The following is a 113,045-nucleotide window of genomic DNA, read 5'->3' on the forward strand; positions in this document are numbered from 1 at the left end:
GTTGCTGTATCCGGCCCATGCGCTGAACGTGGTCTCGTCCAACGCCTTGCTCAAGGTGCTGGAAGAACCGCCGCCACACACGGTCTTCTTGTTGGTCGCGGACGCGCCGGACCGCCTGCTGCCCACCCTGGTGTCGCGTTGCCGCCGCCTGCCGCTGCCGGCGCCGGATTCCGACACCGCGCTGCAATGGCTGCGCGAACAGAGCGTGGAGCCGGCTCGCGAATGGCTGGCCGCCGCGGGCGGCGCGCCGCTGGCGGCGCTGCGGCTGGCGCAGTCGGGCGAAGCCGCTTGTCCGCCCTGGCTGACCCAACTGGTCGGACCGCTGTCCCAGGGGCAGTCGCCCGACGTGGGCACCTTGGCCGAGGCTCTGGAAAAGGTGGCGGCCACTGAGTGGATCGACGCCTTGCAGCGCCTGTACACCGACCTGATGCTGGCCAGCGCGGGCGCGCCCGCGCGCTATTTCCCGGCCCTGGGCGGCGCGGTCGCGAAGGTCGCCGCGCGCATGAACCCGGCCAAGGTGGCCGAAGCCGCGCGCTGGCTGACGCGCCAGCGCGCGCTGGCCACCCATCCCCTGAACGCCAAGCTCTTCGCCCACGCGACCTTGCAGCGCGTGGTGCTATCCTGCCTGGCGTAAGCCCTTGATCCGGCGGCGCTTCATCCGGCAACGGGTGCAGCGCCGCGGCACTTGTATCCAGACTCATCATGTACGTCGATTCCCACTGCCATTTGAACTTTCCGGAACTGGCCGCCGATCTGCCGGCCATTCTTGACCGGATGGCCGCCAACCAGGTCACCCACGCGCTGGTCGTCAGCGTCAACATGCCGGAATGGCCCGGCCTGATGTCCCTGGTCGAGCCGCAGGCCAATCTGTGGGCCTCGGTCGGCGTGCACCCCGATTACGAAGACACGCCCGACCCCACGCCCGAAGAGCTGGCGCGCCTGTCCGAGCATCCCAAGGTCGTGGCGATCGGCGAGACCGGGCTGGACTATTACCGCCTGTCCGAACCGCTGGACTGGCAGCGCGAGCGCTTTCGCCGCCACATCCGCGCCGCGCGCGACACGGGCCTGCCCCTGATCGTGCACACGCGCTCGTCCGCCGAGGACACCGTGCGCATGCTGCGCGAAGAGCGGGCGGCCGAGGTCGGCGGCGTGATGCATTGCTTTACCGAAAGCTGGGAAGTGGCACAGGCCGCGCTGGACCAGAACTTCTATATTTCGCTGTCCGGCATCGTGACCTTCAAGAATGCCCAGGTCGTGCATGAAGTGGCCGCCAAGGTACCGCTGGATCGTCTGTTGATCGAGACCGACTCGCCGTATCTGGCGCCGGTGCCGTATCGTGGCAAGCTGAACGACCCGTCCAAGGTGATCCACGTCGCGGAAAAGATTGCGGATCTCAGGGGCATACCGGTGGCCGATGTGGCCAAGGCATCTACGGATAATTTCTTCCGTCTTTTCAATAAGATAAAGAAATAATCTGATCTAATTTATTTAAAGTAATTTATAGGAAAACAATGGCCGCCCGCAACGCTTCCTTCCAGAACACCCTATTGTCGTGTTGCCGTGGAGCGCTGCTGGCGCTGGCCATCGGTGTGGCGGTTCCGGCCGCGGCGCAGGCGGCCAACCCCGGCGATTGGTGGGTCTATGTCGCCAACGACTATCCGGATGACATCAAGGAACTGCTGGCGCGCGGCGAAGATCCGAACGTGCGCTACAAGAACGGCCAACCGGCGCTGATGCGCGCGGTGGTCGACGGCGCCTGGAAGGTGTTCGACGTGATTGCCGCCGACAAGCGCACCGACGTCAACGCCGAGAACCCGGCAGGCGAGACGCCGTTGATGTACCTGGCCATTGCCGGCCAGACCGAGCGCGCCAAGAAGCTGATCGCCCGCGGCGCCCAGGTCAACCGCCTGGGCTGGACGCCGCTGCACTACGCGGCGTCGAAGGGGCAGCTGGAAATGGCGCGCCTGCTGCTGGCGCACCAGGCCATGGTCAACGCGCCCGCGCCCAATGGCGAAACGCCGCTGATGATGGCCGCGCTTTCCGGCCGCAAACCCATGGTGGACCTGCTGCTGAAGGCCGGGGCTGACGTCGGCTCGCGCGATACCAAGGGCCAGACCCCGGCCGATTGGGCCAGGACGGGCAAGTCCACGGCGGTGGCGGCCGAATTGGACAAGCTGATTGCGCAGCAGGAGGAGTCCCGCCGCAAGCTGCGCGCGTCGCGTCCAGCCGAGGAAGGCGTTGAGGCGGGAGCAGGGGCGGGCGCCGCAGCAACGGTGCCGGTGGCTCCGGACCAGGGCGCGCCAGCGGCACAGGCTCCGGTCGCCGAAAAGAAAGCCCCGGCCGCGTCGTCCGCGGTCCAGGGCGTTTCGGGCGTGAAGCTCAACAACTACGACGAGCCCGCCGCGCCCTGAGGCGCGGGCTTGCCCGAGGCCGGCCCGCAAGGGGCCGGCCCGATTCAGATCACGTAGTTCTTGTAGCGCTCGATGTAGTCGCGGGCGCTGCCGTTCAATTCGCGCACGCAGCGCTCGGCCTCGTCGGCGTCGCCGCGGACCATTGCGTCCAGCAGGGCGCGGTACTGCTTGATCCCCATCTCTGAACGGCCCGGCAACAGGGCCACGCGGCGCATCGACACGCGGGTGCGGTCGTAGATGCGCTCGATCATGTCGCTGAGTACCGGATTGCGCGCCAGTTCCTTGATATGGTTGCGGAACTGCTCGATCGTGGCCACGTGGGCCTCGATGTCGCCGCTCTTCAGGCTGTGCTCGAAGGGCTCTCCCAGCAGGGCCTGCATCGCTGCCCAATCGTCGGGCGTGGCATTGGCGATGGCCAGGCGCACGGCCAGGCCGTCCAGCGCCTCGCGCACCTGGTACAGCCGATAGGTCGTTTCCATGTCCACCAGGGCCACGACGGCGCCCTTGTTGGGCACCCGTTCCACCAGCGCGCGGTCTTCCAGCGTCGCCAGCACTTCGCGCGCCTTGGCGCGGGGGATGTCGTAGGCCTGCGCCAGGTCTTCCTCCGGCACGCGGGTGCCGGGCAGCAAGGCCTGCGACGCAATGCGTTCCCGCATATCCAGTATGACTTCGTGGGTGGAAGCCGCCTTGCGTGTTTCCTTGGCGGCGGCGTCAGCTGAGGCAGTCGCGCGTTTATTGGGCATGTAGGCACCTGGGTTGAATGGCGGGAAGCATAGCATTTTTTTGAACTCAAGATTGTGCACAATTTAGAGTGCGTAGTTGTAAATCAGCATTGACACAATAAAACGCACAAGAATATAGTGGCTGCACTTCGTCGCCGTACCTACGCATCCAAGGAGCCCAGGGCAATGAAAGACGCCGCGCAGTCCCCTCAACTTCCCGGTCCGCAGTGCCAGGCATACCTGGCCCGGCGCAACGCCGCCGTCGCCTTGGGCGTGGCCAATGGCCCCCCGGTATTCGCGGCCGCTGCCCGCGGCGCCACGCTGACCGACCTGGACGGACATGCCTACATTGACTTCGCCGGCGGCATCGGCACCCTGAACGTCGGCCATGCGCATCCCGAGGTGGTGGCCGCCGTCCAGGCGCAGGCCGCGCGTTATCTGCACACCTGCTTCAACATCGTCATGTATCCGGAATACATCGAGCTGGCCGAAGCGCTGGTCGATCTGGTGCCCGGATCCTGGCCCAAGAAGGCCATGCTGCAGACCACCGGCGCCGAGGCCGTGGAAAACGCCATCAAGGTGGCGCGCCGCGCCACCGGTAGGCAGGCGGTGGTGGCGTTCGAGAACGCCTTCCACGGCCGCACCTACATGGCGCTGTCGCTGACCGCCAAGGCGCCCGCGTACAAGACTGGCTTTGGCCCCTTCGCCTCCGAGGTCTACCGCGCGCCGTTTCCGGTGCGCTACCGCTCCGGGCTTACCGAAGCCGAATGTGCCGAGGCGGCCTTCAGTGAATTCCGCCGCCTGGTCGAAACCGAGATCAACGCGGAGCAGGTCGCCGCGGTGATCATCGAGCCGGTGCAGGGCGAGGGCGGCTTCCATGCCGCGCCGCCCGCCTTTCTGCAGGCGCTGCGCGCCTACTGCACCGAACACGGCATCGTGCTGATCGCCGACGAGATCCAGTCGGGCTTCTGCCGCACCGGGGAATGGTTCGCCACCCAGCATGCCGGCATCGAGGCCGACCTCTACACCCTGGCCAAGTCCATGGGCGGCGGCCTGCCGATAGCGGCGCTGGTGGGGCGCGCCGACCTGATGGACGCGCCCGCCGTGGGCGGCCTGGGCGGCACCTATGGCGGCAACCCGCTGGCCTGCGCCGCGGCGCTTGCCACCATCGCGGTGATGCGGCGCGAAGACTACGCGGCGCGCGCCCGCGGCCTTGGCGCCAGCGTGCGCGAACGCTTTACTGCCTGGGCCGGACAGTACGGCATCGTCGGCGACGTGCGCGGCCTCGGCGCGATGGTGGCCTTTGAAGTCGTGCGCGGCAACGGCGACGACAGTCCCGCCGGCGATCTGGCGGCCCACATCGTGCAGGCCGCCTACCAGGGCGGACTGGTGCTGGTGAAGGCGGGCTTTTACGGCAACGTGATCCGCTTCCTGGCGCCGCTCTCCATTACCGACGAGGAACTGGCCCGCGGCCTGGACATCCTTGGACGCGCGGTGGCGGACGCCCAGCGCATCGCCGACGCCCGCACGTCGCAAACGGCTTGAGGAGCGCACCATGCATACGCTGTTGAAACTGAAGAACGCGCGCAAGGTCGTCAGCCAGCTGGGGGCGGCGAAACCGGGCATGGAAGTGCTGGTGCTGTATGACCTGCACACCCACCACAACATCGAGCCCCTGGCGATCGCGGTGGACGAGGCGGGCGCCGGCCTGCACCTGCTGCAGATCGCGGGTTCCGCGCGCCACGGCCGGCAGTTGTCGCCGGTGGTGGCCCAGGCCATGCAGGGGGCCGACCTGGTCATCGCCCTGACGCGGGCCAACGCCGCGCATACCGATGCGCGCCAGCAGGCCACGCGCGCCGGGGTCGGCGTGATCGTACTGCCCGAATCCCATCTGCCCGATTTCTTCCTGGCCGAAGGCTGGGACTGCGACTTCGACGCGCTGCGTCCGCAGATCCAGGGCCTGGCCGACGCGCTGACCCGCGCCGACACGGCCCGCGTCACCAGCGAACTCGGCACCGACGTGACCATGAGCATCGCCGGCCGCCAGGGCCGCGCGCTGCACGGCTTTGCCAACACCACCGATATTTCGGCGGGTTATTGCCTGGAGTCCAGCCTGGCGCCGGTCGAAGGCACGGCCGAAGGCGTGATCGTGGTCAACGCCAGCATCCCTGGCGTCTCGCTGATCCGCGACGAGCCGGTGCGCATCCATATGGAGAAGGGCATGGCGGTGGCGATCGAGGGCGGGGCGGTGGCGCGGCAGTTCCGCGACCTGCTGGCCAGCTTCAACGACCCCCTGGTCTACAACCTGGGCGAACTGGGCGTGGGCATGAACCCGCGCTGCCAATTGGACGGCACCATGCTGTCCGATGAATCGGTCTACGGCTCGATCCAGCTGGCGCTGGGCACCAGCGCCTACATTGGCGGCACGGTCAAGGCTGCGGCGCACTACGACACCATCGTTACCGACGCGACGCTGGAACTGGACGGCAGGGTGGTGCTGCAAGGCACCGAACTGCGCCTGGAGGAAGCGGCATGAGCATAGACCTGAGCCGCGACGCCGACGGCGTGGCCACCGTGCTGATGAACCGCCCGGAAAAGCGCAACGCGTTCACGCTGGACATGTACCGGGAGTTCGGCCGGGTCATGCGCGAACTCGACGCCGACGACGCGGTGCGCTGCGTGGTGCTGCGCGGCGCCGGCGGCGCCTTCTGCGCCGGCAGCGACATCGGCGGCTTCGAGGAGGACCGCGATGGCGCGGCGCAGGCGGCCGAGTACGCGCTTTTCACCTTGTCCATGACCGACACGCTCAAGCATCTGCGCCATCCCACGGTGGCCTGCATCGAAGGCGTGTGCGTGGGCGGCGGGCTGGAACTGGCCGCCTTGTGCGACATCCGCATCGGCGGGCGCAACAGCCGCTACGGCATCCCGGTGAACCGCATCGGGCTGACCGTGGACCACCAGGAACTGGCCGACCTGATCCGCGTGGTCGGCGCCGCGCGGGTGCTGGAAATCCTGCTGGAAGGGAACATATTCGGCGCCGACGAAGCCATGTCCAAGGGCCTCTTGAGCCGCGTAGTGGACGACGAGCGCGTGGCCGAGCAGGCCTACGCCACCGCCCGCCGCATCGCCGCGGCCGCGCCCTTGGTCAACCGCTGGCACAAACGCTTCGTAGGCCAGCTGCGGGAAGGGCGCGCGTTAAGCGCGCAAGAGCGCAGCGAAGCCTATGAATGCTTCGGCACCGAGGACTACCGGCGCGGCCGCGCAGCCTTCGCCGCCAAGCGCATCCCCGAATTCATCGGCCGCTGAAGCGGCCACCGACCCGAGACGGACTGCATATGACGCAAGCTGCATCCCCCCTGGCAGGCATCAAGATCCTGGACCTTTCGCAGATCATGGCCGGGCCGTACTGCACCATGGTGCTGGCCGACCTGGGCGCCGAGGTCATCAAGGTCGAGAAGACAGGCACCGGCGACGACTCCCGCGAAATGGGCCCCTATGTGAACGGCGAGTCCACCTGTTTCGCCCAGATCAACCGCAACAAGCAGGGCGTGGCGCTGAACCTGAAGGATCCCGAGGCCCGCGAGGTGCTGTACGAGCTGGCGCGCTGGGCCGACGTGGTGGTGGAGAACTACCGCGTCGGCGTGACCAAGTCGCTGGGCGTGGACTACGAAACGCTGTCGCGCATCAATCCGCGCCTGGTGTATTGCTCGATCTCCGGCTATGGCCATACCGGCCCCTACGCGGGCAAGGGCGGCTTCGACCTGGTGGCTCAGGGCATGAGCGGCATCATGAGCATGACCGGCGAGCCCGGCGGGCGGCCCTTGAAGTCGGGCATCGCCATCTATGACGTGGGGGCGGGCCTGACGGCGGTCTATGCCATCCTGGCCGCCTGCATCCACCAGATGAAGACGGGCGAGGGCCAGCACATCGACATCGCGCTGGCCGAATGCGGATTGCCCTGGTTCGTCTGGGAAGCCGCCGCCTACTTCGCCGACGGCACGGTGCCGGAAGGCACCGGCAGCCGCCACCGCGTGTCGGCTCCGTACCAGGCCTTCGGCACGCGCCAGGGCTTCATCATGATAGGCGCCGCCAACCAGCGCACCTGGGAGCGCCTGTGCGCCGACGTGCTGGAGCGCCCCGAACTCATCACCGATCCGCGCTTCATCACCAACTCTGACCGGCTGGCCAATATCGCCGAACTGGAACCCTTGCTGGAAGCGGAATTCGCGCGCGCCGACGCGGCCGAATGGATAGCGCGCTGCGAGAAGGCCTCCGTGCCCTGCGGCCCGATCAACGACTTCGGCCAGGCCATGCAGGACCCGCATTACCTGGCGCGCGGCATGGTGCAGGAACTGGACCATCCCGCGCTGGGCAAGATGAAGACCATAGGCATCCCGACCAAGTTTTCCAGGACGCCTGGCGCCTTGCGCACGGCCGCGCCGCTGATGGGCCAGCACACGGACGAGGTGCTGCGCCGTTTCGGGGTGGCGGAGGACAGCATTGCAGGCATGCGCGCCCGAGGAGTCATCGCGTAACAGACCAACCGCAGCAGGCAGTATCGAAGTCGCATCCAAGCTACAAGGGGACGCCGGCGTCACGCACGCCGGCGGCTATTCGAAGTTGAACAAAGATGTTCACGCCGCAAGGAACCTTCATGACACAGCCCATCCATCTTTCCCGCCGCGGCTTCATCGCGGCCAGCGCCGCGCTGGCCGCTTGCGGCGCCGTTCCCTCCCTGGTCCGGGCGCAATCGGCCCAGCCGTTCCGGCTGGGGGCGCTCAATTCCATCACCGGCGTCGGCGGCCCCTATGGCCCGGCCATGCTGGAAGCCATCAAGATCGCCATCGACGAGGTCAACGCCGCCGGCGGCGCTGCCGGCCGCAAGATCCAGCTCTATGCCGAAGACGACCAGACCAAGCCCGACGCCGCCGTGCTGGCGGTGAAGAAGCTGATCGAGATCAACAAGGTCGAGGCGGTGGTCGGCATCTGGCCGTCGTCGGTGGGCCTGGCCGCCATGCCCATCACCAATGCCGCGGGCCTCATCACCATGAACACCTGCGGCGCGCCGGAAATGCTGACCGAGAACAAGCAGGGGCTGGCCTGGATGTTCCAGGCCTCCAACGCGGTGTTCGGCCGCGCTTTCGCCGAAGTGGCGCGGCAGCGCGGCTTCAAGCGGCCGGCGGTCATGGCCTTCAACAACTCCACCTTCGTAGGGCAGGCTAACTACTTCCGTGATGCCTGGCAGGAGAAGGGCGGCAAGGTCAGCGCCTTCACCATCTATGAACCCAACCAGACCACCTACCGCACCGAACTGACCAAGGTGCTGGCCTCCAAGCCCGACGTGATCTCGCTGAGCGCCTACCGGCCCGACGCCACCATCATCCTCAAGGAATGGTTCCAGACCGGCCAGGACTGCAAGTTCATCATGCCGGGCTGGACCGCCAACGAAGACCTGGTGAAGGCGCTGGGCAAGGAAGCCACCGAGGGGATCATCTCGATCTCCAACGTGGCCGCCCACGAGCACCAGGCCTACAAGACCTTCGCCGCCGAATTCCGCAAGCGCACCAAGCGCGAACCGGACATCTTTGCTTCGCAGTCCTATGACATGGTGATCACGCTGGCGCTCGCCATCGAGGCGGCCGGGCCGACCGCGGACGTGGCCGCCATCAACGGCAAGATCCGCGCCGTGACCGCGCAGGGCGGCGGCGAAAAGGTCAACGGTTTCGCGCAAGGCCAGGCGCTGCTGCGCGCCGGCAAGCCGGTGGACTACGACGGCGCGTCCTCGCGCCTGGACTTCGGCAAGCAGGGCGAGACCGTGCCGGACTTTGGCGTCTTCGACATCCGCGACGGCAAGCTGGTGCTGAATGAAGTCATCGCCGGCCAGGTCTGACGATAAAAACACTAGGGGAACACAAGTATGGATGGAATCACCGTCATCAACGCCGCGATCAACGGCGTTGTGATCGGGATGCTGCTGGCCTTGCCGGCACTGGCGATCACGCTGGTGTTTGGCATCGCCCGCTTTCCCAACGCCGCCAGCGGCGACTACATGACGTTGGGCGCCTACGCCGCCGTCTTCACCCAGGCGCTGGCCGGCGGCTCGATGCTGGCGGGCGGCCTGGCGGCCGTCGCCGGCACCACCCTGGTCAGCCTGTTTTTCTATGCCTGGGTATTCCGGCCGCTGGAGTCGCGCTCCAACGTGTCGCGCCTGATCGCGTCCATCGGCGTGGCCTTCGCGCTGCGCAGCACGATCACCTTCTTCGCCGGGCAGGATCAGTACACCTTCGACATGCCCTTGACGCGCGCCTGGAATTTCGGCGGCGTGCGCATCCTGCCCACCGACCTGTACATCGTCGGCACGGCGGTGGCGGCGTTGGCGCTGGTGTTCGCGCTGATGCACATGACGCCCACCGGGCGGCGCATGCGGGCGGTGGCGGACAACCCCGAGCTGGCCGCGGCCAGCGGCATACGCGGACGGCGCGTGATGATCACACTGTGGAGCATCGCCGGCGCGTATTGCGGGCTGGGGGGCGTGCTGCTGGGCATCAAGGCGGTGGTGATCCCCGAACTGGGCTGGGAACTGCTGATGCCCATGTTCGCGGCCGTGATCCTGGGCGGCATCGGCAATCCGGTGGGCGCCATCGTCGGGATCATGGTGTTCAGCATTGCGCAGGAAGTCGCCAGCCTGGTGGTCGGGCCGGCCTACAAGATCGTATTCGCCTTCGCGGTGCTGCTGTGCGTGCTGCTGCTGCGTCCCCAGGGAATCTTCGGCCGTCCGATGGCGGCGAGGTGAGTCATGGAAGCCTATCTGATTGCTATCGCCATCGGGATCCTGATCTACATGCTGCTGGCCTTCGGCCTGTCGCTGCACTACGGGTTCACCGGACTGATCAACTTCGGCCACGTCGGCTTCTTCGCCATCGGCGCCTACACCTCGGCGCTGCTGTCGCTCAAGGGGGTGCCGATACCGATATCCATGGTGGCAGCCGCCGCAGTCGCTGCCTTGGCGGCCTGGCCGCTGGGCATGATCGCCTTGCGATTGGGCAGTGACTACCTGGCCATCGTGACCTTGGGCTTCTCGGAGTCGGTGCGCATGATGCTGCAGACCGAGGAATGGCTGACGCGTGGGATGCACGGCCTGCCGGGCATCCCGCGGTTGTTCGCGGGCTGGGCCTCGCCGCAGACCGTGGACCTGTGGATCATGCTGCTGCTGGTGGCGGTCAACGCCGGGGCGCTGCTGCTGATCCATCTGGTGATACGCAGCCCGTTCGGGCGCGTGATCGAAGCGGTGCGGGACAACGAGGTGGCGGTGCGGGCGCTGGGCAAGGATCCGGCCCGCTTCAAGACCCGTTCGCTGATGCTGGGCGCGGGCCTGGCCGGCCTGGCGGGCGCCTTCCAGGCGCACTACCTGACCTTCATCAGCCCCGAGCAGTTCGTGCCGTTGATCACCTTCTACATCTGGATCGCCATCATCCTGGGCGGAGTGGGGCGGTTGAGCGGCGTGGTGGCGGGCACGGTGCTGCTGGTCGGCTTTCTGGAAGGATCGCGTTTCGTGCGCGACTTCGTCGGCGGCATCTCGGAGGTACAGATGGCCAGCGTGCGCATCGGCGTCATCGGCCTGGCGCTCATTTGCGTGGTGCTGTACCGGCCTCAGGGCATTTTCGGCAACACCTCGGCCACGCGCAGGAGATAAGGGATGACGCTGCTTTCCATCAAAGGGCTGAGCGCCAGCTTCGGCGGTTTCAAGGCGCTTGACGACGTGTCGCTGGAAGTGCGCAAGGGCGAAATGGTCGGGGTGATCGGCACCAACGGCGCGGGCAAGAGCACGCTGTTTTCGGTGGTCACGGGCTACATCCCGCCCAGTTCCGGGTCCGTGCGTTTTGCGGACGAGGACATCACGGGCGTGGCCGTGCACCAGCGCGTGCGCCGGGGCCTGGCCCGCACGTTCCAGGTGCCGCGCGAGTTCAGCCAGCTGACGGTCTTCGACAACATGATGGCCGCCGCGCCGGACCAGCGCGGCGAAAAGCTGGCGGCGCTGGTGTTCGCCCGCCGCGAGGTGGCGCGCGAGGAAGCGCGCAACGCCGAACGCGTGCACGAATTGCTGGCGTTCCTGAACCTGACCCGCGTGGCCGATGAGCCGGCCGGGAAACTGTCGGGTGGCCAGAAGAAGCTGCTGGAACTGGGGCGGCTGCTGATGCTGGAGCCGCGCTGCATCCTGCTGGACGAACCGTTCGCGGGCGTCAATCCGGTGCTGATCGAAGAACTGTCGGCGCGCATCGTGGAGCTGAACCAGCGCGGCCTGACCGTCGCCATCATCGAGCACAACCTGGAAGAGCTGTCGCGCATCGTGCCGCGCATGTACGTCATGGACCGCGGCCGCGTCATCGCCGAAGGGACGCCCGACAGCGTCCTGGCCAATGAACAGGTGCGCGAAGCGTACATGGGGGGAGTGATATGAGCCAACTCGTCATGCAAGGCCTGTCCGGCGGCTACGGCGAGGTCGATATCGTCAGCGGCATCGACATGCACGTCGCACCGCGCGAGATCGTCACCATCGCCGGCACCAATGGCGCGGGCAAGTCGACGCTGGTCAAGGCGGTGATGGGGCTGTTGCCGCGCATCGCCGGCACCATGACCTTCGACGGCCGCGACCTGCTCGCGCTGCCGGTCGAGGAGCGGGTGCGCATCGGCATTTCCTACGTGCCGCAGGTACGCAATGTGTTCGGCGCGCTGACCGTGCTGGAGAACCTGCAAGTGGTCGAACACGTGCAGGCGCGCGAAAAGCGCATCCGCGACATGTTCGAGCTGTTTCCCGCGCTGGCCGGGCGGCGCAAGACGCATGCGGAGAACCTGTCCGGCGGCGAGCGCCAGCAGCTGGCCTTCGCCCGCGCGCTGATGTCCTCGCCGCGCCTGATGGTGCTGGACGAGCCCTCGGCCGCCTTGTCGCCGGCGCTGACCGAGCAGGTGTTCGCCGAAGTGCGGCGCCTGCCGCAGATCGGCGTGGGCGTGCTGATGGTGGAGCAGCGCGCGCGCCAGGCGCTGGCGTTCAGCGACCGCGGCTACATCCTGGATTCCGGCCGTATCGTGCTGACCGATACGGGGCAGGCGCTGCTGGCCAACCAGCATATGAGCGATCTGTATATCGGGCGGGGAGGGCATGCGGGGGGCGGCCACGCTGGGGGCGCTCGTTCGTCCGCTGGCAATGCTCCCGCCTGAAACCGATTGGACCGTCCCGCCGGCGGCTGCTGGCGCGGATGGCAAGTCTACTTTTCCATGATTCTTTGCAGGAGCCGTACTTTGCCTACTTCCTTGCCTACTTCCGAAACCATGGTTTCCCCGGCATCCGCTGCGCGCCGCCCCGCGCCCGGCGCCATCGCCGCCCTTACCGCCACCGAGGGCCTGGCCGCGCTGGAGCAGGGCAAACTGACCTGCGAGGCCTGGGCGCGCGCCTGCCTGGACCGCATCGAGGAACGCAACGGCGGCGTCAAGGCCTGGGTCCGGGTGGACGCCGAAGGCGCGCTGGCCCGCGCCCGCGAATGGGACCGCCATGGCCGGCGGCGGGCGCTGGACGGCGTGCCGCTGGGCATCAAGGACACCATCGACACGGCGGCCATGCCGACCGAACTGGGCGACCCCGAAATCTTTCCGGGCCGCCAGCCCGAGGCCGACGCGCCCGTGGTGACGCAGGCGCAGGAGTTGGGCTTCAACCTGCTGGGCAAGAACACCGTGTCGCGCCACGCCATCATGTTGCCCGGTCCGGCGCGCAATCCTCACGACCTGAGCCGCACGCCGGCCGCGTCCTCGGCGGGGTCGGCGGCCGCCGTGGCCGACTTCATGGCGCCGCTGTCCATCGGCACGCAGACGGCGGGCTCCATCCTGCGGCCGTCGGCCTTTTGCGGGGCGGTGGGCTTCAAGCCCACGCTGGACGCCATCCCCTACGTGTCGATCCGGCGCTATTCGCGGGTATTGGACGTGATCGGACCGATCTCGCGCTCGGTCGCCGACGCGGCGCTATTCATGCGCGCCTTCACGGGTGATCCCCGTTTTGATCCTGCGTCTTCGCTGCGCAGCGATTTCCGCCTGGGCGTGTGGCGTCCCAAGGACTGGGCGGACACGGAGCCCTGCATGCGCGATAGCTTCGAAGCCAATCTGCGCGCACTGTCGGCCGCCGGCGTGAAGGTGACTGAACTGGCCATGCCGCCGGCCTTCGACACCATGGGCGAGGCGCAGGACGTGATCATGGCCTACGACCTGGCGCGCGAGTACGCCGCCATCAAGCGCGACCACGCGGCGCTGTGCGATCCGGGCCTGATCGAGTACCTGACCATGGGCGAAGGGCTGTCCGCGGCCGATTACGCGGGGGCGCTGGACGCCGCCGACGCCTGCCGCCGCGCCTTCTACGACGTCGCGCGCGAAGTCGACGCGGTGGCCATGCCTTCCACGCTGGGCGAAGCGCCGCCGGCCAGCTCCACCGGCAGTTCGGCTTTCATCCGCATCTGGTCGTTGCTGCACAACCCGTCCATCACCTTGCCCGTGGCGCGCGGCCCCAACGGCCTGCCGCTGGGCTTCCAGATGGTCGGTTTCGTCAAGGAGGACGCGCGCCTGCTGTACTGGGCGCGTTGCGCGGAGCGCATCCTCGGGTCCACCGCGCACCAGGCCTGACCGGGCTCTCGCCGGGTTTGATCCGCTGCGCGCCGCCGGGGCGCGGCGGATTCTTCGGCGCCTTCGGGCGCCTTTTTTGCGTCTGCGCTCTGGGGTTTTCCCGAGTAATTCTCAATATTCGGGAATAAAAAGCAGTGAAAGAACCATAAATTGATAATCTGCGCTCCGTTAGCTTGGAGCCAAATGTTGAAAGCGGACCACTCAGTCGGGGCAGGTGCGGATCGCGTGCTGTATGTGCTGGCCACCCTGGCCAGGCATGACGGCCCCCTCAGCATCGCCGCTTTGGCCGAGCAGACCGGCCTGGCGCAAAGCACTCTGTACCGCCAGGTGGCGCTGCTCAAGCGCTGGGGCTTCGTCGCCGAGCATGACGGCGAATACGGCCCCGGCCCGCTGTGCGTGCAACTGGCCTGGGGCTTTGACCAGTCCTCGTTCCTGATCCACGAAGCGCAGCCCGACATGGCCGCGCTGGCCGCCGCCTCCGGCGAAACCATAGGCTTGCTGGTGGCGGTCAAGGACCAGGCGGTGTGCCTGGACATGATCGAAAGCCAGCATCCGCTGCGCTGCTCCTTCACCAAGGGGCGCGGCCTGCCGCTGGCGCGCGGAGCCTCCGCCAAGTCGCTGCTGGCCTTCATGCCGTTGGCCCGCCTGCAGGCCGCGCTGGCCTATCTGGCGGCCGAGGCCGGCGTGGACGCCGATCGACTCGGACACGAGCTGGAAACCATCCGCGCCCAGGGCTACGCCATGACCGACAGCGAGGTCGACGCTGGCGTCTGGGGCGTGAGCGTGCCGATCTTTCAACGCGCCAATCAGGCCGTGGCCTCGATCACGCTGATGGCGCCTTCGACCCGGGCCGCGCAGCGGCCCGAGGCATTGACCGAAATGGCCGTGGCCGCGGCCCGGCGCATCTCGGCGAAGTTGCAGGCTCATTGAGAGCACTTTTTTTCTTCCACGCTCCACCGTACCCACCGACCGCCGTACCCACATTCCTTAGAGGACCCACCATGACCACTCGCCGCACACTGCTGACCGCCGCCCTGACGCTGGGCCTCGCCTGGAGCGCCGGTCCGGCGTTCGCCCAGGAAACCATCCGCGCCGTGACCGACGCGACTTTCCCGCCGATGGAGTTCGTCAAGGACGGCAAGCGCACCGGCTTCGACATCGAACTGGTGGAAGCCTTGGCCGGCGCCATGGGCAAGAAGGTCGAATGGATCGACATCGACTTCAAGGGCCTGATTCCCGCCCTGCAGGCCGGCCGCGCCGACATCGCCGTGTCCGCCATCTACATCACGCCTGAGCGCGCCAAGGTCGTGGACTTCACCGATCCGTACTACGCGGGCGGCCTGGTCGTGATGACCAAGAAGGACGGCCCGGTCAAGACGCTGAAGGACCTGGACGGCCGCAAGGTGTCGGTGCAGGTGGGCACCAAGTCGGTCAACTACCTGAAGGAACACTACCCGGCGGTGCAGCGCGTGGAAGTCGAGAAGAACCAGGAGATGTTCAACCTGGTGCAGATCGGCCGCGCCGAAGCCGCGGTGACGGGCAAGCCCGCCGCCAAGCTGTTCGCCCAGAGCACGCCGGACCTGACGGTGCTGAACGACCAGATCACCACCGAGGACTACGGCATCGCCGTGCCGAAGAACAAGCCCGAGCTGACCCGTGAGCTGAACGCGGCGCTGCAGAAGCTCAAGGCCGACGGCAGCTACCAGGCCATCGTCAACAAGTGGTTCGAGGCTCCTGCGAAATGAACCTGGATTTTTCTCCCGTCTTTGCCGACTTCGGCGCGCTGATCAATGGCGCCGTGGTCACCGTCGAGGTGACCGCGGGCGCCTTGCTGCTGGCCTGCGTCATCGGCCTGCTGGTGGGCGTGGGGCGCCTCAACCCGAAGCGCTACGTCATCTACAACCTGTGCAGCGTCTATCTGCTGCTGTTCCGCGGCACGCCCTTGCTGGTGCAGCTGTTCATCTGGTTCTTTGGCCTGCCGCACTTCGGCATCACCCTGCCGGCGTTCGCCTGCGGCGTGCTGGGCCTGGGCATGTACTCCGGCGCCTACGTGTCGGAAATCGTGCGCGGCGCGATCCAGTCGGTGGACCGCGGCCAGACCGAGGCGGCGCGCTCGCTCGGCATGTCGTCCGGCCAGGCCATGCGCATCATCGTGCTGCCGCAGGCAGTGGTGCGCATGATCCCGCCGCTGGGCAACGAATTCATCGCGCTGATCAAGAACTCGGCCCTGGTGTCGCTCTTGACGATCCACGACCTGATGCATGAAGGCCAGAAGATCATCAGCGTGTCCTATCGCTCGCTGGAAACCTATCTGGTGGTGGCGCTGATTTATCTGATCCTGACCACGGCCACCATGCTGGTGCTGCGCAAGGTTGAACACCGCCTGCGCGCGGGGGGGATGGTGCAATGAACTCCGCAATGAACTCCGCTGCGGCCCGGGCCGCGGACCCGCAAGAAATGATCCGCATCCGCGGCCTGCGCAAATCCTACGGCGACCACGAGGTCCTGAGCGGCATCGACTTCGACGTGCTGCCGTCCCAGGTGGTGGTGGTGATCGGGCCCAGCGGCTCGGGCAAGAGCACCTTGCTGCGCTGCTGCAACGGCCTGGAAGTGGCGCAAGCCGGCACCATCGACATCTGCGGCCAGACCTTGCTGGACCACGGCAAGCTGCTGCCCGAAGCCGAACTCAACCAACTGCGCATGCAGGTGGGCATGGTGTTCCAGGGCTTCAACCTGTTCCCGCACCTGTCCGTGCTGGACAACGTCACGGTCGGTCCGCGCAAGCTGCGCGGCATGGGCCGCGAAGAAGCCCATGCCCTGGCCGCGGACCTGCTGGACAAGGTTGGCCTGGGCCAGAAGATGTCGGCCATGCCGGCCAGCCTGTCGGGCGGGCAGAAGCAGCGTGTGGCCATCGCCCGCGCCCTGGCCATGCAGCCCAAGGTCATGCTGTTCGACGAGCCGACCTCGGCGCTGGACCCGGAGCTGGTGGGCGAAGTGCTGCAGGTCATGAAGCTGCTGGCCAAGGAAGGCATGACCATGATGGTGGTCACGCACGAAATGGGCTTTGCCCGCGACGTGGCCGACATGGTGGCGGTGATGGACGGCGGTGTGATCCTGGAGTCCGGTTCGCCCGACGTGATCTTTACCCAGCCGCGCGAGGCGCGTACCCGCGAGTTCCTGCAAGCGGTGCTGAGCGCGGGGCAGGGGGCTGCATGAACGCCGCGCAATTCGACAAAAGCCTGTGGAAGGCCCGCGACGACAGCGCCGAGCAAGGCGACACGCGCCGCCTGGCGCATATCGTCGAAGCGGCTGCCGGCCAGGTCCGCAAGGGCGAGGCGGTGCTGCTGGGCTTTGCCTGCGACGCCGGCGTGGCCCGCAACCAGGGCCGCATCGGCGCAGCCGAAGGCCCGGCGGCCATCCGCAAGTTCCTGGCGGGCCTGCCGGCGCACGGCCTCACGCGCCTGCTGGACGCCGGCGACGTGGCCTGCGAGGGCGACCGGCTCGAGGACGCCCAGGAGCAACTGGGCCTGCGCGTGGCGGAACTGATGGAACAGGGCGCCCGGCCGCTGGTGCTGGGTGGCGGCCATGAGATCGCCTGGGGCAGTTTCCAGGGCCTGGCGCGCTGGCTGGATGCCCGCGGCGACACGGAACCGGTGCTGGTGCTGAACCTGGACGCGCACTTCGACCTGCGCACCGGGCGGCCCGGCAGTTCCGGCACGCCGTTCGACCAGATCTCGCGTTACTGCGAGGAACGCGGCCGGGCCCTGCAATACGCCTGCCTTGGCGTATCGCGGCTGGCCAACACGCCGGCGCTGTACGCGCGCGCCGCCGAAGTCGGCGCCATCTGGGTCGAGGACCGCGACATGCAGGAGCGCCACCTGGCGGCGCGCCTGGCCAACGTCGACGCCTTGCTGGCGCGGGCGCGGCACGTCTACCTGACCATAGACCTGGACGTGCTGCCGGCGGCGGTCATGCCCGGCGTGTCGGCGCCGGCGCCCTATGGCGTGCCGCTGACGGTGATCGAGGAAATCGTGCTGCGGGTCAAGGCCAGCGGCAAGCTGCGCCTGGCCGACATGGCCGAGTTCAATCCGCGCTACGACCAGGACGGTCATGGCGCACGGGCGGCGGCGCGCCTGGCGTGGCAGTTGTTGAGCGATTGAGCGGACCCGCCTTCATCCTTCGGGTGGGGGGCAGGATCAGGCGGGGCGGTTTCCTGGCAGGAAACCGCCCCGTTTTTCATCCCCCGTATGGCGGGTGGCAGGGCTTGCGGCTTACGGCTGGCAGGCTGGACGCTGCCGGCTTGGCGGCTTAGGATAAGGGCAGCATCAGGCTTCGGTTTGCGGCCCGTTCAATAGCCGCAACATTTATGCGTCCCTAATTAAAATATTTTTGTTTTAAATGGGGACGTTATAAATTTCGTGGATAAAATGGCGCAACTTTGTCAGGAGAGCCAGCTCATGTCTCAAACTCCCACCCACGCATTGCCGTCTTATCTGAACGCCGAGGACCTCGGCCCCTGGGGCAACTACCTGCAGCAAGTCGACCGGGTCACCCCGTATCTTGGTTCGCTGGCGCGTTGGGTCGAGACCCTGAAGCGCCCGAAGCGCTCGCTGATCGTCGACGTGCCGATCGAACTCGACAACGGCAGCATCGCCCACTTCGAGGGCTACCGCGTCCAGCACAACACCTCGCGCGGTCCCGGCAAGGGCGGCGTGCGCTTCCACCAGGACGTCACGTTGTCCGAAGTGATGGCGCTGGCGGCCTGGATGTCGATCAAGAACGCCGCGGTGAACCTGCCCTACGGCGGCGCCAAGGGCGGCGTGCGGGTCGACCCGCGCAAGCTGTCCGCTTCCGAACTCGAGCGCATGACGCGCCGCTACACTTCGGAAATCGGCGTCATCATCGGACCCTCCAAGGACATCCCGGCTCCTGACGTGAACACCAACGCCCAGACCATGGCCTGGATGATGGACACGTACTCCATGAACGAAGGCGCCACCGCCACCGGCGTGGTCACCGGCAAGCCGATCGCGCTGGGCGGCAGCCTGGGCCGCGTCGAGGCCACCGGCCGCGGCGTGTTCGTGGTGGGCTGCGAAGCCGCGCGCGACCTGAACATCGACGTCTCCAAGGCGCGCGTGGTGGTGCAGGGCTTCGGCAACGTGGGCGGCACCGCCGCCCGCCTGTTCCATGAAGCCGGCGCCAAGGTCATCGCCGCGCAGGACCACACCGGCACCGTCCACAACGCCGAAGGGCTGGACGTGCACAAGCTGCTGTCCTACGTGTCGCAGCATGGCGGCGTGGGCGGCTTCTCCGGCGGCCAGGCCATGGACAAGGCTGAGTTCTGGACCCTGGAAACCGAGTTCCTGATCCCGGCCGCCCTGGAAAGCCAGATCACCGCCGCCAACGCCGCCAAGGTGCGCGCGAAGATCGTGGTGGAAGGCGCCAACGGCCCGACCACCCCCGAAGCGGACGACATCCTGGCCGAACACGGCGTGTACGTGGTGCCGGACGTGCTGGCCAACGCCGGCGGCGTGACCGTCAGCTACTTCGAATGGGTGCAGGACTTCTCCAGCTTCTTCTGGAGCGAGGACGAGATCAACCAGCGCCTGGAGCGCCTCATGCGCGAAGCCTACGCGGCGGTGTCGCAAGTGGCCAAGGAGCACAAGGTCACGCTGCGCACGGCGGCGTTCATCGTCGCTTGCACGCGCATTCTGCAAGCGCGCCAGGTGCGCGGCCTGTACCCCTGATACCCGATACGGCGAGGCGTCCCTGGACGCCGCGCCGAGGAGGGCAGGGAGACAAGAACCGCCCCGGCCGCGCCTGTCCGGCATGGCCGGTGGCAAAAACGGAGATCGCCCCGCAAGGGGCGATTTCCATTTGCGCGTCCGTGCGCGCACCGCGCATGAATAGCACATCGACGTTGCAGGCCTGCGCGGGCCGCGCCCGCGCTTGCGGGTTGTCGGCAAGGCGCGACATTCCGCGCCTTTTTCATGGCCTAGGGAATTTCCCAGCTTGCGTAACCAGAACTGACACATTGCGTCCCTAGAATTCGTTCCTGCCATGCGCCGGGCGCGCCGCACGCGATGCGTGCCAGCCCGGATGCGCATGTCTGTTCAATCAATGGGAATTTGCAATGAAAAAGACTTTGTTCGTCACCGCCATGCTGGCCGCGTTCGGCGCAACGGCGCAGGCGGAAACCTCGGTGACGCTGTACGGCTTGATCGACACCGGTATCGGCTACCAGCGCATCAAGGGTGATGGCTACCATGAGTCCAAGGTTGGCATGGTCAACGGCGTGTCCAGCGGTTCGCGCTGGGGCCTGCGCGGCGCCGAGGACCTGGGCGACGGCCTGAGCGCCGTGTTCACGCTGGAAAGCGGCTTCAACTCGGCCAACGGCACGTCGGGCCAGAGCAGCCGCCTGTTCGGCCGCCAAGCCACCATCGGCCTGAAGAGCACCTCGTGGGGCCTGTTGGAACTGGGCCGTCAGACCAACATCGCTTCGAAGTACTTCGCCGCGATCGATCCGTTCGGCGGCAGCTACGGCCAGGCCAACATTGGCGTAGCCTTCAGTGCCGCCAACACGGTCCGCTACGACAACATGGTGCAGTACTCGACGCCGTCGTTCAGCGGCGTGCAGTTCGGCATCGGCTACTCGTTCAACGCCGCCGACACGACCACCGCGCAAACCGGCTTCAAGACCGCCGACAACACCCGCGCCATTACGGCCGGCCTGCGCTATGTCAGCGGCCCGGTGAACGTGGCGCTGACCTATGACCAGCTGAACCCCGCGAACCAGTTGAACAACGACGCCACGCCCAAGTCGTGGATGATCGGCGGCTCGTACGACTTCGAAGTGCTGAAGCTGGCGCTGGCCTACGGCCAGACGCGCGACGGCTGGTTCACCGGCCAGGGCGCCAACGCCTTCGGCAGCGGCAGCCCCGAAGCCAAGGGCTTCGGCACCAACGTGGCGGTGTCGGGCTTCAAGGCCAATTCCTACCTGGTGGGCCTGAGCGTGCCGATCGGCGGCGCCAGCAACATCCTGGCTTCGTGGCAGCGCGCCGATACGGACAGCACCAAGCTGACCGGCGACGACGCCACCATGAACATCTACAGCCTGGGCTACACCTACAACCTGTCCAAGCGCACCAATCTGTACGCCTTGGGTTCGTATGCCACCAACTTCGCGTTCACCGACGGCGTGAAGAGCACCGTGGCCATGGTGGGCGTGCGTCACCGCTTCTAAGACGAAAGGCGCGCAAGGGCGGCGCGTCAGCGTCGCCCTGCCGCCGCGGTTGCACTGAGCGGACTGGGCGTCTTACCCGGCCACAGACGCGAAAAAAGCGGCCACCTCCCTAGCTCCATCCTCAGTCCGCTCAACCGAACCCCGGTTTGATGCCGTATCGAACGCCCGCGTAGACCGCGGGCGTTCCCGCATGCGGCTTATGCGGCAGGCAGCAGTTCAGGCTTCAGGATCCCGCGCAGTTCCGAATAGGGAATGCTCAGCTCGGGTTCGCCATGGGAGTATGGCGCGATGGAATAGGCGTCGTACTTGACCACGATGCCGTCGCGCGTCAGCGCGTAGTTGTCGCTTTCCTGGAACGGCCACATCTTGTTGTAGGCCGCCGGATCGCGGCGCGCATCGGGATTGCTGGCCAGCCATTTGGCATGCGCCTGCCGCAACGCGGCCACATACTGCGGATGGCGTCCGGGTATCAGCGCTTCCTCCAGGCTCATCACGCGGCCATGGCTGCGCTCCCAGTTCAGGTACTGGGTGGCGGGGATGCCATGCGCGGCGCCGGTCAGGAACTGTTCGGTATGCAGTTCGACCGCCACGATGTCGCCGACCGTGTCCTTCACGCTGGCCTTGAAATAGGTGGCGTCGCGCGCGCGCGCCACCGACCAGAAGTACTGCGTGTACTCGGACAGCGTGTCGTAGGGGCCGCGGCGGTTGGCATCGGTGCCGGTCATGTAGGCCAGCACGTGGTCCACCAGCGCGGTGAGCTTGGGGATGCCCGGGAAGGCGACGCTGTCGATTTCGATGCGCGGGCAGTCGCCCTCGCAGCCCGGTTTGCTAGACGCCCACTTGATGCGCTCGGTGGACAGGTCGCCGACTTTTTCCGGCGTGGATGCCGAGGCCGGGCCCTGCGTGGCCAGCGTGATGTCGGCCGGCGGCGTGCTGCTGCAGCCCGCCAGCGCCAGCAGGGCCGCGCCCAGGATGAGACCGCTTATCGCGCCTTGCGGCGTGAATGTGCGACGCATTGAAACTACCTCCAGAAAATCGGTGCCGGGCGGTTCAAGGCACCACGCCGGTCCATTCGGGCGTGGCGAACTTCTCGGCCGCCTGCGCCTGCGCGCGGGCCAGGGTGTCGCTGCCTATCTGCCCGGGGGTGAGACGGTGCAGGCCGGCAAAAGTTTCCACCATGCGGTCGATGATGACTTCGCGCGATAGCCCGGTCTGGGTGCGCAAAGGGTCGACGCGCTTCTTGGCGCTGGTGGTGCCTTTGTCCGACAGCTTCTCGCGGCCGATGCGCAGGACTTCGACCATTTTATCCGCGTCGATGTCGTAGGACATGGTGACGTGATGCAGCACCGCGCCGCCGCGGCGGGCTTGCGCAGCGCCGCCGATCTTGCCGATGTCGGAGGCAATGTCGTTGAGCGGCTGGTACCAGGCCTTGATGCCCAGTCCCTGCAAGGCGGTCAGCACCCAGGCGTCCAGGAAGGCGTAGGACTCCTGGAAGCTCATGCCGTGGACCAGCGCCTGAGGCGCGCTGAGCGAATAGGTGATGGAGTTGCCGGGTTCCATGAACATGGCGCCGCCGCCGCTGACGCGGCGCACGACCTGGATGCCGTGGCGGCGCGCGCCTTCGGGGTCGACTTCGTTCTTGAGCGATTGGAAGCGGCCGATCACGACCGCGGGCGCGGCCCATTCCCAGATGCGCAGGGTAGGCGGGCGCAGGCCGGCGCCGACCTCGTCGGTGATGACGGCGTCCAGCGCCATGTGCAGCACCGGGTCTTGCGGCCCTTCATGGATCAGTTGCCAGTCGTAGTCGTTCCAGTCGGTGCGCGTCATGCCAGCGCCCTCCGCAGCACCACGGCGACGGCTTCGGCCGAGAATCCGAACATTTCGGCATCGGCGGGCAGGGCCGACTGCACGGCCAGCGCCAGTTCCAGTTCGCCGGCGTCGGCCGGCAGGCCGTTCAGGCCGCTATTGATGGCGTCCAGGGCCTCGGGCGGCTCAAGAAAAAAATCGCCGCTGATGCGCACGTCGGCCAGGCGGCCATCGCGCACTTCCAGATCCGCGACGACCAGTTTGCCGCCGGGGACTTTGTATTCGCCATGCATGGGCGCTCCTTGCTGTATCAGTGCCAAAAACTACAGGCTGAGCTTCATGCCGTCGTGGCTGGCCTTGAAGCCCAGGCTTTCATAGAACCTGCGCGCATCGGGCCGGGCGCGGTCGGTGGTCAGTTGCACCAGGCTGCAGCCCTGGATGCGGCATTGCTCGATCGCCCATTCGAACATCTTGCGTCCGAGGCCGGCGCCGCGCGACGACGAGGCGATGCGCACGCTCTCGATCTGCCCGCGCCACTGGCCCAGCCGCGACAGGCCGGGTATGAACGATAACTGCAAACAGCCGACCAGGTTGGAACCCTGTTCGACCACGGCCAGGAATTGATTGGAATCCTGGCCGATTGCGGCAAAGGCGGCAGCATAGCGCGGGTCCAGCGGCAGCGCGGGATTCTCGCGCGTGGCGCCGAGTTCGTCGTCGGCCAGCAGGGCGACGATGCCAGGCAGATCCCCCAGTCGCGCGCGGCGGAAAACCAGTTGCGGTTCGGGCATGGCGGCTCCTTCAGCGCGCGACGTTCTGGGCGGTCTGGCCGAACAGGATGCGGCGCGATTCATCGTCGCTGATGGACGGGGCGGTATTGATGGTGTCGGCCAGCGCATAGGCGCGCTGCGTGGCGGGGCGCGCCGCGATGGCGTCGAACCAGCGCTTCAGATGCGGGAAGTCGTTCAGGTCCTGGCCCTGCTTGGCGTGCGGCACGATCCAGGGATAGGCCGCCATGTCGGCGATGGAATAGTCGCCGGCGACGAACTCGCGGTCCGCCAGGCGCTTGTTCAGCACGCCGTAGAGGCGGTTGGTTTCCTTGACGTAGCGGTCGATGGCGTAGGCGATACGCTCCTGCGCATAGCCCGAGAAATGGTGGTTCTGGCCGGCCATGGGGCCCAGGCCGCCCATCTGCCAGAAGAGCCACTGCGACACTTCGGCGCGGCCGCGCAGGTCGGCGGGCAGGAAGCGGCCGGTCTTCTCGGCGAGATACAGCAGGATGGCGCCCGACTCGAACAAGGAAATCGGCGCGCCGCCGCCGGCCGGGGCCTGGTCGACGATGGCCGGAATGCGGTTGTTGGGGGCGATGGCCAGGAACTCGGGCTTGAACTGATCGCCGCGGCCGATGTTCACCGGATGGATCTTGTAGGGCAGGCCGGTTTCTTCGAGGAACAGCGTGATCTTGTGGCCGTTGGGGGTGGTCCAGTAATAGAGATCGATCATGGGATGTCCTGTGCGTTGCGCCGGCGGCGGCCGGCGCAGGGAAAAGCCATGATAGCGGGGCCGGGTTCGCGCCGGCCCCAATAACCGGGGGGCGGGTACGGATTTGTCCCTTGGGCGTCCCCCGGCCTGTCAGCCGATTTTCAGGCCGCGCCGGCGCGCGGCCGGCCAGGCATGCGCCAGGTCCAGTTCAGGCTGACGCCCGCCGCCGCCACGAAGATCATGGCCACGCCGGCGATCTGCGTGGCGTCCATGCGGTGCCCGTAGGCCACGAAGTCCAGCAGGATGGCCACGGCAGGATAGATGAAGCTCAATGCGGCGGTGGACGTGGTCGGCAGCTTCTGGATGGCCGAGTACATGAGGATGTACATCAGGCAGGTATGGATCAGCCCCAGCGCAACCAGATAGCCCCATTGCAGCGGCGCGGCGGGCAGGGCGTTGAAGTCCGCCATGGGCAGCAGCATCACGGCGCCCAGCGTGACCTGCACCAGCGCCAACACCTGCGGCGGAATGTGCTTGAGCCGCTTGACGATGATGGCGGTGACGCCATACAGCGCCGCCGCGCCCAGCCCCAGCATCAGTCCCGACAAATAGGCGCGGCTGTCCGCGCCGCCGGCTTCGGACAGGCGCAACACCAGCATCAGGCCGGCAAAGGCCAGCACCGACCAGGCCAGCTTGCCGCGCGTGGGCCGTTCGCCCAGGAACAGCACGCCCAGGCCGATCAGGAAGAAGGGCTGCACGTTGTAGACCGCGGTGGCCAGCGAAATGGACGCCAGCCGGTAGGCGGAAAACAGCAGCACCCAGTTCAGCACCAGCGCGGCGCCGGCCGCCAGGGCCAGTGCCAGCGTGCGGACGGTGAACAGGCCGGGCTTGAGCAGGCCGCGCGCCCAGCAATACAGGAACAGCGACAGGGCGCCGAACACGCAGCGGAAGAAAACCACGTTCCAGGCGCTCTGGCCCGACTCCAGCACGAACACCCCAAGGGTGCCGGACAAGGTCATCGCGGCGGCCATCTGGGCCAGGCCCACGCGTTCTGATGAGGGGTTCATGAGGGTTCTCCAGGGGCCTCGCGGCCACGATATTCGATGGAGAAATTATCCCAGGCGGATCAAGCTGGTTATATGATCATGATGTGGTGAATCGATTCCGAAACCTTTGTTTAGGTGGAATTTATGCAAAACGACCTAAAAAGTGAAAACCCGGTCCTGGATGGTATCGATCGTCGTCTGGTGGAGACGCTGACGGCCAACGCGCGCACCACCACGGCCGACCTGGCGCGCCAGGTCGGGATGTCCGCGCCCAGTGTGGCGGACCGCCTGCGCAGGCTTGAAGAATCGGGGGTGATCCGTGCCTACACCTTGGACGTGGACCCGGTGGCGCTGGGCTACACGCTGGAGGCCATCGTCCGCATCCGTCCCTTGCCCGGGCAGTTGCGCCACGTGGAAGGCCTGATCCAGCAGATTCCGGAATTCGTCGAGTGCGACAAAGTCACGGGCGACGACTGCTTCATCGCCCGGGTGGTGCTGCGCTCGATCTCGCACCTGGACGGCATCCTGGAGCGCGTGACCGAGTTCGCGGAAACCAACACCGCCATCGTCAAGGCGCACACGGTGCGCCGCCGGCTGCCGCCGTTGCGATGAAACCCGCTCAGACTGGCGCGGACAGCGCCTTTTCGATGTCGTCCCGGATGCCGGCCGGCGTGTCGGTGGGCGCGTAGCGCTTGATGACTTGGCCGTCGCGGCCCACCAGGAATTTGGTGAAGTTCCACTTGATGCCCTCGGTGCCGAAGACGCCGGGCTTTTCGCCCTTGAGCCAGCGGTACAGCGGATGGGCGCCGTCGCCGTTGACGTCGATCTTGGCGTAGAGCGGGAAGGTGATGTCGTACTGCGTGCTGCAGAAATTGCGGATCTCGGCTTCGTCGCCGGGTTCCTGGTGGCCGAACTGGTCGCAGGGAAAGCCCAGCACGGCGAAGCCGTCGTCGTGGAACGAGCGGTAGAGCTCTTCTAGGCCGGTGTATTGCGGCGTGAAGCCGCACTTGGAGGCCACGTTCACCACCAGCAGCACGCGGCCGCGGTAGGTGTCCAAGGACTGTTCCGTGCCGTCGATGGCGCGGGCGGAGAAATCGTAGAGGGTGCTCATGCGTGCTCCTTGGATCAGGCGTCCGAACGCGAGGGCGTCAGCGCGTCGGCTTGTTGTCCAGCGAGTGTAGCCCCGGCGCCGCGGCCGTAGTAGCGCGTGCCCCACAAGGTCAGCAGCAGGACGGCGGCGGTGATGCCGGCCGACATCCAGGGCAGGTCCGTCAGCGGCAGGCCATGGCCCAGCGCCACGCTGCCCAGCCAGGCGCCGCCCGCATTGCCGAGGTTGAACGCGCCCTGGTTCAGGGTCGAGGCCAGATTGGGCGCGTCGGCTGCCTGGTCCACGATCAGCATCTGCAACAACGGCACCACGGCAAAGCCCAGCACGCCCCAGATGAAGGTCACGGCCAGCATGGGCGCCAAGGCGTGGATGGCCTGGCTCAGCGCCAGGAACACCAGCAGCAGGCCGAGGAAGATGCGGCGCAGCGACACTTCCAGGTTGCGGTCGCCCAGCTTGCCGCCCAAGGTGCTGCCCACTGTCAGCGCCACGCCGAAGAGCAGCAATACGCCGGTCACGCCGCGCTCGGACACGCCGGTCACTTCGCGCAAGAGCGGCGCGATGTAGGTCAGCACACAGAACAGCGCGGCGGACGCCAGCACGCTGGCGGCCAGCGGCCAGACCACGCGCACGTCGCGCAGCACCTTGAATTCGCGCAGGATGTTGCCGGGCTGCATGGGGATGCGCGCCGGCAGCCAGGCGGCCAGCGCCGCCACGGCCGCCAGGCCGATGCCGCTGACCACCCAGAAGGTCGAGCGCCATCCGGCCACCTGGCCCAGCGCCGTGCCCAGAGGCACGCCCAGCACATTGGCCAGCGTCAGTCCGGTGAACATCAGCGCGATGGCGCTGGCGCGCTGGTTGCGCGGCACCAGGTCCGCGGCCACCACGGCGCCCAGGCCGAAGAAAGCGCCATGGCAGAACGCGGTGAACACGCGCGCGGCCATCAGCAGCCCATAGTTTGGCGCCAGCGCGCACAGCAGATTGCCGACCACGAAGGTGCTGGCCAGCCCGATCAGCGTGGCCTTGCGCGGCAGCCTGGCGGTGACGATGGCCATGATGGGCGCGCCGATCACCACGCCCATCGCGTAACCGGTGATCAGCAGGCCGGCGACGTCGATGCTGACCTGCAAGTCCGCGGCGACGTTGGGCAGCAGGCCCATGATGACGAACTCGCTGGTGCCGATGCCGAAAGCGGCAGCGGCCAGCGCGATGAGGTGCAGGGGCATGGGAGCGGGGGCCGGCGCTTGAGGGAAGGTCCGGCGGCAAAGAAAAGGCAAGGGCGGAATTCTAGGACAGCGTCGCGTGGACGCTTGCGGAAGGCCCTATTGCAAATAAGGGTATACCCGGATTTTTGAGGCGAAGTCAGCGCACGTCGAACGTTGTCCGCCACACCGGCAAGGGCTTGCGCCGCGCGGGGCCATTGCCGGAATTCGCGCGCGCTCGTCCTATCATGACGGCATCGGATAGAAATGCGCGCGCGTGCAGGAGGAATTGGCAATGGAAGGAATGATCGAACGCCTGGAAGCGATGCTGGCCAAGGGCACGGACAACATGCTGCTGCGCTTTTCCTTGGGCAAGGCCTATGCGGAACAGGATTGTTTCGCCGACGCCGAGCCCCATCTGCGCGCGGCGCTGGCGTTCGATCCCGCCTATTCGGTGGCCTGGAAATGGCTGGGCAAGGCCTGCCTGGGGCAGGGCGACAAGAGCGGCGCGCGCGCCGCCTGGGAGTCGGGCCTGCAGGCCGCGCAGGCGCGCGGCGATCAACAGGTGGTGAAGGAATTGCAGGTGTTCATCAAGCGTCTGGACAAGGAAGCCGCGGCCGGCGGCTGAAGCGCGCGGCGCGGCAAGCCCTGCGCGGGGCCATTCCCGCAACAGACCTAGCTGGCCTGACGCGCGGGCAGTGGTTGGGCGCGCGCGAGCCGAAATACCTCGATGGCATGGCGCAAGTCTTCGGTCCCGGCTGGCTGCGCGCCGCGCTCCGGCGCCGCGCCAGGCGCGTCCGCAATGCCGCTGTGCACATCGCGGGCCAGGCCGACCAGGTTCCTGCGCGTGGCCTCCAGCGAAAACCGCAGCGCGCCGGTTTCATCATCGGGATTGCCGGGCGCCAGCGGCGTGCCCAGATTGCCGGCGGCGATCTGCCGCGTGAAGTCGGTGGCGGTGGCCAACAAGCCGGAAAGCGTGCGGGCGTAGGCCCAGCCCGATGCGAAGATCAGGCTGGCGCCGCCGGCCAGCACGGCGGCCGCCAGGGCCAGTTGCTCGGCGTCCAGGTTGGCCGCCAAGCCATGCAGCGCGAAGCCGCCTGCGGCCAGGAACAACGCGGACGACAGCCCGGCCCAAGCCAGCATGCGAGTGCGTATGCCGGCCACCGGCCAGTGGCGCAGGCGCGCCAGCAGGCCTCCCGGAAGAATCCGTCCGGCGTTCAGCCGCAAGCCGCCGGTAATGCCGGTGCGCAGGCGCCGGTAGGCGTTGTCGGCGGTCTCGATCTGGGCGCGCGTCGGCTTGACGCGCACGCAGGCATAGCAGACGGTCACACCCCGTTCCACCACGGGAGTGATGCTGGCCAGCGACCAATAGTGGCCGCCATGCTTGCGCCGGTTCTTGATCACGCCGGTCCAGGACTTGCCGCGTTGTATGGTGCGCCACAGGTCGTCGTAGGCGGCCAGCGGCATGTCGGGATGGCGCATGGTGTCATGGCCTTTGCCCATCAGGTCCGCTTGCGTGTAGCCGCTGACCTCCAGGAACGCGGGGTTGGCATAGATGATGCGGCCGCGCGCGTCGGTGCGCGTGATGAGGCACTGCTCGTCGTGCAGCGTGTATTCCTGGTCGTGGACCTGCGGATGGTCGCGCATGCTGTGTCGTCCTGCGATCGGCGTTGGCGGGGAGTCGCAGACCGATCATCCGGGACGCGGCAGGAATCGGCGTTGACCTAGGTCAAGCGGCGCCCAAGCCGTTCCCGCGTGCCGCCGCGGCCGGTCGCCCCTCAGGCGGGTGGCAGGCCGCCAAACGCCTCCAGCGCGCGCAGCCGGCTCTGGGCCAGATCGACGATGGCCAGCGGATAGCCGGCCTGCGCGCGCTCCATCGGGCTGGGATCGTGGATGGCGCGGCTGTCCAGATGCGCCAATTCCGGCAGCCATTCGCGCAGGAACACGCCGTCGGGGTCGAATTTGCGCGACTGCGACAGCGGATTGAAGATGCGGAAGTAGGGTACTGCGTCCGCGCCCGTGGACGCGCTCCATTGCCAGCCGCCGTTGTTGGCGGCGAGGTCGCCGTCCACCAGCTGCGCCATGAACCAGGCTTCGCCCAGCCGCCAATCGATCAGCAGGTTCTTGGACAGGAACATGGCCGTCACCATGCGCAGACGGTTGTGCATCCAGCCCAGCGCCAGCAGTTGGCGCATCGCCGCGTCGACGATGGGAATGCCGGTCTGGCCTTGCTGCCAGGCGCGCAGGTCATCCGGCGCGTCGCGCCAGGGCACGGCGGCGGTCTCCGGCTTCATGGGCTGGTGCATCGACAGGCTGGGGTGGGCGGCCAGCAGATGCTGGTAGAACTCGCGCCACAGCAGCTCGTTGATCCAGGTGGCCGCGCCGCGCTTGCCGCCGTCCACCTCGCCGTGATTGGCCGCCAGCGCCGCGCGCAGGGCCTGCCCCGGCGACAGCACGCCCGCCGCCAGATAGGGCGACAGGCAGCTGGTGGCGGGCAGCGAGGGAAAGTCGCGTTGCTCCTGGTAGGCATCGATGACGCCATCGGCAAAGGCTTCGAGCCGTTCGCTGGCGGCGTCCTCGCCAGCGGGCCATAGTGCGCGCACGGGGTCGGCGGGCGCCTCGAAACCCTCGAAAGCCGCGGGCAGCGGGTCCGCCGGCCACGGCGGCGGCGTCTGGGCGCGCGGCGCGGGCAGCGCCCGCAGAGGCGCCGTGCGCAGGCGTTCGCGGCAGGCCCGCGCGTATGGCGTATAGACGCGGTAGCACTCGCCCTTGCCGGTCAGCACGGTGCCGGGCCGCAGCAGCGAGGCGCCGTGATGCAGCGTCCAGTCCACGCCCAGGGCCTGCAGACGGGCGGCGACCGCGGCATCGCGGCGGCGTTCATTGACGGCCCATTCGGCGTTGGCGTGGACCTGGCCGATGGCGTGGGTGCGGCAGAAATCGGCCAGCGCGTCCGGCGCATTGCTCCAGTCAGGCACGGTCAACAGTCGCAGCGGAATACCCAGGCGGCCGAGTTCCCGCGATAGTTCGCGCAGATTGCGCAGCCAGAAATCGACCTTGGTCGGCGCATCGCCGTGCAGCCGCCATTGGCCGGGCGCGGCCAGAAACAGGGCGGTGACCGTGCCGGCTTCGGCAGCCGCAGCCAGGGCGGGATTGTCGTGCGCGCGCAGGTCGGTGCGCAGCCAGAGCAGCGTGTTCATGGGCGGTCCAAGGCAGGAGGCGGCGAGGCTGGCATTCTATATTGCGTCCGCTGCGCGGGCGCACGGACGGCGCGGGCTTGGAAGACGATGTAAAAACTACGAGTAGATGTGTCCTTGCCTGCACAGGCCCGCGCAGCGGGCCTCGCAGGGGAATTCGCGCGGCGCGGCCCAATCGCGGCGCTTTGCGGTCAAACCATGAAACACGCTGGCGCGCTGGGCATATTGACGCGGCCTGGGCCCCGCCATGTAATTCAAGTAAACGACTAGAGCAAGATGAACGCTATGGGAAATCTGATGGACCTACGCCCGTCTTTTCTGAGGGGCCGCACACCCGCAGGCAATGCGTCCCGCGACGTTTTGCAAAAGCTCTGGCGCTCGGTGGATCTGCCCGATGAATCGCTGGACCACGTGGTGTTGACTGGCGCCGACCCGGTACTTCCCTCGTCTTTCGCCGTTGGCACGGCGGCGCAGACCAGCATGGCTGCGGCCGCGCTGGCCGCGGCCGAAATCTGGAATTTGCGCGGCGGCGCCAGGCAGCAAGTCGGCGTCGACATGCTGCATGCGGCGCAGGAGTGCCGCAGCCACTACACCATCAACGGCGTTACCCCCAATCCCTGGGACCCCATCACCGGCCTGTACCGCTGCGGCGACGGCGGCTGGGTCCGCATACACGCCAATTTCGCCCATCACCGCGATGGCGCCCTGGCGCTTTTGGGCTGTCCTGTCGGTGAAGACACCTCCCGCGCAACGGTGGAACGCGCCCTGAGCCGCTGGAAGGCCCTGGACTTCGAACAGGTGGCTGCCGATGCGGGCTTGCCGGTGGCGGCCATGCGCAGCTTCGACGAATGGGACCGCCATCCGCAAGCCACGGCGGTGGCCGCGCAACCCTTGCTGACCATCGAGCGCATCGGCGAGGCCGATCCTCGGCCCTTGCCCAAGTACGGCAATGGCGCCCGGCCGCTCAAGGACATCCGCGTGCTGGACCTGACGCGCATCATTGCCGGGCCGGTCTGCGGCCGGGCGCTGGCGGCGTATGGCGCCGACGTGATGCTGCTGAACTCGCCGCACCTGCCCAACATCGACAACATCATCGACACCAGCCGCGGCAAGCTGTCCGTGCAGGCTGACCTGGACACGGCCGACGGCCGCATCGCGCTGGGCAACCTGTTGCGCAGCGCGCACGTGTTTGTACAGGGCTACCGCCCCGGCGCCATGGCCGCGCTGGGCTTCGGCCCGCAGGACGCGGCGCGCATCCGCCCTGGCATTGTCTACGTGTCGCTGTCGGCCTATGGCGACAAAGGTCCCTGGGCCGGTCGCCGCGGTTTCGATTCCTTGGTGCAGACCGCCACCGGCTTCAATCATGCCGAGGCGCAGGCTGCGGGCCAGGACGAGCCCAAGCCCATGCCCTTGCAGATCCTGGATCACGTCTCGGGCTACCTGATGGCCTTCGGCGCGCAGGTCGCGCTGGCGCGGCAGGCGACCGAAGGCGGCAGTTGGCATGTGCGCGTGTCGCTGGCGCAAACCGCGCATTGGCTGCGCGGCCTGGGCCGGGTCGAGGGCGGCCTGGCCTGTCCGATGCCGGGCTTCGAAGGCTTGCTGGAAACCGAGCCCTCCGGTTTCGGTGAGCTGGTGGCATTGCGCCACGCCGCGCAGTTTTCGGAAACCCCGGCCCGGTGGACGCGTCCATCCAGCCCGCCGGGCACCCATCCCCCGGTCTGGCCGTTCAACTAGGGCCACGGGCGCGCGTCAGCGCGCCATGAGGCGCTTGCCCCGGGGGCGGGCGGCCTCTTCGGACCGTGGATGTTTCTGCGGTTCCGTCCCACTTTGATCCAAGCGCCGCAACACGGCCCGCTGGGCGTTGTCTGTTCGACACGGCCCGCGTTTCCAGCGTTCAGCCACGCCTGAACCGCCTCCATCGCGTTTTCCCCGCCAGTCCTGTCTGGCTTCCGTTGTACGCGGATTGATCTGGTATTCAGGTTTTCTGTTGGCGATTCAATAAATTACATATTGATATCAACAGTCATATAAATAGCATGTCGTCATATTTTGTCATTTTTTAAATAACTATACGAATCCCTCGGGCAAGGCTCGCTGCGAGCGCGCATGTAATTCCGTCCTGGATCTGAACCAGAACGGATTCGCCGATGCCGCCATTCAGTAGCTTGGCGACTTTGTCCGGCCGGCGCACCCGGCCCGCGGGATTCTTTGAGACAAGGTCATGACGATGCTGAAACCAACCAAGTCATTTGCTTGGCGGAGATCGGCTGCAGGCCAAGCCAGAAGGGCGTTTTGCATCGCGCTTTCGGTTTTCCTGCTGTTCCAGGGATGCGCAGCGCCGCTAGCCGGCGAGCTGCGCAAGCCGCTACCCAGTTCCGAACGCAACGCTCCACCCATGACGGCCAGGGCCGAAGCCGCCGGCGAAACGCCGGACCCGGATGCCGCGCAGGCGCGGAGCCGGGCCGCGGGCACGCTGGATCCCGCGCCCGATCTGGAAGGCCGTCCCTTGCCGGCCAATCCCAATCAAATGGCGAGTGCCGACGCCAGATCGCTGGCCAGCGGCAAGGCCACCGGCGTAGCAAAGCGGGCGGCCGAAAGCTGGCTGGGCCAGTTCGGCACCGCCAGGCTGGACCTGCTGGGCAGCTTCCATGGGGGCGCCCTGGACATGCTGTTCCCGCTACACGATGCCGGGACCGGTCTGATTTTTTCGCAGTTCGGCGCGCGCCGGACCAACCTGCTGCAAGAGTCCTATCGGACCACGGTCAACCTTGGCCTGGGATACCGCCATTTCGCCGACGGCTTCATGGTGGGCGGCAACGCCTTCCTGGATCAGGACGTTTCGCGCGGCCATCGGCGGCTGGGCCTGGGCGGTGAATGGTGGGCGGATTATCTCAAGCTCAGCCTGAACGGCTACTTCCGCCTGAGCGACTGGAAGCGTTCGCCCGATGAGCGCGGCTACCAGGAACGCCCGGCCAGCGGTTGGGATATCAGGACCGAAGGCTATTTGCCTTGGTATCCGCAGTTGGGCGGCAAGCTGATGTTCGAGAAGTACTACGGCGATGATGTCGGCCTGTTCGGCGCCAGCAACCGGCAGAAGAATCCCCGTGCCTGGACCCTGGGCGTGTCGTATACGCCGGCGCCGGCCGTCACCTTGGGATTGGACCATCGCATGGGGCAGGGCGGAAAGTCCGACACGAGCTTCAAGCTGGGCGTGAAGTACGCGATAGGCGTGCCCTTGGCCAAGCAGCTGGAGCCGGGCGGCGTCGCGAGCAGCCGCCAATTGGCTGGCATGCACATGGACTTGGTCGAGCGCAATAACGAAATCGTCCTGGAATACAAGAAAAACGCCCCGCTGACGATCCAGCTGCCAGCGGCCACCAGAGGCTATCCGCAGACGGTGCTCAGTTTTCCGGTGACCATCGTGGGGGCCGGGGAGGCACCCACGGTCGAATGGTCCGGTTCGGCGGCGGCTTTTACCATGCCCTATGGCGGCGGCGCGTCAGGGGCGATGACGCTGCCTGCCTACAACATCGGCGGCGTCAACACCTATCGCCTGACGGCAACGGCCATCGATGCGCACGGACGGAAAATCAGTTCGAACGTCATGGAGGTAAGCGTCAATCCGCTCAGCCTCAGCGTCGCGCGCTCGAAAGCCGTGGCTCTGGCCGACGGCATGGACAGCGTCAGGTTTACGGCCCAGGTCCGCGGCGTCCAGGCGGAACCCATGGCCGGGCGCGCCATTGCCTGGACCTTGCACGGGCCCGGCGCCATCAAGGAGTCTTCGGACCGGACCGATGCGGACGGACTGGCGTTCGTCATGGTCAGCAGCCAGGTCGCCGCCATGGTCGAAGTCGAGGCAACGGAAGCTCAAGGCTTCAAGGGCCGCAGCGAGGCCGAATTCCTTGCAGCGACAAGTTCGGCGAACGTCGCGCAGCTCGATGTGACTCCAGTGTCCATCCTTGCAAACGGCCGGGACAAGACCGTGCTTACGGCGACAGTCAAGGATGGCAAGGGCAACGCGGTAGGCGCGGGGGTGGCGGTCAATTGGACGGCCACCGGCGGCCGGCTTTCCAGCGGCAGCAGCAATACCGATGCGAGCGGCGTGGCGGTGGCGGAACTGCTTTCCGCCAACGTTCCGGGCACCTCGGACATCACCGCCAAGGCTGGGGTCGACGATCCGGGGAAGACGAGGTCCGTGGATTTTCTGCTCGACGCATCCGATGCGAAGGTCGTGCTGCTCACGTCCGCCAAGACCACAGCCCTGGCCAACGGTATTGACACCGTGACTCTCACAGCCACCGTTGCCGACGGCCGGGGCAATCCGGTGGGCGCGGGCATCGCCGTCAATTGGGGCGCCAGCCTCGGCACACTGAGCGCCGCCTCCAGCAGCACCGATGCAAATAGCCAGGCCATGATCGTGCTGACAGCGCCCACCGTGGCGGGCGTGGCGGCCATCAGCGCCAGGGGCGCAAGCGGCGATGCGGGCAAGGCTGCTGCGATCGCCTTCGTGGTAGATCCCTCAAGCGCCCGTGTGGTCCTGCTTACGCCCGGCGAGGCCAGTGGCGTGGCCAATGGCACGGATGCCCTGGTTTTCACGGCCACGGTTGAAGATGGCCGTGGCAATCCGGTCGGCGCCGGCATCACCGTCAATTGGACCGCCAATCTGGGCGTCATCGCCTCCGCCAGCGTCACCAACGCCAATAGTCAGGCAACGGTGCTGCTGACCGCGCCCATCGTCCCCGGCATGGCGACCATTACTGCCAAGGCTGCGGATGGCGATGCTGGCAAGACGGCCTCGGCCGTCTTCGCCGCCGACGTGCTGAGGGCGCGCGTGGCCGTCCTGACGCCAAGCAAGACCAGCGGCTTGGCCAATGGCACCGACACCGTCACGCTCACGGCCACAGTCGATGATGGCCGCGGCAGTCCGGTGGGGGCGGGCGTCGCCGTCAATTGGACCACCGATCGGGGCACCATTGCCGCCGCCAGCGTCACCAACGCCAGCAGCCAGGCTACGGTCGTCCTGACGGCGCCGACCATGATTGGTCAGGCGACCGTCACCGCCAAGTGCGCGCCTGTCCGGCAGGGGAGGAGCCTGGGCAGCGATCCTGGCAAGACCGCTGCCATCGCCTTCACCGTCGACACGTCCAGCGCGCACGTCATCGAGCTCAGCCCGAGCAAGACCACCGGCGTGGCCAACGGCAGGGATACCGTGACGTTCACGGCCACGGTTACGGACGCGGGGGGCAATCCGGTGGGCGCGGGCGTCGCGGTCAACTGGGGCGCCACCATGGGTGCCCTCGCGGGCGCGACCAGCGTGACCAACGCCAGCAGCCAGGCCACGATCGTGCTGACCGCGCCGACGGCGGCCGGCGTGGCGTCCATCCTTGCCAAGGCGGCAAGCGGGGATGCCGGCAAGACCGCCTCCGTCACCTTCACGGCCGATGTGTCCACCGCCCGCGTGGTTTCGCTCCTTCCCTTGCGCAGCACCAGCACCACCTTTCCGGCTGGCGTTTGGGTCAATCTGAGAGCGACCGTGCAAGACGCCTATGGCAATCCTGTCGGCGCGGGTGTCACCATCACTTGGAGCAGCGACGCCGCCACTTTCGATCAGGCTACCAGCACGACTTCTCAGGACGGAACGGCTACCAACACCGTAACGCATTTCTCGGCCGGCGCAGTCTTGGTGAAGGCCCAGGCCGTAGCGGGGGATCCGGGCAAGACCCTAGTCATGAACTACGTGGCGGACCCGTCCCGGGATTACGTCAATATCTTGAACGCCAACAAGAATACGGGCGTGGCCGACGGCATCGGCACCACTATCTTCACGGCTGTCGTGCGCAACCAGTTTAACGACCCGGTGGGCGCCGGCATCACCGTGCACTGGACGACGACGGGAGGTACCTTGGCCGCGCCCACGAGCATGACCGATGCCGCCGGCGCAGCCCGCATCGTGCTGACCGCGCCGACCGTGGCGGGCGAGGTGTCGGTGAGTGCCAAGGCGGGAGCCAACGATGAGAACAACAGTTTCGCCGTGGTGACTTTCAAACACAGCCCATCCTCTCCTCGCGTCGGCAGTGCTGCCACCAGCAAGACCCGCATCGTGGCCAATGGCCGCGACTCCGTGATCTTCACGGCGATGGTGCAGGACGGCAATGGCAATCCTTGGGGCGAGGGCCTCGTCGTCAATTGGAGTTCCGACCTCGGCACCCTGGATGGTGCTACCAGCAAAACCAACGCCAACGGCGCAGCCACGGCCGTGCTGACGGCAGGGACCGTCGCCGGCCTGGCCTCGGTGACCGCCACGGCGGGAGCGGGGGATTCGGGCGCGACCGTTAGCGTGACTCTGACGGCCGACCCGCTATCCCCCGGGGTTGCCTCCCTGACCGCCAGCAAGAACTCCGGGCGGGCCAACGGGACTGATACCGTGACCCTCATTGCGACCGTGAAGGATGCCAACGGCAATCTGGAGGATGCGGGCATCATCGTCAACTGGACGACCAACCGCGGCACCCTGGCCGCGGCCACCAGCAGCACCAATGCTCGCGGTATGGCCACGGTTCAACTGCGCGCGCCTACTTCCGCCGGTACTGCGGTGCTGACCGCCAGGACAGTGGCGGCGGATCCGGGCAAGACCGTCCGCGTGAAATTCGCGTCACGCGCCATCACCCCGCCGCAGCCATGACGGCCAAGACAGTCACGTAGGCTCTGGCCAGGCTGGTCCCGGCGTATGCCTTGGCGCCGCGCTGCCTGCCGGCGCCGCCTACTGCCTGGCCTTCCAGTCGCGCAGGGCGCGCATGGTGTTGGCCACGTGGGAATCCGGATTCATGTCGGTGTATTCGTACAGGATCTTGCCTTGCGGCGAGATCACGTAGGAGATGCGTTGCGCGTATTCCGGGCGCTTGTCGTGGACGGCGTCGTAGGCCTTCATGATCTTGCCGTCGCCGTCGGCCGCCACCGCGAATTTGCCGCGGCACTCGCTGACCGAGAACTTGTTCAGCGTATCAATGTTGTCGGTCGACACGCCGATGACGGTGGCGCCCAGGGACTTGTATTCGTCCGTGGCTTCGGCGAAGTTGTGCGCTTCTATCGTGCAGCCCTGGGTGAATGCGGCGGGAAAGAAATACAGGACCACCGGACCTTGCTTGAGCGCCTCGCTCAACGAGAACGTATAGACCTTGCCGCCCAGCGAAGCCTCGGTGCTGAATTCCGGCGCAGGGGCGCCCACGTCCAGCGCGGCCTGGGCCGTAGGGCCGGCCAGCAGGCCGCAGAGCAGTAACCAGGGGGCAATGCGCTTCATCGGAATCTCCAGAGTTTCAGGGGCCGGGCGGCAACAGGCCTACTGTAGCCCTGTGAGCGGCGAGGGTCCAGCGCGCGGCCTGGCGGCCGCGGCCGGGGCTAGTCACGCCCGGGCCCGCCGCGGCCATTGCCGTTTCCATCCCCGCGCGGCTGGTCGCGCTGCTGTTGCTGACGCGCCTGCTGCTGTGCCTGCTGGTCGCGCTGCTGTTGCTGACGCGCCTGCTGCTGTGCCTGCTGGTCGCGCTGCTGTTGCTGACGCGCCTGCTGCTGTGCCTGCTGGTCGCGCTGCTGTTGCTGGCGCGCCTGTTGCTGGACCTGCTGGTCGCGCTGCTGTTGCTGGCGCGCCTGCTGCTGTGCCTGCTGGTCGCGCTGCTGTTGCTGACGCGCCTGCTGCTGTGCCTGCTGGTCGCGCTGCTGCTGCTGCTGCTGCTGCTGACGCGCCTGCTGCTGTGCCTGCTGGTCGCGCTGCTGTTGCTGGCGCGCTTGCTGCTGTGCCTGTTGATCGCGTTGCTGTTGCTGACGCGCCTGCTGCTGTGTCTGTTGATCACGCTGCTGTTGCTGACGCGCCTGCTGCTGGGCCTGTTGATCACGCTGCTGTTGCTGACGCGCCTGCTGCTGAGCTTGTTGATCACGCTGCTGTTGCTGACGCGTCTGCTGCTGTGCCTGTTGATCGCGCTGCTGTTGCTCGCGCACCTGTTGTGCCTGCGGCGGCTGTGGGCGGCCTTGCTGCCCGGGCGTCATATCGCGTCCGCGCTGCATATCCCCGCGATCCGGGCTGCGGTCGCCGCCGCCACGGTTGTCGCGCCCGTTGTTGTCCCGGCCGTCGCGTCCATTCCCCGGACGCTGGCCTTCAGGCGGCCTGCCGTTGGATTGATGGTCCACGTACGCCTGGGGCGGACGGCCCTTGTTGTGGTCATAGAACTGCGCCCGGTTGTTCCCGGCATCGCGCACATAGCCGCGCTGCATATCGGTCTGCTGGGAATGCCGGTCCTTGCGCGCGGCGAGTTCGCGCGGGTCCGCGTCGCGCCGGATGCCCGACGGGCCGCCGTGGTAGCTGACGCGGCGGTTGTCGACGTTGTTCACGACTACCGTGTGGTTGTAGACGTTGGTCACGCGCGTGATGTTCACGTTCGTGACGGAGCGGTTGTAGTAGAAGCGGTCGCGTTTCCAGTAGCCGCCCACGTAGCCCAGGCCGGTGTAGCCGAAGCCGTAGTTGATGCCGCCATAGAAGCCCACGTGGGGGCCCCAGTAGCCCGCGTTCCACAGGTACACGCCGTTCACGAAGCCCCAGTATCCCGGTGTCCAGAGGGCGCCGGGATAGGGCGCCAGCACCCACGCGCCGGGGACCCAGAAGAAGCCGTAGCGATTGCGGCTCCAGTAGCCGGGTACCCACATATAGCCGTCTGCGGGCGCGGCCGGCTGCACATACACGGGCAGCGCAGGCGGCGGTTCCGGACTGCGGTCCACCAGCGCCAGGTTGGCGTTGGCCGGATCGCCATCGTCATAGACGGGCGCGGCGGGCGCGGGCGGCGGCGCATAGGTCTGCGCCGTGGCGCTGGTACAGGCGGCCAGCAGAACGGCCGCGGCCAGGGGGCGCGGGCGGAGGATCCGGGAGTAGATGTTCATGGTCTTTTCCTTTGCGCAACGGGCGCGCGGATCAATAGCCACGATAGTAGTAATGAGGGGCTGGATATGCCGGGTAGTAATAATGCGGCGTGTAGTACACCGGCGCAGGGCGGTAGTACGCCGGCCTGGCGGGCACCACCACGCATCCAGTCAAGGCGCTGGACATGGCCAGCATCAGCAACAGACTCTTCTTCATTTGCGACTCCTGCCGAGCGCCTGGCGTGGCTCACGCCTTTGTTGCGCTCGTCAGGATTAGGCCACAGGGCAGACCCCATGGTTCTGCACTGTAATCGTTCCGAAACAGCTTTCCGGTGACGGATGTTTGCGCCTGCGTGACCGTCGATGTCGTTCGTATCAATGTCCGCGCAAATGAAGAGGGGCCGCCTCGGCGACCCCTGTGTACCGCGTATCGCCGTGTTACGGCTATCAGTTCCAGCGGCCGCCGTTGCCGGCGAGGCTGAAGCGGCCTGCGCCCATGAAGGCGATGGCCAGCGCGGTGAACAGGAACATGCCTTGCAGTTCCAGCGCCCAGCCGCCGTTGTTGGTCAGGCTGCTGATCTGGCCGGAGTGGGCCAGCAGGATCGCGACCAGCATGTTGATGGCAATCAGCAGGCCGCCCAGGCGGGTGTAGATGCCGACGATGATCAGGACGGGAGCGAGGATTTCGCCGACGTAGGCGCCATAGGCGAGGAAACCGGGCAAGCCGTGCGAGGACAGCATCCCGCTGATGCCGCCGACGCCGCCGCCGGTCAGTTTGAACAGGCCATGCAGCAGAATCAGAATACCGAGGGTCAGGCGCAGGATCAGCTTGCCGGTGTCGTCGGATTTGATCATGGTGAGTTTCTCTTCTATTGGTTGAAAGGGGACCGCGGCCGTTGGAACAGGTTGCGAGCCGTTGGTTCCGCGCCCCGATGATCGCGGGCAGGACGGCCGCCAGGGCAGGCCGCGCCATTATTGCAAAACCCGAGCGAAATCATCAAGTTTTTGTCGCCTGACGACACTCAGAACTCTTCCAGATAGCGCATGCGGAAGCGTCGACCCTTGATATTGCTGTTGGACAGGCGCGAGAACGCCTGTTTGGCGATCTGGCGGTCCAGCGCCACGTAGGAGTTGAACTCGGTGATGTTGATCTTGCCGACCTGCTCGAACGTCAGGCCGCCATCGCCGGTCAGGGCGCCCAGCAGGTCGCCCGGACGCAGCTTGTCCTTCTTGCCGCCCTGGATGCACAGGGTGATCATGGGCGCGCGCAAGGGGCGGTCCGCCTTGGGCCGCAGCGTCTTGATGTCGCCCCACACCAGCGGCGCGCCCTGATATTGCTCGATCAGGTTGGCCCAGCGCATTTCCTCGGGCGAGCACAGGCTCAGCGCCAGCCCCTTTTGTTCGCCGCGGCCGCTGCGGCCGATGCGGTGCACGTGGACCTCGGTGTCCTTGGTGACGTCGACGTTGATGACGGCGCCCAGGTTCTGGATGTCCAGGCCGCGCGCGGCCACGTCGGTGGCCACCAGCACGGCGCAGCTGCGGTTGGCGAACTGGATCAGGATCTCGTCGCGCTCGCGCTGTTCCAGGTCGCCGTTGAGCGCCTGGGCGCTGATGCCTTCGGCTTGCAGGCGTTCGACCAGGTCGTGGCTGCGGATCTTGGTGTTGCAGAAGGCCAGCGTGGATTCCGGACGGAAATGCGCCAGCAGGCGCGTCACCGCGTCGAGCCGGTCCTTGTCATCGATTTCGTAGAAGATCTGCTCGATGCGGCTGGCGTCGTGCTGCGCCTCGACCTTGACCTCCGCGGGATTGCGCAGGAAGCGGGCGCTGAGCTTGCGGATGTTGTCGGGGTAGGTGGCCGAGAACAGCAGCGTCTGGCGCTTGGTGGGACAGTGCGAGGCAATGGCCACGATATCGTCATAGAAACCCATGTCGACCATGCGGTCGGCCTCGTCCAGCACCAGGGTGTTCAGACCCGACAGGTCCAGGCTGCCGCGTTCCAGGTGGTCCTGAATGCGGCCGGGCGTGCCCACCACCAGATGGGTGCCGCGCGCCAGCGATTCGGCCTGGGGACGGGCGGCGGCGCCGCCGCACAGGGTCAGGATCTTGACGTTGGCGATCTGGCGCGCCAGCCGCCGCAGTTCCTGCGCAACCTGGTCGGCCAGTTCGCGCGTGGGGCACACCAGCAGCGCCTGCGGCGTCAGGCGCGTGGGATCGAGCTTTTGCAGCACGCCCAGGCCGAAGGCCGCGGTCTTGCCGCTGCCGGTCTTGGCCTGCGCGATGAGGTCGCGGCCTTCCAGGATCAGCGGCAGACTTTGCGCCTGGATGGGCGTCATCTGCTCGAAACCCAGGCTCTTCAGATTGTCGAGCAGGGCGGGCAGCAGGGGCAGGGAGGTAAAGGAGGTGTCGGTCACGATAAGAGGGATAGTCGCTTTCTGCCCCCGGGGGGGGCGGCCCGGCGGCAAAGGAAAGGGGGCGGTTGCGTGAACCGCATACGCCCAAGAGTGTAATGCCTGCGGCCGATGGACCCTGAAACAAGAGCCGGGAATACGGCAGCCGGGAATGAGAGCCCCGGGTGGTGCGGAAACAGGCGCGGGGCGGCGTCAGGCCTCGGATTCGTAGGTGCCGGCCAGCGCGCGGGCGGCTTCCTGCATGCGCGGCAGCCAGGCTCGCGCACCGTCGATCGAAAGCCGCGCCACGGGCGCGTGCAAGGCGACCGCGGCAATGGCGCGTGTGCCATGCAGAATGGGCACCGCCATGCAGACGATCCCCAGCAGGAATTCTTCGCGGTCGAAGCTGGCGCCTTCCTTCTTGATGGTGCGCAGTTCCTGCTCCAGCGCGGCCACGTCGCACAGCGTGTTGGGCGTGTAGCGCGGCAGCGGCGCCGCGGCCAGCAGGCGCTGGCGCGCCTCGCGCCGCATATGGGCCAGGAACAACTTGCCGCTGGCCGAGCAGTGCAGTGGCACGCGCGAACCCGATTGCAGGTTGACCCGCAGCGGCCAGGCGGTTTCGACGCGGTCCAGGTAGATGACCTCGTCGCCGTCCAGCATGGTGCAGTTGCAGGTCTCGCCGATTTCGTCGACCAGGCTGTCCAGGATGCGGTGGCGCTCGCCGCGCAAGGGCGAGTTCAGCAGCGTGTCGCGCGCCAGCGCGCTCAGGCGCGGGCCGCTGACGTAGCTCTTGCCAGCGGGCTCGCGCAGCAGCATGCCGGCGTCGACCAGGCGCGACAGGATGCGCAGCACCGAGGGCTTGGGCAGGCCGGTGGCGTCCGTCAGCGCGGCCAACGATACCGGCTGCCCGGAGCGGGCCACCTGTTCCAGCAGGGTCAGCGCGCGCAGCGCTGCGGAGGATTCGTCTTTCATCTTTCAATAATTGAAGATTCGGCGGTTTGCCTCCCATCTTTGCACGGATTTTGCAGAAAATGGAACGCAGCGGGGTGTGAGCGGCGAGGTTTCTGCTGCAGTATCGGATCATGCCGGCCCAGATGCAATCCGACACCGCCGGCCTGCCAGGAGAGAGACCATGAGCAGCAAGCAACACATGACCCCTAGCGAAGCGTTTGTGGAAACGCTGGTCGCCCAGGGCGTCAAGGACGTATTCGGCATCGTCGGCTCGGCCTTCATGGACGCGCTGGACCTGTTTCCGGCGGCGGGCATCCGCTTCGTTCCCACGGTGCACGAACAGGGCGCCGCGCACATGGCCGACGGCTATTCGCGCGTGACCGGCCGTCACGGTGTCTGCATCGCGCAGAACGGCCCGGGCATCACCAATTTCGTGACCGGCGTAGCGGCCGCCTATTGGGCGCACAGCCCGGTGGTGGCGATCACGCCCGAAACCGGCACCGCGGGCATGGGGCTGGGGGGCTTCCAGGAAACCGAACAGCTGCCCATTTTCTCGCGCATCACCAAGTACCAGGCGCACGTGAATCGGCCTGACCGCATGGCCGAGTTCACCGCCAAGGCTTTCGACAACGCGCTGGCCGAGCGCGGCCCTACGCAGCTGAACATTCCGCGCGACTACTTCTATGGCGAGATCGACGTGGCCATCCCCGAGCCGCGCCGCATCCGCCGCGGTCCGGGCTCGGAAGAGGATCTGGAGGCGGCAGCGCAGATGCTGGCGCAAGCCAAGTTCCCCGTCATCGTGGCGGGCGGCGGCGTGCTGTTCTCGGAGGGCCAGGCCGAATGCGTGGCCTTGGCCGAATTGCTGGGCGCGCCGGTGGTCACCAGCTACCTGCACAACGACGCCTTCCCGGCCAGCCATCCGCTGTGGTGCGGCCCGCTCGGCTACCAGGGCGCCAAGGCCGGCATGAAGCTGCTGTCGCAGGCCGACGTGGTGCTGGCGCTGGGTACGCGCCTCGGACCCTTCGGTACTTTGCCGCAGCACGGGCTGGACTACTGGCCGCAGGGCGCGCGCATCATCCAGGTGGACGCCGACCACCGCATGCTGGGCCTGGTGCGCCCGGTGTCGGTCGGCATCTGCGGCGATGCCAAGCCCGCTGCGGCGGCGCTGGCCGCCAAGCTGCAAGGGCGCGAGGTCGCCTGCGCCGCCACCAAGGCGGGACGCGGCGAACAGATCGCGGCGCAGAAGGCCGAATGGGAGAAGGAACTGGACAGCTGGTCGCATGAACGCGACGACTGGAGCCTGGACATCATCGAGCACGGCGGCGGCCGCATGCATCCGCGCCGCATGCTGCGCGAGCTGGAACGCGCCATGCCCAAGCACGTGATGGTGTCCACCGACATCGGCAATATCTGCTCGGTGTCCAACAGCTACCTGCGCTTCGACGAGCCGAATTCCATGCTGGCCGCCATGAGCTTCGGCAATTGCGGCTACGCCTTGCCGGCGTTGATCGGCGCCAAGCTGGGCAGGCCCGACCGGCCGGCCGTGGCCTACGTCGGCGACGGCGCCTGGTGCATGAGCTTCCAGGAACTGCTGACTTGCGTGCGCGAGAAGATACCGGTGACCGCGGTGGTGTTCCATAACGGCCAATGGGGCGCGGAAAAGAAGAACCAGGTGGACTTCTACGGCCGCCGCTTCGTCGGCAGCAACCTGCTGAACCCGAACTTCGCCGAACTGGCGCGGGCCATGGGCGCGGAAGGCATACGGGTGGAGCACGCCGACCAGGTGGGCGCCGCTCTGCAGGCCGCCTGCAAGGCCCAGTCCGAAGGCAAGACCACCGTGCTGGAGATGATGGTCAGCCAGGAACTGGGCGACCCGTTCCGCCGCGACGCCCTCAAGCAGCCGGTGCGCTTCCTGGACAAGTACAAGCAGTACGTGAACCAGCCGTTCCATCCGGGCGAGGTGCCGTTGTCGATCGATCCCGCCAAGCGCTGACCGCGTAGCGTTCGTCCGGCGCGGCGGCGGCCACGCCGGACTTCTCCCGCCAGGCGCCGCGGACTCCGCGGCAGGAGCAGACCGAAATGGAAAGCGATAGCTTGTTCGAGCCGCTGCGCAATGCCGCGCTGTCAGCCGGACGCTTGCGTACCGCGGTAGCGTATCCCTTGTGTCCGACCAGCCTGGGCGCGGCTGTGCAAGCGCGCGACGCGGGCTATATCGAACCGGTGCTGGTCGGCCCGGCGGACAGGTTGCGGGCCTTGATGGCGGAGTTGGGGCTGCGCGCAGGCGAACTGGAAGTGTTCGACACGCCCGACGACGAAGTGCAGGCTGCGCGCGCCGCGGCAGCGCTGGCGCGCGACGGCGCCGTGCGCATGCTGATGAAGGGCAGCCTGCATACCGACCACTTCATGGCGGCCGTGGTGGCGCGCGATGCCGGCCTGCGCACCGACAGGCGCATCAGCCATGCCTTCGTGATGGCGGTGGCGGCCTATCCCAAGCTCTTCATCCTGACCGACGCGGCCGTCAACATCGCGCCGACCCTGCAGGAAAAGGCCGATATCGCGCAGAACGCCATCGACCTGGCGCGCGCGCTGGGCGTGGAACGGCCCAAGCTCGCGGTGCTGTGCGCCACCGAGTCCGTCAATCCTGCCATGCCCGCCACGCTGGATGCGGCGGCCCTGTCGAAGATGGCGGACCGCCAGCAGATCCGCGGCGGCGATATCGACGGCCCGCTGGCCTTCGACAACGCCATCTCGCGCGAGGCGGCCGACCAGAAGGGCATCGTGTCGCGTGTGGCGGGCGATGCCGACATCCTGCTGGTGCCCGATATCGAGGCCGGCAACATGCTCTACAAGGAACTGACCTGGCTGGCCGGCGCCGGCACGGCCGGGCTGGTGCTGGGCACGCGCGTGCCCGTGCTGCTGACCAGCCGCTCCGATTCCATGCAAGCCCGCGTCAACAGCTGCGCGGTGGCCTCGTTGTATGCGCGGGCGCGGGCCGTCTGAATTCCGGCCGTCGACGCGACTGGCTCCAAAAAGTCCGGCGGTTTGGTACTAAGCCTGGACCCTCAGGCTGGATACGCTACCCCCAAGGCCATCCGTTGAATGGTTCGCGACACACAAGATCAAGGGGTAGAACATGCGCAGCGCAAAAAAATGCCTGACCACGATTCTGACGGCGCTGGCCCTGGCGGGCGGAGCCATGGCCGCGGACGCGCCCAAGCCGGGCGGCACGCTGGTGATCGGTTCGACGCAAGTGCCGCGTCACCTGAACGGCGCGGTGCAGTCGGGCATCGCCACCGCCTTGCCCAGCACCCAGCTGTTCGCCAGCCTGCTGCGCTATGACGCCGATTGGAAGCCGCAACCTTATCTGGCGCAGTCCTGGGAATTGGCGCCGGACGGCAAGTCGCTGACCCTGCATCTGCGCAAGGACGCGCTGTTCCATGACGGCAAGCCGGTGACCTCGGCCGACGTGGCGTTCTCCATCATGGCGGTCAAGAAGAACCACCCGTTCCAGACCATGTTCGCGCCGGTGGAGGCCGTGGACACGCCGGACCCCTACACGGTGGTGTTGCGAATGAACAAGCCGCATCCGGCCATCCTGCTGGCGCTGTCGCCGGCCTTGATGCCGGTGTTGCCCAAACACATCTATGACGACGGCCAGGACCTGAAGAACCATCCGCGCAACTCGGCCGACGTGGTCGGGTCGGGTCCGTTCAAGTTCAAGGAGTTCAAGCCCGGCCAGGAAATCGTGCTGGAGAAATTCGACAAATTCTTCCTGCCCGGCAAGCCCTACCTGGACCGGATCGTGGTGAAGATCAATCCGGACGCCACCAATTTGCTGATCGGATTGGAACGTGGCGACATCGGCGTGTTGCCGTTCATGACCGAGCCCACCATCCTGCGGCGCGCCAAGGACAATCCCGCCATCGTCATGACCAGCAAGGGCTACGAAGGCATAGGCGCGCTGAGCTGGCTGGCCTTCAACACTGCGCGCAAGCCGCTGAACGACGTGCGGGTGCGGCAGGCCATCGCCTACGCCACCGACAAGGGTTTCATCACCAAGGCGCTGAACGCCGGCTTCGCCAAGCCTGCCGACGGTCCCATCATTGGCACCAGTCCGTTCGCCACGCAGGACGTCGCCAAGTATCCGCTGGACCTGAAGAAGTCCGAACAGCTGCTGGAAGAAGCGGGCTTCAAAAAGGACGCCAAGGGCGAACGCCTGTCGCTGACCGTGGACTACATGCCGGGTTCCGACGTGCAGGGCAAGAACGTGGCGGAGTACTTGCGTAGCCAGCTGAAGAAGGTTGGCATCGCGGTGCAGGTGCGCGCCTCGCCGGACTTCCCGACCTGGGCCAAGCGCATCGCCAGCAAGGATTTCGACATGACCACCGACATCGTCTTCAACTGGGGCGATCCGGTGATCGGCGTGCACCGCACCTATCTGTCCAGCAACATCCGCGACATCATCTGGACCAATACGCAGTCCTACGCAAATCCCAAGGTGGACGAGCTGTTGGAACAGGCTGGCACGGAGACCGACGCCGACAAGCGCCGCGCGCTGTATGCCGAATTCCAGCGCCTGGTCACCGCGGACGTACCCATCGACTTCCTCACGGTCATTCCGTACCACACCTTGTCCTCGAAGAAGGTGCACGGCTTGCCGGACGGGATCTGGGGCGTCATCTCGCCCATGGACGATACCTACTTGCAGTAAGGGGGAGCCGCCATGACGCGCTATCTCCTGCGTCGGCTGGCCTATGCGCTGGTGCTGCTGCTGGCCGTGGTGACGCTGAACTTCCTGCTGATCCACATCTCGCCGGGCGATCCGGTCGAGACCATCGCGGGCTCCATGGGCGGCATCAGCGAAGAACTGCGGGCGCAGTTGCGCACGCAGTACGGGCTGGATAAACCCTTCCTGACGCAGCTGGGCATCTACCTGATGCAGGTGCTGCGCGGCGACCTGGGCTATTCCTACTTCTTCAACGTGCCGGTGGCGCAGCTGATCTGGGACCGCGTGCCGGCCACGCTGCTGCTGGTGGTGACTTCGGTGCTGAGCGCCTTCCTGGCGGGCACGCTGCTGGGCACGCTGGCCGCGCGCAAACCCAATGGGCCGCTGTCGCAAGGCATCACGCTGCTGTCGGTGGTGGGCTATTCCGCGCCGGTGTTCTGGACCGGCATCATCCTCATCATCCTGTTCGCCTCGGTGTTGCCGATCTTTCCCGTGTCCGACATGCGCTCTGCCGGCGGCCCGCAGGACGGCTGGGCCGGCGTACTGGACGTGCTGCACCACCTGGTGTTGCCGGCCTTCACCTTGGCGTTTGTCTACCTGGCGCAGTACAGCCGGCTGGCGCGCGCCAGCGTCATGGAGGCCCTGTCGGCCGACTATATCCGCACCGCGCGCGCCAAGGGCCTGCCGGAACGCACCGTGCTGTACAAGCACGCGCTGCGCAACGGCGTGTTGCCGGTGGTGACCATGCTGGGCCTGCAGTTCGGCAATGTGCTGGCGGGCGCGATCCTGGTCGAGACGGTCTTCAACTGGCCGGGGCTGGGCCGGCTGGCATTCGACTCCGTGCTCAGGCGCGACTATCCCACGCTGCTGGGCATCCTGCTGTTCGCTTCGCTGCTGGTGGTGGTGATGAATCAGCTTACCGATCTGGCCTACCGCCTGATCGATCCCAGGATCAAGACCTCATGAGCCAGACTCCTTCCGCCGTTCCCGTTGCCGCCTTGCAGGCCCAGGCGGCGCGGCCGCCGGCCCGCCCGTCCTACGAGGCCCTACGGGTGTTTGCGCGCAATCCCTCGGCGCTGGCCGGCGTGCTGCTGCTGGCCGTCATCCTGGCGGTGACGATCTTCGGCCCCATGGTCATGCAGGCGGACCCGTTCGAGATCGCCGGCGCGCCGATGACGCCGCCGGGCGCGGACGCCTTGATGGGCACGGACTACCTGGGCCGCGACGTGCTGACCGGCATGGTCTACGGCGGCCGCGCCACGCTGCTGGTGGGCGTGGTGGCGGCGGTGCTGTCCATGGCCATCGGGCTGACGGTGGGGGCGCTGGCGGGCTACTACGGCGGCTGGATCGACGAAACCCTGATGCGCATCACCGAGTTCTTCCAGGTGCTGCCCACCTTGCTGTTCGCCATGGTGCTGGTGACGCTGTTCTCGCCTTCGCTCGTGACTATCGCGGTGGCGATCGGCGTGGTCAGCTGGACAGGCACGGCGCGGCTGGCGCGCGGCGAATTCCTGCGCCTGAAGCGCCGCGAGTACGTGCTGGCGGAACGAGTGATAGGCGCGGGCGACGCCCGCATCATCTGGCGGGTGATCCTGCCCAATGCCTTGGCGCCGCTGATCGTGTCCGCGACGCTGGCGATAGGCATGGCCATCCTGTTCGAGGCCGGCCTGTCGTTCCTGGGCCTGGGCGATCCCAACATCATGAGCTGGGGCCTGATGATAGGCAGCAACCGCCCCTACATCCTGACCGCGTGGTGGGCCGTGACTCTGCCGGGCGCCGCCATCTTCGTGACTGTGCTGGCTGTCAGCCTGATCGGCGACGGTCTGAACGATGCGTTGAATCCCAACTCGCGGGGGCGGGCATGAACGCCCCGGTGCTGGAAGTGGATAGCCTGAGCCTGGAGTTCCAGGCGCGCGGGCGCGCGGCCGAGGTGCTGAGCGCGGTGAGCTTCGCCCTGAACCCTGGCGAGACCCTGTGCCTGGTGGGCGAATCCGGCTGCGGCAAGAGCATGACGGCGCTGGCCATCATGCGGCTGATTCCCGCGCCGGGGCGCATAGGCGGGGGCAGCGTGCGCCTGCGTGGCGATGACCTGGCCGGCCATGACGAAGAGGCCATGCGCCGGGTGCGCGGCAACAAGATATCAATGATCTTCCAGGAGCCCATGACGGCGCTCAATCCCGTGTACACGGTCGGCGACCAGATCGCGGAGCCCTTGCGCCTGCATCAGGGCCTGAGCAAGAGCCAGGCCCGTGAGCGCGCCATCGACATGCTGAAGTCGGTGGGTATCCCCTTGCCCGAGCGGCGCGTGGACGACTATCCGCACCAGATGTCCGGCGGCATGCGGCAGCGCGTGATGATCGCGATCGCGCTGGCCTGCGATCCGGACGTGCTGATCGCCGACGAGCCCACCACCGCGCTGGACGTGACGGTGCAGGCGCAGATCTTCGACCTGCTGCGCGAGCAACAGGCCCGGCGCGGCACCGCGGTGCTGCTGATCACGCACGACATGGGCGCGGTGTCGGAAATGGCGGACCGCGTGGTGGTCATGTACGGCGGGCGGGTAGTGGAGCAGGGCGGCGTGCGCGAAATCCTGGCGCAGCCGCGCCATCCCTATACCCAGGGCTTGATCGCCTGTCTGCCGGAACTGGACCGCGAGCCCGACGACATCCGCCCGGACCTGCCGGAGATTCCCGGCGTGGTGCCTTCGATCTGGGAGCGCGGCGCGGGCTGTCCGTTCATGGAGCGCTGTGGGCAGGCCATGGCCCGTTGCCGCGACGCATTTCCACCGTTGGTCCAAGTGGGCGAGGGCCAGGAAGTGGCCTGTTGGCTGTATCCGGAGGCCGCGCGATGACGTCACCGCAATCTCCCGCCTTGCTGTCCGTGCGCGATCTTGCCGTGCATTTCCCCATTGGCGGACGCGGACGCGATGGCAAGCCCGTCGTCGTGAAGGCCGTGGACGGCGTGTCCTTCGAGCTGCAGCGCGGCCGCACCCTGGCGATCGTGGGCGAGTCCGGGTCGGGCAAGACCACTACCGCCTTGTCGGTGCTGCGCCTGGCGGATCCGACCGCGGGTTCCATCCATTTCGACGGCACCGACATGACGGCGTTGAGCGGTTCGGCCCTGCGCCGCATGCGCCGCCGCGTGCAGCTGGTGTTCCAGGATCCGTATTCCTCTCTCAATCCGCGCCAGCGCGCGGGCGATATCGTGCGGTCGCCGCTGGACCTGATGGGCATCGATCCGCCGGGCGGACGCGAGGCACGGGTGGCCCGCATGTTCGAACTGGTGGGCTTGCGGCCGGAACAGCGGCAGCTGTTTCCGCATCAGTTCTCCGGCGGACAGCGGCAGCGGCTGAACGTGGCCAGGGCCCTGGCCAGCGCGCCGGATCTGATCGTCTGCGACGAACCGGTGTCCGCCCTGGACATCGCCATTCGCGCGCAGATCCTGAACCTGCTGCGGCGCATCCAGCGCGAGCAGGGGCAGTCATTCCTGTTTATCTCGCACGACATGGCGGTGGTGGAGCACATCTGCGACGACATCGCCGTCATGTATCTGGGCAAGATCATCGAGCAGGCCTCGCGCAACGCTTTCTTCACGCGTCCCTTGCATCCCTACAGCGTCGCACTGATGTCGGCGGTGCCAACCGTGAAAGGCGGGCGCGAACTTGCCGCCCGCCGGGTGCGGCTGGCGGGGGATCCGCCTAGCCCGGTCGATCCGCCGCCCGGCTGCCGCTTCGCCGGCCGTTGCCCGGCCGCGCAGTCGCTCTGCACCACGCGCGAGCCCGCTCTGCGCGAAGTCGCGCCAGGCCACCGCGTGGCCTGCCATTTCGTCGACTCCCGCGATGGCGTCCTGGTGTCGCCGCTGCAGGGATGAATCCACCCTCCGATAGAAGGACAGACCGATGAGCCAGACCCGCGCCCGAACCACCATCTATGCCGCGCGCAGCATCCTGACCATGAATCCGATGCAGCCGCGCGCCACCCATGTGGCGGTGCGCGAAGGCCGCATCCTGGGCGTGGGCAGCCGCGAAGACCTGGCGGGCTGGGGCCCCGCCGACCTCGACGAGCGCTATGCGGACAAGGTGCTCATGCCCGGCCTGGTGGAAGGGCATTGCCACCTGCCGGAAGGCGGCATGTGGAAGTTCGTGTACGTGGGTTATTACGACCGGCGCGGGCCGGACGGCCGGCTTTGGGAAGGCCTGAAGAGCTTCGACGCGGTGGCTGCCCGGCTGAGCGAGGCCGAGCGTGCCTTACCAGCCGGCGAAACGCTGATCGGCTGGGGCTTCGATCCGATCTTCTTCGACGGCGCGCGCATGCGTGTGCAGGACCTGGACGCCGTTTCCGCCGAGCGGCCCGTGGTGGTGATGCACGCCAGCATGCACCTGATGAACGTGAATACTCCGATGCTGGCGCGTGCCGGCATCGACCGCGACACCGATATCGAAGGCATTACCCGCATGGACGATGGGCGCCCCAGCGGCGAGCTCTGCGAATTCGCGGCCATGTTTCCCGTCATGCGCCTGATCGGCAGCCCGTTCCGCACCGTGGGCGTGTCGGAAGAGGGCCTGCGCATGTTCGGCAAGGTGGCGCAGTGGGCAGGCGTCACGACCGCCACGGACCTGGTCAACGAGCTGGGCGAGGAGGGCCTGGCGACGCTGGCGCGCATCACCTCTGAACCGGACTATCCGGTGCGCATCGTGCCCGCCGCGTCCGCGCTGACGTATGCGGGCGATCCGGCGCGCTGCCTGGCCAAGTTGGAGGATGCCCGGCGGCTCAACAACGACAAGCTGCATCTGGGCATGGTCAAGCTGGTTGTGGACGGCTCGATCCAGGGCTTTACGGCCAGGCTGCGCTGGCCGGGCTACTACAACGGCGCGCCCAACGGCATCTGGGTGATCGCGCCGGCCGAACTGGACGCCATGGTCCAGACGTATCACGATGCCGGCGTGCAGCTGCACATCCACACCAATGGCGATGAAGCCACCGAGCTTGCCATCGACGCCGTCGACCGCGCCCTGCGCCGCAGTCCGCGCCGGGACCACCGCCATACCTTGCAGCATTGCCAGATGGCCGACGCGGCGCAATTTCGGCGCATGGCCAGCCTGGGCATGTGTGCCAATCTTTTCGCCAACCACATCTTTTACTGGGGCGATGCACACCATGCCCTGACCATGGGGCCGGACCGCGCCAAGCGCATGGACGCTTGCGCCTCGGCGGCGCGCGCCGGCGTGCCGTTCTCCATCCACTCGGACGCGCCCATCACGCCGCTGGGGCCGCTGTTCACGGCCTGGTGCGCGGTCAATCGCCAGACTTCCTCGGGCAAGGTGCTGGGCGAATCCGAGCGCATCGACGTGGAGGCGGCCCTGCATGCCGTGACGCTGGGCGCGGCCTACACCCTGCATCTGGACCATCTGGTGGGTTCCATCGAGATCGGCAAGCATGCCGATTTCTGCGTGCTGCAGGACGATCCGCTGGAGGTCGCGCCGGAGCAGCTGAAGGATGTGCGCGTGCTGGGCACGGTCATCGGCGGCAGGCCGCTGGCGCTGCGGGAGGCCTGAGATGGCGCCGTTGGGCGGAGCGCGCATCGCGCTGACCGTTGTGGGCGGGTTTCTGGGCGCGGGCAAGACGACCTTGCTCAATCATGTGCTATCCACCACTCGCCGCCGCGCGGCGGTCCTGGTCAATGACTTCGGGCCGGTGGACATCGACGCCGGACTGATCGCGCAGCGCAACGACCAGGTGATCAGGCTGGCCAACGGCTGTGTCTGCTGCTCGATGGCAGGCGGCCTGGACGACGCCTTGGCGCGCGTCCTGGCGCTGGACCCCTTGCCCGAATGGATCGTGATCGAAGCCAGCGGCGTGTCGGATCCAGGCCGCATCGCGCAGGTCGGCATGGCCGATCCCATGCTGCAGCTGGAGGGCGTGGTGGTCCTGGCCGACGCCGCGAACGTGCGCGCGCTGGCGGCGGATCCCCTGTTGGCCGATACGCTGGAACGCCAGCTCAAGGCCGCGGATCTGCTGGTGCTGAACAAGACCGACCTCGCGTCCGCCGAGGAATTGCCGGCGCTGCGCCAGTGGCTGCATGCGGCGACGCGCGGGGCCGCGATGGTCGAGGCGCGGGAAGGGCGCGTGGATCTGCGTCACCTGCTGGGCGAGGGCGAGATGCACGGTCTCGCGCGTGCATGCGCCAGCGGCGCTTGCGGACATCCGGGACACATCCACCCCGCAACGTCCGATGAGCCCGACCACCCTTTCCAGAGCTGGCTATGGCGCGCGCCTGCGCTGCTCGACGCCGACAGGTTCGCCAACAGGCTGCGCGAGGCGCCCAGGCAGCTGCTGCGCGCCAAGGGCTGGGTGCGTACCGACCGGCATGGCCTGGTGCTGGTCCAACTGGCCGGGCGGCGGGTGCGGTACGACACGCAGGCCAGGCCGCCGGCCGATCTGGACGCGCCGTCGCTGGTGCTTATTGGCCTGCGCGGCGCCATCGACCCTGCCAACATGGACGCCTGGCTCGCGCAAGCGTCGGCCTGAAGGAGTGCCCCAGAGAGACATGAATTAATTGGATTACCTGTTCATATCTTTGTGATTGATTGATTCGATGTGGCCGGGAGAATGCGCCGGGGACTTGCCGGCGTTTCCTACGGCGACCTATCGACCCAATCAGTCTACAAAGGAGTGAATCATGACAGGTACTACCAACGGCGCGCGCAAGGCCGCCATCGTATTCGGCGGTTCGCGCGGCATTGGCGCCGCCATTGCGCGGCGGCTGGCTGCTGACGGCGCGGACGTGGCGTTCACCTACGTCTCGGCCCCCGAGCGGGCGCGGGAAACCGCCGCCGCGATCGAGGCGAGCGGGGCGAAGGCGCTGGCCATCCATGCCGACAGCGCGAATGCGGAGGCGATCCGGCAGGCCGTCGCGCAGGCGGTCGAGCGTTTCGGGCGGCTTGACGTCGTGGTGGTCAACGCCGGCATCATGAAGCTGGGCGGGGTGGCCGACGTGAGCCTGGCGGATCTTGACCAGATGCTGGCCATTAACGTGCGAGGCGTGTTCCTGGCCATCCAGGCAGGCGTTGCGCACCTCGCGCACGGCGGCCGCATCGTCACGATCGGCAGCAATGTGGCCGTGCGCATCGGGGGCCCGGCCGCGAGCGTCTATTCGATGACGAAGGCCGCGGTGGCCACGATGGTCAAGGGCATCGCCATCGACTTGGCGCCGCGCGGGATCACCATTAACAACGTGCAGCCGGGACCCACCGAGACCGAATTGGCGGCCCCTTATCTCGACATGGTCCGTCCGATGATTCCGCTGCAGCGGACGGGCAGCGCCGACGAAATCGCAGGGCTGGTCGCATGGCTCGCGAGCGCCGAATCGGGATACATGACGGGGTCGAGCCTGACGATCGACGGCGGGATGGTGCTGTAGCGCCGACAGGCGCGGGAGGCGGCATCGATCTTGCCGGGATCGACGCCCGGCTGACGCCGGCCGCCGCACGAGCGCCAGCCCCCCCCGTCTGGTGCAAGCGATTTCCCGCTTCTGGTTCTAGACCCTGCACGGGGGCTCACTTACCTTTGATCTGAATGCTGGCGCGCGTCGCGCCGGCGTCTATCGGAGGTATGCAATGCAGAAGACCGTCACCGCCGACATGCTGGCCGAATTCGCGGCGGCCTGGAACCGCCACGATATCGACGCCCTGATGTCCTTTATGAGCGAGGACTGCGTGTTCGAGACCGTGGCCGGCCCCGAGCGATGGGGCGCGCGCCATGAAGGGCGCGACGCGGTGCGCGCGGCCTTCGCCGCGGCCTGGGCGAACTTCCCCGATGCGCAGTGGCAGAACGCCACGCATTGGGTCGCGGGCGACCGCGGCGTATCCCAGTCCACTTTTACAGGCACCGCCGCCGACGGCTCCCGCGTGGAGGCGGACATGGTGGACGTGTTCACCTTCCACGACGGCAAGATCCGCGTGAAGAACGCTTACCGCAAGCAGCGCCCGGCCTTGCCGGCGCGCGGCTGAGGACGCCTTTCGCGCCCAGCAACCGGAACGCAGCATGGATACTCAAATGTCCTTCCAATCTGTAGGTCCGGCCCCCGCTGGCCGGACGGCGATCAGCGCGTATAACCCGGCCTACGATCCGCTGGTGTCCCCGCCCGGGCGCGGCCAGGACTACGCGCCCACCTACTGGGTCGCGACCGCCGGCCAGCCGCCCGAGGACGACGGCCCGGTCGAAGGCGATATCGACGCCGACGTGGTGATCGTGGGCTCCGGCTTTACCGGCCTGTCGGCGGCCCTGACGCTGGCCCGTGACTTCGGCGTAAAGGCCGTGGTGCTCGAAGCCAACCGCGCGGTGTGGGGCTGCACCAGCCGCAATGGCGGGCAGGGGCAGAACGCATCCGGGCGCCTGTACCGCTCGCAATGGATAGCGCGCTGGGGCCTGGCGACCGCCAAGCGCCTGGACGCCGAGATCCGCGAAGGCTTTGAATACTGGAAGAGCCTGGTGGCCCAGGTGGATTGCGACGCGCAGCCGGGCGGTCATCTCTACACGGCGCACCGCCAGAAGAAGATGGCCTTCCTGGAGAACGAAGCCCGCGTGATGCGTGAGGTGTTCGGCTACGACGCCAGGATGCTGAGCAGGGAGGAATTGCGCGAACGCTACGTGTACGACCGCGAGGCGGTGGGCGCGATGCACGAGCCGGACGGCGTGGGCGTGCATCCCTTGAAGCTTGCCTATGGCTACATGCGCCAGGCGCGGGCGCTGGGCGTGCGTATCCATCCGGGCAGCCCGGTGCTGGGCTGGCGTTCGGAGAACGGCGGCGTGCGGCTGCAGACCCCGAACGGCTATGTACGCGCGCGCCGCGTGGCATTCGCCACCGGCGGCTACACCGCGCAAGGCGTCAACCGCCTGCTGGACAACCGCATCATGCCGGTGCTGTCGAACTCGCTGGTGACGCGGGTGCTGACCCCGGCGGAGCGTGACGCCGCGGGCCTGAAAAGCACGGTGTTCATCACCGACACGCGGACCTTGCGCTTCTATTACCGCCTGCTGCCCGATGGCCGCATGCAGATAGGCAGCCGCAGCGCTCTGCGCGGCGCCGACGCGCAGCATCCGCGCCATCTGGCGCTGCTGCGCGAGGGCTTGGCGCGCAAGTTTCCCACGCTGGCGGGCGTGGACGTGGACTATTCCTGGTGGGGCTGGGTGGACGTGAGCCACGACATGATGCCGCGCGTGACGCAGCCCGATCCGGCGCAGCCGGTCTATTACGCCTTCGGCTATGGCGGCAACGGCGTGGCGTTCTCGGCCCACGCCGGCAAGCGCCTGGCGCAGCGCATGATGGGCCAGGACGGCGTGGCCTGGGACCTGCCGATCTACGACTCGCCCTTGCCGGGCCATATGTTCGCGCCGTTCCGCAGGCTGGGCCAGGGCCTGCTGTACCGCTGGTACTACCTACGAGACGAAATGCTCTAGCGTGTGCAGGTCCGGGCCCTCAGGGGCCTTTTTACTGCCGGCGGCGGCACGGCGGTAGCGCTCGACCACCTTGGCCAGCCTGGCGATGCCGGGCTCGATGTGTTCCGGCCGGATCGAGGTGAAACCGACGCGCAGGAAGTTGCGCGGCGCGTCGGCGCCGTTCATGAAGAAAACGTCGCCCGGCTCGACCACCACGCCTTCGGCCAGCGCCGCCTCCGACAGCTCGACCGCATTGAGCCAGGGCGGCCCTTGCAGCCAGCAGAACGAGGACCCGGTGATGGGGATGGACTTGAAATCAGGCAGGTGCCGCGCCAGCGCGCGGGCCAGTTCGGTGCCGCGTTCCTGGTAGGCCTGGGACTGCCTGCGCAGCAGTGAATGGTGGTGGCCCAGCGAAATGAACAGCGAAAACGCGCGCTGGATGTAAGCCGACGGATGGCGCAGCATCAGGCGGCGCAGGGCGCGCAATTCGGCGGTGAGCTCGCGCGGGGCCACGATGTAGCCGATGCGCAAGCCTGGGGCGAAGGACTTGGCCAGGCTGCCCACGTAGATCACGCGGCCGTCGCGATCCAGGCTCTTCAATGCGGGAATCGCGCCTTCGCCCCAGCGGCTCTCGCTTTCGAAGTCGTCCTCGATGATCAGGCTGTCGGCCTGGCGCGCCAGCGTCAGCAGGTTCTGGCGGCGTTCCGGCGACAGCGTCACCGTGGTGGGGCATTGGTGGCCGGGCGTGACGAAGATGTAGTCGCAGCCCAGCAGATGGGTGCCGCTGCACAGCCCTTGTTCGTCCACCGGCAGGGGCAGGAGATTGCGCGTGTGGCTGGCGAAGATGTTGCGGGCGTCGGGGTAGCCGGGGTCTTCCATGCCGACCACGGTGTCTTCATTGACCAGCAGGTCGGCCAGCAGATAGAGCGCGTGCTGCGCGCCCACGGTGATGACGATTTCCTCGGCGTCCGCCCAGACGCCGCGGCGCGGCAGGACCTGGGTGCGGATCTGTTCGATGAGCGCGGGATCGTCGTGCGTGATCAGGTCGGGCGCCCAGCTGCGGATGTCCAGCACCGACAGCGCCTTGATGCAGCACTCGCGCCATTCCGCGGTGGGAAACAGGTCCTGGTCGAACTGGGCGTAGACGAAGGGATAGGGCTGCTTCTGCCAGTCGCGCGGCTTGGTGATGTTGCGCTGGCGGGATGGCCGGAAGCGCAGTCTTTCGTCCCAGCGCACGTCCGGTTCGCCAGCGTCGCCGGGCGGGGCGTCGGACGTGGGTCCGGAATGGCCTCGCATGACCGTGTCGCTGACGAAGTGGCCGCTGCGTTCGCGCGACACCAGATAACCTTCGCTGACCAGTTGCTGATACGCAAACACGACGGTGTTGCGCGCGATGCGCAGCTGGTCGGCCAGATGCCGGCTGGACGGCACCGGCGTGCCGGGCGGCAAGTGGCCGCTGAGGATGGCGGACACCAGCATCTGGCGCACGCAGCCCTGCAGGCTGAGATTGGGCGCGCTTTCACGTTCGAACAGGCGCTCCCACAACACAGGCTTGAGCATCGAGGCCTGGCTGGACATGACGGCTCCTTGTGTAGGCCCGCGCAGCCGGTAGCCGCTGCGCAGGCGCCGTTCTTGAGGATAGAGGAGCCGGATGGGGGAAGAAATGAGGGATTGCCCGGGCGGCGTTCAGACCCGTCCCTTCCAGGGGATGGCGAATTTCTCCAGATAGCGGACCAGCAGGTCGAAGGCGAAGGCGAACACGCCGATCACGATGATGCCCATGATGACGGTGTCGCTGGCCAGGAACTGGGCCGCGTTCAGCACCATGAAGCCCAGGCCGCGGTCGGCGGCCACCATTTCGGCGGCCACCAGCGTGGTCCAGCCCACGCCGATGCCGATGCGCATGCCGGTGAAGATTTCCGGCATGGCGGCCTTCAGGATGACGTGCCAGACGATCTGCGCGGGCGTGCCGCCCATCGCGTAGGCAGCGTGAATCTGTTCGATCGACACCGAGCGCACGCCGGCGCGGGCCGCGATCGCCATGGGCGCGAAGATCGCCAGGTAGATCAGCAGGACCTTGGGGAATTCGCCGATGCCGAACCAGATGATGATGAGCGGCAGATAAGCCAGCGGCGGCAGCGGGCGGTAGAACTCGATGGGCGGATCGAAGATGCCGCGCGCGTAGCGGTTCACGCCCATCAGGATGCCGACCGGAATGGCGGTCACGCAGGCCAGAAAGAAGGCCCCGAACACCCGCGACAGGCTGGCCAGCGCATGTTCCGTCAGCGTCGAATTGGCCACGCCGTCGGTCATGGCCGAGACGAACTTGTCGTATACGGCCAAGGGCGAGGGCAGGAACAAGGGCCGCACCCAGCCGGCGCTGGTCACCAGGAACCACAACCCGATGAGCGCCAGGCTGGTGATCAGGCTGATGTGGCCGCTGTAGCCCGCGCCCGGCGCGCCGTAGACCCTGCCTGGCGCCGCGGGCTTGTGGCGCGGGTGGCTGCTAGCCATGGAAGCCTTGGGGGGAGGAGGCTCGCTCGTCGCCATAGATGATGCCAAGGACTTGTTCGCGCATGGCGATGAAGTCGGGACTGGATTTGATGCTGCGGCCATCGCGGGTCTCCAGGTAGCGCCGGTTGAAGTCCGGCGTGAAGGTGTGCGTGATGCGGCCCGGGCGGGGCGACATGACGATCAGCCGCGAACCCAGAAACAGCGCTTCTTCCACGCTGTGCGTGATGAAGAAGAACATCTTGTTGGTCTGCCGCCAGATGTCCAGCAGCAGCTCCTGGATGGTCTCGCGGGTTAGCGCATCCAGCGCCGCCATGGGCTCGTCCATCAGCAGCATGGCGGGGTTGCAGGTCAGCGCGCGCGCAATGCCCACGCGCTGCTGCATGCCGCCGGACAGTTGGTAGATCATGTGGCGGTGGAAGTCCTGCAGGCCCACCAGTTCCAGGTTGCGGCGGGCGCGGGCGCGACGGGTTTCCTTGTCCACGCCTTGCAGCTTCAGGCCGAACTCGGTGTTCTCCAGCACGTTCAGCCAGGGTAGCAGGGCATGTTTCTGGAACACCACGCCACGGTCCGCGCCGGGCCCGACGATGGGCCTGCCGCCCAGCGTGATCTCGCCCTCGGTCGGCGACAGGAACCCGGCCAGCAGGCTGAGTAGCGTGGTCTTGCCGCAGCCCGAGGCGCCCAGCGCGACGACGAACTCGCCGGGCTGGATGGTCAGGTTGACGTTCTGCAGCGCGATGACCGGCCCGCTGTCGTGCAGGCCGGGGTAGGTGACGCTGACTTTCTCCGCGCACAGGCTCTGCGTGGCGGACGTGGACTGCATGGTCATGCCGGCTCCCCTAGTTGCGACGGGCTGCGCGCAGCCCTGCGGGGCGCGAGGCAGGCGGCGCCGGACGGCCCGCCTGGCCGGGCGCGTCGCTTACTTCTCTGCCGCCTTGGCGTACTTGTCCGTGACGTGCGGGCTGTAGTCGGCCAGGGCCTTGTCGATCTGCTTCTGGTCCTTCAGGAACTTGGCGCTGGCCGCGAAAGCGCGCGCGGCGCCCGAGTCCTTGCCGCCGCCCAGCCAGACATTGGAGGCCTGTTCCTGCACCGTCGGGAAGACCAGCAACTGGAGCGCCTCGACCATGTCCTCGGGCTTGCCGCCGATCAGCTTGACGATGCTCTTGACCTGGGGCGAGTCAGCGGTCCACTTGGCGCTGTTGGCGCGGTAGTCCGCATAGGACTTGGCCAATACGCTGGTGAAGGCGGCCATGAACTTGGGATTCTTGGCGGCCCAGGCGCGGTCGACCACGATGCCGTCGAAAGTCGGCACGCTGGCCTTGCCGATCTGTTCCGAGTCGGCAATGATCTTGCCGCTCTTGGCGATCTCGGTCAGCGCGGGCGGCCAGACGTAGGCGGCGTCGATGTCGCCGCGCTGCCAGGCGGCCACGATCTGCGGCGGCTGCATGTTCAGGATGCGCACGTCGCGCGGATTGATCTTCCAGACCTGTTCCAGCCCCACCAGCAGATGGAAGTGCGAGGTGGACACGAAGGGCGTGGCGACGCGCTTGCCTTTCAGGTCGGCCGTGCTGTTGATGCCGGAACCGTTGCGCGCCACCAGCGCCTCGGATTTGCCGATGTTGTCCAGGATCCAGAACAGCTCCATGTCCACGCCGCGGGTGGCGGCGGCGGTGATGCCGGTGGAGCCCAGCACGCCGACCGGCACGTTGCCGGAAGCCAGGGCAGTGGAAATGTCGCCGCCGGAGGTGAACTGGCGCCAGTCCACCTGGTAGCCGGCCTCCTTCAATGCCTTGTCGAAACTGCCGTCGGCGATGGCCGACAGGAACGGCCCGACGATCAGCTGGTAGCCCACCACCAGCTTGGTCTGGGCATAGGCGGGAGCGGCCAGCAGCGCGGCGGCCAGGCCGGCCAGGGTGCAGCGGCGGATGAGGCGGAATATCGCGTTCATGGAGATCTCCGGGAGGGAACGGCCGCGCTCCGGCGCGACCGGCTGAAGCCAGTTTGCCCGGATGGGGCCAGAACGCTAGGTCCAGATGCCCTAATCAGTAGGAGCCAAAAAGATCCAGGCCCGCCTGCCTCGCCGGCAACGCCAGGACTGGCGCGGCCGGCGCGGCGGGATGCGGCCGGCGAGGCGGCCCGCGACATGCGCCAAAAGGGGGAGGGAGATCCTGCTAGCGGATGAGGCTCAGAAACTCGGCCCGGGTCGAGGGGTTGTCGTGGAATTCGCCCAGCATGACGGAGGTCACCATGGACGAATTCTGCTTTTCCACGCCGCGCATCATCATGCACATGTGCTGCGCTTCGATGACCACGGCCACGCCGGCGGCGTCGGTCACGGACTGCACGGCCTCTGCCACCTGGCGGCTGAGGTTCTCCTGGATCTGCAGGCGGCGCGCGTACATCTCGACGATGCGCGCGACCTTGGACAGGCCCAGCACCTTGCCGTTGGGCAGGTAGGCCACATGCGCCTTGCCGATGAAGGGCAGCATGTGGTGCTCACAGAGCGAGTACAGCTCGATGTTCTTGACCAGCACAATCTCGCGCGTGTCGGAGGTGAACAGCGCGCCGTTGACGATTTCGTCCAGGTTCTGGTCGTAGCCGCGGCACAGGTGGCGCATGGCCTTGGCCGCGCGCGCCGGCGTGTCGGCCAGCCCTTCGCGGGACGGATCTTCCCCTAGTTGTTCGAGAATGGCGGTGTAGTGCTTTTCCAATGACATCGGGGACTCCTGGGGGCGGCGCTGGTTGCGGCGCTTTACTGTGTGTAGCGTAGTGCTGCAAGTCTACCGCAGCGCGGGAAAACGATCAGACGGGGTTCGGGTCCGGCCCGGATCAGACTCCCCGGTTCTCGACGGCGTACTTGATCAATTCCGCCTGCCCATCTATGCCCAGCTTGCGCTTGATGTTCAGGCGATGGGTCTCCACCGTGCGCACCGACAGCCCCAGCGCCTGCGCGATCTGCTTGTTGGCCTCGCCGCTGGCAATGTGGCGCAGCACGTCGCGTTCGCGCTGCGTCAGCATGGTGGCGGGCGCGGTGGCCTGCGACAGGCGCACTGCCACCGCGGCGCTGAAATAGCTGCGGCCGGCCATGACGGCGTCGATGGCGGTGACGATCTCCTGCGCCGGCTCGTCCTTCAGCAGATAGCCGCGCGCGCCGGCCTTGACCGCCTGCACCATGTATTCGGGGTTGTCGTGCATGGACAGCACCAGCACCGCGATCTGCGGGTAGCGCTCATGCAGCAGGGCGGTCAGTTCCAGTCCGCCCACGCCCGGCATGTTCAGGTCCATCAGCGCCAGGTGCGGCAAGGTGCCGCCCTGCGGATCCTCGGCCAGGCACGCGGCCAGGAAAGCCTGGGCGGCGGCGGCGTTGCCGGCTTCGCCCACCACCCGCAGCTGCGGCACGGTTTCCAGGCGCAGGCGCAGCCCGTCCCGTACCAGGGGGTGGTCGTCGATCAACAGCAGTCGGATGGCTTCGGTCATGCTTCGGGGCTCGCGGGAACGGGGGCGGCGGGCAGCGGCAGCCAGGCTTGCAGCACCGTGCCGTGGGAGGTGGAGCGGAACGTCAGCGTGCCGGACAGCGCGTTCATGCGTTCGCGCATATTGCGCAGGCCGATGCCGCGGCGCGGATCCTGCTGCACTTCGGCATAGTCGAAACCGCGGCCGTCGTCGGCAATGGTCAGGCGCAGGTCGCGCGAAGAATAGGCCAGCGTCAGGTCGGCGCGGGTGGCGCCGGCGTGGCGGATGACGTTGGTCAGGGCTTCCTGGGTGACGCGGAAAAGGGCGGTGGCGTAGGCTTCGGGCAGCTTCTCCGGCTGCCCGGCGGTATGCAGGCGCACGGCCAGCGGCGGGGCGCCGTCCTGGCTGGGAATGGCGAACTCCCGGCCCAGGTGTTCCAGCGCGGCCGGCAGGCCCAGGTCGTCCAGCAGCGTGGGCCGCAAGTTGTGCGAAATGCGGCGGACCTCGCCCACGGCGGTGTTCAACCGGTCCAGCGCGCCACCCAGCGGGGTATCGATGTGGGCTAGCTGGCGCGGCTCCGTCGGCAGTGCCTGCCGCAGCCGTTCGCGCGCCGCTTCCAGGGACAGCTTGATCGACACCAGCACCTGGCTGATGCCGTCATGCAACTCGCGCGAGAGCCGTGCGCGCTCGTCTTCCTGCGAGCGCACCAGCTGCCGCGCCATCAGTCGCAGCTTGGCGTCGGACTGGCGGTGGTCGCTGATGTTCAGGGCCAGGCCGCAGGCGGCCACGCCCAGGATGGACACGGCGGCGATGCCTGCCACCCAGGCGAACATGCTGCGGATATTGGCCTGCGCGGCGGCGTCGATGCGTTCCAGCGCTTGCTGCACGTCGTCCAGATAGATGCCGGTGCCCAGCATCCAGCCCCAACGCTCCAGCACCACCACATAGCCGAGCTTTTCCTCGGTCTGGAGGGTGGACGGCTTTTCCCACAGGTAATGCACCGCTTCGCCGTCCTGGCCGCCGCGCCGGGCGGCCGTCAGCAGGTTCTGGATGACCGGCTGGCCCTTGGTGTCGCGCAGTTCCCAGAGGTCCTGGCCGACCAGTTCCGGTTGGCGCGGGTGCATCAGGTTCCTGCCCTGCAGGTCGTAGACGAAAAAATAGCCGTCGTGGCCGAATTCCATCTGCGCCAGCAGGTCGAGCGCGCGCTGGCGGGTGGCGTCGTCGTCGGCCGCCGCCTGCAGCGGCGCGATGGCGCTGTAGGCCAGGTTGACGTAGTGGCGCAGCTCGCCTTCCTTGCTGGCCAGCCAGGCGCTTTCCACCACTTGTTTTTCGCGCTGCGCGAGTTGCAGGCCTTGCACGTAGACGGCCACCGTAATGGCGGCGACGGCCACCAGCAGGGGCACCGCGGCAAGCAGCAGGATTTTCAGGCGCAGCTTCATGAAGGATTTGTATCAGCGCGAACGCGAATATTGCAGTGCAACATGTTGCGTCCCGCAATCAGGACGGGAAATTTCAGCTTGGATTTTACGATTTCCGCCAAATCATGCTGCGGCGCATTGCGTAGTAACACGTAGCGGACTTGCGTAGTTTCGCGCTTGTTGCTGCGTGGTCAAAACGAAATACTAGCGTCCGCGTCGACACGGCGCTGCGTGGACGCGCGCGTCCACCACCCCACAACAATGAGTCTGCCTTCCGCGGGACGATAAAAGCGTTTCACGCCAAAAGCATGGCGGGAGGCAAGAGGAGCACTTATGCAAACCAGCAGTAAGGGACTGGGTCAACACCTGGTCTGGCTGGCGGTTGCGGTACTGGGCGCGTTCGCGCTGGGCACCGTGGCGCTGGCCAGAGGGGAGACCATCAATGCGCTATGGGTGGTGATCGCCGCCGTATGCGTGTATTTGATCGCATACCGTTACTACAGCCGCTTCATCGCCAAGAACGTCTTCCAGCTGGATCCGACGCGCATGACGCCGGCATGGAAGCACAACGACGGCCTGGACTACGTGCCCACCAACAAGCACGTGCTGTTCGGCCACCACTTCGCCGCCATCGCCGGCGCCGGTCCGCTGGTGGGCCCGGTGCTGGCCGCGCAGATGGGTTATCTGCCGGGCATGCTGTGGATCCTGGCCGGCGTGGTGTTCGCCGGCGCCGTGCAGGACTTCACGATTCTCTTCATCTCGACCCGCCGCGACGGCCGTTCGCTGGGTGACCTGGTCAAGTCCGAACTGGGCAAGATCCCGGGCGTGATCGCGCTGTTCGGCGCCTTCATGATCATGGTCATCATCCTGGCCGTGCTGGCGCTGATCGTGGTCAAGGCGCTGACGCACTCGCCCTGGGGCACCTTCACGGTGGCCGCGACCATCCCCATCGCGCTGTTCATGGGCGTGTACCTGCGCTACATCCGTCCGGGCAAGATCGGCGAGGTGTCCATCATCGGCTTCGTCGGCCTGATGGCCGCCATCACCTTCGGCCAGGACGTGGCCGCGCACCCGGTGATCGGCCCCATGTTCGACTTCGACGGCAAGGGCCTGACCTGGATCCTGATCATCTACGGTTTCATCGCCTCGGTGCTGCCGGTGTGGCTGCTGCTGGCCCCGCGCGACTACCTGTCGACCTTCCTCAAGATCGGCACGATCGTGGGCCTGGCCATCGGCATCGTGGTGGTGGCGCCCGAGCTGAAAATGCCCGCGCTGACCCAGTTCGTCGACGGCACCGGTCCGGTGTGGTCGGGCAACCTGTTCCCGTTCCTCTTCATCACCATCGCCTGCGGCGCGGTGTCGGGCTTCCACGCCCTGATCTCCTCGGGCACCACGCCCAAGCTGATCGAGAACGAAACCCAGGCCCGCTACATCGGTTACGGCGGCATGCTGATGGAATCCTTCGTCGCCATCATGGCGCTGGTGGCGGCTTGCGTGATCGAGCCGGGCATCTATTACGCCATGAACAGCCCGGCGGCCGTGATCGGCACCACCCCCGACCAGGTCGCCCAGGTGGTGTCCAGCTGGGGCTTCGTGGTGACGCCGGCCGACCTGATCCAGACCGCCAAGGACGTGGGCGAAAGCACCATCATCTCCCGCGCCGGCGGCGCGCCCACGCTGGCCGTGGGCATGGCCCACATCCTGCACCAGGCCATCGGCGGCCCGGGCATGATGGCCTTCTGGTACCACTTCGCCATCCTGTTCGAAGCGCTCTTCATCCTGACGGCGGTCGACGCCGGCACCCGCGCTGGTCGCTTCATGCTGCAGGACCTGCTGGGCACTTTCGCCCCGACGCTCAAGCGCACCGACTCGCTGCCCGCCAACCTGATCGCCACCGGCCTGTGCGTGGCGGCCTGGGGCTACTTCCTGTACCAGGGCGTGGTCGATCCGCTGGGCGGCATCAACACGCTGTGGCCGCTGTTCGGCATCGCCAACCAGATGCTGGCCGCGATCGCCCTGACCCTGGGCACGGTGGTGCTGTTCAAGATGAAGCGCGACCGCTACGCCTGGGTCACGGTGCTGCCGACCTTGTGGCTGCTGGCATGCACGCTGACCGCCGGCTGGCAGAAGCTGTTCCACGCCGATCCGCGCGTCAGCTTCCTGGCGCACGCCGACAAGTACAACGCGGCCATCGCCGAAGGCAAGGTCCTGGCTCCGGCCAAGTCCCTGGGCGAAATGTCGCGCGTGGTGTTCAACGACTACATCAACGCCGGCCTGTGCGCGATCTTCATCTTCGTGGTGGTCAGCATCGTGGTGTTCGGCCTGCGTTCGGTGCAGCGCGCGCGCAACGAGAACAAGCCCACCTCGCGCGAAATGCCGTACGAAACGCTGCCGGCCGCTGCCGGCGCGGACTGAGCAAAGGGGAGACGACGCATGCTGTTCACCAACATGAGTTCCGCGGCCGGCGCCGCCGGCCGCTACCTGGGGCAGACGCTCCGGCTGATGGTCGGCGTGCCGGACTATGAAACCTATGTGGCGCACATGCGGCGCACGCACCCTGACCAGGAGCCGATGACTTACGAAGCATTTTTCCGCGAGCGCCAGGACGCGCGCTATGGCGGGAAGAAGCGGATCGGCTGCTGCTGACAGACAAGGCCTCGCTCGCGAGGCCTTTTTTTCGTCCAGCAGCTTCTAGGCGCCGGGTGCTTCCGCCTTTCTGCGCAGCTTTTCGGCGTAGATCACCAAGGGCACCGCCCCAATGGCGCACAGCGACATCACCAGGAATCCCCCCGGCGCATAACTGCGGTACAGCGCGCCGCCCAGCTGAATGCTGGCGAACATGAAGACCCCGCCCGACAACAGCGCATAGAGCGCAATGGCCGAGGTCTTGATCGCCGCGGGCACGTGGCGCGTGATGTACCACATGATGGCGGCGTTGTTGCCCGCAAGGGTGAAGCACTGCAGCAGCTGCAGCGCGGCGATCAGCGTGGGATCGGTGGTGGCGGATAGTCCGGCCCAGCGAACCGCCGTCATGACGGCGGACGCCAGGATCAGCCACTGCGCGCCTGTGCGGGCCAGGATGCGGGGCGCCAGGAAGAAGAACAGGACCTCGCTGGCCACGCCTACCACCCACAGCATCGAAATCAGCGAGGTCGACAGCCCGCTGGCGGTCCAGTACAGCGTGGAATAGGAATAGAGGAAGCCGTTGCTGGCCTGGACCAGCGAGGCCGCCGCGATGCACATCAACAGGGGGCGGTCGCGCAGGACCTCGAGCATGGGCAGGCGCACCGCAGGCGCGGGCGCTTCACCGGCGGCGGGGCGCGCCGCGCGGGGTAGCAGCCGTACGCAGGCCAGGCAGGCGATGATGAGCAGGATCGACAGCCACATCACCCAGTCGGCGTCGAAGGTCTTGATCAGGTAGCCGCCGGCCACGGTGACCACGGCGAAGCCCAGCGAGCCGCAGGCGCGCATGACGGTGTAGGAGCTGCCCTGGCCGCGGCCGCTGGCGATGGCCATGCGGTCCATCAGCGGTAGCACCGCCGGGAAGACGGCGTTGAGCAGCAGGGTGATCGCCAGCAGCCAGCCGGGCGTGCTGCTGAACGGGTAGCAGACGAACAGCACCAGCGACGCCGCCAGGGCCGCGGCGATCAAGGCGTGCGCGCGGCCGGTCTGGTCGGCCACGTGCGCGACGACCGGCGTGGACAGGATCTTGGGCAGGAAGGACGTGGCGACGATCAGGCCGATCATGGCGGGATCCAGGCCGCGGCTGGCGAACCACAAGGGCAGGAAGGGAATGCTGACTCCCTGCAGGCCGTAATACAGGAAGTAAAACCCGTGCAGGGCGAGGGCGCCTTGCCTGGCGTCGGGATTGCCGCGCATAGCGATGAATGGATCCGGCTGAATTGACGCGGCGTAGCATACTCCTAGCCGGGCTGGATTTCAGAAGCGGCGGAGCCTCGATGCAGGGCATGGTCAAAGAAGAGGCCGCGCCTTGATCCAGGACATTGGCAAAAGTGCACGGGCGGAATTACGCTAGCGTAGTCGTGGCGTGTATGAGCTGCGCCGCGCGTGCGTTTTCACCATCATTCCTAGGAGTTGCGACCCATGGCCAAGAAACTGGATGAGAAGACCACCAAAGCCCTGAAAGAGCGGCGCAAGCGCCCGCTGGCGACGCCGACCGACCTGGCGTCGGCGGCCACCAGGGATATTTCCGCCGCGCTGAACCAGATACTGGCCGACGTGTTCGCGCTGTATCTCAAGACCAAGAACTTCCACTGGCATGTCAGCGGGCCCCATTTCCGCGACTACCATCTGTTGCTGGACGAGCAGGGCGACCAGTTGTTCGCGATGACGGACCCCATCGCGGAACGCATCCGCAAGATCGGCGGCACGACGCTGCGGTCCATCGGGCATATCGCACGCTCGCAGCGTATCTCGGACAACGACGCGGACTATGTGCAGCCCCTGGACATGCTGGCCGAGCTGCGCGAGGACAACAAGGTCCTGGCCGCGGCGCTGCGCGAAGCGCACAACATCACCGACGAGCACCGCGACATCGCCAGCTCCAGCTTGATCGAAAACTGGATCGATGAAACCGAAAGGCGCACGTGGTTCCTGTTCGAAGCCAGCCGGGAGGGGGATTCGACGGGGCATTGAGGCGCCAGCCAGCCGGGCGCCCTCGTCCTGCCAGGCCGGCTTGCCCGCCTCAGCCGTGCTTCCCGAAACCGCCGCTGGCCCACTCCGATGCGCGCTGTACGCTCAGCTTGTACGTCGGCGCAACATGGGTTTGTGCCAGTTGCTCGCCGGATTCATCGTAGGCGCTCAGTACGGCGTACGGCTCGTCTTCATCGGGAACGATATCCAGCTTGACGGTCAGGCGGCCGGCGGCGGCGTCGATTTTCACGCTCTTGTGCAGCGTGGCGTGCAATTGCTGCTCGTGGCGGCGCAGGACTTCCCTGGCGGTCTTGACCAGGGTGATGAAGGCGGGGGAATCGAGCGGCTTGGGGTTCTTCTTGTCGCGGCCCATGGTCCATGGACCGACCAGCGCCGGCTCGGCCTCTCCGTCCATGGTCATTTCCACGGCCCAGCCGTCGTCTTCCTCGTTCTTGATGATGCGGGCGGTCCAGCCGTCGTCGCGCCACAGCGTGGGTAGCTGCTCTTTGCGGTCTTCGGGGGCATCAATATCCGGCATGCGGGCGTCGTTCACTGCTGGTTTTCTCCTGAATTCGTTTGCTCGCCAACCCATGATTGTGGCGCATCACGGCTTCCTGCCAAAATAGCAGGTGGCTTGGGCGGTTTTCTGACCCGCCGTCGAATTCAGCCCACAAAATACGCAAGTCACCTTGCCGAACGTGTACTCAGGGATTCCTGCGATACAGCGCCAGAGAGCCGGCCAAGGCCAGCAATGCGCCGCCACAGGCGCGATCCAACCAGAGGGCGCCGTCGCGCTTGAGCAAGCGGATCGCCTTGGCGCCAGCGGACGCATAGGTAAACATGACGAGAAGGTTAATGGCCGAAAAAACGGTCGCCAGCGTGACGTACTGCGGTATCTGGGGCGCCTGCGTGGAAATGAACTGCGGCAGAAAGGCCGAGAAAAACAGATAGCCCTTGGGATTGGTGACGGCGACCAGGAAGCTCCGTAGAAAGACCGAGCGGCCGGCGGGCGCTTGCGCGGAAGACTCGGCGGGTAGCGTCACCGAACCGGACGACCGGAATAGCCGGATACCCAGGTACGCAAGATAGACGACACCAATCCATTTGATGGCCGAGAACCAGAATTCGGAGGCCGCCAGCAAGGCGCCCAAGCCCAGCGCCACCGCGCTGATCAGTACGAAATCCGCCAGCACCGCGCCCATCATGCCGGGCAGCGACGCGCGGACCCCGAGATTCGCGCCGTTGGCAAGTGCCAGCAGAACCGTCGGGCCGGGTGTCGCAATGCCCACGAAGGCAACCACGGCGAAAACGAGAAGCGTGTCAGTCATGCGCGGATTTTCCAGTTTGGTCGGCCGCCAGGCAAGTTCAGCTGGATGGCGGTGGCCAGGCCGGCGCGCCCGGGCGCCGCGATGCGCGTGGCGGCGGCGGCGGCCAAGGCCCAGAACAGGCCGATGGGCGCGAACTCGGTCGCGACCATGCTGAAGGATGCCAGGCCCAGCACGGTAATGGCGAGCCAGGGGTGCGCAGGAGGAATGTGATGGGATCGAGGGGGCATCGGGCGGGTGGCTGCGCTTTAGAGAAAGCGCATTCCGGAAACGGCGGAACGATCCGGCACGTTAGCATCGCAACGCGCCGGACGCAGCATTACTTCTCCGTTTTCATCACCAACGCCGGCTTGTCCCGATACCGCTGCGGAAAGGTCTTGGCCAGGTTCTCGACCTTGGGCACGTCGTTGACCATGATGTACATGCTGTACGGATGGCGCACGAGATAGTCCTGATGGTAGTCCTCGGCGGGGTAGAAGGCCTTCAGCGGCTCTATCGTCGTGGCCAGCGCCTTGGGATAGGCGCCGGCCTTGTTCAACTGCGCGATGTAGGCTTCGGCGACCTTGCGCTGGCTGTCGTCGGCGGGGAAGACCGCGGACCGGTACTGGGTGCCGCTGTCGGGACCCTGGCGGTTGAGCTGGGTCGGGTCGTGGGCCACCGAGAAATAAATCTGCAGTAGCTGGCCGTAGCTGACCTGGGCGGGGTCGTAGGTGATCTCCACGGCTTCAGCGTGACCGCTGCGGCCGCCGCTGACGGTGTCGTAGTTGGCGGTGGATGCCTGGCCGCCGGCATAGCCGGAGACGGCCGAGGTCACGCCCTTGACGTGCTGGAACACGGCCTGCACGCCCCAGAAGCAGCCGCCGGCGATGACGGCTTTCTGTGGCGCGGCGGCCGCGGGTTGGTCCAGGGCCGGGGGCTGAATGATGAAGGCCTGTTCGGCGGCGTTGGCCGCGGCGGCGCCCAGCAGGCCGCAGGCGGCGGCCAGCGCGGCGCAGAGTTTGTGGGGCAGGCGGGTGGCGGACATGATGTCTCCTGGTGGCGGAAGGCCGGAAGGTGGGGCCAGATATTCAAGTTTGCGGGGTGAACGCCAGGGCCACGCCATTCATGCAATAGCGTAGTCCGGTCGGGCGCGGGCCGTCATCGAAGACATGGCCCAGGTGGCCGCCGCAGTTGGCGCAATGCACGGCGACGCGCGTCATGCCGAAGCTGCGGTCCTTGGTCTCGCCGACGGCGCCGTCCAGCGGTTGCCAGAAGCTGGGCCAGCCGGTGCCGCTGTCGAACTTGGTGGAAGAGGAGAACAGCGGGTGGGCGCAGCCGGCGCAGGCGTAGGCGCCCTTGCGGTGCTCCTTGTCCAGCGGGCTGGAGTAGGGGCGCTCGGTCGCTTCGCGGCGCAGAACGTCATATTGCTCGCGCGACAGTCGTTCGCGCCATTGCGCGTCGCTCAGCGTGTAGGGAAAGGTCTGGGCGGCGGCGGCCGGGCCGCCGCGCGCGGCCAGGACCGGGGCCAGGCCGGCGGCGATGGCCGCCGCGCCGCCCAGGCCCAGGAACTGCCTGCGGTGTAGTCTCATGACATGCTCCGGATCGGGGCTGCTCGGGTGGGTGTTATTTGCTCATGCCGTCCTTGGACATGCCGCCTTTCGACATGCCGTCCTTGGACATGGAATCCTTGGACATGCCATCTTTCGACATACCGTCCTTGGACATCCCGTCTTTCGACATGCCTTCCTTGGACATGGAGCCCTTGGACATGCCGTCTTTCGACATGCCGTCCTTGGACATCGAATCCTTGGACATGCCGCCCTTCGACATGCCGTCCTTGGACATGGAATCCTTGGACATCGAGCCGCCGCCCGCGGCGTCCTTGCTCATGTTGTCGGCGGCGTGGACGGCCGCGGCGCCGAAGGCCAGGCACAGGGACAGCGCGGCGGTGGTAGCGATTTTCTTCATGATGCGTTCCTTTATGGAGTATGAAAGATTCCACCTAGCTGCCGCCGAACCAGTTGTAGCCCTGGTCCTCCCAGTAACCGCCTGGGTAGGTGTTGGTGACGAAAATTGCCTGTATGTGCTTGGGGTTCTTGTAGCCAAGCTTGGTGGGCATGCGCAGCTTCATGGGGAAGCCGTACTCGGGTGGCAGCGTCTGGCCGTCGTAGGTCAGCGCCAGGATGGTCTGGGGATGCAGCGCGGTGGGCATGTCGATGCTGGTGTAGTAGTCGTCGGCGCACTTGAAACCGACGTACTTGGCGTTCAGGTCCGCGCCCACGCGCTTGAGAAAGGCAGAGAACGGCACGCCGCCCCATTTGCCGATGGCGCTCCAGCCTTCCACGCAGATGTGCCGTGTCACCTGGTCGATCTGCGCCATGGCGCGCAGTTCTTCCAGCCGCCAGCGGCGCTTGTCGGCGACCAGGCCGCTGACTTCCAGCCGGAACGATTCCTCGTCCACATGCCGCACCTCGCCGATGCCGTAATAGGCGTTGAACGGGAAGGGCCGAGTGATCATGGATTCGGGATAGGTGGGCGCCAGCTTGTTGGGGTCGAAGATCCAGCCCTGCACCCGGTCGTTGAAGCGCGAAACAGCCGTCAGCGCCTTTTCCACGCTTTCATCGTCCGACAGCGAGCAGCCCGACAGCATGGCCAACCCGCCCAAAGTCAGGCTGCTGCGCAGGAAGGCGCGGCGCGAGGGTTGTTCGATCCGCTTTTCCAGGATCTTTCCGGCTTCCTTGAGGATGGCCGGGCCGTCCAGGCCGGGCAGGGAGGGACGTTTGTGCTGGCTCACGGAGGGCTCCTTATTTGCCGCGGATCATGGCGATCAGGCTGCGCGGCACCAGCGCCACCATCACCAGGTGGACCGCCACGAACGCCGTCAGCAAGGCCATGGCGATGAAATGCACGCGGCGCGCGGCTTCGTATCCGCCCATCAGTTCGCGCAGCAGGTCGAACTGCACCGACTTCCACAGCACCAGTCCGGACAGGACCAGCACGGCGATATCGGCCATCACGAACAGGTAGGCCAGGCGCTGCACCTGGTTGTAGCGGCGCGGGTCGGCGTGGGCGAGCTTGCCGCGCAGTGCCGCGCCCAGGTCGGCGGCCAGGCTGCGGATGCTCAAGGGGAAGAACTTGCGCCAGAGGCGGCCGGTGGCCAGATTCATGGCCAGGTACAGGACGCCGTTGAAGAACAGCAGCCACATGCCGGCGAAGTGCCATTGCAGGGCGCCGCCCAGCCAGCCGCCCAGCGTGATCTCACGGGGAAACACGAAGTCGAACAGGGGCGAAGCGTTGTAGATGCGCCAGCCGCTGGTGACCATGATGACCACGGCCAGGGCATTGAGCCAGTGCATGATGCGCAGCCAGCCCGGATGGATGGGAGCGTTTGCCGGCGGCATGGACGGCGCGTCGTGGCTTGCGGGAGTGGCCAACATGGCGGGGCTCCGGAGGGCTTGTTGTCGTTGGAGCCATTCTTCTCCGGGGCCGATACCGAAGTCCTCACGCAAACTTAAATTAATTGTGATAACTCGGCGGCGCGGATTGGCGACAATAGGCGCATAGCCCCTCTATAGAGTTTCCCGCCCATGGACACGCCCCGACGCGTACTCATCGTCGAAGACGACGCCCACATCGCCGAACTGCTGCGCCTGCATCTGCGGGACGAAGGCTATGCGGTCGAGCATGCCGCCGACGGCAACGAAGGCATGCGGCGGCTGGAGGAAGGCAGCTGGGACGCGCTGGTGCTGGATCTGATGCTGCCCGGCATCGACGGCCTGGAGATCTGCAAGCGGGCCCGCGCCATGGCGCGTTACACCCCCATCATCATCACCAGCGCGCGCTCCAGCGAGGTGCACCGCATCCTGGGCCTGGAGCTGGGTGCGGACGATTACCTCGCCAAGCCGTTCTCCATGCTGGAACTGGTGGCGCGGGTGCGGGCGCTGCTGCGCCGCAGCGACGCGCTGGAGCGCAATGCGCGCATCGACGCCGGCAGCCTGGCCCTGCATGGCGTGTCCCTCGATCCGGTGGCGCGCACGGCCGAGGTCGACGGCCGCCGGCTGGATCTGACGCCGCGCGAGTTCGACCTGCTGCATTTCTTCGCGCGGCATCCGGACAAGGTCTACTCGCGCATGGATCTGCTGAACCAGGTATGGGGCTACCAGCACGAAGGCTATGAACACACGGTCAATACCCACATCAACCGGCTGCGCACCAAGATCGAGGCGGACCCGTCCGATCCGCAACGCATTCTGACGGTCTGGGGCAAGGGCTACAAATTCGCCGCGGGACCGGGCGGCGCGGGAGGCGCATCATGAAGCGGTTCACGCTCACCCAACGGCTGTCGGCCGTGTTCGCGCTGCTACTGCTGGCCTGCTGCGGCGCTTCGGCGTGGCTGCAGATCGCGGCCAATTCCCGCTACGAGCAAGAGGTGGTGCAGCGCCTGTCCAGCGGCCTGGCGCAGCACATCGCCGGCGCCAACGAATTGATGGACACCAATGGCTGGAAGCCCGCCGCGGTGCGCTCGCTGTTCGATATGCTGATGGCGGTGAACCCTGCGGTGGAGGTCTATCTGCTGTCCAACGACGGCCGCATCGTGGGCGATGCCGCGCCCGCCGGCCAGATCAAGCGCGACCGCGTCGACCTGGGACCCGTCCAGCGCCTATTGGCAGGAGAGATGCTGCCGATCACGGGCGACGACCCGCGCAGCCTGGACGCGCGCAAGGTCTTCAGCGCCGCGCCGGTGCGCGTGGGCGGGCAGGAGAAGGGCTACGTCTACGTGGTGCTGCAAGGCCAGGCGCACGACGCGCTGGCGATGGCGGTGTCGCGCAGCTCCGTGCTGCGCACGACGCTGTGGTCCATCGCGCTGGTCGCGCTGCTGGGGCTGGTGGCGGGCCTGGCGGCCTTCGCCTTGATCACGCGCCCGCTGCGCGGCCTGACGCGGGCCGTGCGCACCTTCGACGGCGACGACGGGCAAGCGCTGGCCGCGCTGGAGCGTCCGGGCGACGCTTCGGACCGCAATGGCGACGAGATCGCGCTGCTGCGGCGCAGCTTCGTGCAGATGGGCAAGCGCATCTCGGACCAGTGGCGCGAATTGACGCGTCAGGACCAGCAGCGGCGCGACCTGGTCGCCAACATCTCGCACGATCTGCGCACGCCGCTGACTTCGCTGCACGGCTATCTGGAAACGCTGAGGCTGAAGGACCAGTCGCTGGATCCGGACGAACGCCGCCGCTACCTGGACATTGCGTTGGCGCAAAGCCGCAAGGTCGGCCGCCTGGCGCAGGAACTGTTCGAACTGGCGCGCCTGGAGTCCGGGCTGGTGCGGCTGGAGCCCGAAACCTTTTCCTTGCCGGAACTGGTGCAGGACGTGATCCAGAAGTTCGAACTGGCGGCCGAGGCCCGCCAGCAGCGCCTGACCACGGATATCCCGCAGGAGCTGCCGCCGGTGCGCGCGGACTTGGGTCTGATCGAGCGTGTGCTGACCAACCTGCTGGACAACGCGATCCGCCACAGTCCGCCAGGGGGGCTCATCGAATTGCGGTTGGGCAGCGCGCAGAACCTGGTGCAGGTGCAGGTCAGCGATACCGGCGAGGGGATTCCGCAGGCGCTGCGCGCCGGCCTCTTCACCCGGGCCAGCGCCTTGAACCGCGGCCCGGGCGATGGCGGCGGTCTGGGATTGGTGATCGTGCAGCGCATTTTGCAGCTGCATCACAGCGAGATCAGGCTGGTGGACCACGCCGGATCGGGCGCGGTGTTCCAGTTCGACCTGGCTGCGGCGCGTTAGCGTCCTGGCCCTGTGGCACAGGACGCCAGAAGGCGCTGGGCTGCATTTACTCGTCGCGAGCGCCGGGGTTGGCAGCGCGAACCAGCCGCCGCACCGTGCCGCGCGATGCGTCCACCTCCAGGACGTCGCCCGTGGCGACCTGTTGCATGATGCCCTGCACATTGACCACCGCCGGGATGCCGAACTCGCGCGCCACGATGGCGCCGTGCGACAGATAGCCGCCAGCCTCCATGACCAGCGCGCCCGCTCGCAGGAACAGCGGCGTCCAGGCCGGGTCGGTGGACGCGGCGACGAGGATGCCGCCCGCCGGCATGGCCAGGCCTTCGGACGGCGTGCGGGCCACGAAGGCGCTTGCCCGCGCGCGGCCGCCAGCGGCGGGGGTGCCGTGCCAGGCTGCGGCGGAACCGGAATCGCCAGTTGCGGGGGACGTCGGTACGGCCGCGCGGGCCTCGGCGTATTCGGCGTATTCGGCGTATTCGGCGATGACGTCGCGATCCGGGGTCGAGGCCCACGACTCCAGCTGCGCGCGGCGTAGGGCGGCGCGGTGGCCCGCGGCGGCGGGAGCCAGCCTGGCTTCGGCCAGGGCGACGAGTTCGGCGGCGGTCAGATGGAAGACGTCGTCCGCGGCGGCCAGGCCGTCTGGACGGACGAAGCGCCGGCCGAGCGCAAGGGCATTCTTGCGGGCCACCGCCAGATAGGCCACCAGCACGCTGCGCGCGGCTTCGCGCTGCCTGCCTTCGAGGCCGGCCGCGGTCAGCAGCTTGGCGGCCAGCGGGCGCTGCCAGAAGGGCAATGCCGCGCGCAGGCGCTGGCGGGCCTGGCTGGCCGAGCTGTCCTGCCGGGCGCGCAAGGCGGCAAGATCGGCGTCGGCCAGTTGCAGCACGCTGTCCAGCAGGTAGGCGGGGTTTTCGCGCCAGCGCGGGTTGCGCAGATAGGTTTCATAAACGGCGCGGTGGCCATACTGGCGCAGGAAGTCCGCGAAGGCCTGCTTGAAGGGACTGCCGTCCTGCAAGGCGCTGTGCCAGCCGGCGCTGTCGCGCGCCGGATCGCGCAGCCAGTCCATGGCCTGCGCGTCGGCGGCAGCCAGCCTGGCCAGCGCCATCAGGGCGTAGCTCTGTGCCGCCGTCACGCTGGGTTCGCCGCCGGCCAGCAGCGCGGCCGTCAGCGCGTGGCCTTCGCCCGGGCAGGCTTTCTCGACCATTTCCAGCAGCTTATGCAGCGCGCCGCCGCCTGAACCCTGCAGGAAGAAAAGTTGGTCCGCCGCCAGCACTGTGTGGAACTGCTCCCGCAAACGGGCGCCCAACTCGGCGTTGGACGCGGGCGCGGGCTGGTCCAGCCAGGCCTGGGCGCGGGCGAACAGTCGCGGCAGGTCCAGTTCCGCCTGCTTGCGCAAGGGGGCCGCGCGGCGCAGGTAGCGCAGGATGCGCGCGCCATGCCGCAGGCGTTGCGCCAGCGTCAGGGGCGGCACCGCGATCTCGGGCTGCGGGCCGCCCAGCAGCGCGTTCATGGCTTTCGGCGGCACGCCCAGCGCGTCATGGCCGACCCACTGGATGACGGAGGCGTCCAGATAGACCCGGCCCTGGAACAGCGCCGCCAGCCGCACGCCTGGCAGGGTGGAGTAGCCGCTAAGTTCAAAACCCGTGGTCAGCATGCGTTGCGCCATGACGCGGCCCGTATCCCATTCCAGCGCCGACATGGCCAGCGGCAGGACCTCGCGGGTGTTGCCGCGCGACCAGTACGCGGGCTGCGCGCGCAGCGCCGGATAGGTGTGGCGCGCCGCCGCGGTGATGGGGCGGGCCTGCACGATCCAGAAGCGTCGTCCATCCCAGACCCATTCGATGTCATAGCCGCCGCCGGCATAGTCCAGGGCGCGCGCCGCGTCGCGCACGATGTCGCCCAGGGCTTCGGCCTGCGTGTCGGTCAGCACGGCCTGGGCCGCGCGCGCGGCGGGCGTGGGCGCAAGCACGGTGCCCGAGGCGCCGGCGGGCTGGCTGGCGTGGCGCTTGGCGCCGATGCGGCGCGCGGCCAGGGGCCATGCCTGGCGCAAATAGTCTTCGCGCAGGCGGTATTCGTCGCCGTCCGCCTCGCCGTCGACCAGCGATTCGCCCAAGCCCCAGTTGGCGTGGATGAGTATCTCGTCATGCCGTCCCGAGACCGGGTCGATGGTGAAGGCGATGCCGGAGGCGGCGGCGTCGATCAGCGGCATGACGACCACCGCCATGCCGGCCGGGTTCAGTCCCAGTTTCTGCCGGTAGGCGCAGGCCTGCGGCGTCCATTGCGAATCCCAGATCTGCCGGACGGCGTCGATTGCCGCTTCGGCGCCGTGCACATTGAGGCAGGACAGATGGATGCCCGCGAACGAAGCGCCCGCCGAGTCTTCCTGAGGGGCGGACGAACGCAAGGCCAACGGCCGCTCGAGCCAGCCGCGCGCGGCGAGTTCATCGCGCAGAGCCTGGGCCACGGCGGGCAGCGGCGCCTGGCCCGGCTCGCGGTTCAGGCTGAGCGTGGCGGGCAGCACGAAGCCGTCCGGCACAGGTACGCCCAATTGCGCCATGCGGCCCAGCTGCCAGCCCTTGCCGCCCGCGGCCTGGGGGCCGGCCAGCGCTGCGCCGGCCCAATCCAGCACGGCGGCAGTCATGGCGCGGCCGCGGGCGCCACGCCGCGCACGAAGAGGCTGATGGCGGCGTCGAACTCCGCCTTCAGGCTGGCGCCGGGCAGGTCGAGCCAGCGCAGCATCGCGCCCAGATACAGGAATTGAAGCAGGTGGGCCAGTTGACTGGCGGCAAGATCGGTCCGGGCCTGGCCAGCGGCCTGCGCCTCTTCGATCAGCGCGGTGTACAGCGCCTGCATGCCGCTGCGCGGATAGCGGTCGTCGTCGCGTGTGCCGGGCTGCAGCGTCGACAGCCGGTAGCGCAGGTAGGGACCCAGATAGGCGCGGTGCGATTCGGACCAGTGCGCCGAGGCATGCAGCAGCCGCGTCAGGCGCTGCGCGAGGGACGGCAGGGCACGCAGCGCGGGCTGGAGCGCGTGGACACTGGCGGCCAGTTCCTCATGGAAGCGATGCGCGAGCAGGGCTTCCTTGACGGGAAAATGGTTGTAGAGCGTTCCCTTGGATACGTCCGCCTGGGCGGCGATCTGTTCCATGGTGACCGCGTCATAGCCCAGGGTTTCGAACAGCCGCCAGGCGGTTTGCGCCAGATGGTCCAGGGTTTGCAGGCGCTTGCGTTCGCGACGCCCGGCTTCGGGGGCCGTGGATTCGGAGGGGGGAAAGGCGGAAGAGTCCATGGTGGCGGAAATAATTGAACGACGAATAATATTGTACGTCGTTCAATTATTCTCCGAAAGCCCGCCCTTAGCGAAGCCGGCGGTCTCAAGCGGTGGCGGGCATCTCGCCGTGCAGCAGGTAGTCCATCAATTCACGCACCGAGCGCATGGCGCTGCCGAAGGGCAGCTTGGAGGCGCCGCGGAAGAACAGTCCGCGGCTGACTTCGCCGCGCATGGCGGCCGCCAGCTTCAGGTCGATGCAGAATTGGCCGAAGCGCGAAAGGCCGTCGCGCAGCCCGCATTGCGTCAGGCAGTCCATGCGCTGGCTGCAGCGCCGCGCGTCGCAGCGGGTGTTGGCCTGCAGCGTTTTTTCCTGGCGCAGATAACGCGTCAGCCATGGCGTTTCCACGGCGCGGGCGGGCAGGCCCGCCACGCTGGTGAATTCGGCCAGCTTGTCCGGATCGGCGTCGATCAGCACGCGCTTGAAGTTCTCGTGCGCATCGCCTTCCTGGGTGACGGCAAAGGCCGTGCCGACCTGCACACCGTCGGCGCCGTTGGCCAGCCAATGGCGCACCTGCTCGTGGCTGCCCACGCCGCCCGCCACGATCAGGCGCGGCGCGTCCGAACCCAGCGCCAGTTCCTGGAACAGCTTGTGGCAATCGGCCAGCACGTGCTGGAAGTCGAAGCGTTCGCTGTGGATGTCGTCCAGGCGGGCTGCGCCCAGATGGCCGCCGGCGTGGCCGGGGTGTTCGATCACCACGGCGTCGGCCATGCGGCCCTTTTTCATCCATTTCTTCAGCACCACGGCCACGCCGCGCGCCTCGGACAGGATCGGCACCAGCGCCACCTTGGGATAGTCGGCCGTCATCTCGGGCAGGTCCAGCGGCAGGCCGGCGCCCATGACGATGGCATGGGCGCCGCTTTCGCAGGCCTGGCGCACCAGGGCGGGATGGTCGCGCACCGCCTTCATCACGTTCACGGCCACCAGGCCGCGCCCTTGCGCCGTGTCCAGCGCCGCGCGTATTTCGCGGTCCAGGGCTACCTGGTTGGCGCCGTCGATGACGTCGCGGTCATGGCAGCGCTCGGTTTTTTCCATCAGATCGGGATGGTGATGGCGCAAATCCACACTGGCGATGGTGCCCATGGCGTTCTGGCTGGCGACCGCGCCGGCCAGGCGATGGGCGGATACGCCGACGCCCATGCCGCCCTGGACAATGGGCAGCAATTCGCGTCCGGCGAGGGTGAGTGATTTGAACCACGTCATGATGAGTCTTTCCTCTTTTCAAGTGGACAGAGGCTAGAGCAAGGGGGAGAGGGTCGCCTTGCGCAGGATCAAGCGGAGCAGCACCCCGCTCAGCGATAGGCGAACTCCTCGAACCATTGCATCAGCAGCGCCAGGGCCGGCGCGCCGAGCGCGCGCACCGGCGGCGCGTCGGGCGAGCGGCGCGCGCCCTGCACGGCAAAGCGGCGCACGCCGCGGCGCGCCAGCTCGCGCGCCAGGGCCAGCAGCCGGGTTTCGTCCAGCCAGTCCGGATGCCAGGTGATGCGGCATTCGAAGTCGATGTCGGCAGCCAGCAGCTGCGCCAGGCACGCCAGCGCAGGGCGCTGCGAGTCGCGCCGGCCGGTGATGTCGTCATAGCCCTGGGCGTCGGCCTTGATGTCCAGGCCGACCCAGTCGAGGTACCGCAGCACGTCGGCCAGGCGCAGGGGGTAGATGCCGGCGGTATGCAGCCCGACGCGGTAACCCATGCGCCTGACGTCGCGGATCATCTGCGGCAGGCGCGGCTCGCTCAAGGGTTCGCCGCCGGAAAATACGATGGCGTCGAGCAGGCCCTTGCGCGTTTCCAGGAAGGCGCGCGTCTCGCGCCAGTCGTAGCGCGCGGCGCGGGTCTGCAGTTCGACGTTGTGGCAGTAGTGGCAGCGCCAGGGGCAGCCCGCGATGAACACGACCGCGGCCAGTTGCCCCGGCCAGTCCACGGTGGAAAAAGGCACCAGCCCGCCGACCGCGGGCGAATGCCGCGGCAGGGGCTGGGCCACCGGTTGCGGCGGCGCCGGGTAGGCCGGCCGCGCCGTCAGCCGCCGCGTGCCCGGGCCGCAGCCCGGGGTGGACGCGGCGGCTTGTGGCGCGCCTTCAGGCGCTGCGTTCGACGAAGAAGCGGCGTTCATTGAATTCGCCCTGTTTGCCGGTGTTGAAGGAAGCGACGGGGCGGTGGTAGCCCATGACGCGGGTCCAGATTTCGCAGCGCACGCGCTGGCTGTCGTCCAGCCGCAGGGCGGGAGCGGTGGTGACTTCGGGAGCGATCAAGGTTTGCATGGCGGTTCCTCAGGGAGTGAATGCCGGGCGGCTGCCCGGCGGTCCGGTTGGGGCCTGTCGTGGTGACCAGGTCCTAGGCCGGGGTGCAGCATGCCGATTGCTTGGCCAGCAGCTCGGCATCGCATTTCGGGCAGAACTCGTGGTGCCCCGCCAGATAGCCGTGGTTGGGGCAGATGGAGAAAGTCGGCGTGACCGTGATGTAGGGCAGCCGGAAGTTCGACAGCGCGCGGCGCACCAGCTGCTTGCACGCGGCGGCGGAAGACACGGCCTCGTTCATGTACAGGTGCAGCACGGTGCCGCCGGTGTACTTGCCTTGCAGCGTTTCCTGCAGCTCCAGCGCATGGAAGGGATCGTCGGTGTGGCCCACCGGCAACTGGCTGGAGTTGGTGTAGTAGGGCTGAGTCTCGCTGCCCGCCTGCAAGATGGCGGGATAGCGCTTGCGGTCCTCGCGGGCGAAGCGGTAGGTGGTGCCTTCGGCGGGCGTGGCTTCCAGGTTGTACAGATGGCCGGTCTCTTCCTGGAATTCGGTCATGCGGGCGCGCACGCGGTCCAGGAGGCGCACGGCCAGGGCGTGTCCCGCCGCAGAGGTGATGTCCTCGGCGTCGTCCGTGAAGTTGCGGACCATCTCGTTGATGCCGTTCACACCCAGCGTGCTGAAGTGGTTGCGCAGAGTGCCCAGATAGCGGCGGGTATAGGGATAGAGACCCTGGTCGATATAGCGCTGCACCACTTTTCGCTTGGTTTCCAGCACATCGCGGCCCAGCTCCAGCAGATGGTCCAGGCGCTGCATCAGCCGCGCTTCGTCGCCGCGGCAGGTATACCCCAGGCGCGCGCAGTTGACCGTGACCACGCCGACCGAGCCGGTCTGCTCGGCCGAGCCGAACAGGCCGTTGCCGCGCTTGAGCAATTCACGCAGGTCCAGCTGCAGGCGGCAGCACATCGAGCGCACCATGTGCGGTTCCAGGTCCGAGTTCAGGAAGTTCTGGAAGTAGGGCAGGCCATAGCGCGCCGTCATCTCGAACAGGCGCTCGGTGTTGGGATGGTCCCAGTCGAAGTCGGGCGTGATGTTGTAGGTGGGAATGGGGAAAGTGAATACGCGGCCCTTGGCGTCGCCGGCCATCATGACCTCGATGTAGGCGCGGTTGATCATGTCCATCTCGGTCTGCAGTTCGCCGTAGGAGAACGGCATTTCCTCGCCGCCGATGTACGGGATCTGCTCCTTCAGGTCCGGCGGGCAGGTCCAGTCGAACGTGAGGTTGGTGAAGGGCGTCTGCGTGCCCCAGCGGCTGGGCACGTTGAGGTTATAGATGAGTTCCTGCATGGACTGCTTCACTTCCGCGTACGTCATGGCGTCGCGGCGGATGAAGGGCGCCATGTAGGTGTCGAAGGAACTGAACGCCTGCGCGCCGGCCCATTCGTTCTGCAGCGTGCCCAGGAAGTTGACGATCTGGCCGATGGCCGCCGACATGTGGCGCGCCGGAGTCGCTTCCACCTTGCCGGGGATGCCGTTGAAGCCTTCGGTCAGCAGTTGGCGCAGCGACCAGCCGGCGCAATAGCCGCTCAACATGTCCAGGTCATGGATGTGGATGTCGCCTTCGCGGTGGGCGCGGCCGGCTTCGGGCGCAAACACGTTGGACAGCCAGTAGTTGGCGGTGACCTTGCCCGCCACGTTCAGGATCAGGCCTCCCAGGCTGTAGCCCTGGTTGGCGTTGGCGTTGACGCGCCAGTCGCGCTGGTCCAGGTATTCCTCCATGGCGCTTTCCACGTCCACCAGCGTGTGGCGCAGCGAGCGCAGCCGGGCGTGCTGTTCGCGGTGCACGATGTAGGCGCGCGCGGTGCGCCAGTGGCCCGCCTGGACCAGGGCTTCCTCGACGCGGTTCTGGATGGTTTCGACGCCGGGGCAGGGGTTGCCGGCCAGCGCGGCGATGACGCCGTCGGTCAGCGTTTGCGCGCCCGCCAAGTCCAGTTCCCCGGTGCTCTGGCCGGCCGCCGCCATGGCTTGGGCGATCTTGTCGCGGTCGAACGCCGCGACCCGGCCGTCGCGCTTGAGGATGTGCTGGATATGCATGACTGACACCATATGTAGTAGGGTGTGAAAACTCTACCACCACATATGGTGCGCGTATCGCCCCGCGCGGCTGGGATGTCAGTCTTGCTTGATGCGCGTCAAACGCGCGCTTCGGAAGCTTTGGAAGCTTCAGAAGCCGATGCCGACCCCGGCCAGGGATATCGCCACGGCCAGCGCGGCGGTGCCGGCGGCCGGGCGGGGCGCCCAGGACAGCATGCCGACCCAGAGCAGGGCGCCGGCCGAGAGCCAGCCCAGCCATGCCACCACGCCCACGGTATTGCCCCACAGCCCGACGCAGGGCAGCAAGGCCAGCGCCAGCAACAGCAGGCCGGCGCCGCGCAGCACGCGAGTGTGGCCGGCGGACGGATCGCGTCCCCAGATCTGGTCGTAATGGCGCGGCATGGCCAGGCTCAGGCAAGCCATGCCCGAGTAGGTCAGCAGCAGCGCCATGGAAATTGCGTACAGGTCGTTGATGTTCATGCGGCCGCCTCTGCGTCACTACGGGGATTGCGCCGGGCGGGCGCGCTTGCGGGCCGTCGCCACAACAACAGGGCCGCCCAGCCCGATAGTACGCCGAACGCGACGGACGTCAGTTCGACACCCGCGCTTTCCCAGTCGCCGCGGGCGATCTGGGCCAGGGGATGGTCGCCCAGGGTGACGAGCGACAGCGCCGGCAGCAGCAGGCACAGCGCCGACAGCAGGGCCAATTGCGAGATCCAGGCGCGGCGCGGGCTGCACAGCCAGGCATGCGCCAGCGTCAGCGCCCATATGGCGAAGAAGCAACGCAGCTCCCACAGCGCGCGGTTTTCCAGCGCCACGGGCAGCAGGCGGTTGGCCCAGAAGTAGCCGATGCAGGCGATGGCCAGTCCGGCCAGCGCGGCCACGTTCAAGCCTTCTATCAACCGGTACACGCGCGCCGTCGCGCTGCCGAATTCGCCGCCATGTTTGGCGCGGCGCTTGACCATGAACAACAGCGCGCCCGTGCCCATCATGGCCGCACCGGCCAGGCCGCAGATGAAGTACAGCCATTTCATGGCCAGGCCGCCGAACTTGACCATATGCAGACCGCTCATCACCTGGAATGTCAGGGAAGGCGCGCCGCCGTGGACCCCGCCTGGGGGCCGTACGCGCAGCAGTTCGCCGCTGGCGGAAAACTCGGCCATGCCGGTGGTGGCGCTGAGGTTCCTGGCGTCGTCGGTGGCTTCATTCCAGCCATAGACGCCGATGCGCATGGAGCTGTCTTCGGGGTTGTTGATGACGATGGCGCGCGCCGTCTGCCCGATCAGTTGCTCGCCGCGGGCCACGATGGGTTCCAGCGCCGGCATGCTCTGAGCCACGCCGGTGCGCGCCGGCCGGTCCTCGCCGGACAGTTCGGCCAGGAACAGGCGGCTGGCCCGCGGATCGGCGCCATAGGTTGCCGCGACGGGGGCGGGCATCAGTATCGCGCTCGATATGACGATGCCGGTGTAGGCAATCATGAACTGGAAAGGCAGTGTCAGGACCGCCACCGCGTTGTGCGCGTCCAGCCAGGAGCGCTGGCCCTTCTTCGCGCGGAAGGTGAAGAAGTCCTTGAAGATGCGCTTGTGCGTGACCACGCCCGAAATCAGGGCGACCAGCATGGCCATGCTGGCGAAGGCGACGATCCACAGGCCCAGGCCGGCGTCGTGCAAGGTGTAGTGGAAATCCACGAAATGCGAGCCGCCCTGCGTTGCGCGGGCTTCGGCCTCGTGGTGGTCGTCAAGTTCCGCGCCGGTATCGGGGTCCAGTTCGGCGTCGGCATACTGGCCGTTCTTGTCGAACCAATAGGCGGTCAGCCCGTTGTTGTGAAAGCGGTCGACCGGCCAGATTTCCCACATGCCCGCGCCCGCATGGTTGCGCGCCATATAGTCCACGGCCAGTTCCAGCCGGCGGGCGCGGTCTACCGGGACGCTTTCCTTTTGCGCGGCCCGTGCTTCCGCCTCCTGGTGCTCGGGCGTCATCCAGTGCGTGATGGGTTCGGAGAAAACGGCCAGCGAGCCCGTCAGGAAGACGGTGAACAGCAGCCAGGAAAACCACAGGCCGACCCAGGTGTGGAGCCAGGCCATGGACAGGCGGAAACCGGATTTCAGGACGAGCCTCTTTCTTGTTGGTGCCGCCGCGAGCCGGACGGTCTGATTTTATTGAGAATAGTTCCAATTCTAGTCTAAATGGGGACGAGGCAGACCGCGTCGTCGCCTTGTATTTTCCGTGCCGCGGGCGGCAACCGGCGCGGGCCGCCCTGGACATAGCGCGAGCGAGCGCGGACCGGGCATGGCAATTGCTGGGTAGGCGCTCCATCCGCATATCCGCCGCGGGCATGCGCGGATGCCCCATGTGAACGAAAGAGGAGCGCCCAATGAAACGCAAAGCCGGAAACACCTCGCAAATCGAGGAATTGTTGTACCAGGCCCTGGAGACCGAGATAGGCGGTCTGGCCGTCTATGAAACCGCCGTGACCTGCGCGGTGAATGAGGATCTGAAGAAGGAATGGCTCGGCTACCTGGAAGAAACGCGCACCCATCGCCGCGTACTGTTGACCGTATTCGAGAAGTTGCGCCTGGATCCGGAGGCGCAACCCCCGGGCAGGCAGGTGGTGCGCCATATCGGCGAATCGCTGGTCAAGGCCATGAAGATGGCGATCAACGCCGGCGACCCGGACGCGGCCCAACTGGTGGCCACCGAATGCGTGGTGCTGGCCGAGACCAAGGACCACGCCAACTGGTCCCTGATCGGCGTGATTGCCGAACAGCACAGCGGCGACCAGGCCAAGGTGCTCAAGCAGGCGTACGACGCCGTCGCCACGGACGAGGACCATCACCTCTATCACACGCAAGGCTGGTCGCGCGAGTTGTGGATCCAGTCCCTGGGATTCCCTGCGGTGCTGCCGCCTCCCGAAGAGGTCAAGCAGGTAGAGAGCGCCATTGGCGCGTCTCGGGCCGAGCAGGCGCGCGGCAAGATGCTGAGCCACTAGGAGATTGCGATGCCAGGCAAGAAAGCAGCAGGCAAGCGCGGCGCGGGCGCGGCCGTGGACACGGCCTACATGAATACGGACAGCGGTCCGGCGTCCGGCCCCGCGGGCAAGCCCAGCCACCCGGCGCTCAAGCGCGCCGCGGCCGTGGGCGCGACGGCCGCGGCCATCCTCCACAATGCCGGCAAGGCCGCGGAATATGGCGAGGAAGGGGCGCGTTGTCCCTATGCCGGCGCCCACGTGGCTGACGCGGATCCTGCCGCGACGGCCAGTTCGTTGTCCGAAGCCGAGACCTCGGACAAGACTGGGGGCGCAGCCGCGGCCGGGGTCAATGCGGCCGACGGACGGCTGGAGCGTGTGCGGGCCGATTCGAGCGGACAAATGCTGACCACCAACCAGGGTGTGCGCGTCAGCGACAACCAGCACTCGCTGAAGGCCGGCCTGCGCGGGCCGGCCTTGCTCAAGGACTTCATCCTGCGCGAGAAGATCACGCATTTCGACCACGAGCGGATTCCGGAACGCATCGTGCACGCGCGCGGTTCAGCCGCGCATGGCTACTTCGAATGCTATAAGCCGCTCACTGACCTGACGGCCGCGTCGCTGTTCGCCGAAGCCGGCAAGCGCACGCCGGTATTCGTGCGCTTTTCGACCGTGGCAGGCGAGCGCGGCTCCAAGGACACGGCCCGGGACGTGCGCGGCTTCGCCGTGAAGTTCTATACGGACGAGGGCAACTGGGACCTGGTCGGCAACAACATGCCCGTGTTCTTCATCCAGGACGCGATGAAGTTTCCGGACCTGGTGCATGCCGTCAAACCCGAGCCACACCATGGCATGCCCCAGGCCGCATCCGCGCACGACACCTTCTGGGACTTCGTGTCGCTGATGCCGGAATCCACCCACATGCTGATGTGGCTGATGTCGGATCGCGCCATCCCGCGCAGCTACCGGATGATGCAGGGCTTCGGCGTGCATACCTTCCGCTTCGTCAACGCCACCAGCGAGTCGCGTCTGGTGAAGTTCCACTGGAATCCGCTGTTGGGCACGCATTCGCAGGTTTGGAACGAGGCTGTCAAAGTGTCCGGCGCCGACCCCGACTTCCACCGCCGCGATCTGTGGGAGGCGATCGATGCCGGTAATGGCCCGCAATGGGAACTGGGCGTGCAGGTGTTCACCGAGGAGCAGGCGGAAGGATTCAGCTTCGACGTGCTGGACGCCACCAAGATCGTGCCGGAAGAACTGGTGCCCGTTGTGCCCGTCGGGCGCATGGTACTGGACCGCAATCCCGACAATTTCTTCGCCGAGACCGAGCAGGTTGCCTTCTGCGCGGCCCACGTCGTGCCCGGCCTGGACTTCACCAATGATCCGCTGCTGGCCGGGCGCATCCATTCCTACGTGGACACGCAGATATCGCGCCTGGGCGGACCGAACTTCCACGAAATCCCGATCAACGCGCCGCTGGCTCCCGTGCACAACAACCAGCGCGACGGCATGCACCGCCAGGCCATCCATCGCGGACGCGTGGCCTACGAGCCCAATTCGCTCGCCGGCGGCTGTCCGTTCCAGGCCGGCATGGAGGGCTTCGTGTCGTTTCCGGAGCCGGAGACGGGCGACGAACTGCGCGGACATCCCGAGAAGTTTGCCGAGCACTACAACCAGGCAACGCTGTTCTATGAAAGCCAGGCGGACTGGGAACAACGCCACATCGTCGATGCCTACGCCTTCGAATTGAGCAAGGTCACGGTGCCTGCGGTGCGCCAGCGCATGGTCGCGTCGCTGCGCAATGTGTCCGAAGCGCTGGCGCAGGGCGTGGCCGAGCAGTTGGGCATGGCCTTGCCCGAGCCTTTGCCGCGCGCGATCGAGAGTCCACCCAAACCCGAAATCGCGGTGTCGCCGGCCTTGTCGCTGACCGCTCGCCCAGGCGAGGCCGGCATCGCGACCCGCAAGGTCGCGATCCTGGTGGCCGAAGGCGCGGATGGCAAAGCCGTGGCCGCCGTGGCGCAAGGGCTGATCGCGGCCGGCGCCGTGGTGCGCCTGGTGGGGCAGCGCATCGGTCCCGTCCCAACGGATGAGGGTGGGGCCGTGGACGCCGACGCCTCCCTCGACAATCATCCTTCCGCGCTATTCGATGGGGCGGTGGTGGCGGGAGGCGAGGCCGCCGTGGCGCGCCTGCGCGAGGACGGGCGGGCGCTGGAGTTCCTGCGCGATGCATTCCGCCACGGGAAGACTCTGATGGGCGTGGGCGCAGGCGCGCAGCTCTTTGCTGCGGCAGGCATCGCACCGGGCCAGGCCGACGCGGGCTTGCTGATCGTGGACGCGGCGACTGCGGCCAAGAGTGTGTCCGCATTCATCGATGCCCTGGCCAGGCACCGCCATCCCGAAAGGGAGACGTCGCCGCCCATGGTGTGAGAATGCCCAGGCGCCAGCATGGGTGCGGACGCCTCTTGACAAGCCACATGCGCCTGCCAATACTGCACTGGCAAGTCGGGGCGAGCGCGCTTGGCGCTTGCCGTCCTTCAGACAAGGGGGCTGTATGCGTCGCGCGTCCGTTTTGCCTATGTACCGTTGGGGTTGGCTGTCGGCCAGCCTTTTCTTGTGGGCTGCCTGTTTTTTCCTGGCGCCACAGGCCAGGGCGGAGTCCGCGGCCGAGCTCAGCCGGGAGGCGCGCAGCGCGCTGGATCGCCTGTACCAGCAGGAACCCAGGACACGTGAATTGGGCAAGAAGGCGGTGGGCGTGCTGGTGTTCCCCCGCATCCTGAAGGGCGGCCTGCTGGTCGGCGCGGAAACCGGCAACGGCGCGCTCATCCGGGGCGGCAAGGTCCAGGGTTACTACAACATATCGGCGGTCTCGTTCGGCCTTCAGGCCGGCGCGCAGGAGTTCAGCTATGCGCTGTTCTTCATGAACGAGCCGGCGCTGCAGTACCTGGACCAGAGCGACGGCTGGTCGCTTGGCGCCGGCCCCAGCCTGGTCGTGGTGGACGATAGCTATGCCGCCAGCATTACCACCACCACCCTGAGCCAGGATGTATACGCCGTGCCATTCGGCGGACAGGGACTGATGGCCGGCATGGGCCTGCAAGGGTCCAAGATCACCCGCACCCAGCCCGACTGAGGGCAGGCGCCAGCCCGCTACCGCTAGTCCAGGGTGATGCCGGCGCGCGCCGCGACCTCTGAAAAGGTGCGCAGTTCCTTGGTGATCTGCGCCTTGAATGCCGGCCCGGGCAAATAGACGGGATCCAGCGCCAGGTCCGCGACCGACTTGCGCACTTGCGGATCCTGCATGATTTCCGCCACGGCGCGGCTCAGAGTGTCGACCACCGGGGCCGGCGTGCGCGCCGGCGCCACCAGCGCGTACCAGCCGACGAAAGACACATCCGGCATGCCCGCTTCGGTGAAGGTGGGTACGTCGGGCAGCTGCGGCATGCGGCGCTCGCCCGTCACGGCCAAGGCGCGGATCTTGCCGGCGCGGACCTGCGGCGCGGCCGAAGACACGGTGTCCACGCCCAGGTCGACCTCGCCGCCTATCATCGCCGTGACCAGCTGCGCGCTGCCCTTGTAGGGCACCGGCGTCATCTTCGCGCCCGCGGCCTCCGCGTACATTTCGCCTGCCAGATGGGGGGCCGATCCGGCGCCGAAGGTGCCGTACATCAGGCTGTCCTTGCCGCTGCGCTGCTTGGCCAGCGCGGCCGCTTCCTGGATGGTGCCGGCCGCCAGCCCGTTCTTGGCCAGCAGCACCACGGGCGCCATCGCGACGATGGCGATGTGTTCGTAGCTCTTCTGCGGATCATAGGGCAGGCCGGGCTTGAGCGCCGGCAGCACGGTGTAGGTGGTGCTGCCCGACAGCATCAGCGTGTAGCCGTCGGGCTGCGCGCGCGCTGCCGCTTCCGCGCCAATCACGGTGGAGGCGCCGGGACGGTTCTCCACGATGACGGCCTGGCCGAATTTGCCGGACAGCTTGTTGGCCAGCAGCCGCGCCACGGCGTCGGTCGCCCCGCCTGGGGTAAAGGGCACGACGATCTTGATCGCCTGTTCGGGATAGGCGGCGTGGACGCCGCCGGCATGCGCGAGGGCGGCAAGGCTTGCGGCCGCCAGGGCGGCGCGGAGTTTGACGGTCATGACGGAGGTCCCGGTCAGTTGGCGTTGGAAGACGGGCTGGCGGCCGCCTGGCGCAGGGCGTTGCCCTGATCGCCCAGGTCCCAGAACAGGCCAGCCATGATCGCCAGCCCCTCGCGGGCGACGCTGCCCAGCAGGTGTTCGTTGGGCGCGTGCTGGGCGCAAGCCGGATAGGAATGCGGCACCCACAAGGTGGGCAGGCCCAGCTGGTCGGCGAAGATGTCGTTGGGCAGCGATCCACCCAGGTTTGGCAGCAGCGCCGGCCGCTTGCCGGTGCTGCGCTCCAGCGAGGCCGCGGCCCAGCGCACCCAGGGATTGTCGGGCGACAGGCGGGTGGCGCCGGCCTGCATGCCGATGCGTACCTGCACGTCCTCGAAGCCCGCCGCGCGCAAATGTTCCGTCACGTGGGTCTCCAGCGCGCGCCAATCCGTGCCTACCACGAAGCGCAACTGGCACCAGGCCACGGCTTCGGGCGGTATGGCGTTGACCGGTTTGGCTGGATCGCCGGCGCCGAAAGTCAGGACGTCCAGGCTGTTCCAGCCGAACACCTTCTCGGGCGCGCTCAGCCCGGGCTCGCCCCACCATGCGTTGATGTCGGGATCGTCCTGGCCGCCGCCGACTTCCAGGTCGGCCAGCGCCTCGGCCACCGCCTGCGGGATGGGGGGCGGGCGCAGGCCTGGCACCGTGATGCGGCCGCGCGCATCGACCAGCGTGGCGATGGCGTGCGCCAGCACGATGGCCGGGTTGGCCAGCAGGCCGCCCCAGTTGCCTGAGTGATAGCCGCGTTCGCGCAAGCGCAGTTTCAGTTCGAAGTTCACCGCGCCGCGCGAGCCCATGAAGAGGGTCGGGCGCTGCGCGCTCAGGCGCGGCCCGTCGCTGGCGATGAACACGTCCGCCGCCAGCGCCTCGCGCTGGGCCTGGCAGAAGGCGGCCAGTCCGGGGGAGCCCGCTTCCTCGCCGGTCTCGATCAGCCAGATGGTATTGAAGCCGAGCGCGCCGCCGCGCGCGGCGATGACCTGGCGCAGGGCTTCCAGGTTGATGCTGTGCTGGCCCTTGTTGTCGGCGGTGCCGCGCCCGTACCAGCGGTCGCCCTCGACCTGCAGGCGCCAGGGATCGCGGCCGGCTTCCCATTTGGCGGCATTGCCGTGCACCACGTCGCCATGGCCGTACATCAGCACCGTGGGCAGGCCGGCCTGCTCGATGCGGCGCGCCACCAGGATAGGCAGGTCGGCGCCGGAGGGGTTGGGATGCACCTCACAGGCGAAGCCCAAGTCCCGCAGCAGCGGAACCAGCTCTTCGTCCAGGTAGGCGTGCTGGGCGGGGGCTTGGTCAGCCACTTCGCTTTCCGTCGCGTAGGCGACGCGGCGGGCCAGGGCGGCTTGAAGGTCGCCGTTGTCATAGGCTTGAACGGCTTGGAGCAGGGCTTGTTCGCGTATCACTTCGTTGCCTGGGATGCTGAGGGAGGCACAAAGTTATTACGCTTCACCGCATGCCACAATTAGATAATTAGCATTCTTTCATTGCCATAAAGGCATGGATAAAAGGGGCGCCATGATTTCGCTGGGCTTGAGGTACTTCCTGGAGGTCGCGCGCTGCGGCTCGATCGCCGGCGCCGCGGCTGCGCAGCACGTGGCGGCCTCGGCCGTCAGCCGGCAGATCGCCAAGCTGGAGGACGGGCTGGGCATTGCATTGTTCGAGCGGCAGGCGCGCGGCATGGAACTGAGCGAGGCCGGCCGCCAATTGGCCGCCTATGCCAATGCCGCGGCGCTGGAAGCAGAGCGCGTCACCACCGAGATACGCCAGCGCAGCCACCTGGGCGACGTGACCATACGCCTGGCCTGCACCGAGGGTTTCGCCCACCGTTTCCTGCCCATGTGCATGGCCGAGTTCAAGCGGGTCCGGCCCGAAGCCCGTTTCCATCTGCACGTGGAACGCCCCGAGGAAGTCAGCCGCCAGATCCTGGAAGGCCTGTCGCAGCTGGCGCTGCGCTACACCACCGCGCAGGATGACCGCCTCAAGACCGAACTGCTGGTGCGCGCCCCGGTCTATGCGGTGATGTGCCGGAACCATCCGCTGGCCAGCCGGCGCAGCCTCAGCATGCGCGACCTGGCGAAGGTGCCGCTGTCGCTGGGCGATCAGGGCACCACGGTGCGGCAGTTGTTCGACGCGGCTTGCGCGAACGCGGGGCTGCACATCGAGCCGGCCTATGTATCCAACCATTCCGCGGCCTTTCTGCCCATGCTGCCCGGCAGCGAGATCGTGGCGCTGTCGGGCTACCTGACCATGTTGGGACAGCGCGACGGAGAGGGCCTGGCCGCGGTGCCGTTCAGCAATCCGGAGATGCGGCAGCGGAGCATCCAGGTGCTGACATTGCAGGGCCGGACGCTGCCGGCGCTGGCCCGCGAGTTCCTGGAGTTCATGGCGCAGCGGCTGACGGCCACGCCCAAGGCGCCGGAAGCGGACGCCTGAGGCGGGCGCCTGAGGCGAAGGCCTGAGGGGGCGGCCAGAGGCAGATGTCATCGGCGCTCGTCCGAGAGGGAGGCCGCGCGGGCGGCCCCCGGACCAGCGTCAGTCCAAAGAGATATTGGCCTCCTTGACCACGGCCGCAAAGCGCGCCGAGTCCGCGTCGCGGGCCTGGGCCAGCGCGGCGGCGTCCTGCGGCCAGGCGTCAAAGCCATAGGTCTCGAAACGCTTGCGCACCGCGGGCGTCACCACGGCCTGGGCGATGGCGTCATTGATGCGCTTGACCACGGCATCCGGCGTGCCCTTGGGCGCGAAGGCTGCGACCCAGGTCTTCAGTTCGAAGTCCTTGGGGCCGCCAGCCTCGCTGACCGTGGGCACGTCGGCGTAGGAACCCAGGCGCGACGGCGCCGCCAGCGCCAGCAGCTTGACCCGCTTGGCCTGGTACAGGTTCTGCACCGTGGCGGCGGTGCCGAAGGCCCAGTCCACTTCGCCGTTGGCCACTGCCGTGTAGAGCTGGGCCAGGTCCTTGAAGGGGACGTGGGTCATGTTGGTCTGCGTGGCGGTCTGGAACATGGACGTGCCCACGTGCGCCACGCTGCCCATGCCCCAGGTGCCGTAGGTCAGCTTGCCGGGCTGGGCCTTGGCCGCCGCGATCAGATCGGTGACATTGTTCCAGGGCGAGGAGGCCGATACGACCATGAAGAAATGCGTGGTGTAGATCGGCGCCACCGGCACGAAATCCTTGACCGGATCGAAGGGCAGGTTGCGGTAGAGCTGCGGCTGCAGCGTCATGTGGGTGTTGTCCACCACGGCCAGCGAGTAGCCGTCGGGCGTGGCGCGCTTGACCTCGCCGATCGCCAGCCAGCCGTTGGCGCCGGGCTTGTTCTCGACGATGAGCGGCTGCTTCCAGGCCGCCGTGAGCTGTTCGCCCAGCATGCGGGCGACGGCGTCGGGACCGCTGCCCACCGAGTACGGCAGCACGATGCGCACCGGCCGTTCGGGGTATTTGTCGGATTGGGCCTGTGCCGAGGCGCAGGCCAGGGCGCCGGTCAGCGCCATGCACCAGAGGGTATTTTTCATGTCTCCTCCACTTTCCATGGATGGTTCGCGGCGCTTCCCGGCGCCGCTTATCGTTGAGGCCGCAAGCGCGGATAAAAGCGCCGCGGCCGGGTACTCAAAACAGCGCTTCAGGACACGGCGGCCGCTTCCGGATGCCGCGCCTCGTAGGCAGCGGCGAAGCCCGGATCGCGCTGGCGCAGGTCGTCGTGGCTGACTTGGCCGGTGCGGCGCATGTAGTCGTAGGCGAAGGACACCGGGTCCAGGTGCATCTTCTCGGCCACGTTCTCGTACCAGTCCAGGCTGCGCGCGGCGGCGGTCTGGAAATTGGCCGAAGCCGGACGGCGCTGCGCCTCGAAGTGCGCGAACGCGGCCTGCGCGTCGTCGGGATGCTGCGTCAGGCCCTGATGTAGCGCGATCGCGTCCTGCATCGCCATCCGGGTGCCGGAGCCCAGCGAAAAATGCACGGTGCGCAGTGCATCGCCCAGCAGCACGATGTTGCCGTGCGACCAGCGCTCGTTGCGCACGATGCTGGCCTCGAACCACAAGGAGCGGTTGCCCAGCAGTTCGTTCGCGCCCAGGTCGGCGCGGAACACCTCGGCGCAATAGCGGCGGCTGGCGTCCTCGCTGGCCGAGTCCAGGCCGGCGCGCTGCCAGGTGTCCGGGTCCACTTCCACCAGGAAAGTGCTGAGATCCTTGCTGTACTGGTAGCTGTGGGCGATGAAGATGCCGTGGTCTGTTTCGCGGAAGATCAGCGATACCGGATGGAAGCGCTGGCGGGTGCCATACCAGGCGAACTTGTTGCGGCGGCGTTCGAAGCTGGGGCGGAAGTGCTCGGCGTACTGCTTGCGCACGGCGCTGTTGCTGCCGTCGGCGGCCACTACCATGTCCACTTCCGCGGCCAGCCGCCCGATGTCCTCGATCCGCTGCTCGTGCAGGATCTTCACGCCGGCTTCCAGGCAGGCTTTTTCCAGGACTTCCAGCATGTCGATGCGGGCCGTGCGCGAGAAATGGTTGCCCTGGACCTGGACGCGGGCGCCCTGGTGGATGATCTCCATGTAGTCGCAGCGTTCGTGGTGCGCCACGAAGGCCTTGAAGAATTCCGGGTCGGCCTCGCGCAGGAAGGACAGGCCGATGTCCGAGAACACCACGCCCCAGCCGTAGGTGGCGCCGCGCGGATTCTGTTCGTAGACGGTGATGTCGTGCTGCGGGGCATGCTTCTTGGCCAGCAGCGAAAAGTACAGGCCGGCGGGGCCTGCTCCGATGATGGCGATCTTCATTTTGCTTGGCTCCTGTTTGCTTCGGCCTGCGCGCAGGCTTCCTGATATGACTGCAAGGCGCCGCGCAGCGCGGCGGGCACTTCGATGGCGCGCCGTTCGCCGCGCGCCACGCAGATCGGGGTCAGCCGGGCATCGAAGGCGGGCTGGCCGCGCACGCTGCCGGCGACGTGCAGGGTGTAGGTGCGGGTGCGGATTTCCTCGACCCTGACGCACATGTCGAATTCCTCGTCCGGCCACAGCGAGGCCTGGAAGTCGAAGGCCAGCGCGCGCGTCGGCGTGCCGAAACCATGCTCGTCCTTGATGCGCTGCGGCGTGCCGTTGAACAGATGGCCGTAGAACAGTTCGGCCGCCGACAGCACGTATTCGCCGAAGGTGACGGTGTAAACCACGCCGGCGGGATCGCAATCGCCCCATTTGACGCGGCGGCGCACGATGAACGGCGTCTCGCTCACTACGTATTCAGTGCTGGTCATTGCCGTTCTCCCTGGCCTTGGCGGCCTCCTGGTTGAGCATTTCCGCGACGCTATGGCGCAGGGCGGCCTTGTCGAGCTTGCCGACCTTGGTCACGGGAAAGGCCTCGATCTGTTCGATGCGTTCCGGGCACTTGTATTTGGCCAGCCCCTGGCCGGTGAGGAAATCCGCCAGTTCCGTCAGGCTCGGCGCCTTATGCCCGGGCCGGACGATGACGAAGACGCAGCCTTTCTCGCCATAGAAAGGGTCGGGCATGGCCACCAGCCGCGCCTCGGAAATGGCCGGATGCGCGCCCACCAGCGCCTCGACTTCCTCGCAGCCGATCTTCTCGCCGCCGCGGTTGATGTTGTCGCGCAGGCGGCCCTCGAAGGCGTAGCAGGTTTTCCCGTCCACCACGCGCGCCGTCATCATGTCGCCGGTGCGGTAATAGCCGTCGGAGGTGTAGGCCGAGGCGTTGGCGGCGGGAGCGTCGAAGAACCCCGGCAGGGTGGCGGGGCCGCGGAAGCAGAGTTCGCCCATTTGCCCTTCGGCCACTGGCTCCTCAGTGCCGGGCGCCAGCAGGCGGATGTCGTCTTCGGCGCAGCCCGAGCGTCCCTGGGTGTGGTGCCGCTCGTACTCGGACGCGTCGGCGGGCGAGCCCAGCAGCAGCCCTTCGGTGATACCGAACAGATTGGAGCAGGGCACGTTCAGATGGGCTTCGAGCCGGTCGGCCGCGCTCATGGTGATGAACAGGCGCAGCGTGGACAGGTCGTAGCGCGCCAGGTCGGGGAAGGCCATGAGCTGCGGCGCTATCGGCCCGATGGACATGGCGCGGGTGACGCGGTGGCGCTCGATCAGCTCCAGCATGCGCGGCACGTCGACCCGTGGCATCAGCACCGCGGATACGCCCATGGCGATCACGGGAATCAGCACATAGACCTGGGCGGCGTTGTGCAGCAGGGGCAGCGCCCAGATGATGCGGTCGTCGTCCTGCATCTTGTAGCGCCGGGCGCAGGCCAGCGAATGGCCCAGGTACTCGGCATGGAAGCGCGGGATGATCTTGGGCATGCCGGTGGTGCCGCCCGACAGCTGGAAGCTCAGCACGTCTTCGCAGCCGGGGCCCTGGTCCGCCAGGATGAGGCGGGCCTCGGCCAGCGGCATCGCGTCCAGCAGCGCATGGAGCGACACGCCGTGCGGCGAGTCGCCGCGCGCTACGACCAGGTGCTCCAGCGTGTCGCTCGCGGCCAGCATGCCCGCGGCGAAGGCCGGCAGGTCGAACTTGCCGAAGTCGGCTTGCACGAAATAGCCGCGGGCGCGAGTCTGGCGCGTCAACTGGCCGATCTCCAGTTCGCGGTGCTGCGGCAGCGAACAGACGGGTACGATGCCCGCCTTGTAGCAGGCCAGCAGGGCCAGCGCCGTTTCCAGCGTGGTGCCCATCTGGAAGATGGCGCGGTCCGCCGGCGCCAGGCCGAGTTTCAGCAAGGCGGCGGCCAGCCGATCGGTCTGTTCATCCAGTTCGCGGAAACTCAGGCTGCCTTCGTCGATGATCAGCGCGGTGCGCTCGGGGCAACGCAGGGCGGTGGCGTGCAGCGCCGCGCCCACGGTCGAGCGCTCCCACGCGCCGCTGGCGAAGTACTGGCGGGCCCGTTCGGCGTGGTGGTAGATCACGCCCTCTATGGGGTGGCGTATATCTCGCATGGTTGTCTCCTCCTGGCCCGTGTCTCAGTGGCGCACGGCCGAGATCAGGACGCGGTCCCGATCCAATACGTCGATCGTGCCGCTGACGCCGCCGGTGAACAAGCCGTACCAGACGGCGGGCTTGAGCCCCAGGGCCTTGCGCTGGAACTCCAGCGGGCCGTCGGCGACGATGCAGTCGAAATGCTCGCCCGGCAGCACCGTGCAGTTCTCGCGCTCGGAAGCGTCCTGCACCAGGGAAGAGAATTCCTCGACCCGGGGCACGAAGATCCGCACGCGCGGCTCGGCGGCGCTGTCCGCCATCTGCAGCCGGTCTTCCAGCAGCGCGGCCTTGCGCGCCCAGACGTCGTCGATATGCCGGATGCGGCCGCCGGCGGATTCCGCATCGGCTTCGGCCTGCATGGCCGCGCGCAGCGTCAGGTCGGCGTCGATCGCGTCGACCTCGCCCAACGGGCGCAGCTTGCGCGTGAATTCGATGAAGTAGCCGTTGGGATCGCGCACATAGATGGATTCGATCACCTCATGGCGGGTTTCGACGGAGACTTCCAGCCCGGCGTCCTGCAGCTTCTGCTTCCAGGCCTTGAGCTCGTCTTCACTGTCGACCAGCCAGGCGGTGTGGGTGGCGTCGAACACGTGGTCCTCGGGCAGCGGCCGCATGCTGCTGCGTCCGCGCAGCGCCTCCGGTTCGTCCGAGCCCAGGTAGTAGAAGAACGCAATCGTGCTGCCCTGGCCGCTATCGAAAAAGAAGTGCAGGAAGTCCGGGTGCGTAGCGGGACCCCAGCCGCGCGCGGAGATCACATGGACCAGTGGCAGGCCGAGGATGTCGCGATAGAAGGCGACCGTTTCGCGCAGGCGCCAGGTGGGCCGCGCCGTGTGGTCCACGCCGTGCAGGCGCAGGGGGGCGGGGGTCTTGGGGGTTGCAGTCATGACTTGCTCCGTCGACATTCGGATTAGAGGAAACGCTGGCGCAGCCAGGCGGCCAGTTCGCGGCCGGCGGCATAGCGCCCGGGTTCTTCGCTTTCAGCCAGCGCGCGGCCGTGGTGGTCGCCGCGGATGCGCAGGTGGGTCTTGTCCGGCGCGGGGATGGCGTCGTGGATGGCGCGCACGTCGGAAGGGAAGCAGGCCTGGTCGCCGGTGTATTCGATGATCAGCGTGGGCTGGACGATGCCGCCTGCGGTGCGTTCCATGCTGGCGTTGGACGACAGGCCGGACCAGGTCGACAGCCAGCTCTCCGGCGTGCAAAAGCGGGCGAAGCCGACGGCGCCGAAGTTCGACGCATAAGGGTCCTTGCCCCACAGCGAGCCCGGGTGGCGGTCGGACGGATCCAGGCTGAGGTCCAGGCAGCGCAGGTCGGCGTCGGTGCGCCAGACCACCAGCACGGGCGTGTGCGCCGCCTGCCGGCGGCGCTCGGCGGAAGCGTCGGCGCCGCTCTTGACGTCGGCGCGCGCCGCCAGGCGGTCGGCGATCATCTGCCGCGCCTGCGCGTCCAGGCGGGCCACGCGTTCGCGCTGCGCCTGGCGGTAGCGGGCGACGAACTCCGGCGCATAGCGCGCCTGGCCCTTGGGGCGGTAGCCGTTTCCGGGCGCCAGCGGATCGAGTTCCGGCGCCACCGACAGCGCGTCGTTCTCGTCGGCGACGGACGGGTCGATGCAGTTCAGCAGCAGCGCGCCCTGGCCGGGGTGGGGGCCTACCAGCACCAGCCCATGCACCTCGGGCATGTCCAGTTCATCCAGCCCGCTGGCCTTGCCGCCCGGCGTACGGGCGACGCGTTCGCTGGCGGCCAGGCCGGCCTGCTGCGCATAGAACGCGTACAGGCCGGCGCCGCCGGAATTGCCCAACAGCACGATTTTCTTGAAACCCTGCTCGCGCAGGAAGCGCAGGCCGGCGGCCACATCCTGCAAGGCCTGTTCATGTTCCAGCCTGAGGTCGTTGCCGACTGAGCGGGCGCCCTGCGACCAGGCAGCTAGGCCGGCGCCGACGATATCGGGGATCAGGTAATGGCAGGCCATGAACTCGCGCGGATGCATGACGCAGACCACGGTGTCGGGGCGCGGACCGGCCGGCTGGTAGAGCGATCCGGAGGTGGCGGCGCCGTCCGCGGTGCGCAGCACGACGTTGCGGGTCGAGGCGCCGGCGGGCAGGTCGCGAGGATTCCAATCGGTGTTGAGAAAGCCGGCGGTGATCTGGCTGGAGGGGGTGGCGGTAGTCACATTCGTCTCCTGTGGCGATGGTCCGTGGACCTCGGTTTGACGTATTAGACGAATATTTGACTTTAGTGTCAATTAAATTTAAAAAACTGACAGTAGCGTCAAAAATGAGGGACTCAACAGGGGCAAAACAATGCCCGGCGCGACCGGGACGCCGAAACGCGCATGCCATAATTTCGGGACGGGGCCGTCCCGGACGGTCTATTCGAGGAACATCGCAACGTGAACGACGCAAGCACCAAGGGAGCGCTGAAGGGCGAAGCGCTGCGCACCGCCATACTCGACGCCGCGGCCACGCTCTTCATCAAGCGCGGCTCTGGCGGCACCAGCATCCAGGACATCGCCGAGTCCCTGGGCCTGAGCCGCACTGCCGTCTATTACTATTTCAAGAGCAAGGACGCGATCCTGCGTTCGCTGACCGAGGACGTGCTGAGCGCGGCCAAGAAAATGGCCGGCGAAACCGCCACTCGCGAAGACCTGGATCCGGTCGAGGCGCTGCGCGCCCTGGTCACGCAGCATGCCGATCTGATCCTGTCGCGCACCGCCGAATTCCGTGTGGCCGACCGGACCGAGGCCGACATGACGCCCAAGCAGCGCGCGGCCGTGCAGGCGTCGCGGCGCAACGTGCTGGAGAACTTCAGCCGGGTCATCGAAAACGGCATCCGCGACGGCCAGTTCCGCATGGTCGATCCCCACGTCGCGGCTTTCAGCCTCATCGGCATGTGCAACTGGTCGGCATGGTGGTACAAGCCGGACGGCAGGCTGGGCCGCGCGGAAGTTGCGGCCATCATGGCCGACATGGCCGTGCAATCGCTGTTGCGCGACGCCGCCCGGCGGCCGCGCTCGCCGGACGTGCGCGAGTCGCTGCGGCTGGTGCGCGAGGATCTTGATTACCTGGAAAAGCTGGTGCTGCCTGGCGGGCCGCAGGCCTGATTGCCGCAGATGCGGGCGGCTTGGGGCGGCAGGGCTTCGAGCTTGCGGAGGTCGGGGTGCTTTAGCCGCCGAGGCTGCCCTGCGCCATTCCGATGCTCGCCCCGGCGGGGCTGCGCTTCGGATGGCTCCGGGGTCCTCGGCTGGTAGTCGCCCAATGCGGTGGTTTTGGATCTTGCTCATGGGCAGACGCCGTGAGCCGGTGGCCGGGCGGAGGGATCCGAAGCGCAGCCCCACCGGGGCGAGATCGGAATCCCGCAGTCCGGACGCCGGCGGCTCAAGAACCCTGCCTCACAAAACCGAAGTGCGAGGCGGCAGGGCTTCGAGCTTGCGGATGTTGGGGTTCTTTAGCCGCCGAGGCTGCCCTGCGCCATTCCGATGCTCGCCCCGGTGGGGCTGCGCTTCGGATGGCTCCGGGGTCCTCGGCTGGTAGTCGCCCAATGCGGTGGTTTTGGATCTTGCTCATGGGCAGATGCCTTGAGCCGGTGGCCGGGCGGAGGGATCCGAAGCGCAGCCCCACCGGGGCGAGCATCGGAATCCCGCAGTCCGGACGCCGGCGACTCAAGAACCCTGCCTCACAAAACCGAAGTGCGGGGCGGCAGGGCTTCGAGTTCGCGGATGTCAGGGTTCTTTAGTCGCCGAGGCTGCCCTGCGCCATTCCCGGTTCCGCTAACCGACTTTCCCCGTCAGGCGCCGCGCCGCCTCCTGCACCGCCGCCAGATGGGCGGCGACATAACGATGCACAGGCGCAGTCAGCGTTACTGCGGCAGCGATTTCGCCATTGAGCAAAAAGACGGGCGCGGATATGCCCGCCACTTCCGCCAGGCGGTCGCCCATGGCGGCGAAATAGCCGTCGGCGCGGATGCGGGCGTACAACTCCTGTTCAGGCCCGGGCGCGTGGCCCAGCACCGGGTCGTAGGCCGTCAATACGCGTCCGCCGCTGCCGCGATCCAGCGGCAGCAGATCGCCCGCGCGGATGTGGTCGCGCACGGGATGCGGGGAATCCACGCGGTACAGGCACAGGCGCGCATCGCCCTGGCGCACGTGGTAGGCGGCGCTTTCGCCGGTGGCCGCGACCAGGTCGCGCAGCACCGGCAGGACGACGTGCTCCAGCGAAAACGAGGAAGCGTAGATGCCGTGCAGGCGCGCGACTTCCCCGCCCAGGGCATAGCGGCCGTCATCCAGGCGCTGGATCCAGCCGGCGTGTTCCAGCGACGCCAGCAGCCGCAGGACGGTGCTCTTGTACAGGCGCGTGCGCTCGGCCAGCTCGCCCAGGGACAGGGCTTTGTCGCGGGGCGTAAACACCGACATCAAGCTCAACGCGCGATCTACCGCCGCCACGCCGCCTGCGGCGGCGTCGGCGTCGGCGAGCGATTCCGTGGCGGCTTTACGCGGCATCCCGATCTCCGGTGCGTCGAATCATGGGTAGGACCATGTTCCATCCTTTAGAACGAATCATGCGCATTGTAGGCGGCGTCTGGCGCTGGATTCGTGGTTTTCCCTGGGCGCGTGGCGCTTGACAGCGGAAAGCTGCGTACTCAATAATTCTATCTTAAGGAATTATGTTCTATAAGATAGAATTATTGGAAAATCAAACCATGGCTCAATCCAACGCCCACACACCCGACGTCCTGATCAGCGAGGTCGGCCCGCGCGATGGCTTGCAATCCGTCAAGGCAACGATGGCCACGGCGGATAAGTTGCGTTGGATCGACGCCTTGATTGCGGCCGGTGTGCGCGAGATCGAAGTCGCTTCCTTCGTGCCGGCGCGCCTGCTGCCGCAGATGGCCGATGCCGCAGAAGTGGTGCGCCATGCGGCGGGGCATGCCGGCATCACGGTCATGGCCCTGGTCCCCAATGCGCGCGGCGCCGAAGCGGCGCTGCGGGCCGGCGTCCACAAGCTGACCATGCCGGTGTCGGCGAGCCGCGCACACTCGCTGGCTAACGTGCGCAAGACACCCGAGGACATGGTGGAGGAAGTGCGCGCCATCGTACGGCTGCGCGACGAGCTGGCTCCCGCGGTCAAGCTGGAGGCCGGGATCTCAACGGCCTTCGGTTGCACCTTGCAGGGCAGCGTGCCCGAAGACGAAGTCATCCGCCTCGCCGCGCTGTGCGTGGCGGCGGGCGCCGATGAGTCGGGACTGTCGGACACCGTGGGTTACGCCAATCCCGCGCAAGTGCGCCGGCTGTTCCGCCGCCTGCGCGCCGAACTCGGGGAAAAGGCCGGCGCGGCCCACATGCACAACACGCGCGGCCTGGGCCTGGCCAACTGCCTGGCGGCCTGGGAGGAGGGCGTGCGCACGTTCGACAGTTCCCTCGGCGGACTGGGCGGATGCCCGTACGCGCCCGGTGCGTCCGGCAATGTCGTGACGGAGGACCTGGTCTTCATGTTCGAGGCCATGGGCGTGCGCACCGGCATCGACCTGGATGGAATCGTCGCCGCGCGCGCGCCGCTGGCCGCCGGCCTGCCCGGCGAGCCGCTGTACGGCATGACCCCCGACGCCGGCTTGCCCAAAGGATTCGTCCGGCGGGCTTGATCGCCCGTGCCCCTGCGGCCCTACACACCAGAAACATGCGGCTAGACCGGCCTGTGCCGGAACCGCCGCGACTTGCAGAAGATCCACGCCCATGTCCAGCCACGCCCATCCGCGCCTTCCGTACGAACACATCCGCGTCGTCGAATTCACCCACATGGTCATGGGTCCCACCTGCGGCATGCTGCTGGCGGACCTGGGGGCCGAAGTCATCAAGGTTGAACCCGTGGGCGGCGACAGCACGCGCCGCTTGCTCGGGTCGGGCGCGGGCTTCTTCCCCATGTTCAACCGCAACAAGAAGAGCATCGCCCTGGACCTGAAGCAGCCCGAGGGAATCGAAGCCGCATTGCGGCTGATCGACTCGGCCGACATCGTCAGCGAGAACTTCAAGGCCGGCGTGATGGAGAAGCTGGGCCTGGACTACGCCACGCTCAAGCAGCGCAATCCCCGCCTGATCTACGTCAGCCACAAGGGCTTCCTGCCCGGTCCCTACGAACACCGGACGGCGCTGGACGAAGTGGTGCAGATGATGGGCGGCCTGGCTTACATGACGGGGCGTCCAGGCGATCCGCTGCGCGCGGGCGCCAGCGTCAACGACATCATGGGCGGCATGTTCGGCGCCATCGGCGCCATGGCGGCGCTGGCCCAGCGCGAACAGACGGGCGCAGGCACGGAAGTGCAGGCATCGCTGTTCGAGAACAACGTCTTCCTGGTGGGGCAGCACATGATGCAGTACGCCGTCACCGGCCGGGCCGCCGCGCCCATGCCCAGCCGCATCTCGGCCTGGGCCATCTACGACGTGTTCACCGTCAAGGACGGCGAACAGATCTTCCTGGCCGTGGTCAGCGACAAGCAATGGGGCATCTTCTGCCGCGCTTTCGGACTTGGCGAGCTGCTGGCCGACCCCCGTCTGGCCAGCAACAACGACCGCGTGCAGGCACGCGATTGGTTGATGCCGCAGTTGCGCTCGCATCTGGCGGATCGCAGCGCGGCGGAACTGGCGGCTGTGTTCGAGCGCGAAGGCCTGCCCTTCGCGCCGATCACGCGGCCCGAGCAGCTGTTCGAGGATCCCCACCTGGCAGCCACCGGCGGCCTGGCGCCCATCGCGCTGGAAGACGGCCGGGAATCGCGGGTGCCGCTGGCGCCTTTCACGCTGGGCGGCGCCCAGCCCGGAATACGCCTGCAGCCGCCTGCGGTGGGCGAACACACCGACGCGCTGCTGCGCGGCGTCGGCTATCGCGACGATGAAATCGCGGCCTTGAAAGCAAGGCAAATCACACAAGGAGACTAACCATGATCACGCTATCCCGCCGCGCCTTCCTGGGCGCCGCGCTTTGCGCCGCCGCCTTGCCTCTGCGCGCCCAGAGCGCGGGCGGCTATCCCAACGGCCGGCCCGTGCGCCTAATCGTTCCCTACACCCCGGGCGGCGGTACGGACTCGGTGGCGCGCGCCATCGCGGCCAAGGTCACGGCGATGGCCGGCTGGTCGGTGGTGGTGGAAAACCGTCCTGGCGCCGGCGGCAACATCGGCATGGACTTCGTGGCCAAGGCCAAGCCCGACGGCTACATGCTGGGCTTGGGCCAGACGGCCAATCTGGCCATCAATCCCGCCCTGATGCCGCAGATTCCCTTCGACGCGGGAAAAGACTTCGCGGCGGTCTCCCTGATCGCTTCGCTGCCGGTGGTGCTGGTGGTCAAGGCCAACGCGCGCTGGCAGACCCTGGCCGACCTGATCAAGGACGCGCGCGCCGAGCCCGGCGCCATCAAGCAAGCCCTGGCGGGCTCGGGCACGGTGGGGCATCTGGCCGGCGAACTGCTTGCCTATCAGGGCAAGTTCCAGGTGTTGAACGTGCCGTACCGCGGCGCTGCGCCGGCGCTCAACGACCTGTTGGGGGGCAATACCGACTACATGTTCGCCACGCCGCAGGCTGCCCAGGAAATGCTCAAGGGCAAGGTGCTGCGGCCGCTGGCCGTCAGTTCCAGCGCGCGGCTGGCGATCCTGCCCGATGTGCCTACCGTGGCCGAGTCCGGCTACGAGGGATTCGAGGCGTTGGACTGGAAGGCGCTGGTCGCGCCGGCCGGCACGCCGCCCGAGGTCGTCAAGGCCGTCAATGCGGTCGTGGAGAAGGTGCTGGCCGATCCGGCCACCGTGGCCATGTTCACCGCCGAGGGCAGCACCGCCATGGGCGGCTCGCCGGAGGCCGCGCAGCGCTACATCCAGGAAGAACAGAAGAAGTGGGCGCGCCTGATACGCGAAGCCGGCATCCAGACAGCGGCGTGAGGCGTTTGTTCGCTGCGCGCAAGCGGGGGGGACGATCAAGGCGGCGGATAGCCTGCTCTGCCGGGCTTGGCCGCCTTCCATTTCAGCCGCAGCCTTTCCAGCGCCAGATACACAATGGGCGTGGTGTACAGCGTCAGGAACTGGCTGATCAGCAGGCCGCCGACGATGGCGATGCCCAGCGGGCGGCGCAGTTCCGAGCCTTCGCCCATGCCCAGCACCAAGGGCAGGGCGCCCAGCAGCCCTGCCAGGTTGGTCATGACGATGGGCCGCAGCCGCAGCATGGCGGCGCGGTGGATGGCCTGCTCGGGCGTCAGTCCTTCGCGCCGTTCCAGGCTGAGCGCGAAGTCGATCATCAGGATGGCGTTCTTCATGACGATGCCCACCAGCAGGAACAGCCCCAACAGCGCAATCAGCGTGAATTCGATGCCCGCCAGACGCAGCGCCAGCAGCGCGCCCACGCCGGCCGAGGGCAGGGTCGACAGGATGGTGAGCGGATGCAGCGGGCTTTCATACAGGATGCCCAGTACCAGGTAGATCGCCACTAGCACCGCCAGGATCAGCCAGGGCTGGTCCTGCAGGCTTTGCTGGAAGTTGCGCGCGTCGCCGCCCAGACGGGTCTGGATGTAAGAGGGCACCATCAGCTTGGCCATGGCGGCGTCGATGGCCACCAGGGCCTGCTCCAGCGACACGCCCTCGGCCAGCGAAAAGCCCACGCCCACGGCCGCGAACAGGCCGTCATGGAACACGCGGTCGTTCACCAGCCCGTAGTCGTAGGTGGCGAAGGCCGTCAGCGGCACGCGGGTGCCGTCCGCCGCCACCACCTGCACCTGTTCCAGCACCTCGGGATCCTCGGTGTAGCGCGGGTCCAGCTCCAGCACCACGCGGTACTGATTCATGGCGTCATACAAAGTCGCGACCTGGCGCTGGCTGAAGGAGTTGCTGAGCACGCTGCTGATGGTGCCCATGTCCACGCCCAGGCGCTGCGCGGCCGCGCGGTCGATGTCGATCACGACCTGCTGGGTGGCGCCATCGCCTTGCGCGTCCACGTCGCGCAGCTCGGGTATTTCCTGCATGGCCTTGGAGATCTTGCGCGACCATTGCCGCAAGGCCGGCACGTCGCTGGCCATGATGGCCAGCTCATGGTCGCCGGAGTTGCCGAAGCCGCCGGGCATGCGCAGGTCCTGGTCCACGTTCAGGAAGAACATGCCGCCCGGCACCGCCGGGGCGTTGGTGCGCAGCCAGTTGATGACCTCGGTCGACGATTCCTTGCGTTCGGCGGCGGGCTTCAGGCGGATCAGGAACAGGGAATTGCTGATCCCCAGGCTGCCGCCGTTGTAGCCGATGACGTCCTGCACCGCCGGATGCTTGAGCACCAGTTGGCGGTACATGTCGATCTTGGGCTGCATGACCTGGAACGAAAAGCCGTCGTCGCCGCGCACGAAGCCCACCAACTGTCCTGTGTCCTGCACCGGCAGGAAGCCCTTGGGCGCTTGCACGTACAAATAGACATTGAGCCCCACCACGCCGGCCAGCAGCAATAGCGTCAGCCTGGCGTGGCCCAGCACCCGCCACAGGGTGCTGCCGTACCAGGCGTGGATGCGCGCGAAGGCCGCCTGCATGCGCGACGGGCGTATGTCTGCGCCGGACGCCGCCGGACTGGCGGGCTTGAGCCAGCGTGCGCACAGGCTGGGGATGATGGCCACCGAGACCACCAGCGAGATGACGGTGGCGGCGACCAGGGTGATGGAGAACTCGCGGAACAGCCGCTCGACCAGACCACCCATGAACAGGATGGACACGAAGACCACGCTCAGCGCCACCGTCATGGCCACCAGCGTGAAACCCACCTCGCGCACGCCGCGCAGCGCGGCCTTGCGCGGCGACAGGCCGCGCTCGATGTGGCGCGAGATGTTCTCCAGCACCACGATGGCGTCGTCGACCACCAGGCCGGCCGCGACGATCAGCGCCATCAGCGACAGGTTGTTCAGCGAGAAGCCCCACAGGTACATGACGGCGAAGGTGGCGATCAGGCACACCGGAATCGCCACGCTTGGTATCGCGGCGGCCCGGGCATTGCCCAGGAACGCCCACACCACCAGGATCACCAGCGCCGTGGCCAGCGCCAGCGTGATGTGCGCTTCGCGCAGGGTGGCGTTGATGCCGGGCGAGCGGTCCAGCGCCACGGTCAGGTCCACGTCGGCCGGCATCAGCGCACGCAGCCCGGGCAGGGCCTGGTTGATGGCGCCTATGGTCTCGATGATGTTCGAGCCCGGCTGGCGGCTGATGGTCAGGACCACGGCCGGGTTGCGGTTGTGAAAGCCGCTGCTGTAGCGGTTCTCGACCGAGTCGCTGACGCGCGCGATCTGCGACAGCCGGATCACGGCGCCGTCCTGGTGGCGCACGATCAGGCTTTCGTAGTCGCGCGCGGCCCGGGGCTGTTCGGGCGTGCCGACCTCCCAGCGCTGGCTGGCGGAATCCAGCTGGCCCTGCGGCCGCATGGGCGCGGCGTCGGCGATGGCCTGGCGCACTTCGTCCAGCGCCACGCCGTAGTGGGCCAGGGCGTTGGAATTGACCTGCACCCGCACCGCGGGCAGGGAACTGCCGCCCATGGTCACTTCGCCCACGCCGTTGATCTGCGAGATCTTCTGCGCCAGCACCGTCGAGCCCAGATCGTAGAGCTCGCCCGCGGGGCGGGTGGACGAACTGAGCGCCAGCGCCATGATGGGCGCCTGGGACGGATTGACTTTGCGGTAGCTGGGATTGCCGGGCATGCCCGAAGGCAGTTCGGCGCGGGCGGCGTTGATGGCGGCCTGCACGTCGCGGGCGGCTTCGTTGATGTCGCGGTCCAGGTCGAACTGCAGCTGCACGCGGGTGGCGCCCTGGTTGCTGGACGAGCTCATCGAACTGACGCCCGCGATGCTGCCCAGTGCGCGTTCCAGCGGCGCGGCCACGGTGCTGGCCATGCTTTCGGGGCTGGCGCCCGGCAGCTCGGCCCGTACTTCGATGGTGGGGAAGTCGACCTGGGGCAACGGCGCCACCGGCAGCAGCCGCCACGCGACCGCGCCCAGCAGGGTCAGCGCGATCGCCAGGAAGATGCAGGCGGTCGGGCGGTGCAGCAAGGCGCGGATCATGGCGCCGGGCCTTCAACCCCGGGCTTGGCGGCCGCGGCGCCGCGGCGCTGGCCCAGGCGATGGAAGAACAGGTACACGGCGGGCGTGGTGAACAGGGTCAGCACCTGGCTGACCAGCAGCCCGCCCACCATGACCCAGCCCAGCGGCTGGCGCAGTTCCGCGCCCGAACCCGTGGCTAGCATCAGCGGCAGCGCGCCGAACAGCGCGGCCAGCGTGGTCATCAGGATGGGCCGCAGACGCAGCAGGGCGGCCTCGCGGATCGCGGCCTGCGGCTCCAGGCCGCGCGAGCGTTCGGCCTCCAACGCGAAGTCCACCATCATGATGCCGTTCTTCTTCACCAGCCCGATCAGCAGGATGATGCCGATGACCGCGATCAAGTCCAATGGACGCCCGGTAAGCAGCAGCGCCAGGAAGGCGCCCACCGCGGCCGAGGGCAGGGTGGACAGGATGGTCACCGGATGGATGGCGCTTTCATACAGCATGCCCAGCACCAGGTACATGGTGACCACCGCCGCCAGCATCAGCCACAGCGTGTTCGACAGCGAGGCCTGGAAGGCCGCCGCCGCGCCCTGCAGCCGCAGCTCCACGCTTAGCGGCATGCCGATTTCCTGCTGCGCCGACTCGATCGCGGCGATGGCTTCGCCCAACGATCCGTCAGCCGGCAGGTTGAACGACAGGTTGACCGCGGGAAATTGCGACAAATGGTTCACGGCCAGCGGTACCGCACGTTCGCTGACGGTGGCCAGCGCCGACAGGGGGATCGCCTGCCCGTCTTCGGTCTGCAAGTGGATGCGTTCCAGCGCGTCGGGGTTCAGGGCCAGCTTGCGGTCCACTTCCAGCACGACCCGGTACTGGTTCGACTGCGTGAACAGCGTGGCCACCTGGCGCTGGCCGAAGGCGTTGTATAGCGTCTGCGCCACGTCGTCCATCGTCACGCCCAGGCGGGCCGCGGCGTCGCGCGAGACCTGCAGATAGGCCTGGCGGCCGTCGCCTTGCAGGTCCGAGGAGACGTCGGCCAGTTCGGGCGCCTGCGCCAGACGCGCCATCAGCGCATGGCTCCAGCGTGCCAGCAACTCGCTGTCCGGCGAGGTCAGTGTGAACTGGTATTGGCCGCGGCTGACGCGGTCCTCGATATTGAGTTCCTGCACCGGCTGCAGGAATAGCGAGATGCCGTGGACCTCGCGGGCGCGCGCATCCAGCCGCGCCATGATGTCCGCCAGCGGCGCGCTGCGCTCCGACCAGGGTTTCAAGTTGATCAGCAGCCGCCCGGTGTTCAGGGTGGTATTCATGCTGTCGATGCCGATGAAGGACGACAGGCTGGCCACGTCCGGGTCCGCCAGCAGCGCCGCGGCCACCGCCTGCTGACGCCGCGACATGGCGTCGAACGAGGTGCTTTGGGACGATTGCGTGACGCCTTGCAGCGTGCCGCCATCCTGGGTCGGGAAGAATCCCTTGGGCACGGCCAGGTACAGCAGGCCGGTCAGCGCCACCGTCGCCAGCATCACCGCCAGGGTCAGCCGCTGGTGGCGCAAGGTCAGGTCCAGCCAGCCGGCGTAGCGCGCCTGGACGCGGTCCAGCAGGCCGGGGCGCGTCGGCTCATGCGCCGGCAGCAGCCGCGCGCACATCATGGGCGTCAACGTCAGCGATACCGCCAGCGATATCAGGATGGCGACCGCCAGCGTGACCGCGAACTCGCGGAACAGCCGGCCCACCACGTCTTCCATGAACAGCAGCGGGATCAGCACCGCGATCAGCGACAGCGTCAGGGACACCAGCGTGAAGCCGATCTGGCCGGCGCCCTTGAGCGCCGCCGCCATGGGGCTGTGGCCCTGCTCGCGGTAGCGCGCAATGTTCTCCAGCATCACGATGGCATCGTCCACCACGAAGCCCGCGCCTATGGTCAGCGCCATCAAGGTCAGGTTGTTGGTGGAGAACCCTGCCAGGTGCATGAAGCCGAAGGTGCCTATCAGGGACAGCGGCACCGCCAGGCTGGGGATCAGCGTGGCGGGCAGGTTGCGCAGGAACAGGAAGGTCACGAGCACCACCAGGCCCACGGCGAAGGCCAGCTCCCATTGCACGCCGCGCACCGACGCGCGGATGCTTTCGGTGCGGTCCGTCAGCACGCGGACCTGGGCGGCGGCCGGCAGGCTGGCCGTCAACTGCGGCAGCAGGGCCTTGACCTGGTCGGCCACGGCGATGACGTTGGCGCCCGGCTGGCGCTGGATGTTGACCAGCACGGCCGGCTGCTTGTCGACCCAGGCGGCCAGGTATCGGTCTTCCGCTCCGTCCTCGACGGTGGCGACCTGGCCCAGCCGCACCGGCGCGCCGTTGCGCCAGGCCACGATCAGCTCGCGGTACTCCTCGGCGCTCTGCAATTGGTCGTTGGCGTCCATGATGACCGAGCGCACCGGCCCGTCGAAGCTGCCCTTGGGCTGGTTCGAATTGGCCTTGGAGATGGCTTCCTGCACGTCGGCCAGCTGCAGTCCGCGCGCGGCCAGCGCCATGGGATTGACCTGCACCCGCACCGCCGGCCGCTGGCCGCCGGCCAGGCTGACCATGCCCACGCCGGACAACTGCGACAGGCGTTGTGTCATGCGGGTGTCGACCAAGTCGTAGACCTGGGGCAGGGGCAGAGAATCGGACGTGACCGCCAGCGTCAGGATGGGCACGTCGGCGGGGTTGACCTTGCGGTACACGGGGGGCGTCGGCAGGTCATTGGGCAGCAGTGCGCCGCTGGCGCTGATGGCCGCCTGGACTTCCTGCTCGGCCACGCCCAGCGACACGTCCAGCGAGAATTGCAGCGTGATCACCGAGATGCCGCTGCCGCTGGTGGAGGACATCTGCTTCAGGCCCGGTATCTGCCCGAAGCGCCGCTCCAGCGGCGCGGTGACGGTGCGCGCCGTCACGTTCGGACTGGCCCCGGGATACTGCGTGGTCACCTGGATGATGGGGTAGTCCACCTGCGGCAGCGCCGCCACGGGCAGCATGCGCCACGCCAGGATGCCCGACAGCAGCAGGGCGATCATCAGGAAGGACGTGGCGACAGGGCGCAGGATGAAGGGGCGCGACAGGCTCATGATTTCTGCGGTTCGACTATCTGCACATCGCGGCCGTCATGCAGGCGGTCCACGCCTTCGACCACCACGCGCTCATTCTCGGTCAGGCCGGATTGCACGACGATGCGGCCGGCGTTGGCGGGGCCCAGTTCCAGCACGCGGCGGCTGGCGCGACTGTCTTCCCCGATGACGAACACAAAGGCGCCTTCGGATCCATATTGGATGGCCGCCGTGGGAATGGTGATGACGTGGTCCTGCTGCACCACCGCCAGGCGGATGTTCACGAACTGGTTCGGAAACAGCGATTCGTCGGCATTGGGAAAGCGCGCGCGCAGCTTGACCGTGCCGCTGGCGGCCTGGATGCGATTGTCCAGCGCTTCCAGTGTGCCCTCGGCCAACAGGCGGCGGTCATCCGCATCCCAGGCCTGGACCCGTAGCGCGGCGTCGCGCGCCTGGGCCCGGCGTAGGATGTCCAGACGCGTTTCCGAAATGCTGAAGAGGGCCGAGATGGGTCGGGTCTGGACCAGCGTGGTCAGACCGTTGGCGTCGTCGGCGCGGACGTGGTTGCCGGCATCGACACGGCGTAGCCCGATGCGGCCGTCGTGCGGCGCGACGATGCGCGTGTGATCCAGCAGCCGGCGGGCGTCGGCCACCTGGGCCTGGTTGCGTTGCCGCTGGGCCGCGTAGGCGCGCACCTGGGCTTCGGCGGTATCGAGTTGCTGGCCCGCCACCGCTTCCTGCCGCGCCAGTTTGCGGTAGCGCTGCCGGTCCGCCTGGGCGTTATCCAGCAGCGCCTGGGTCCGCGCCAGTTCGCCTTCGGCCGCG

At 67.3% G+C, this 113,045-nt stretch carries 102 protein-coding genes (2 of these 102 only partly in view); 49 read left to right on the forward strand and 53 right to left on the reverse strand.

Annotated elements, in window-relative coordinates:
• From holB to AXYL_RS14120, 3 genes are all read left to right on the forward strand, one after another.
• Positions 1-634: the 3' portion of a DNA polymerase III subunit delta' gene (gene holB / locus AXYL_RS14110; protein ID WP_013393473.1), read on the forward strand. 458 nt of this gene lie to the left of the window's left edge; only the last 634 of its 1,092 coding nucleotides appear in the window; its start codon lies off the left edge, out of view; the stop codon is at positions 632-634.
• Between the two features lie 68 nt (positions 635-702).
• A complete protein-coding gene (locus tag AXYL_RS14115) occupies positions 703-1,473 on the forward strand; it encodes a TatD family hydrolase (RefSeq protein WP_013393474.1) in 771 nt (256 codons plus the stop codon).
• Between the two features lie 38 nt (positions 1,474-1,511).
• The gene (locus AXYL_RS14120; protein WP_013393475.1) at positions 1,512-2,411 is read left to right on the forward strand and encodes an ankyrin repeat domain-containing protein; all 900 of its coding nucleotides are present in this window, start codon (positions 1,512-1,514) and stop codon (positions 2,409-2,411) included.
• A gap of 44 nt (positions 2,412-2,455) precedes the next feature.
• Here the strand turns inward: AXYL_RS14120 and AXYL_RS14125 are convergent, their stop codons facing one another.
• Positions 2,456-3,154: a GntR family transcriptional regulator gene (locus AXYL_RS14125; protein ID WP_013393476.1), complete on the reverse strand. Its 699-nt coding sequence runs from the start codon at positions 3,152-3,154 to the stop codon at positions 2,456-2,458.
• 165 nt (positions 3,155-3,319) lie between these two features.
• Here AXYL_RS14125 and gabT point away from each other — a divergent pair, with 165 nt between their 5' ends.
• The 17 genes from gabT (at position 3,320) to AXYL_RS14210 (ending at position 21,038) form a co-directional block, all read left to right on the forward strand.
• Positions 3,320-4,678, forward strand: coding sequence for a 4-aminobutyrate--2-oxoglutarate transaminase (gene gabT, locus AXYL_RS14130; protein ID WP_013393477.1), 1,359 nt, complete (start codon positions 3,320-3,322; stop codon positions 4,676-4,678).
• 10 nt (positions 4,679-4,688) lie between these two features.
• On the forward strand, positions 4,689-5,669 hold the full coding sequence (locus AXYL_RS14135; RefSeq protein ID WP_013393478.1) for an aminopeptidase: 981 nt from the start codon (positions 4,689-4,691) through the stop codon (positions 5,667-5,669).
• Complete coding sequence (locus AXYL_RS14140; RefSeq protein ID WP_013393479.1) at positions 5,666-6,439, forward strand: enoyl-CoA hydratase/isomerase family protein; 774 nt, start codon at positions 5,666-5,668, stop codon at positions 6,437-6,439. The genes AXYL_RS14135 and AXYL_RS14140 overlap by 4 nt, the downstream gene beginning before the upstream one ends.
• Before the next feature lie 29 nt (positions 6,440-6,468).
• On the forward strand, positions 6,469-7,668 hold the full coding sequence (locus AXYL_RS14145; protein WP_013393480.1) for a CaiB/BaiF CoA transferase family protein: 1,200 nt from the start codon (positions 6,469-6,471) through the stop codon (positions 7,666-7,668).
• Positions 7,669-7,787: 119 nt separating this feature from the next.
• The gene (locus AXYL_RS14150; RefSeq protein WP_013393481.1) at positions 7,788-9,023 is read left to right on the forward strand and encodes an ABC transporter substrate-binding protein; all 1,236 of its coding nucleotides are present in this window, start codon (positions 7,788-7,790) and stop codon (positions 9,021-9,023) included.
• A 27-nt stretch (positions 9,024-9,050) separates the two neighbouring features.
• Entirely contained in the window at positions 9,051-9,926 is an 876-nt protein-coding gene (locus AXYL_RS14155) for a branched-chain amino acid ABC transporter permease (RefSeq protein ID WP_013393482.1), read from the forward strand.
• Positions 9,927-9,929: 3 nt separating this feature from the next.
• Positions 9,930-10,826 carry a branched-chain amino acid ABC transporter permease gene (locus AXYL_RS14160; RefSeq protein ID WP_013393483.1) on the forward strand — a complete coding sequence of 299 codons (897 nt, stop codon included), beginning with the start codon at positions 9,930-9,932 and terminating at the stop codon, positions 10,824-10,826.
• 3 nt (positions 10,827-10,829) lie between these two features.
• Complete coding sequence (locus AXYL_RS14165; RefSeq protein ID WP_013393484.1) at positions 10,830-11,591, forward strand: ABC transporter ATP-binding protein; 762 nt, start codon at positions 10,830-10,832, stop codon at positions 11,589-11,591.
• Positions 11,588-12,349 (forward strand): ABC transporter ATP-binding protein, encoded by a 762-nt coding sequence (locus tag AXYL_RS14170; protein ID WP_013393485.1) that lies wholly within the window; start codon positions 11,588-11,590, stop codon positions 12,347-12,349. The genes AXYL_RS14165 and AXYL_RS14170 overlap by 4 nt, the downstream gene beginning before the upstream one ends.
• 81 nt (positions 12,350-12,430) lie before the next feature.
• Positions 12,431-13,795, forward strand: a complete 1,365-nt coding sequence (locus AXYL_RS14175; RefSeq protein WP_013393486.1) for an amidase — start codon at positions 12,431-12,433, stop codon at positions 13,793-13,795.
• Positions 13,796-13,978: 183 nt separating this feature from the next.
• Positions 13,979-14,725 carry an IclR family transcriptional regulator gene (locus AXYL_RS14180; protein WP_013393487.1) on the forward strand — a complete coding sequence of 249 codons (747 nt, stop codon included), beginning with the start codon at positions 13,979-13,981 and terminating at the stop codon, positions 14,723-14,725.
• A gap of 71 nt (positions 14,726-14,796) precedes the next feature.
• The gene (locus AXYL_RS14185; protein WP_013393488.1) at positions 14,797-15,540 is read left to right on the forward strand and encodes a transporter substrate-binding domain-containing protein; all 744 of its coding nucleotides are present in this window, start codon (positions 14,797-14,799) and stop codon (positions 15,538-15,540) included.
• Complete coding sequence (locus AXYL_RS14190) at positions 15,537-16,205, forward strand: amino acid ABC transporter permease (RefSeq protein ID WP_013393489.1); 669 nt, start codon at positions 15,537-15,539, stop codon at positions 16,203-16,205. The genes AXYL_RS14185 and AXYL_RS14190 overlap by 4 nt, the downstream gene beginning before the upstream one ends.
• A gap of 47 nt (positions 16,206-16,252) precedes the next feature.
• Entirely contained in the window at positions 16,253-17,011 is a 759-nt protein-coding gene (locus AXYL_RS14195) for an amino acid ABC transporter ATP-binding protein (RefSeq protein ID WP_162470892.1), read from the forward strand.
• Entirely contained in the window at positions 17,008-17,955 is a 948-nt protein-coding gene (gene hutG, locus AXYL_RS14200) for a formimidoylglutamase (protein WP_013393491.1), read from the forward strand. The genes AXYL_RS14195 and hutG overlap by 4 nt, the downstream gene beginning before the upstream one ends.
• Before the next feature lie 297 nt (positions 17,956-18,252).
• Positions 18,253-19,542, forward strand: coding sequence for a Glu/Leu/Phe/Val family dehydrogenase (locus AXYL_RS14205; protein ID WP_013393492.1), 1,290 nt, complete (start codon positions 18,253-18,255; stop codon positions 19,540-19,542).
• A 386-nt stretch (positions 19,543-19,928) separates the two neighbouring features.
• The gene (locus AXYL_RS14210) at positions 19,929-21,038 is read left to right on the forward strand and encodes a porin (protein WP_013393493.1); all 1,110 of its coding nucleotides are present in this window, start codon (positions 19,929-19,931) and stop codon (positions 21,036-21,038) included.
• A gap of 197 nt (positions 21,039-21,235) precedes the next feature.
• Here AXYL_RS14210 and AXYL_RS14215 read toward each other — a convergent pair whose 3' ends face one another.
• The 6 genes from AXYL_RS14215 to AXYL_RS14240 all read right to left on the reverse strand — a co-directional run bounded on the left by AXYL_RS14215 (position 21,236) and on the right by AXYL_RS14240 (position 25,390).
• Positions 21,236-22,054 (reverse strand): RsiV family protein, encoded by an 819-nt coding sequence (locus tag AXYL_RS14215; RefSeq protein ID WP_013393494.1) that lies wholly within the window; start codon positions 22,052-22,054, stop codon positions 21,236-21,238.
• Positions 22,055-22,088: 34 nt separating this feature from the next.
• On the reverse strand, positions 22,089-22,865 hold the full coding sequence (locus AXYL_RS14220; protein WP_013393495.1) for a biotin/lipoate A/B protein ligase family protein: 777 nt from the start codon (positions 22,863-22,865) through the stop codon (positions 22,089-22,091).
• Positions 22,862-23,137, reverse strand: coding sequence for a lipoate protein ligase C-terminal domain-containing protein (locus AXYL_RS14225; RefSeq protein ID WP_013393496.1), 276 nt, complete (start codon positions 23,135-23,137; stop codon positions 22,862-22,864). Before AXYL_RS14225 ends, AXYL_RS14220 begins: the two co-directional genes overlap by 4 nt.
• 30 nt (positions 23,138-23,167) lie before the next feature.
• Positions 23,168-23,632 carry a GNAT family N-acetyltransferase gene (locus AXYL_RS14230; protein ID WP_013393497.1) on the reverse strand — a complete coding sequence of 155 codons (465 nt, stop codon included), beginning with the start codon at positions 23,630-23,632 and terminating at the stop codon, positions 23,168-23,170.
• A gap of 10 nt (positions 23,633-23,642) precedes the next feature.
• Complete coding sequence (locus AXYL_RS14235) at positions 23,643-24,344, reverse strand: glutathione binding-like protein (protein WP_013393498.1); 702 nt, start codon at positions 24,342-24,344, stop codon at positions 23,643-23,645.
• Between the two features lie 140 nt (positions 24,345-24,484).
• On the reverse strand, positions 24,485-25,390 hold the full coding sequence (locus AXYL_RS14240) for a DMT family transporter (protein WP_013393499.1): 906 nt from the start codon (positions 25,388-25,390) through the stop codon (positions 24,485-24,487).
• Between the two features lie 123 nt (positions 25,391-25,513).
• Between AXYL_RS14240 and AXYL_RS14245 the strand changes: the two genes are divergently transcribed.
• Positions 25,514-25,981, forward strand: coding sequence for an Lrp/AsnC family transcriptional regulator (locus tag AXYL_RS14245; RefSeq protein ID WP_013393500.1), 468 nt, complete (start codon positions 25,514-25,516; stop codon positions 25,979-25,981).
• A gap of 7 nt (positions 25,982-25,988) precedes the next feature.
• Here the strand turns inward: AXYL_RS14245 and AXYL_RS14250 are convergent, their stop codons facing one another.
• On the reverse strand, positions 25,989-26,480 hold the full coding sequence (locus tag AXYL_RS14250; protein WP_013393501.1) for a glutathione peroxidase: 492 nt from the start codon (positions 26,478-26,480) through the stop codon (positions 25,989-25,991).
• A gap of 14 nt (positions 26,481-26,494) precedes the next feature.
• Positions 26,495-27,700 (reverse strand): MFS transporter, encoded by a 1,206-nt coding sequence (locus AXYL_RS14255; RefSeq protein ID WP_013393502.1) that lies wholly within the window; start codon positions 27,698-27,700, stop codon positions 26,495-26,497.
• A 271-nt stretch (positions 27,701-27,971) separates the two neighbouring features.
• Between AXYL_RS14255 and AXYL_RS14260 the strand changes: the two genes are divergently transcribed.
• On the forward strand, positions 27,972-28,304 hold the full coding sequence (locus tag AXYL_RS14260) for a tetratricopeptide repeat protein (RefSeq protein WP_013393503.1): 333 nt from the start codon (positions 27,972-27,974) through the stop codon (positions 28,302-28,304).
• A gap of 47 nt (positions 28,305-28,351) precedes the next feature.
• Here AXYL_RS14260 and AXYL_RS14265 read toward each other — a convergent pair whose 3' ends face one another.
• Positions 28,352-29,323 (reverse strand): PAS domain-containing protein, encoded by a 972-nt coding sequence (locus AXYL_RS14265; protein WP_013393504.1) that lies wholly within the window; start codon positions 29,321-29,323, stop codon positions 28,352-28,354.
• A gap of 131 nt (positions 29,324-29,454) precedes the next feature.
• Positions 29,455-30,873, reverse strand: a complete 1,419-nt coding sequence (phrB, locus tag AXYL_RS14270; RefSeq protein ID WP_013393505.1) for a deoxyribodipyrimidine photo-lyase — start codon at positions 30,871-30,873, stop codon at positions 29,455-29,457.
• 282 nt (positions 30,874-31,155) lie between these two features.
• On the opposite strand from phrB, the gene AXYL_RS14275 reads away from it, so the two are divergent.
• Positions 31,156-32,604, forward strand: a complete 1,449-nt coding sequence (locus tag AXYL_RS14275) for a CoA transferase (RefSeq protein ID WP_041653478.1) — start codon at positions 31,156-31,158, stop codon at positions 32,602-32,604.
• A gap of 661 nt (positions 32,605-33,265) precedes the next feature.
• A complete protein-coding gene (locus AXYL_RS14280; RefSeq protein WP_013393507.1) occupies positions 33,266-37,552 on the forward strand; it encodes an inverse autotransporter beta-barrel domain-containing protein in 4,287 nt (1,428 codons plus the stop codon).
• Between the two features lie 78 nt (positions 37,553-37,630).
• Here the strand turns inward: AXYL_RS14280 and AXYL_RS14285 are convergent, their stop codons facing one another.
• The 6 genes from AXYL_RS14285 to AXYL_RS14305 all read right to left on the reverse strand — a co-directional run bounded on the left by AXYL_RS14285 (position 37,631) and on the right by AXYL_RS14305 (position 43,130).
• On the reverse strand, positions 37,631-38,167 hold the full coding sequence (locus AXYL_RS14285) for a peroxiredoxin (RefSeq protein WP_013393508.1): 537 nt from the start codon (positions 38,165-38,167) through the stop codon (positions 37,631-37,633).
• A 98-nt stretch (positions 38,168-38,265) separates the two neighbouring features.
• Positions 38,266-39,792: a BcpO-related WXXGXW repeat protein gene (locus tag AXYL_RS14290; protein ID WP_013393509.1), complete on the reverse strand. Its 1,527-nt coding sequence runs from the start codon at positions 39,790-39,792 to the stop codon at positions 38,266-38,268.
• Positions 39,793-39,823: 31 nt separating this feature from the next.
• Entirely contained in the window at positions 39,824-39,988 is a 165-nt protein-coding gene (locus AXYL_RS35175; RefSeq protein WP_013393510.1) for a hypothetical protein, read from the reverse strand.
• Positions 39,989-40,218: 230 nt separating this feature from the next.
• Positions 40,219-40,626, reverse strand: coding sequence for a DoxX family protein (locus AXYL_RS14295; protein WP_013393511.1), 408 nt, complete (start codon positions 40,624-40,626; stop codon positions 40,219-40,221).
• Between the two features lie 167 nt (positions 40,627-40,793).
• Positions 40,794-42,182 carry an ATP-dependent RNA helicase DbpA gene (gene dbpA / locus AXYL_RS14300; protein WP_013393512.1) on the reverse strand — a complete coding sequence of 463 codons (1,389 nt, stop codon included), beginning with the start codon at positions 42,180-42,182 and terminating at the stop codon, positions 40,794-40,796.
• A 189-nt stretch (positions 42,183-42,371) separates the two neighbouring features.
• On the reverse strand, positions 42,372-43,130 hold the full coding sequence (locus AXYL_RS14305) for an IclR family transcriptional regulator (RefSeq protein WP_013393513.1): 759 nt from the start codon (positions 43,128-43,130) through the stop codon (positions 42,372-42,374).
• Positions 43,131-43,290: 160 nt separating this feature from the next.
• Here AXYL_RS14305 and xsc point away from each other — a divergent pair, with 160 nt between their 5' ends.
• From xsc to AXYL_RS14365, 12 genes are all read left to right on the forward strand, one after another.
• Positions 43,291-45,102, forward strand: coding sequence for a sulfoacetaldehyde acetyltransferase (gene xsc, locus AXYL_RS14310; protein ID WP_013393514.1), 1,812 nt, complete (start codon positions 43,291-43,293; stop codon positions 45,100-45,102).
• Positions 45,103-45,188: 86 nt separating this feature from the next.
• Entirely contained in the window at positions 45,189-46,109 is a 921-nt protein-coding gene (locus AXYL_RS14315) for a bifunctional enoyl-CoA hydratase/phosphate acetyltransferase (protein WP_013393515.1), read from the forward strand.
• 133 nt (positions 46,110-46,242) lie between these two features.
• Positions 46,243-47,820: an ABC transporter substrate-binding protein gene (locus tag AXYL_RS14320; RefSeq protein ID WP_013393516.1), complete on the forward strand. Its 1,578-nt coding sequence runs from the start codon at positions 46,243-46,245 to the stop codon at positions 47,818-47,820.
• Between the two features lie 12 nt (positions 47,821-47,832).
• A complete protein-coding gene (locus AXYL_RS14325) occupies positions 47,833-48,801 on the forward strand; it encodes an ABC transporter permease (RefSeq protein WP_013393517.1) in 969 nt (322 codons plus the stop codon).
• Complete coding sequence (locus tag AXYL_RS14330; protein WP_013393518.1) at positions 48,798-49,700, forward strand: ABC transporter permease; 903 nt, start codon at positions 48,798-48,800, stop codon at positions 49,698-49,700. The genes AXYL_RS14325 and AXYL_RS14330 overlap by 4 nt, the downstream gene beginning before the upstream one ends.
• On the forward strand, positions 49,697-50,686 hold the full coding sequence (locus AXYL_RS14335) for an ABC transporter ATP-binding protein (RefSeq protein WP_013393519.1): 990 nt from the start codon (positions 49,697-49,699) through the stop codon (positions 50,684-50,686). The genes AXYL_RS14330 and AXYL_RS14335 overlap by 4 nt, the downstream gene beginning before the upstream one ends.
• Positions 50,683-51,705: an ABC transporter ATP-binding protein gene (locus tag AXYL_RS14340; RefSeq protein ID WP_013393520.1), complete on the forward strand. Its 1,023-nt coding sequence runs from the start codon at positions 50,683-50,685 to the stop codon at positions 51,703-51,705. The genes AXYL_RS14335 and AXYL_RS14340 overlap by 4 nt, the downstream gene beginning before the upstream one ends.
• 28 nt (positions 51,706-51,733) lie before the next feature.
• The gene (locus AXYL_RS14345) at positions 51,734-53,389 is read left to right on the forward strand and encodes an amidohydrolase (protein WP_013393521.1); all 1,656 of its coding nucleotides are present in this window, start codon (positions 51,734-51,736) and stop codon (positions 53,387-53,389) included.
• Between the two features lies 1 nt (position 53,390).
• On the forward strand, positions 53,391-54,362 hold the full coding sequence (locus AXYL_RS14350; protein WP_013393522.1) for a CobW family GTP-binding protein: 972 nt from the start codon (positions 53,391-53,393) through the stop codon (positions 54,360-54,362).
• A 151-nt stretch (positions 54,363-54,513) separates the two neighbouring features.
• Positions 54,514-55,254 carry an SDR family NAD(P)-dependent oxidoreductase gene (locus AXYL_RS14355; protein ID WP_013393523.1) on the forward strand — a complete coding sequence of 247 codons (741 nt, stop codon included), beginning with the start codon at positions 54,514-54,516 and terminating at the stop codon, positions 55,252-55,254.
• Between the two features lie 196 nt (positions 55,255-55,450).
• Positions 55,451-55,843: a nuclear transport factor 2 family protein gene (locus AXYL_RS14360; RefSeq protein ID WP_013393524.1), complete on the forward strand. Its 393-nt coding sequence runs from the start codon at positions 55,451-55,453 to the stop codon at positions 55,841-55,843.
• A 46-nt stretch (positions 55,844-55,889) separates the two neighbouring features.
• Positions 55,890-57,293, forward strand: coding sequence for an NAD(P)/FAD-dependent oxidoreductase (locus AXYL_RS14365; RefSeq protein WP_202798617.1), 1,404 nt, complete (start codon positions 55,890-55,892; stop codon positions 57,291-57,293).
• On the opposite strand, the gene AXYL_RS14370 is transcribed toward AXYL_RS14365, so the two are convergent.
• The 7 genes from AXYL_RS14370 to AXYL_RS14400 form a co-directional block, all read right to left on the reverse strand.
• A complete protein-coding gene (locus AXYL_RS14370) occupies positions 57,273-58,850 on the reverse strand; it encodes a PLP-dependent aminotransferase family protein (protein ID WP_013393526.1) in 1,578 nt (525 codons plus the stop codon). The two genes, AXYL_RS14365 and AXYL_RS14370, sit on opposite strands and share 21 nt — an antisense overlap.
• Positions 58,851-58,958: 108 nt before the next feature.
• Positions 58,959-59,786, reverse strand: coding sequence for an ABC transporter permease subunit (locus AXYL_RS14375; RefSeq protein ID WP_013393527.1), 828 nt, complete (start codon positions 59,784-59,786; stop codon positions 58,959-58,961).
• The gene (locus AXYL_RS14380; RefSeq protein WP_013393528.1) at positions 59,779-60,612 is read right to left on the reverse strand and encodes a taurine ABC transporter ATP-binding protein; all 834 of its coding nucleotides are present in this window, start codon (positions 60,610-60,612) and stop codon (positions 59,779-59,781) included. The genes AXYL_RS14375 and AXYL_RS14380 overlap by 8 nt, the downstream gene beginning before the upstream one ends.
• Before the next feature lie 90 nt (positions 60,613-60,702).
• Complete coding sequence (tauA, locus tag AXYL_RS14385) at positions 60,703-61,731, reverse strand: taurine ABC transporter substrate-binding protein (protein ID WP_013393529.1); 1,029 nt, start codon at positions 61,729-61,731, stop codon at positions 60,703-60,705.
• A 223-nt stretch (positions 61,732-61,954) separates the two neighbouring features.
• The gene (folE, locus tag AXYL_RS14390; protein ID WP_013393530.1) at positions 61,955-62,500 is read right to left on the reverse strand and encodes a GTP cyclohydrolase I FolE; all 546 of its coding nucleotides are present in this window, start codon (positions 62,498-62,500) and stop codon (positions 61,955-61,957) included.
• 112 nt (positions 62,501-62,612) lie between these two features.
• Positions 62,613-63,260 carry a response regulator gene (locus AXYL_RS14395; protein WP_013393531.1) on the reverse strand — a complete coding sequence of 216 codons (648 nt, stop codon included), beginning with the start codon at positions 63,258-63,260 and terminating at the stop codon, positions 62,613-62,615.
• Positions 63,257-64,675 (reverse strand): cache domain-containing protein, encoded by a 1,419-nt coding sequence (locus tag AXYL_RS14400; protein WP_013393532.1) that lies wholly within the window; start codon positions 64,673-64,675, stop codon positions 63,257-63,259. Before AXYL_RS14400 ends, AXYL_RS14395 begins: the two co-directional genes overlap by 4 nt.
• Positions 64,676-64,987: 312 nt before the next feature.
• Here AXYL_RS14400 and AXYL_RS14405 point away from each other — a divergent pair, with 312 nt between their 5' ends.
• Positions 64,988-67,069 (forward strand): carbon starvation CstA family protein, encoded by a 2,082-nt coding sequence (locus AXYL_RS14405; RefSeq protein WP_013393533.1) that lies wholly within the window; start codon positions 64,988-64,990, stop codon positions 67,067-67,069.
• A gap of 18 nt (positions 67,070-67,087) precedes the next feature.
• Positions 67,088-67,300 carry a YbdD/YjiX family protein gene (locus AXYL_RS14410; protein ID WP_013393534.1) on the forward strand — a complete coding sequence of 71 codons (213 nt, stop codon included), beginning with the start codon at positions 67,088-67,090 and terminating at the stop codon, positions 67,298-67,300.
• A gap of 45 nt (positions 67,301-67,345) precedes the next feature.
• Here the strand turns inward: AXYL_RS14410 and AXYL_RS14415 are convergent, their stop codons facing one another.
• Complete coding sequence (locus tag AXYL_RS14415; RefSeq protein ID WP_013393535.1) at positions 67,346-68,533, reverse strand: MFS transporter; 1,188 nt, start codon at positions 68,531-68,533, stop codon at positions 67,346-67,348.
• A gap of 225 nt (positions 68,534-68,758) precedes the next feature.
• On the opposite strand from AXYL_RS14415, the gene AXYL_RS14420 reads away from it, so the two are divergent.
• Positions 68,759-69,310, forward strand: coding sequence for a Dps family protein (locus tag AXYL_RS14420; RefSeq protein WP_013393536.1), 552 nt, complete (start codon positions 68,759-68,761; stop codon positions 69,308-69,310).
• Positions 69,311-69,359: 49 nt separating this feature from the next.
• Here AXYL_RS14420 and AXYL_RS14425 read toward each other — a convergent pair whose 3' ends face one another.
• The 8 genes from AXYL_RS14425 to AXYL_RS14455 all read right to left on the reverse strand — a co-directional run bounded on the left by AXYL_RS14425 (position 69,360) and on the right by AXYL_RS14455 (position 74,048).
• The gene (locus tag AXYL_RS14425) at positions 69,360-69,860 is read right to left on the reverse strand and encodes a hypothetical protein (protein WP_013393537.1); all 501 of its coding nucleotides are present in this window, start codon (positions 69,858-69,860) and stop codon (positions 69,360-69,362) included.
• A gap of 151 nt (positions 69,861-70,011) precedes the next feature.
• Positions 70,012-70,635, reverse strand: a complete 624-nt coding sequence (locus AXYL_RS14430) for a LysE family translocator (protein ID WP_013393538.1) — start codon at positions 70,633-70,635, stop codon at positions 70,012-70,014.
• The gene (locus AXYL_RS34860) at positions 70,632-70,862 is read right to left on the reverse strand and encodes a hypothetical protein (protein WP_148260603.1); all 231 of its coding nucleotides are present in this window, start codon (positions 70,860-70,862) and stop codon (positions 70,632-70,634) included. The genes AXYL_RS14430 and AXYL_RS34860 overlap by 4 nt, the downstream gene beginning before the upstream one ends.
• 89 nt (positions 70,863-70,951) lie before the next feature.
• Positions 70,952-71,656, reverse strand: coding sequence for a peptide-methionine (S)-S-oxide reductase MsrA (msrA, locus tag AXYL_RS14435; RefSeq protein ID WP_013393540.1), 705 nt, complete (start codon positions 71,654-71,656; stop codon positions 70,952-70,954).
• 43 nt (positions 71,657-71,699) lie between these two features.
• Positions 71,700-72,200 (reverse strand): peptide-methionine (R)-S-oxide reductase MsrB, encoded by a 501-nt coding sequence (gene msrB, locus AXYL_RS14440; protein ID WP_013393541.1) that lies wholly within the window; start codon positions 72,198-72,200, stop codon positions 71,700-71,702.
• Positions 72,201-72,234: 34 nt separating this feature from the next.
• Positions 72,235-72,579: a pentapeptide MXKDX repeat protein gene (locus AXYL_RS14445; RefSeq protein WP_013393542.1), complete on the reverse strand. Its 345-nt coding sequence runs from the start codon at positions 72,577-72,579 to the stop codon at positions 72,235-72,237.
• Between the two features lie 34 nt (positions 72,580-72,613).
• The gene (locus AXYL_RS14450; RefSeq protein ID WP_013393543.1) at positions 72,614-73,405 is read right to left on the reverse strand and encodes a molybdopterin-dependent oxidoreductase; all 792 of its coding nucleotides are present in this window, start codon (positions 73,403-73,405) and stop codon (positions 72,614-72,616) included.
• A 10-nt stretch (positions 73,406-73,415) separates the two neighbouring features.
• The gene (locus tag AXYL_RS14455) at positions 73,416-74,048 is read right to left on the reverse strand and encodes a cytochrome b/b6 domain-containing protein (protein WP_013393544.1); all 633 of its coding nucleotides are present in this window, start codon (positions 74,046-74,048) and stop codon (positions 73,416-73,418) included.
• 150 nt (positions 74,049-74,198) lie between these two features.
• Here AXYL_RS14455 and AXYL_RS14460 point away from each other — a divergent pair, with 150 nt between their 5' ends.
• Positions 74,199-74,927, forward strand: coding sequence for a response regulator transcription factor (locus tag AXYL_RS14460; protein WP_013393545.1), 729 nt, complete (start codon positions 74,199-74,201; stop codon positions 74,925-74,927).
• The gene (locus tag AXYL_RS14465) at positions 74,924-76,396 is read left to right on the forward strand and encodes a sensor histidine kinase (RefSeq protein WP_013393546.1); all 1,473 of its coding nucleotides are present in this window, start codon (positions 74,924-74,926) and stop codon (positions 76,394-76,396) included. The genes AXYL_RS14460 and AXYL_RS14465 overlap by 4 nt, the downstream gene beginning before the upstream one ends.
• 46 nt (positions 76,397-76,442) lie before the next feature.
• On the opposite strand, the gene AXYL_RS14470 is transcribed toward AXYL_RS14465, so the two are convergent.
• From AXYL_RS14470 to AXYL_RS14505, 8 genes are all read right to left on the reverse strand, one after another.
• Positions 76,443-79,034: a PEP/pyruvate-binding domain-containing protein gene (locus AXYL_RS14470; RefSeq protein ID WP_013393547.1), complete on the reverse strand. Its 2,592-nt coding sequence runs from the start codon at positions 79,032-79,034 to the stop codon at positions 76,443-76,445.
• The gene (locus tag AXYL_RS14475; RefSeq protein ID WP_013393548.1) at positions 79,031-79,681 is read right to left on the reverse strand and encodes a TetR/AcrR family transcriptional regulator; all 651 of its coding nucleotides are present in this window, start codon (positions 79,679-79,681) and stop codon (positions 79,031-79,033) included. The genes AXYL_RS14470 and AXYL_RS14475 overlap by 4 nt, the downstream gene beginning before the upstream one ends.
• 85 nt (positions 79,682-79,766) lie before the next feature.
• Complete coding sequence (locus tag AXYL_RS14480; RefSeq protein WP_013393549.1) at positions 79,767-80,924, reverse strand: NAD(P)H-dependent flavin oxidoreductase; 1,158 nt, start codon at positions 80,922-80,924, stop codon at positions 79,767-79,769.
• A gap of 89 nt (positions 80,925-81,013) precedes the next feature.
• Complete coding sequence (locus AXYL_RS14485; RefSeq protein ID WP_013393550.1) at positions 81,014-81,826, reverse strand: anaerobic ribonucleoside-triphosphate reductase activating protein; 813 nt, start codon at positions 81,824-81,826, stop codon at positions 81,014-81,016.
• The gene (nrdD, locus tag AXYL_RS14490; protein WP_013393551.1) at positions 81,792-81,974 is read right to left on the reverse strand and encodes an anaerobic ribonucleoside-triphosphate reductase; all 183 of its coding nucleotides are present in this window, start codon (positions 81,972-81,974) and stop codon (positions 81,792-81,794) included. Before nrdD ends, AXYL_RS14485 begins: the two co-directional genes overlap by 35 nt.
• A 73-nt stretch (positions 81,975-82,047) precedes the next feature.
• Positions 82,048-84,042 (reverse strand): ribonucleoside triphosphate reductase, encoded by a 1,995-nt coding sequence (locus AXYL_RS14495; protein ID WP_041655537.1) that lies wholly within the window; start codon positions 84,040-84,042, stop codon positions 82,048-82,050.
• 129 nt (positions 84,043-84,171) lie between these two features.
• Positions 84,172-84,522, reverse strand: a complete 351-nt coding sequence (locus AXYL_RS14500; protein ID WP_013393553.1) for a DUF3325 domain-containing protein — start codon at positions 84,520-84,522, stop codon at positions 84,172-84,174.
• Positions 84,519-86,126, reverse strand: coding sequence for a PepSY-associated TM helix domain-containing protein (locus AXYL_RS14505; protein WP_013393554.1), 1,608 nt, complete (start codon positions 86,124-86,126; stop codon positions 84,519-84,521). The genes AXYL_RS14500 and AXYL_RS14505 overlap by 4 nt, the downstream gene beginning before the upstream one ends.
• A gap of 290 nt (positions 86,127-86,416) precedes the next feature.
• Here AXYL_RS14505 and AXYL_RS14510 point away from each other — a divergent pair, with 290 nt between their 5' ends.
• The 3 genes from AXYL_RS14510 to AXYL_RS14520 all read left to right on the forward strand — a co-directional run bounded on the left by AXYL_RS14510 (position 86,417) and on the right by AXYL_RS14520 (position 90,137).
• Positions 86,417-87,031, forward strand: coding sequence for a hypothetical protein (locus AXYL_RS14510; protein WP_013393555.1), 615 nt, complete (start codon positions 86,417-86,419; stop codon positions 87,029-87,031).
• Between the two features lie 9 nt (positions 87,032-87,040).
• Positions 87,041-89,434 carry a catalase gene (locus AXYL_RS14515; protein WP_013393556.1) on the forward strand — a complete coding sequence of 798 codons (2,394 nt, stop codon included), beginning with the start codon at positions 87,041-87,043 and terminating at the stop codon, positions 89,432-89,434.
• 124 nt (positions 89,435-89,558) lie between these two features.
• The gene (locus AXYL_RS14520) at positions 89,559-90,137 is read left to right on the forward strand and encodes a YSC84-related protein (RefSeq protein ID WP_013393557.1); all 579 of its coding nucleotides are present in this window, start codon (positions 89,559-89,561) and stop codon (positions 90,135-90,137) included.
• 23 nt (positions 90,138-90,160) lie between these two features.
• Here the strand turns inward: AXYL_RS14520 and AXYL_RS14525 are convergent, their stop codons facing one another.
• Together AXYL_RS14525 and AXYL_RS14530 are read right to left on the reverse strand one after the other, a co-directional pair.
• The gene (locus tag AXYL_RS14525; RefSeq protein ID WP_013393558.1) at positions 90,161-91,141 is read right to left on the reverse strand and encodes a Bug family tripartite tricarboxylate transporter substrate binding protein; all 981 of its coding nucleotides are present in this window, start codon (positions 91,139-91,141) and stop codon (positions 90,161-90,163) included.
• 14 nt (positions 91,142-91,155) lie between these two features.
• Complete coding sequence (locus AXYL_RS14530; RefSeq protein WP_013393559.1) at positions 91,156-92,577, reverse strand: M20 family metallopeptidase; 1,422 nt, start codon at positions 92,575-92,577, stop codon at positions 91,156-91,158.
• A gap of 112 nt (positions 92,578-92,689) precedes the next feature.
• Between AXYL_RS14530 and AXYL_RS14535 the strand changes: the two genes are divergently transcribed.
• Positions 92,690-93,607: a LysR family transcriptional regulator gene (locus AXYL_RS14535; RefSeq protein ID WP_013393560.1), complete on the forward strand. Its 918-nt coding sequence runs from the start codon at positions 92,690-92,692 to the stop codon at positions 93,605-93,607.
• 99 nt (positions 93,608-93,706) lie between these two features.
• On the opposite strand, the gene AXYL_RS14540 is transcribed toward AXYL_RS14535, so the two are convergent.
• The 6 genes from AXYL_RS14540 to AXYL_RS14565 all read right to left on the reverse strand — a co-directional run bounded on the left by AXYL_RS14540 (position 93,707) and on the right by AXYL_RS14565 (position 100,292).
• Positions 93,707-94,681: a Bug family tripartite tricarboxylate transporter substrate binding protein gene (locus AXYL_RS14540; RefSeq protein WP_013393561.1), complete on the reverse strand. Its 975-nt coding sequence runs from the start codon at positions 94,679-94,681 to the stop codon at positions 93,707-93,709.
• A gap of 107 nt (positions 94,682-94,788) precedes the next feature.
• Positions 94,789-95,937: an FAD-dependent monooxygenase gene (locus AXYL_RS14545; RefSeq protein WP_013393562.1), complete on the reverse strand. Its 1,149-nt coding sequence runs from the start codon at positions 95,935-95,937 to the stop codon at positions 94,789-94,791.
• Complete coding sequence (locus AXYL_RS14550) at positions 95,934-96,410, reverse strand: acyl-CoA thioesterase (RefSeq protein ID WP_013393563.1); 477 nt, start codon at positions 96,408-96,410, stop codon at positions 95,934-95,936. The genes AXYL_RS14545 and AXYL_RS14550 overlap by 4 nt, the downstream gene beginning before the upstream one ends.
• Positions 96,397-98,085 (reverse strand): AMP-binding protein, encoded by a 1,689-nt coding sequence (locus AXYL_RS14555; RefSeq protein WP_013393564.1) that lies wholly within the window; start codon positions 98,083-98,085, stop codon positions 96,397-96,399. Before AXYL_RS14555 ends, AXYL_RS14550 begins: the two co-directional genes overlap by 14 nt.
• A gap of 24 nt (positions 98,086-98,109) precedes the next feature.
• Positions 98,110-99,009 carry a VOC family protein gene (locus tag AXYL_RS14560; protein WP_013393565.1) on the reverse strand — a complete coding sequence of 300 codons (900 nt, stop codon included), beginning with the start codon at positions 99,007-99,009 and terminating at the stop codon, positions 98,110-98,112.
• 23 nt (positions 99,010-99,032) lie between these two features.
• Positions 99,033-100,292 (reverse strand): hypothetical protein, encoded by a 1,260-nt coding sequence (locus AXYL_RS14565; RefSeq protein WP_013393566.1) that lies wholly within the window; start codon positions 100,290-100,292, stop codon positions 99,033-99,035.
• A 219-nt stretch (positions 100,293-100,511) separates the two neighbouring features.
• On the opposite strand from AXYL_RS14565, the gene AXYL_RS14570 reads away from it, so the two are divergent.
• Entirely contained in the window at positions 100,512-101,222 is a 711-nt protein-coding gene (locus tag AXYL_RS14570; protein WP_013393567.1) for a TetR/AcrR family transcriptional regulator, read from the forward strand.
• Positions 101,223-101,888: 666 nt separating this feature from the next.
• On the opposite strand, the gene AXYL_RS14575 is transcribed toward AXYL_RS14570, so the two are convergent.
• Positions 101,889-102,617: an IclR family transcriptional regulator gene (locus AXYL_RS14575; RefSeq protein WP_013393568.1), complete on the reverse strand. Its 729-nt coding sequence runs from the start codon at positions 102,615-102,617 to the stop codon at positions 101,889-101,891.
• A 200-nt stretch (positions 102,618-102,817) separates the two neighbouring features.
• On the opposite strand from AXYL_RS14575, the gene AXYL_RS14580 reads away from it, so the two are divergent.
• The 3 genes from AXYL_RS14580 (at position 102,818) to AXYL_RS14590 (ending at position 106,033) form a co-directional block, all read left to right on the forward strand.
• Entirely contained in the window at positions 102,818-103,756 is a 939-nt protein-coding gene (locus AXYL_RS14580; protein WP_041655539.1) for a hydroxymethylglutaryl-CoA lyase, read from the forward strand.
• Positions 103,757-103,847: 91 nt separating this feature from the next.
• Positions 103,848-105,044 carry a CaiB/BaiF CoA transferase family protein gene (locus AXYL_RS14585; RefSeq protein WP_013393570.1) on the forward strand — a complete coding sequence of 399 codons (1,197 nt, stop codon included), beginning with the start codon at positions 103,848-103,850 and terminating at the stop codon, positions 105,042-105,044.
• A 2-nt stretch (positions 105,045-105,046) separates the two neighbouring features.
• Positions 105,047-106,033: a Bug family tripartite tricarboxylate transporter substrate binding protein gene (locus AXYL_RS14590; protein ID WP_013393571.1), complete on the forward strand. Its 987-nt coding sequence runs from the start codon at positions 105,047-105,049 to the stop codon at positions 106,031-106,033.
• Between the two features lie 35 nt (positions 106,034-106,068).
• On the opposite strand, the gene AXYL_RS14595 is transcribed toward AXYL_RS14590, so the two are convergent.
• The 3 genes in view from AXYL_RS14595 to AXYL_RS14605 are tightly spaced (each overlapping or abutting the next) and all read right to left on the reverse strand, a layout consistent with a single transcriptional unit that may run on beyond the window.
• A complete protein-coding gene (locus AXYL_RS14595) occupies positions 106,069-109,164 on the reverse strand; it encodes an efflux RND transporter permease subunit (RefSeq protein ID WP_013393572.1) in 3,096 nt (1,031 codons plus the stop codon).
• Positions 109,161-112,241 carry a multidrug efflux RND transporter permease subunit gene (locus AXYL_RS14600; protein WP_013393573.1) on the reverse strand — a complete coding sequence of 1,027 codons (3,081 nt, stop codon included), beginning with the start codon at positions 112,239-112,241 and terminating at the stop codon, positions 109,161-109,163. Before AXYL_RS14600 ends, AXYL_RS14595 begins: the two co-directional genes overlap by 4 nt.
• Positions 112,238-113,045, reverse strand: partial view of an efflux RND transporter periplasmic adaptor subunit gene (locus AXYL_RS14605; protein ID WP_013393574.1) — the 3' portion only. The gene runs 365 nt beyond the window's last position; 808 of the gene's 1,173 nt are visible here — the last part of the coding sequence; its start codon lies off the right edge, out of view — the gene reads right to left on this strand; it ends in the stop codon at positions 112,238-112,240. Before AXYL_RS14605 ends, AXYL_RS14600 begins: the two co-directional genes overlap by 4 nt.

The organism is Achromobacter xylosoxidans A8 (assembly GCF_000165835.1).
Taxonomy (GTDB): Bacteria; Pseudomonadota; Gammaproteobacteria; order Burkholderiales; family Burkholderiaceae_B; genus Achromobacter; species Achromobacter xylosoxidans_B.

Coding starts and splice junctions, on each gene's coding strand:
- AXYL_RS14275 (WP_041653478.1), top strand. CDS start 31,156: ATGGGAAATCTGATGGACCTACGCCCGTCTTTTCTGAGGGGCCGCACA.
- AXYL_RS14575 (WP_013393568.1), bottom strand. CDS start 102,617: ATGCCGCGTAAAGCCGCCACGGAATCGCTCGCCGACGCCGACGCCGCC.
- AXYL_RS14555 (WP_013393564.1), bottom strand. CDS start 98,085: ATGCGAGATATACGCCACCCCATAGAGGGCGTGATCTACCACCACGCC.
- AXYL_RS14190 (WP_013393489.1), top strand. CDS start 15,537: ATGAACCTGGATTTTTCTCCCGTCTTTGCCGACTTCGGCGCGCTGATC.
- AXYL_RS14430 (WP_013393538.1), bottom strand. CDS start 70,635: ATGACTGACACGCTTCTCGTTTTCGCCGTGGTTGCCTTCGTGGGCATT.
- AXYL_RS14405 (WP_013393533.1), top strand. CDS start 64,988: ATGCAAACCAGCAGTAAGGGACTGGGTCAACACCTGGTCTGGCTGGCG.
- AXYL_RS34860 (WP_148260603.1), bottom strand. CDS start 70,862: ATGCCCCCTCGATCCCATCACATTCCTCCTGCGCACCCCTGGCTCGCC.
- AXYL_RS14560 (WP_013393565.1), bottom strand. CDS start 99,009: ATGACTGCAACCCCCAAGACCCCCGCCCCCCTGCGCCTGCACGGCGTG.
- AXYL_RS14470 (WP_013393547.1), bottom strand. CDS start 79,034: ATGACTGCCGCCGTGCTGGATTGGGCCGGCGCAGCGCTGGCCGGCCCC.
- AXYL_RS14460 (WP_013393545.1), top strand. CDS start 74,199: ATGGACACGCCCCGACGCGTACTCATCGTCGAAGACGACGCCCACATC.
- msrB (WP_013393541.1), bottom strand. CDS start 72,200: ATGAGACTACACCGCAGGCAGTTCCTGGGCCTGGGCGGCGCGGCGGCC.
- AXYL_RS14500 (WP_013393553.1), bottom strand. CDS start 84,522: ATGAACATCAACGACCTGTACGCAATTTCCATGGCGCTGCTGCTGACC.
- AXYL_RS14230 (WP_013393497.1), bottom strand. CDS start 23,632: ATGCCCGAACCGCAACTGGTTTTCCGCCGCGCGCGACTGGGGGATCTG.
- AXYL_RS14420 (WP_013393536.1), top strand. CDS start 68,759: ATGGCCAAGAAACTGGATGAGAAGACCACCAAAGCCCTGAAAGAGCGG.
- AXYL_RS14545 (WP_013393562.1), bottom strand. CDS start 95,937: ATGAAGATCGCCATCATCGGAGCAGGCCCCGCCGGCCTGTACTTTTCG.
- AXYL_RS14290 (WP_013393509.1), bottom strand. CDS start 39,792: ATGAACATCTACTCCCGGATCCTCCGCCCGCGCCCCCTGGCCGCGGCC.
- folE (WP_013393530.1), bottom strand. CDS start 62,500: ATGTCATTGGAAAAGCACTACACCGCCATTCTCGAACAACTAGGGGAA.
- AXYL_RS14240 (WP_013393499.1), bottom strand. CDS start 25,390: ATGAACCCCTCATCAGAACGCGTGGGCCTGGCCCAGATGGCCGCCGCG.
- AXYL_RS14155 (WP_013393482.1), top strand. CDS start 9,051: ATGGATGGAATCACCGTCATCAACGCCGCGATCAACGGCGTTGTGATC.
- AXYL_RS14225 (WP_013393496.1), bottom strand. CDS start 23,137: ATGCATGGCGAATACAAAGTCCCCGGCGGCAAACTGGTCGTCGCGGAT.
- AXYL_RS14235 (WP_013393498.1), bottom strand. CDS start 24,344: ATGATCGATCTCTATTACTGGACCACCCCCAACGGCCACAAGATCACG.
- AXYL_RS14345 (WP_013393521.1), top strand. CDS start 51,734: ATGAGCCAGACCCGCGCCCGAACCACCATCTATGCCGCGCGCAGCATC.
- AXYL_RS35175 (WP_013393510.1), bottom strand. CDS start 39,988: ATGAAGAAGAGTCTGTTGCTGATGCTGGCCATGTCCAGCGCCTTGACT.
- AXYL_RS14395 (WP_013393531.1), bottom strand. CDS start 63,260: ATGACCGAAGCCATCCGACTGCTGTTGATCGACGACCACCCCCTGGTA.
- AXYL_RS14415 (WP_013393535.1), bottom strand. CDS start 68,533: ATGCGCGGCAATCCCGACGCCAGGCAAGGCGCCCTCGCCCTGCACGGG.
- hutG (WP_013393491.1), top strand. CDS start 17,008: ATGAACGCCGCGCAATTCGACAAAAGCCTGTGGAAGGCCCGCGACGAC.
- AXYL_RS14210 (WP_013393493.1), top strand. CDS start 19,929: ATGAAAAAGACTTTGTTCGTCACCGCCATGCTGGCCGCGTTCGGCGCA.
- AXYL_RS14365 (WP_202798617.1), top strand. CDS start 55,890: ATGTCCTTCCAATCTGTAGGTCCGGCCCCCGCTGGCCGGACGGCGATC.
- AXYL_RS14245 (WP_013393500.1), top strand. CDS start 25,514: ATGCAAAACGACCTAAAAAGTGAAAACCCGGTCCTGGATGGTATCGAT.
- AXYL_RS14305 (WP_013393513.1), bottom strand. CDS start 43,130: ATGAAAGACGAATCCTCCGCAGCGCTGCGCGCGCTGACCCTGCTGGAA.
- AXYL_RS14255 (WP_013393502.1), bottom strand. CDS start 27,700: ATGCCCCTGCACCTCATCGCGCTGGCCGCTGCCGCTTTCGGCATCGGC.
- AXYL_RS14400 (WP_013393532.1), bottom strand. CDS start 64,675: ATGAAGCTGCGCCTGAAAATCCTGCTGCTTGCCGCGGTGCCCCTGCTG.
- AXYL_RS14205 (WP_013393492.1), top strand. CDS start 18,253: ATGTCTCAAACTCCCACCCACGCATTGCCGTCTTATCTGAACGCCGAG.
- AXYL_RS14380 (WP_013393528.1), bottom strand. CDS start 60,612: ATGACCATGCAGTCCACGTCCGCCACGCAGAGCCTGTGCGCGGAGAAA.
- AXYL_RS14475 (WP_013393548.1), bottom strand. CDS start 79,681: ATGGACTCTTCCGCCTTTCCCCCCTCCGAATCCACGGCCCCCGAAGCC.
- AXYL_RS14485 (WP_013393550.1), bottom strand. CDS start 81,826: ATGAACGCCGCTTCTTCGTCGAACGCAGCGCCTGAAGGCGCGCCACAA.
- AXYL_RS14120 (WP_013393475.1), top strand. CDS start 1,512: ATGGCCGCCCGCAACGCTTCCTTCCAGAACACCCTATTGTCGTGTTGC.
- AXYL_RS14480 (WP_013393549.1), bottom strand. CDS start 80,924: ATGACGTGGTTCAAATCACTCACCCTCGCCGGACGCGAATTGCTGCCC.
- nrdD (WP_013393551.1), bottom strand. CDS start 81,974: ATGCAAACCTTGATCGCTCCCGAAGTCACCACCGCTCCCGCCCTGCGG.
- AXYL_RS14550 (WP_013393563.1), bottom strand. CDS start 96,410: ATGACCAGCACTGAATACGTAGTGAGCGAGACGCCGTTCATCGTGCGC.
- AXYL_RS14465 (WP_013393546.1), top strand. CDS start 74,924: ATGAAGCGGTTCACGCTCACCCAACGGCTGTCGGCCGTGTTCGCGCTG.
- AXYL_RS14220 (WP_013393495.1), bottom strand. CDS start 22,865: ATGACGCGCACCGACTGGAACGACTACGACTGGCAACTGATCCATGAA.
- AXYL_RS14540 (WP_013393561.1), bottom strand. CDS start 94,681: ATGAAAAATACCCTCTGGTGCATGGCGCTGACCGGCGCCCTGGCCTGC.
- AXYL_RS14150 (WP_013393481.1), top strand. CDS start 7,788: ATGACACAGCCCATCCATCTTTCCCGCCGCGGCTTCATCGCGGCCAGC.
- AXYL_RS14160 (WP_013393483.1), top strand. CDS start 9,930: ATGGAAGCCTATCTGATTGCTATCGCCATCGGGATCCTGATCTACATG.
- AXYL_RS14535 (WP_013393560.1), top strand. CDS start 92,690: ATGATTTCGCTGGGCTTGAGGTACTTCCTGGAGGTCGCGCGCTGCGGC.
- xsc (WP_013393514.1), top strand. CDS start 43,291: ATGAGCAGCAAGCAACACATGACCCCTAGCGAAGCGTTTGTGGAAACG.
- AXYL_RS14515 (WP_013393556.1), top strand. CDS start 87,041: ATGCCAGGCAAGAAAGCAGCAGGCAAGCGCGGCGCGGGCGCGGCCGTG.
- AXYL_RS14115 (WP_013393474.1), top strand. CDS start 703: ATGTACGTCGATTCCCACTGCCATTTGAACTTTCCGGAACTGGCCGCC.
- AXYL_RS14360 (WP_013393524.1), top strand. CDS start 55,451: ATGCAGAAGACCGTCACCGCCGACATGCTGGCCGAATTCGCGGCGGCC.
- AXYL_RS14455 (WP_013393544.1), bottom strand. CDS start 74,048: ATGTTGGCCACTCCCGCAAGCCACGACGCGCCGTCCATGCCGCCGGCA.
- AXYL_RS14580 (WP_041655539.1), top strand. CDS start 102,818: ATGGCTCAATCCAACGCCCACACACCCGACGTCCTGATCAGCGAGGTC.
- AXYL_RS14135 (WP_013393478.1), top strand. CDS start 4,689: ATGCATACGCTGTTGAAACTGAAGAACGCGCGCAAGGTCGTCAGCCAG.
- AXYL_RS14165 (WP_013393484.1), top strand. CDS start 10,830: ATGACGCTGCTTTCCATCAAAGGGCTGAGCGCCAGCTTCGGCGGTTTC.
- AXYL_RS14140 (WP_013393479.1), top strand. CDS start 5,666: ATGAGCATAGACCTGAGCCGCGACGCCGACGGCGTGGCCACCGTGCTG.
- AXYL_RS14315 (WP_013393515.1), top strand. CDS start 45,189: ATGGAAAGCGATAGCTTGTTCGAGCCGCTGCGCAATGCCGCGCTGTCA.
- AXYL_RS14505 (WP_013393554.1), bottom strand. CDS start 86,126: ATGGCCTGGCTCCACACCTGGGTCGGCCTGTGGTTTTCCTGGCTGCTG.
- phrB (WP_013393505.1), bottom strand. CDS start 30,873: ATGAACACGCTGCTCTGGCTGCGCACCGACCTGCGCGCGCACGACAAT.
- AXYL_RS14125 (WP_013393476.1), bottom strand. CDS start 3,154: ATGCCCAATAAACGCGCGACTGCCTCAGCTGACGCCGCCGCCAAGGAA.
- AXYL_RS14590 (WP_013393571.1), top strand. CDS start 105,047: ATGATCACGCTATCCCGCCGCGCCTTCCTGGGCGCCGCGCTTTGCGCC.
- AXYL_RS14180 (WP_013393487.1), top strand. CDS start 13,979: ATGTTGAAAGCGGACCACTCAGTCGGGGCAGGTGCGGATCGCGTGCTG.
- AXYL_RS14335 (WP_013393519.1), top strand. CDS start 49,697: ATGAACGCCCCGGTGCTGGAAGTGGATAGCCTGAGCCTGGAGTTCCAG.
- AXYL_RS14585 (WP_013393570.1), top strand. CDS start 103,848: ATGTCCAGCCACGCCCATCCGCGCCTTCCGTACGAACACATCCGCGTC.
- AXYL_RS14595 (WP_013393572.1), bottom strand. CDS start 109,164: ATGATCCGCGCCTTGCTGCACCGCCCGACCGCCTGCATCTTCCTGGCG.
- tauA (WP_013393529.1), bottom strand. CDS start 61,731: ATGAACGCGATATTCCGCCTCATCCGCCGCTGCACCCTGGCCGGCCTG.
- AXYL_RS14510 (WP_013393555.1), top strand. CDS start 86,417: ATGAAACGCAAAGCCGGAAACACCTCGCAAATCGAGGAATTGTTGTAC.
- AXYL_RS14525 (WP_013393558.1), bottom strand. CDS start 91,141: ATGACCGTCAAACTCCGCGCCGCCCTGGCGGCCGCAAGCCTTGCCGCC.
- AXYL_RS14340 (WP_013393520.1), top strand. CDS start 50,683: ATGACGTCACCGCAATCTCCCGCCTTGCTGTCCGTGCGCGATCTTGCC.
- AXYL_RS14215 (WP_013393494.1), bottom strand. CDS start 22,054: ATGCGTCGCACATTCACGCCGCAAGGCGCGATAAGCGGTCTCATCCTG.
- AXYL_RS14170 (WP_013393485.1), top strand. CDS start 11,588: ATGAGCCAACTCGTCATGCAAGGCCTGTCCGGCGGCTACGGCGAGGTC.
- AXYL_RS14520 (WP_013393557.1), top strand. CDS start 89,559: ATGCGTCGCGCGTCCGTTTTGCCTATGTACCGTTGGGGTTGGCTGTCG.
- gabT (WP_013393477.1), top strand. CDS start 3,320: ATGAAAGACGCCGCGCAGTCCCCTCAACTTCCCGGTCCGCAGTGCCAG.
- AXYL_RS14350 (WP_013393522.1), top strand. CDS start 53,391: ATGGCGCCGTTGGGCGGAGCGCGCATCGCGCTGACCGTTGTGGGCGGG.
- AXYL_RS14265 (WP_013393504.1), bottom strand. CDS start 29,323: ATGCGCGACCATCCGCAGGTCCACGACCAGGAATACACGCTGCACGAC.
- AXYL_RS14600 (WP_013393573.1), bottom strand. CDS start 112,241: ATGAGCCTGTCGCGCCCCTTCATCCTGCGCCCTGTCGCCACGTCCTTC.
- AXYL_RS14295 (WP_013393511.1), bottom strand. CDS start 40,626: ATGATCAAATCCGACGACACCGGCAAGCTGATCCTGCGCCTGACCCTC.
- AXYL_RS14250 (WP_013393501.1), bottom strand. CDS start 26,480: ATGAGCACCCTCTACGATTTCTCCGCCCGCGCCATCGACGGCACGGAA.
- AXYL_RS14195 (WP_162470892.1), top strand. CDS start 16,253: ATGATCCGCATCCGCGGCCTGCGCAAATCCTACGGCGACCACGAGGTC.
- AXYL_RS14280 (WP_013393507.1), top strand. CDS start 33,266: ATGACGGCCAGGGCCGAAGCCGCCGGCGAAACGCCGGACCCGGATGCC.
- AXYL_RS14370 (WP_013393526.1), bottom strand. CDS start 58,850: ATGTCCAGCCAGGCCTCGATGCTCAAGCCTGTGTTGTGGGAGCGCCTG.
- AXYL_RS14285 (WP_013393508.1), bottom strand. CDS start 38,167: ATGAAGCGCATTGCCCCCTGGTTACTGCTCTGCGGCCTGCTGGCCGGC.
- AXYL_RS14355 (WP_013393523.1), top strand. CDS start 54,514: ATGACAGGTACTACCAACGGCGCGCGCAAGGCCGCCATCGTATTCGGC.
- AXYL_RS14410 (WP_013393534.1), top strand. CDS start 67,088: ATGCTGTTCACCAACATGAGTTCCGCGGCCGGCGCCGCCGGCCGCTAC.
- msrA (WP_013393540.1), bottom strand. CDS start 71,656: ATGTCCGCCACCCGCCTGCCCCACAAACTCTGCGCCGCGCTGGCCGCC.
- AXYL_RS14145 (WP_013393480.1), top strand. CDS start 6,469: ATGACGCAAGCTGCATCCCCCCTGGCAGGCATCAAGATCCTGGACCTT.
- AXYL_RS14445 (WP_013393542.1), bottom strand. CDS start 72,579: ATGAAGAAAATCGCTACCACCGCCGCGCTGTCCCTGTGCCTGGCCTTC.
- AXYL_RS14330 (WP_013393518.1), top strand. CDS start 48,798: ATGAGCCAGACTCCTTCCGCCGTTCCCGTTGCCGCCTTGCAGGCCCAG.
- AXYL_RS14320 (WP_013393516.1), top strand. CDS start 46,243: ATGCGCAGCGCAAAAAAATGCCTGACCACGATTCTGACGGCGCTGGCC.
- AXYL_RS14325 (WP_013393517.1), top strand. CDS start 47,833: ATGACGCGCTATCTCCTGCGTCGGCTGGCCTATGCGCTGGTGCTGCTG.
- AXYL_RS14375 (WP_013393527.1), bottom strand. CDS start 59,786: ATGGCTAGCAGCCACCCGCGCCACAAGCCCGCGGCGCCAGGCAGGGTC.
- AXYL_RS14185 (WP_013393488.1), top strand. CDS start 14,797: ATGACCACTCGCCGCACACTGCTGACCGCCGCCCTGACGCTGGGCCTC.
- AXYL_RS14495 (WP_041655537.1), bottom strand. CDS start 84,042: ATGCATATCCAGCACATCCTCAAGCGCGACGGCCGGGTCGCGGCGTTC.
- AXYL_RS14260 (WP_013393503.1), top strand. CDS start 27,972: ATGGAAGGAATGATCGAACGCCTGGAAGCGATGCTGGCCAAGGGCACG.